The organism is Mucilaginibacter rubeus (genome assembly GCF_003286415.2).
In the GTDB taxonomy this organism is placed as follows: Bacteria; Bacteroidota; Bacteroidia; order Sphingobacteriales; family Sphingobacteriaceae; genus Mucilaginibacter; species Mucilaginibacter rubeus_A.
This window is the reverse complement of the sequence record NZ_CP043450.1, coordinates 749,730-865,072: the sequence shown is the minus strand read 5'-3', so window position 1 is coordinate 865,072 and position 115,343 is coordinate 749,730. Positions and strand designations below refer to the sequence as shown.

Sequence of the window (115,343 nt, the reverse complement as noted above, 5' to 3'; positions counted from 1 at the left end):
CATGCCTACGGAACGAAGAAGGGAAATGATCAGTTACCTGTTACGAGTTGTCGGTATCCTCTGCATATTCCACCAGGAAGGATTTGTGCACCGTGACGTAACACCCGCCAACTTTATTGTAACCGAAACAGGGCAGGTTTTCGCCATTGATGTTGAGTTATGTTACCATATGGGGACCGGAACTCCAAACCCGCCATTCAGCTTAGGAACGACCGGCTATATGTCACCGGCACAGGAAAGCTGCAAGACACCCTCCTTTCAGGATGACATTTACAGCTTAGGCTCGCTGCTGATATCGGTACTGACAGGCATTCTGCCGAACAAACTGAACCAAATGGACCCGGAGCTGCTTACCCGTAATCTTGCTTACTTCCTGGACTCCCCTAGCCTTATCAGCATAACCGTTGCCTGCTTAAATGCGGATGAAAGCCTCCGGCCTTCCTTGGCGGAAATTAAAAGCAAACTGGAACTTTATGATATGGTGCTGCTCACAACAGACGAAATATCTTATGTTGACATATCGCATTCCTGTGATCCAGCAACTATCATTAAAGACGGCATTCAAACCCTTGCCCATATCGCTTTAGCAAACCACGCCCACTTTGCCGCTGATTTGCCGTCAGTAAGCTACGGCCGGGAAATGGCATTTGTCTGTACTGATCCGAACCGCCTGCAGCCGAATGAGTTTGCCGAAATCAGTATCCTCGCCTTGTTTACCCGGTTCTGCCCTCCTGCCGAGCATTCAACTATTGTGTCAGCGATCAACACCCGGCTGGAAAAGTCTACAGTAATCCAACTTTCTAATCTGGAAGTACAAATCTTGATGGCTGAAATATCATTGGCGGAGTTAGACACTCGACTTCGCTCGACTTTCATGAATATAGCCGAACCGCTACCGGATGATATCAGCGATGATACCCCACCCCAAACATCCGCTGGCCTCGCCGGGTTGGGTTTGAAACTATTGAACCTTATCGATCAGCAATCCGATGAACCCGATCTGCGAAAACTGGTGGAAATCGTTAAATCAATAGCCAACCTGCAACAAAAAGACGGGTCCTGGATGGGAGGCCCCGCAGGATCCGGCAAAAAAAGATTTGCAATCACCGGGTTTTCGCACGGTGTCGCGGGCATCACCTATTTCCTGCTGTGCTATTTCGCCAAATATCCTACGGGTCATTTAAAAGCGCGGATCACTTCAGCCTTAAACTGGCTTTCCGGGCAGCGCAAACCTGACCGCGGAAATTTGACGTGGCCGGTAAGCACAGAAAATAATACCGTTGATCCCTGGCTCGAACATGGGTTTACAGGCATAGCACTGACCTTTATCAAAGCCTTTGAGGTACTGGGAGACCTTCAATACCAGCAAATAGCTGCTGAGGTACTAAGATACCACCCAATACAGATCACCAGTAATTACTGCGCATTTGGTAATGGACTCAGCGGCCTGGGTGAAGTTTACCTCGAGGCTTTCCGTGTCTTCGGCGACGAAGAATGGTACTCACGTGCTACCGCTGTCCGCGATGTCCTGCTCAATTCCTGTTACCGGGAGAAAGGCATATGCTTCTGGTTAGATGGTACCCAGTTAATGCCTTCACCTGATTTCCGGACAGGCAGCGGCGGGGTGCTCCACTTCCTGCTCCGGTTTGAACATCCCGGTGAAATCAACTTCCCTTCACACCTTATTCCATAAACCATGAAAAAAGAACTGCTATACGAATTGGTCACTGCATTGCTGATACTCCTGTTCCTGTATACCGGCTTGAGCAAATTGCTGGATTTTCAAAACTTCGAGGTTGCCATGCGGTTCCAGCATTTGCCGGGATGGATAACATTCCCCCTGACCTATACCCTTCCCCTGGCGGAAATTGTTGTTGCCGCCTTAATGATACCGGATCAAAGCCGCCTGACGGGTATTTATATTTTCCTCGGCATGATGACGGCCTTCAGCTTATACGCCGGTGCGGCATTGATACACCTTTTCCCGAGAGCGCCCTGCGCCTGCGGGGGTGCCCTCCGATCGCTGAACTGGGAACAGCATTTTGTGCTCAACCTCTTGTTTACCGTTCTTGCGGTCGCAGCAATCCGATACTACCGGGCTAAACAAATGAACACACAACAAAAGCCTTAGCAGGCATAAGATATTTCTCGCGCGCGAAATCAGGTTAATACGGGTCCTGCGGTAAAACCCGTAAACAAATTTTAAACATTAAAGACCATGAAAAAGATCAGAATGGGCCTTATGGCCATCGCAGCCCTTTCGGGCGCAGGCAGTGCATTTGCGTTCAGCCCTAAGCCACAGGCTACCACTTATTACGCCAGGCAAACTGCCGGGAACGGTTTCCACTGGACCAAAACCGTTCCCAACCCGAGCACTGCACAATGTTTAACGGTGACCAGCCGCGTCTGCCAGATCTCGACCAACACGGCACCGACTGATAATCAGATCCCTGCCGGACACACATCGACTGACCACGTGTTTGTTACGCTTTAACCCCAAAAACCAACTGCCCGAATTCCGGGCAGTTGGTTTTTTTAGTATCGGTTCGGCCCCGTTGCTCTCGAGCGTCTGTAATGCTCAATTATATACGCAGAAAGTTTTTTTTGCGACGATGGAAGCCGTAACATGGAAGATTTCGATCTGATCAGGTTAATCTGCTTCCCTATTTAACGTGAGAAACCGGGCAATTTGATGTAGCTGCCCCCACAAAGCCCCCCTCCCTGTTCGCGGATGTTTCGCGGAATTATCCACAAGTGTTATAAAATAGGCTTATTTACGACCTCTAATATTTATGTAAAAGTATTTATTGCGAACAATAAATAATTATGTTTGCCGCGCCTAAGCATTTATCATATGATACTTTTTCGCCTTCGAAAAATCTTCCAATCAAAGCCTTGCAAAGGCTTGCAACTCTATCTTATCGCTGAAAAGAATTCTTAGACAGTATCTTCTTGGTACAGCTATGCGATAAAATTATATCATAATCACCTTAAACCTTCATTTATTATGAAACTTGCCTACCCATTTCTTTCAGTACTCTTGTTATTAAACGTTCATAGTTACGCACAAAACACATTTCCCGCAACCGGGAATGTTGGCATCGGCACAGCCACACCTGCAAGTAATCTACAGGTTGTAGAACCAACAACAAGTAAACCGGGTGGCGTATTAGCTCCAACCAAACCAGTTTTTAAACTTTCCAGATTAGGTACTTCCGGTTACACTTACAACGAAAGTGCGGAATTCAGAATAGGACACGGAGGTCCCAATGTATGGGGTTCACAGTTAGATTTGTTTATCAACGGCGGCAGTAATCAAAATGATATCCCCGATCAGCACGCCATGACCTGGACCTACAACGGTAATGTGGGTATTGGTACGACGGCTCCAATTGCACGCTTACATTTAGTTGGCAGCGGTGTTTCCATAGACGGTAGTAACAGCGTCAGCATCAATAACAACGACCTGGCTATTCAGGCCAACACCGGCGGACGATCAACAACTTTAGGAGCTCAGTTGGAATTCGTCATTCCCGCTAATACAGATGGTACTAATGCTTGGGGGCAGGCAAGGATAATAACCGTGGCGGGAAATGCAGGCAATGGTAACGCTACCGGGAAAATGATCTTAGGCACCCGGCGGATGTTTGATAAGTTGGGGACAGGAGCACAATGGTATTATGGGAATGATCTTACTATTGACGGCACCGGGAATGTTGGCGTCGGAACGCTAACACCCGATCAGAAGCTGTCTGTCAATGGAACCGTTCATGCTAAGTCCGTAGTGATCGACCTGAATGGATGGTCCGACTATGTGTTCAAAAAGAATTACAGGTTACCGGCCCTGACCGCGGTTAAAACTTATATCAGGGAAAATAAGCATTTGCCGGGAATTCCGTCGGAGGCCGAGATGATCAAAACTGGTCTTGATGTCAGCGAGGCTAATAAGCTTTTGCTAAAAAAGATGGAAGAAATGACGCTATACATGATTGAGGCCAAAGAAGAGATAACGATCCTGAAAAGAGAGGTTAAACAACTAAAAAGTAAACAGAATAAATAATGAAAAGAACTTTACTAACGGCATTAACTATTTCGGCCGGGGTACATATGGCGCTTGCGCAAACGAAAACGGTGACTGTGGATGCGAATGACGCTTTGAACAACAACACCAAAATTGTTGCCCAGACTTCTGTCGGACAATCTTTTTTTACCGGTCATCAAATAGGCACAGGGTATTATTATGGCGCGGGTATTTTCCGTGCCATTACTGATAATAATAACAATGCAGCCAATTATTATTATGACGGTATAACCAATGGTACAACAAATTTTAGTGTAAGGGCCGATGGTCAGGGATATTTTGCAGCAACGATTGGCATAGGCGTAAGTGCGCCTGCTGCCAGACTGCATATTTTCAACCAGTACGATGCCAATCAGACGACCGCGTTGAAGATGTTTTATCAGGGTACATGGAACACGCCGGCATACGCCAGTAATTTTCGATTTATCGACCTGAGCAGTACAGAAAACGGAAAAGTGTTACAGGTTAACGGAACAGGAGTAGGTATCGGATATGACCCGCCGGCCTGGTCGTCATCAGATAAGCTCTACATCAGCGGGAACGTAGGTATCGGAACCAATACTCCAAAGGAGGCACTTTCTGTCAACGGAAATATCCGTGCCAAACAAATCAAAGTAGAGATCACCAACTGGCCTGACTATGTCTTTAAACCAACCTATCAGCTACCATCGTTAACCGAGGTTAAAACCTACATTGATCAAAACCAGCATTTGCCTGAAATACCCTCAGAACAGGAAATCGCTAAAGATGGGCAGAACATTGGTGAGATGAACAAGCTGCTGCTAAAAAAAGTGGAGGAGCTTACTTTATACTTAATAGAGCAAAATAAACGAATAGAAAAACTTGAATTACAGATTAATAAATCTCATGAATAAGATACACATTTTTAAAGTAGTAATATTTTTATTAGGATTAATAATGGTGCCCGGCTTAGTGCATGCGCAATACTCGTATGAGTATGTTGGAGGCACCGCCCGGGTATCTTTATTAGTTGGCAGCCTCCCGCCGGATAACGATTCTAATGCTGCCAAACTGCAGATAGATGTTTTTGGCGGCGGCTGGGGCTCAAATAACACGGGCGTAACCACCTACTACGTAGGTAACCGAGGGGGGCTAATTATTCACCAGGTAACAAATGGTAATGCCACAAGTTCTTTTACAATAAAAGCCTATTCTAATCCAAATGGTAACACAGATATATATATTATCAATACCCAGGATTGGCCAGCCTTCTCCGTTAAGTCTTGTAAATTAGGCAATGGTGGACAATCACAATTACAAACCATTACCTCCCAAACACCAACAGGCACGGATATTACGCCGGCTATATTGCCGGTATTAATTACTGACGCCAATGGGAATGTTGCCATAAATACAAATGATACCAAAGGCTACAAGTTTGCGGTAAACGGCAGTGCTGTTGCAACATCAGTAACAGTTAAGCTTAATAATGTATGGCCTGACTATGTCTTCAAACCAAGCTACCAGCTGCCCTCCTTATCAGAAGTTAAAACCTACATCGACCAAAACCAGCACTTGCCCGAAATACCTTCAGAACAGGAAATTGCCAAAGACGGGCAAAATCTTGGTGAGATGAATAAGCTGTTACTCAAAAAAGTAGAAGAATTGACCTTGTATTTGATAGAAAAGGATCGAAAAGAAAAAGAACTGGAAGGTCGGTTACAAACCTTGGAACAACAGTTGAAAAGTAACGGACGTTAACCTAAATATTTTACAAAAATGAGTTATTCTGATTTCCCGAAAAACAACATACTTTATACGTGTTTGATGACCTTTGTCTTCTTACTGAAAATTAATATCGGATATAGCCAACCCAATAATCCTACCTTTGACCAAAATCCTGTTCCGCCTTCGCCGGAAGCGCAGGCTTTTATGAAATATGGCATTTATCCGGTTGACTATAGTACCGGTGTTCCCAAGATAGAGATCCCAATATATCAAATAAAATCGGGTACACTATCCTTACCCGTTAGTTTATCTTACCATGCCAGCGGGATTAAAATTAATGAGCTCGCAGGGAGTAGTGGATTAGGTTGGTCATTGAATGCCGGCGGTGCGGTATCCCGTGTAATTAATGGCATTGAAGATGAAAATGGTTTTTTGCAATATGATCATTACTCGGCATCCTATATAGATAACTATACGCCACCTTCCGGAAGCGATTATATTGCTATGTATCAATATGTCCAGGCTATAGCATTTGGGAATAATACCGGTGACGGTAGATCTGATGATTATTTTTATAACGTAGGAAACGGATTATCTGGACAATTTGTATACGATATCAATAAAACCCTTCACCAGCGTTCCTTTAGCAATAATGTCATTAATTGGACGGGCGCGACTCAAAACACCTTTGAGATCATAGGGGAAGACGGAACGCATTACCTATTCAATGATAAAGAGCTCGTTCACACGGCAAGAAGCTCTTGTCCAAGTTCCTGGTATATAAGCAAGATAATCTCCAGCGATGGCAAGGATGAGATCGATTTTGAATATAATGTCTTTCCTGGCAATGCCTACTTTACCGAATCCCAAACATTTAACAACAATAATCCAATAGCGGGAGACCCCTCCACTCAGCTTAAGATGGAGTGGCATCGTAATATTGTCACTACAGACAACTCGGTATTGATTAAGCGGATCAAATTTAAGAATGGGTCGGTCACATTCACTTATGAAGGCGGACGCAAGGATTTCATAAATAACAGATTGAGCGCTATAACAATAAATACCATCAATACCGCCGGCGCGGAGGTGCCGTTAAATAGCTATCAATTAGTACACACCTATTTCGGGGATGTAAATGCAGCAAACCCCCAATTTGCTACAAGGCTACGTTTAGATGAAATCAAAAGACTAGATAAGAATGGCCAGTATATCAACAGTTATCATTTTCAATACAATCAAATGACATTGCCTCCGATGATCGATCCGAATCATCCCGCGGGGCCAACATCAAACAGTGGGGAATTTGCGCAGGATTACTGGGGGTATTATAATGGACATCTGGAAAACAATCATCTATTGCCCTTAATTCCGACCGGAGAAGGTAGCCCCGCTAATCGGACATCGAATGAAACTTATATGAAAGCAGAAAGCCTGGAAGAAATCGATTTCCCAACCGGCGGTAAAACAATTTTTCAATTTGAGGCCAATCGTTTCGATGATTTATCGTTAGTCGGTGGATTACGGGTTAAAACGATAACCTCAACGGCTAACAGTACGGCACCGGCAATAGTTAAACAATATCAATATGGTAACGCAATATCTATAACGCCAAACGGAGAACAATCATCCTACGTTTTTCTCCAAAAATATGATAACGGTGTAGCGGGAAATTATGGAGCCTTTGATTGTCCTACTAAAGCTGTTTATTTTTCCGACCCGATTGTTCCATCCGGTTCTCATCATGGAAGTCCCGTAATTTATGCATCCGTTGCAGAATTGATGGACGATGGCCAGGCTCAGAAACAAAAGACGCTATACACCTATGATGCGGAAGCCGACCAATCCTACCCTGTTCCTGAAACCGGTAAATATGGTAATGTGACATATTCGGATAAATCATGGGCCAGGGGAAATCTCCTCAGCACAACTTATTATAAATTTGTGAACAACAACTATGTCCCGGTCAAGAATATCACTAATCACTATGACCCAAAGCAGGTAAGCACGATCAATACCGGGTTGAATTGTTTTATACAAACCCTGCATAGCCAAAACAGCGAGGGCAGAAACAATCCCGGCGGGTATCCCCTTCCTTATGCTTACCCGGCATTCAGGCCTGCTCCGCATCCCAGATATTGGGATTTTAGCTATTTTGATGTGAACGAAGAAGCTGGAATAAAAAAAGTGACCAGTACTGAAGAAATCGATTATGATGATAACGGTACCCCAACCACAGATAAAGTGACCAACCTTACTTATAATAGCCCGGACCATCTGTTCCCTACACAAAAAGATGAAACTAACAGTGACGGAACTAAGTATATTACTCAATATAAATATCCGCTGGATTTTCGTGGAACACCTCCATATGATTTAATGATAACAAATAACATACTTTCGCCAACGATCCAGGTTTTTAATTATAAAAATACAGTAAGCAACCTGCTATCCTTTCAAAAAACGAATTATGCAGATTGGGGGAATAATGTTATTGAACCGGCGACTATTGACATACAAAAAGGGAACAATCCGGTACAAACAGTATTTAATTATCTGGGATATGATGAAGCGGGCAATATTACCAGCACGGGAAAAACCGCCGGGCCAATAACCAGCTATCAATGGGGGTATCAGCAGCAATATCCCATTGTTCAAATCAAAAACGCAGCCAATACTTTAAAAACGACAGTAACATCTGTCGGAAATAGTTTTTCTATACAATTCCCTGCTACCAGCAGGGACGTCAGTACCCGGCAGTTTACGGTTGGCGCTAATGGTACTGCCAGCTTATCAATCGATTTTGGTGGTGATGAAGGCAGCGGTACAATTCGTGCGGAAGTCACTATAGGTATTACGGGGCCAAATAATTACAATTCGGGCTCTTTTTCGCTTTGTTTGGCCACCGGTACAGCGACTTGCGGAACTTATTCGTCGAGCAGGGTCTTGACCGGTTTAGCTCCCGGAAACTATACGCTGGCAGCCAGTATCTATGATGCTCAAAACTTAAGCATTCCCATTAACTTATCTGTAACTTATTCAAGCCTGGTTTCTGTTGTTTCAGGCAATAAGGATTTTTACTTCGACGGATTTGAAGAGAGCGGGGGAAACAGTGCCGTTAATGATTGCAGGACAGGGCATCTGAGTCATACAGGGGCCTACAATGTGACTTTAAATAATTTATCATCACGAAGCTATGTTTTAAGTTACTGGTTAAAAACTGGCGGCAGTTGGATATTACAGACATCTTCACCTATAAATGTATCGGGAGGGACTTACACCATTGATATTCCCAATGGACAGATAGACGATGTACGTTTTTATCCGGTGGACGCGCAGATGATTACGTATACTTATGATCCATTAGTGGGTATGACCAGCATAACGGACCCCAAAAATGAGACGACTACCTACGAATATGATAGTCTTCAACGGCTGAAGAATGTAAAAGACAAAGATGGGAATATTGTTAAACAGACCACCTATCATTACCAGGGACAATAAAAGCGGATTCTATTAAACCTTACCAGCATGCAAATACGATCATATTCAAATCAAAGTATATCAGGCAAACTGTTTATGGCGATCCTGCTGATACTAATATCACAGGGCGTGAAAGCTCAGTATATACCCAGCCCCGCCCAGTTGGGTGTCCCGGCAACTACACCCGGTAATTACTATAATGAAACGAGTATTACTTTATCAACGGGTTTTTCGGCTACGGCAACAACTACCAACAGCTATAGTTATTTTATTCAGACCAGTTGCGTTCCCCTTGGCATTAGTTTAAGTCAAAACCAAAACTATATCCTGACATCAGTGCCCCGGGAGGCAGGTATAGATCCCGCGGGCAACAACACCAATTGTAAACTGATGCAAACGGTGCAGTATTTTGATGGTTTGGGCCGTTTATTACAAACCGTTCAGGTTAAGGGTTCACCCACCAGTAAAGATATCGTACAACCGGTGACTTATGACCAGTTTGGGCGTGAAGCGAAGAAATACCTCCCCTACGCTATTACCAACGGAACAAGCAATGGAAGTTACAAATCAGATGCGTTAACCCTAAATGCAGGCCAGGATCAGTTTTATAAAAGTCCACCTGCAGGGGTATCCGTCATTCCCTATCCGTCAGAAAGCACCGGTTATGAGGCCTCTCCTTTAAACCGCATTTCAGAGCAGGGTGCACCGGGGCAGCCCTGGCAGTTGTCAACCAGCGGCATAACGGGCAGCGGACATACTATTCAGATGACTTATGGTAGTAATGTGACGGCTGATAACGTGATCCAGTGGGTCGTCAATACATCAGGGACGGGAGCGTCCGGAACTTCTAATTACGGCGCGAATCAGCTGTACAAAACTGCTACAACGGACGAAAACGGAAACAGTACAATAGAATTTACCGATAAAAAAGGACATGTTGTATGTAAAAAGGCGCAATCAGGAGCTGCTTCTTACCTGGCTACTTATTACATCTATGATGATTATGACAAGCTTGCCTACGTAATACCGCCATTGCCGGCCGGTACAGCTTACCCCACAAGCTTTACAGAAGCGGATGCTATATTTAAAAACTATACATATGGTTATCATTATGACCTGCGGAACCGGCTGATAGAAAAAAAAATACCGGGTAAAGATTGGGAATATATGGTTTATAACAAACTGGACCAGGTGGTTGCAACCCAGGATGGTGTGCAACGTTCAAAAAGCACCCAGGAATGGAGTTTTACCAAGTATGATCAATTCGGGCGAGTAGCTTATTCCGGGATCTATCAATACCCGGGGAGTACAGCTGGTACCAGCTACCGGGCGGCCCTACAGAGTACTGTAGACGGACAGACCGCATTGTGGGAAACCCAGCAGACAACCGGCACCGGCTATCCTGGTACGGCCTGGCCGCAGGCGAATATCCTGCGCTATCTGGTATTGAATTACTATGATAATTATAATTTCCCCAATAAACCATATAGCCCTGTTGTAAGTAACACACTGACCAATCCAACAGGATTGCCAACCGCGACAAAAACAGCCACGCTGTTGCCTGACGGAACTTACGGGTCGATGTTATGGACGGTAAATTTTTACGACGACCGGGGCCGGTTGGTACAAACCGATAAACAGCATTACCTGGGGGGAGAAGCAAGTCTAAATACATCAAATTATGATGAAATAGATAATATTTACAATTTTAATGACCAAATAAAAACCACGATGCGCCATCATTATGTAGCAAACGCACAGGCCCTCCTGGTAACCACCAATTACCAGTATGATCATATGGGGCGTAAGGTACAAACCTCAGAGGCTATCAGCTCAGGGCTCAGTCAGGCGCCTTTACCGACAATCATTTCGCAATTGGACTATAATGAGATTGGTCAGTTGAACACGAAACACCTGCACAGCACCAATAACGCAAGCAGTTTCCTGCAGGATATCAGCTATATTTATAATGAGCGGGGTTGGCTGAGCCAGATAAATGACCCATTAGTCGCACCTACCACAAATAAGTTATTTAGTGAGAAACTGAATTACAATTTAGTTCAATTTGGCGCGCAGGCCCAGTTTAACGGTAACATTGCTGAGCAACAATACAATGCCGGTGTGAGCGGTAATCAACATGTCAGCTACAGCTATGATAACCTGAACCGGTTAAAAACAGGTATTTCTACTGCCGGTTTCAGCGAAACAATTAGTAATTATGACAATCTGGGTAACATTATAGGATTAACCCGTACAGCTCCCAACGCCGCGTCCCTAACTTATAACTACACTGGCAACCAGCTACAATTGGTAACCAATAATGGTGTCGCATTCCGCAGTTATCCGGCTTATGACCCTAATGGTAATGCTTCCAGTGATGGACAGGGAAATACGATCCTGTACAATATGCTCAATCTACCCAGAAGTATTGCTTCCAAAAACTTGAGTTATACCTATTCCGCGTCGGGAGAAAAATTACGGAAGAACAGTAACGGAGCGATAACAGAGTATATTAATGGGATACAATACAAGGCTGATGGAACAATAGATTTTGTGCAGACTGAAGAAGGCAGAGCGAACAGGAGCGGGACAAACTTTGTATACGAATATACCCTAACGGATCATTTGGGTAATAACCGGGTAACCTTCGATCAAAACAATGGCAAAGTAGGGGAAGATGACTATTATCCTTTTGGGCTGAACGTACACCGGCAGTTAAATGGTGGAAATAAGTATCTTTACAATAATAAAGAGTTGCAAGACGAGCTGAATCAGTATGATTACGGCGCAAGGTTCTATGATCCGGTGGTTGCAAGGTGGACGAGTGTTGACCCGTTGGCTGAGAAGTTTAGACGGTGGTCGACTTACAACTATGGTGATGACAATCCAATAAGAAATATTGACCCAGATGGGATGGGAACAACCTCCGTCCATGTTGATAAATATGGGACTGTGTTATCTAATCATCCTGAAGATGGCGATAATCACGTTTATGAGCACGATAAAGCGAAAACAAAGGCTGATGTGGAAAAGAATTATAGTGCAAAAAACACAGGTGCAGGCGGCAAAGATATAGGTGAATTAGGTGGTAAGATTAATGCAAGTAACATCATCAAGAACCTATTAGATAAAAATATCCCGATTGCAAAAGACATCATTAACCCATTTACATTTAAAACGTTGGTTCAAAAAGGGGGGGATTGGGATTTTAAAAACTCTAATAGCAATAGATCGACCATATTTGATGTGGCGGAAAGATTTAAGCAAAACGGAGGATCAGAAACTCAATTTCAATTTGGTAAGCTATCTATGAGTGCAGAAGATTTTGGAAACTTCCATTATGGTGCCGTTGGAACTCAACTTTATTTTGGTAGTGATTATAGACTTCTGCATGAGGCAGGCCTTGCACAGATTGCCGATGGAACATCAAGGATAGAATGGAGCGGTCACATGGGTACAAGGCCGCCATATGGAGATGATCCTAAAGATCAAGAATGGATAAAAATTGGCATTGCTTACGGAAAGGAGAATAATAAATGAGAATAATATATTTGTTTTTATTGATAATGCTTTGCTCAAGTTGTCGAATGTTTGACAAGAAAGCAGACGTAATTGTTACTTATAAACTTAATTCCGATAGCACAATTGAAATATCGAGTGTAGGTTACGGTACTACCACAAAAGACTTTACCGAGATAAGAATGGTTAATTTGGGTAAAAATGAATTGTTAAAGAAAATTGAAGGGTCATACTTTAACTACAAAACAGATATTGTTCGCATTAATGACACCTTATTTAAAGTCAGTTTTACCGATACTTCTGTCTTCAAAGGAATGAGTAGATCATTTCAGTTCAATCTAAATGAACGAGTAAAATAAGTATGCAAAGCCCCTTCACCGGGGCTTTGTTCATTTATTCAAGTAGGCTTTCTTGGCTTTGTAATCACGGATTATCAAATCCACATAATCAAATATCTTTCTACGTTCGTCATCGGGTAGGCTTTCTAAGTCGTCTAAGCGCCTCAATGTTTCCTTGCCGTAATTGGCATTTAAGCCCTCTCCAAGCAAATAATCAATAGATACATCAAACGCTTTAGGCCGCTTGACAATTACTTCTATTGAGGGAGAACTATCATCCCGTTCATATTTACCAATCATCACCCGAGAGGCATTGATTTCCCCCGCTGCCGCGAGGCTGTGCCTTGTGGCCCGCATGCAATGTGTTGAATAAGCAGATCCCGGATAAAATAACAATCCGGTTTTTTTTTAAACGGTCAGGATAATGTACGGGTGTGATAACCTGAACCGGCTTAGCTCGGCGGTATCAATCAGCAGTACGGCAAAAAGATAACCTGTACGGGGAAGATGTGACCTGTAACAATATGGGTAACATTACACCCATTGCCGTCGTAGGAATAACTACAACGCCACTTAAAACAAACTTATGATTACGGGTACGACAACCTGAACAGGCTTCTATCTGCCGTCCCGGCAAAGACACCAGTAATCCAAAAGGATAATTTATACGGAGAAAATTTAACCTATGACAGTATGGGCATCATCACCGGCTTGGGTAGGTATGATAATACCGGTACAACAGCAAGTCCGGTGCGGACGCGGATCGACAGCCTCACCTATACCTATACAGCCAATACCAATCAGGTAGACAAAATCGATGATTAAGCAACATGCTATACAGGAAACTCAGGCTTCAAAAATGCAATACAAATAGCCCATGAGTACACGTATGATGGTAATGGCAATGAGCTGAAAGACCAGAACAAGGGTATCAACGGCATTTCCTATAACCTGCTGAACTTGCCACAAATAAGAAACCGACTCACTTACTTACAAAGGGATAAAGGCTACAGCTAAACTTGCTGGGGCCAATGATCAAACAGCCAGTACAATTGCCACGTTTTCCGATATTGGATTAAGTTTTGTTGGCGGAGGAGCCGGTGCCTTTAAAGTTCTGAACAACGGCAGTAAAATTGCCGAGTTTACAGTTGCTGAGAGTAAGTTTGATTATTTCTTTGGCAAAGTTGTTGAAGGTGCATCACATAATGTTGAGCGGTCTGCGCAGAATTTGAAAGACTTAACAACACTTGGTATTAAAGACGAAAAGGCACTTGTTAAAGTATTTGGAAAAACATTAGTTAAAGGAACAGAAGTTTCCAGGAAAACTAACGACTTTGGTAGAACTATCAGTAAGGTCATTAATATTGGAAAGAAAGGCTCTATTACAACAAGCTTCTTTTACGAGGGCGGTGATTTGTCGAAAATTCTAAAAGTGACAACATTAATGCCTAAAATCTTTAAGCAATGATATAGGAAATTATTAATAAAGAAATATTTGACTCGCTTCCCTATACAATTGTCTTTGAAAACATTAAGGCAGACCGTTGTTACGCGCTTCTAAAAGATGGTCAGGCCAACTTTAAACTGTCTTGGGCAAGTGATCTACTTAAACCCAGTCTTGTTACCATTCAGCCTGGAGTGTACGCAGTAGGTATAGATGAACAGTTTGCAGTGGTTGACTTCAATTCTAAGCAAGTGGCTCTAAACATTGAACTGTCTTTTCCTTATCATGAAGCACGAGTTGTTTCTACCTCAATCGTTTTAGCCTGTGAGTTGGAAGTCTTAATAATTGATATACATAATTACCATGTAATAGATTGGCGATCATTACCCGATATTTATTATAGTATGGATTTGGAAGGCGATAAAGTAAATATCACTTTTATGGATGGAAATGTTGTATCAATACAAATAAAATAAGAACTACAACAATGGAAAACATTACCCAATTACGACTGCTTATCACGGCTTTTACAGCCCATGCCCAAACGGCGCAGCAGGACAGCGCCACGGTCTCTATCACCTGATGCGTAAAAAAGACTCTTAAACAATTTAGTCCTTATACCTTTGTGGACAGCACAAAAAAGGAAGAAACTGACGAAAAAGAAAAAAAGCATATCCATGCCGGTATAAGTTTCCTAATTCACACCCACCTACATTGTGATAACAAGACATTTAAAGCCCCACCTAAGGTGGGGGCTTTAAATGTGCTAGTAACTAAATAGTAGAAGCAAAGGTATTCACTCAAAACTATGCATAAGATTTCTGACGTAGCCTCCGCTACTGACATACACCACTGAAGGCGGAGGTTTAGTCATATAATTAATTCTGAGCTCAACCAAAACAGCTGGGCTTTTTCCAAGCTTCTCTTGCTCTATTTTATTAGCCTAAGCCGAGAATTAAGCAAACGATTTTCAGATAACTGAATATATTATTGCATCCAAAAATTTGAACAAACGAATATAAGTAAATGATTTATTGGTGCGCCTTTTAACATGAGAGGGTGGAAATCCTACCAAATCAAATCAACTCAGTAAAAAAAATTAGGCCGGCTTCCATTGACTGACAAAGTCATTTGCAAATTAAACAGCACTTTGCCCTTCAAATTTATTAAACAGATTGAGCATTTTGACTATACTACCTAAATCCATTTTTTATTTTTCTTAAATCTAACTGCCATAAGAGCCTTACAAAAACATTCAGGAACAGATTTACCTTTAAAAGTAGCCTCGGCATATCCTCAAGCAATTTAAAATCATAATTAAGTCAGCATAATTTTAAATTAGCCTATAGTAGCGAGATATTTAATATTTCAAAATTTTCACCTTAGAGATATCCTTCGATCACCCGGGATAACCCTTCATCATCCAATTCCGGCTTTGGCCCCAACCTTCCCTCCTTGTCCACTATAATGATAGTCGGGAACCCATGAACATCGTAATCCTTGATGACCTGGTGCTGATCGCCCCTACCCTCGGTATAAAGCTTTACCGCCAGCGGTGAGGTATACTGGTTCGTTTTTAAGGTACGCAGCCATTGTTCCCGGGATTTATCGATGGAAACAGACAAGAACACGACAGGACGGTTAGCATACTTCTTTTCGAGCGCGTCAAGCGCCGGCGCCAAAGCCTTGCAGGCCCCGCAACCTGTAAACCAGAAATCCAGGATGACTACCTTACCCCTGAAGTCGCTCAGTTTAACCAGCCTGTCATTTTCGTCTTTCAGCTCAAAGTCCGGCGCAACCGCTCCCGCCGTGCTTCGCGCCATGATCTTTTCCAATACCTGCCGGAACGCGGAATTGCTGACATAGCTTAAGGCATCCTCGATATCTGCTGCTGATATTTCCGGACTGTTCCTTTTGAGCATAAAAAGTTCCATTACCAGTTGCTCCCGCATAGCCCCCCTGAAATGCCGGGATTCATATAAATAACAATCATGCAGGCTGAATTTCCTGCGGGTCAGGATACAGGAATCGACCAGGTATTGTCGGTAAATCATTTCCACAGCGAACTTAGAAGACGGCCTGTCTAAGCTATCCGCGGCAAGAAATGAAGGATAGCTATTGAAAGGCCTGCCGTATTTCCGTAAGGCGGTAATGTATCGATCCTGTATTGCTCCGGGCTTATTCAGGCAAGTATAGGTCATATACCCCAGTTTGGAAGTAACGGCCTCCGCCATCGCCTCATTGCACAACCATTCCCAGGCGGACCGGCCAATCCCTGATTTACTTTTTTCCAGTAAGCGCTGGCAGACCTCAGTACAGGAATCTATCCGGGAGAAAGACGAAGCCAATCCCTCCGGTGCATAAACTGTTTTAAATTCCTGCTTACATCGGGCCGACAAGACTGCCAGTTGTTGCTGCACCTCAAACCGTTTTGCGGACGGGCCTTTAAACAGGGTTTCAGCTTTTCGAATGCCAAAGTCAAGGTCATCCCCCGGAAAAATGAGTAACGGACCTAACTCTGCCTTTCCGGGCTTATTGAACCGGACCAGTACGAACCGCGGTTGATCGTCATCCGGGATCTCCAGCGTAAAGCGGCTACCCTTTGCGGGAGCAGCAAAGGAAGATTTGAGCTCATTTAACCTACCTGCATAAGGAGAAACCGTAACAGCAATCGTATCCCCGTCCTTCAGGAAATCAGCTTGCCCGATGATCCTAACCCTGTCTTCAGTCGCGAAAAGCTGAACACAAGTAAAAAACCATATAAAAATCAGGAAGGTTATTTTTTTCATGATGCTGTTCTCCTCCTTATCTTGGATTTTGGGTCAGGCCGCCCAACTGGACCTCGATATCCGGAATGGGGAAAGCATACCTGGAATCGTTCGGCGGCAGCGTGTAGATAGCGCCGCTAAACGTCCGTTGCAGGGTAAGGGCAAAGCGGCTTTCCTGGTTGAGCCGGCGCAGGTCCGTCCAGCGCAGGCCCCGCAACAGCAATTCCTTCCGGCGCTCGCTCAATACCTGCAGCAATGCGTCATCTGCGTTTGATGCGCTATAGGGTATGAATGCCCCGGTCTTCCATCTTGTAACGAGCAAGGTATTTAACGACGCCATCGCACCGGCAGCATCCCCTCCCCTGGCCTGGCATTCGGCTTTGATCAGGTAAACTTCATCCGTGGCGAGACCATCATATTTCAACCCTTTGAAATCATAGGAGCCGACAAAGCGCGGGTACTGCGGCAGGCCATCGAGGATCGTAAAAAATTTGGTTTTGCGCAGGTCATTCAGGTCATAGCTGTTATACAGGCCGGGGCCGATATAACTGTCCCGCCGTACACTGTACACAACGTGCCCGACCATATTGGAATGGTAGATATCCTCTGATAGGAAAGCATTGTTAATCGCGGTCGTCGTCGGTTTGTTCAGCGTATTGTAATCCGTTAGCGTGGAAAACTGTGCAAGGCAAGCATTAGCGTAGGTCAGCGCCGCCGGATAATTCCGCATGGCCAGGCTGATCCGCGCCAGCAGGGCATTTACCGCGGGCTGTGACGGCGCAGTCTTGTATACCGGGGTAACAGGTAAAGCAGGAAGCGCCGATCTGAGGTCACTGATAACTTTGGCATAACATTCCGCAATGCTCGACCTGCCCGGGTGCGTATTGAGGTCGGAACTCAGTCGCAGGGGGATTCCCGGCTGATCCGCTGCCTTGCTTTGATCATAAGGCAGGGCGAATGTTTGCAACAGGCCGTAGAAAGCCCAGGCCCGGTAGAATAAAGCGCCGGCCTTTACCTGTTCATAAGAAGCTTTTTCGCCCGCCGATGGCGTAATAACCGGCAGCGCATCCAGCACCACGTTGGCGTAGTAAACCATCTGGTATGGCGAATTCCAGTCCGATGACTGCGTAGTAGAAGCGTCGAATACCTCCTCCGCCCAGGTATACGCATTACGGTCGGTTGACGACAATGTCGGGAACACGGCATCCTGGATCAGGAAATCGTCCGAAGCGATCTCGCCCAGTCCCGGGTCGGGCTGGTTGTTGAATACATTTTCGTTCTGTAACAGGCCTTTGAGGTCCGCCAGGGTGGTTGGCGTTTTCAGCGCCTGGTTAGGCTTGGTGTTTAAGAAATCGTCCTGTTTCTTGCAACCGTTTAATGTCAGGCCCATGATGCAGACGATGCACCCGAGCAAAGGGCCGGTGATGGTATTTTTCATGGTTAGAATCTGGAGTTAAAGCCAATGGAAAGGGTTCGCGGAAGGGGGTATGCGCCCGAATACAGGTCCGGGTCGAGATGGTCCTTGTTGGCACTCCAAAGGATGCCCACATTATTCAGGTAGGTAAAAACCTCCAGCCTCTTAAATATGGGATTGTCGCCATGGAACGGGCTGAAAGCATAGGACAGCCGGATGTCCTGCAACCGGACATGGTCACCTTTGTCAACAAGTGCCTGCGAATACTGGTAAAAAGTGTACCGGTCGGTGCTTGCTGGCGGCATCAGTATAGACGGAACGCTTGTATGCGCCTCGTCGCCCGGGCTTCGCCAGCGCCTGGCATAATCGCTGTTCACCAAACCATAGGCGATCTGGTCATAAGAAAGGCCTGTCGATGACTTGCGGAAATAGTAGTTAAGCTTGAAGATGATATTGGCGGACAGCGTCCAGTTGTTGTAGCTGAAAGTATTCCGGAAAGAGCCAAAAGTCGTCGGCCTGGAAGGGCCATTATAGTACAGATCAGTTATCCCGGTTTTGGAAATGATGTTTTTGTAATCCGTGCTCAGCTGCCCGTCAAGATATCCCTGCGGGTCGCCGGTATCATGGGTCAGCGGCCCCGATCTGAAACTGTAAATACCGTAGATCGGCTGGCCAACGAAGGGCGTGATCGTCCCGCCGTTCCCGCTGCCCGAAGACAAGTAGGTCAAGGTAGTTGCCGGATTGTCGTACACCCTCACTTTGTCGGTCACATAACTGATCAGGAGGTTACTCGTCCACTTAAAATCGCTTCGGTAGATATTGCGCGAGTTGAGCACGAAATCGAAGCCGTGGCCCGACGTATTCGCGGTATTCCCGAAAAATGTCGTAAAACCGGCCGAGGGCGGCAGTGGCGAACTGCCAAACAGGTCTATTCCGCGTTTGGTGTAATATTCTAAGCTACCTGACAGTAAATTGTTTTTCAAGCTGTAGTCTATACCAAAATTGGCAATACGAACTTTCTCCCAACGCAATTCCGGGTTACCTGGACTGTTGATCATATTATAGGGGACACCGGAATAGTAAGCGTTACCTTGCTGTTCCAGCGTCGTGATGGCAGACGCGCTTTTATTCACATTGGCGTTATAGCCGTAGGTAGCGCGCACTTTCAGGTAGGGCATCCAGGAAACATGATAGAACTGTTCCTTGCTGATGTCCCAGGCCAGGCCGGTCGAATATAACGGTACCGATTTGTGATTCGTCGCCACGCCGAAAAGGTTGGAGCGGTCGATCCTAGCGCTAACGGAAAAAGTATAACGGTCGAGGTAGGTATAGGCTGCATTTCCGAAATAGGAAATGTAATGATCTGTGAATTTCCCGAAACCGAGGTTCGTCGGAATTTGTAAAGCACCGCTTTCGGGGTTCAGGTTGAAGTAGGTAGCATAATCGATCTGCGCAGCGCTTGTCCCTGTTTCCTTGTCATATCCGTAAACTGTACCGTTACTGCTTTCCGTAATTGCTGAACTCACCTCGCTGCCAATAATCGCGTTTACCCGGTGACCGGCGGCTATTTCCCGGTCAAAGCTGATCTGCCCCCGCACCCGGTGGGATGTCAACATGCCATCCGATTGCTGTAAGATTCCTTCATTGGGGATCGGGTAGGTAAAAGTGCCGTCACCGTTGGGCTGTGCATACTGGTTGATGAGGTCGCGCGTATAAAAAGTCGCCAGGCTGTAATAATTATCCGCATTGCTGACCTGTTTTTCAAACTGGTATCTGAGGGAGATGTCCAGGCCCGGGATCAAACGGTATTGCGCCCCGACATTGATGCGGTTTTCTATGGATGAGCTGGTATTATCTGCATTCCGGAGTTCATCCAGCGGGCGGTAAAGCCAGTCAAGATAGCCTTGCTGCTGCGCACCTTTGGCAAACTCATAATTCAGGCCTTTGACAATTGGCAGAGGATTGCCGTTCCCGTCGGCGAACGATTCGTAGGGGAAGGTAAAATTGACATAACGTCCGCCAGCGGTAGTGTTTGCGGCGGTACTGTTAGCGGTTGCATTCGCATGGATATAATTAATTGCGGCTGAAAGCTGCAGGTTCTTTATCGGGTAGAAATTATAGTTCGCGTTCAGCGTAATGCGGTTATTGCTGTTACCGGTCAGCGTCGCGGTATTATGGTCCTCGCCTGCTGAAAAGTAATAATCGCTTTTATCGCTGCCCCCACGAAAGTTCAGGTTGTACTGTTGCATATAACCGCGCCTGTAAAAATATTTATCAAGCTGGCTGCGGGTATCTTGTTTCCTCAGGGCCTTGATCTGAGCATCAGCCTCTGAAGCGGATGAAGTGCCCTCCCTTTGAGAAGCCAGGATGTTGACTACCGGAGAAGTAACCTGGAGCGGGTCACCGATCTGCCCGTCATAAAAACCGGCTTTGAACAGGCGCTGCTCGATGTCGACATAATCGGATGAGTTGAGGTAGTCAGGGCTGTAAAACAGGTCAGGTTTAGCTGTAGCCGTAACATTGGCATTGAGCTCAACCGCCAGTTTTTCATTGCGTTTTCCTTTTTTTGTGTTCATTACGATCACGCCGTTGCCCGACTTTACGCCCCAGATGCTTGCCGCTGCCGCGTCTTTTAATATGGTGATGTTCTCGATATCGTTGGGATTGATATTGCTCATGTCACCATCAAAAGGAAAGCCGTCCAGTACGATCAACGGCTGGCTGTTGGAAAAAAGGGTATTCGTTCCCCTGAGGCTGATATCACTGATGCCCCTGGACGAAGCTGATGTGTTTCTGTTAAATAACAGGCCCGGCACAACACCTTCCAGCCTGCTGACAATATCGCTGCCGGTACGCCGGTTAAGCAACTCATTATTCAGCTGCGCGAACGATCCTGTCGCCCGTTCTTTCGGAATATTCTGGTAGCCGGTCGATACGACGCTGACCTCGGTGATCGCCGAGGTAGTTGGGTGAAGCGTAATTTTCTGGTATGGGATTCCGGGGGCAACGGTAAATGAATAAGGTTGGTACCCGATGAACGAGATGGTCACCTGGTCGCCGGGTTCCGCCGCAAACGCGAATTTACCGGCTTCATCTGTATAATAAAAAACGTTCCTGCCGGCGACCCGGATCGTCGCCGAATTGAGCGGTTTACCAGCGGTATCAGCAACTTCCCCTGTTACATTGACCGGAGCTTTAGGCACCGTGGCGGGCTTTACCGGCGGCGCAGGGTTCTTCCTGCTGATGACTACCATCTTTTCCTGCAATTCGTAGGCCAGCGGCTGCTCATCGAATATTTTTTTAAGCACCAGGTTCAGTTCTTCCTGCTGAACCGTGAGGGTAACAGGCCTTGCGTACTTGATAACGCCCTCCGGCAATATAAAGTCATAGCCGGTCTGGTTGCTGATCTTTTCCATGACGGAAAGCAGCGTGCTGTTCTTTTCTGTCAAAGTGACTTTCTGCAGGAGCGGCTTTGCACTGACCTGCATGTTCAGGATCACCATTAAAATGGCCGCAAGCCGGAAGGCTTTCAGGACCAAAGAGGTACGGCGGTTTGACCGTACCAGTTTTTCTTTATAAAAACTGTACATTCGTTGTTGGAGTTGGGAAGCGCTGCGGCCGTATATTGTCGTGATGATCCGGCTGCATCGCTGTTCGTTAATAGTTAAAACCTTTAAAGGAGACCAGCTTAAGCCAGGTAACCGGGTCGGACCGGTCTCCTGGCTTTTAATTAACTGATTCTTATCATTAAGATATTACTTCATTACCGTCACCCTCCTTCCTTCTACTTTGAAATGCACGGTTTTGCTAGCCTCGAGGGCGCTCAGCACTTTGCTGATGTTTTTGGAGCGGGAGATCCTGCCGCTGAGTTTTTCTGTGGGTAAGGGGCCATCAAAACGGACATCGATGTCATACCATCGGGCGATCTCCCGCATTACCTGTTCAATAGGGGTATTGTCGAACCTGAAATAGCCATTTTTCCAGGCTATTACCATTTCAGCATTGACCTGGGCCACGTCCAGATTATTTCCGGAGAAGCGGGCTTGTTGTCCGGGGAGCAGCAGCCGATGAAAGCGTTTGTCGATACTGCCTACATTAACCCTGCCTTCCAGCAGCGTTGTCCGGACCAGTTGATCTTCTTTAAACGACTTGATATTAAAATGCGTACCCAGCACTTTTACTTCCTGTCCGCTGCCGCTGACAACAAAAGGGTGCGCCTTATCTTTGGCGACTTCAAAATAAGCTTCCCCGGTCAGTGAGACCCTGCGCTGTATTTGGCCGCGGAAAGTGGTTGGATAGGTCAGCGATGACGAGTTATTGAGCAGACCCTGGTGCCGTCGGGCAGGCTCAGCTGCCACATGCCCCCTACCGGCGTCGTCATGGTATTTTCTCCCGCCGGACTGTTCCGACCGGCATCTCTTTTGTCCCGGTATACCACCTGACCAGCCGCGTTTTTCATGATATTGGTCCCCTGCTCAACTGCGAGCCTTCCGTTTGCGGCTTCCGCAAGATCGATCACCTGCCCATTCGAGAGGGTCAGCATCGCCTTGTTGCCACCCGGCGGTATGTCACGGGTTTCATTTCGAACAAGCAGGTCGCGTTTATGGAAAACAACTTCCAGGATCAGCGAAACCATGACCACAGCGATGGCGGCTGCCGCCAGTAAAATTCCTGTTCGAAACTTTCCTCCGCCATTTCCGGGCAGCTCCCGGCAGATGTCCTCCCCGATCTGACGGATCCTATCCTCCGGGATATCCGCCAGGTCTTCTCCCAGTTCCAGGTACCAGGCTTCCAGCATGGCTTTCTCTTTTTCGGTGGCATCCCCGTTCAGGTACTTTGCAGACCAGCTTTTGATTTCTTGTTTTTCCATCTTCTTGCCCGGCCTCACCCGGTTTTAAAGGCAAGACAGTTGAGAAGCGCCGGACAGGAAGAAAAATTTTTATTTTTTTTATGGCATGACCGGTCATTTCTTCGCTGGCAATGCATTTATTGGATTTTTGGATTGAAACAGAATTATATCACACCAATATCCTTATCAGCAAGGATGCTTTACCTATTTTTGGGGATATATAAGTACCTGCTTTTAGGCACATTCTTCTCTTTGCTTAAAAAAAAATAGTATCTAATTACAAAGTGATCAATTATTGTGTAATCAAACCTACTTCGGGCAGAATGCTGATGACAAGAAGCAAACAATTTATTAACCATATGACCACTCGACGCTGGTAAAGAACCGATATAACGAATCTACATGGATAATGCATTTTCCGTAGCATCCTCATCATTGCCGCTTGTGGGGCGTGGTTGTTCATCCAACACCTTATTCGCCTCGATCAGCAGCATCTCCGAACGGATCAGCTCATCGATCTCCGCCTTGACCCGGATATAATTCTCCAGCACATCCTCCTCGGTCACCTGCTGCACCCGCGGAATCGGCCTGTAACCCGCTTCCTCAGCCGCAATCGCCCCATGGTCATTCTGCACCTCCGCATGAAACATTTTCAGGCTGATGCGCTGCTCCGGGTTATCCGCCACCATACCCACGAACTCACCCGATGACAAAGCCGCGATCTTCGAAGCCGGGATCGCATAATCCAGCTGCGTGGCTTTGGAAATGGACGTATCGCTGCTGTTAATCGTCATACTATTTTTATCCTGCACGATCTTGCCAAAATTCTCCGACAGCTTTTTCGCCGTATCGCCAGTTACCTGACCCGAAATCACATTGCCCACAATACCCGTGATCACATCCGCCTGCTCCGCGCCATAGTCTTTCGTCAATTGACTGAAATCCTGCACCGCCAAAGTCGTCGCCACCTTATTGCTGCGCGCCGTCGCGATCAGGCCGTCCATATTATTGAAAAATATCGTCGGGAACTCATCAAAGATCAGGCTGCTTTTCAGCTGGTTCTTCCGGTTCACCAGTTTGATCATCCGGGAAATATACAGCGACAATACCGCTCCGTAGATCTGCAATTTCTGCGGGTTATTGCCCACGCAAACCACTTTGGGTTCCTTCGGATTATTGATGTCCAGCGTAAAATCATTGCCCGACAGCACGTAATACAACTGCGGCGAAGCCAGACGCGCCAGCCCGATCTTGGCGCTGGCCACCTGGCCCTCCAGCTGCGGCGCCGCGTTCCGGTTATAGGCCGAAATAAAAGGATTGATATAGGCCCTGATCTCGGGCTGGGTATTCAGGATCGGGAACAACTGGTCATAATCCGCCTGCATCAGTTCGATCACATGCGGCAAAGTGCAATAGCGCCCGTCCTCATATTTACGCAGGTACCAGATGATCGCCGTTAAAAAATTGATCGGGCTTTCCACGAAGAAATCACCTTGTTTTTTGATCCACTCGCGGTTCAGCCCGAGCATAATGGTCAGGCTGGCCTCGGTCGCATCCGTAATATCGTGCATGCTGCCGGGATCGAGCGGGTTGCAGCGGTGCGAATGGTTCAGGTCATCAAAATTAATGATATAGAATTGCGGTTTCACAGCATAGTTGGCCTGGTATTTTAACAGTTTATTGTAGGCGATCTTCGTCAGGTCATCAAACTTAAAATCATACAGGAACATCGAAAACCCTTTTTTCAGGTGCTGGTCGATGATGTGCCGGATCACAAAATAAGTTTTACCCGCGCCAGGGGTACCCACCACCAGCAGGCCGCGGAACATATTGATGAAGTTGATCCACATGCTGCGGATTTTTCCTTTCAGGCGGTATTTGCCCGGCAGGTTGACCGAATATTCATTTTCCAGCTTCCGTTCTTCCTGCGGGAAGGTTTCGTTATCCCGGTTAAAAATATCTTTATGCAGTTTGTCTTTCAGCAGCCGGGTTAACCAGGTGCCGCCCGTCAGGATGAGTAAATAACCGGCGGCAGTCAACGCCAGGTAGGTGATGGCAATGATGTTTTTGGCGATGGGCAGGTAAAAGCTAAGAATACTGATCCAGTAAATGAGCAGGCCGCTGAGCAGGTAAGCGATAATGCTTTTAAGCTGTATCTTTTCATCCTTCCGGCCCTTGAAGCCGGTTAATGATATGACTAAACACAGCAGGGCAGCCAGCTTAGGTTTCCACCAGTTGTTGAACAAGCCTGTTTTGGCGATGTTGCTAATGATGCGGTCGGTAATGCCCGCCGTCCAGTGCCAACCGGCAAAGGCCTGATAGCAGCTGATATAAAAATGGATGGCTAATATAAAAATACTGATCAGCCGGGTAAAGTCGACGATCTTGCGCAGTCCCTGGGTATCTTCTCCGGTTTGCATGTTTTTTTAATTTATAGGATTAAGTCATTATCTGTGTCCTGGCCCTTCTTCTTTCTTTTCTTGGGTTTGGTCACGCTGGGCGCGGCACCGGGCTGGTATTTAGCCAGGGATGGTACCATTTTGATGCTTGTTGCCTGCTGTCTGGGTTTTGCACCGGCTTTGGCAACGGCTTGGCGCAGTTTGATCCGTTCTTCCAGCGTGCCTTTCTTTTGCGCGTTGGCGTATTGAAAAGTTTCGGCCAGGCCGCGCTCGAAGGAAAACTGCTTGTCAAATAAAGTTTCCCCCATCTGCTTAAAAGCCGAGCGGTCGAACTGGCCTACTTTTCTGGAATGTTCGGTGTTCCGGCCGCGCGATTTATTCATCGGGCTGAGCTTGACCGTATTGGTAATATCTTTGCGGCTCACGATCACCTGGATATGCATTTGTTCGCCCAGTTTCCGATCGCCGCGTTTTTTCAGGCCGTTTTTGACTTCGGCATCTTTATGGCTGTAATAACGGTAATGCTCCAGTTTGCCGAACCATAAGAGGTCTTTGCTGCTTTCAATGCCGGGCCGTTTAAAATTCCGGGCGTATTCATCCATCACTTTGACAGCGTAGGATTTCAATTGCGCTTCAGCTTCATCGCCGTACTGCGTTTTTAACCACGTAATCTCCTTTTGACTGGGGCTGATATTCACCAGGAAAAATTTGGCATCGGTGTGCATGAGTTTGGCCACATTGTGGTCGAGCGCCAGCTGCGCTTCATGGGAGCGGATGGCCTGCTGACCGGTATTAAACCAGAGTTCCGGCGCTGGCTGCCCGAGCCGGTTTTCCTTATCGAGGTAATGGATGAGCACGTTGCTGCTGCCTTTATTATCGGCAGTTTCGCTGTCGGTGATATTGATGAACATGGTGTTAGAGTTTAGCGACCTGCTGGCGGGCGGCCTGGTTCAATTCTTCTTTTTCTTTGGCGGGTGTGGTGAAACTGAAGCTGTCCCGTACTTTGATGTATTGGTTCAGGATGTACAGGAATTTGGTTTTGAGGCTTTCGCGGTTGTCCATCCTTTCGGCGATCAGTTGCAGCACTTTATCGGTTTCGGCGAATTTGCCGGCCTGCAGTTGCTGGCTGTTTTGCAGGTCGGTATTGGCTTTCAGGATCTGGTTGTTGAAGCAGTCCAGGATTTTGATCTGCGACTGGATCATACGGTCGATATCGAGCTTAACGGGGATGAGTATTTTTTCTTCCTGAGCGCGGATGAATCGGATATAGGTATCGTGGTTTTTAACGAGCGTTGTTTTCAACAGGTCATCGCTGATATCGGCGGGGTCTTTCCTGGTTTTATGGAAATATTCGACCATGCGGATAAAGAACTCGCGCTTGGTGCAGCCGGCTTTATCGGCCAGTTTTTGCAGTTTGGCATCGGTGGCATCGTTGTATTTGATGGTTTTTCTGTTGGTGCTTTCTTCTCCCATAATTTTCTTGCTGGCATTCCGGCGGGAATGCTGAATGTTTACTTTGCAGACTTATCGCGTGGCACAGCATCCCCGGAGGATGCTGCCCCCCCGTTTGCAGTGCAAACGGCGAGCAAAGTAGGGCTCTGCCCAACTTCCGCTCGCTCACTTCGCTTTCGCGAAGCGACCACCGCTTTTCTTTCTGATTTGCGGAGCAAATCATTACCGGTGCAGCCAAAGACTGCACCGGATTTATATACTAAATAGCCGGATATCTGAATATGTCTATATCGGAATAACCAGATATTCCGATATGCGGTTATCCGTATAGCCCGGTATACAGCTATGCCGATATAAAATACCGGGCTACACTTTCCAACCGGCAGGCCAGTAAACCTGGCTGCCAAGTTTGGGATGGTAAGACGGTTGATAAATGATGTAACCATATTCATCGAGTTCCTTGATACACTTGTGATACGTTGCAATCGATGCTATCCGGCTAAAAGCCATCAGCGTTTTTCTGGTGACAGAAAACGGGCTTTTAAAACCAGCGCGTTGCCATTGCACGAATAATGCACTGAACAAGCTGATGTGTGTCATGTTCAGCCGCCCGTCAGTGCTCATGCGTTTGAGCAGTTTACTGTAACCAGCGAGTTCACTAACCGCAATTTTATGAGTACTCATTGCAGTCCTCCTTCCAGTAACTTGTTAATGTCTTCGAGTTTGTAATACATGATGCTGCCGATACGGGTAAAACTCAGCGTACCGTTGATGCGCAGGTTCTGTAAAGTGCCTGGTGATATTTTTAGCAGCTTTCGGACCTCGTTACTTTTGAGCCATTTTTTGGACTGGCCCTGGCCATCCAATTGAACCAGTCTTTTGATTTCTGTTAATAGTTCGCTTTTAAATTCATTCAGATCTCCTTTAGTGATCAGTTCACTTGCTTGCATAATCTCCTCCTTAGTTAAATCATTACTTAATACTTGTACCGCCAGTACCGGGTACGAAGCAAAGATGTAGGCAAAGGGATATTGTTCATTACCATAAACCAAGCTACGGTAATGGCAACCAAAGCATAGTGCTGAAAAAGAGCGCACTGAATAGTTTTGAGGAAATTGTTAACGTTTGCCTGCAAAAGAATAGTGAACGTATAATCCGTAATTAACTTGCCCTGCGTTTTGCAGAAACGATGTTAAAATGCTGGTTTTCGGAGGGAATAGCAGATGACCTGCCACTCGGGTTACCTGCATCTCGCGGGTAGTAGCGCCGTACACGGTCTAATTTGATCGGTTCACCGCCTTCCTGAAAGTACCGGCAGATCAGTTTGGCCCATGTGATGGGCATCTGCGAAAATACCAGTTCCTTATCGCCTATTTTTAGTGCTTCGATCTTTTTGAACAGGTCAACTACGGTGAGGAAATGACCGCTGGCAATATTGATCGGGTAGTCAGTATCCAACTTCTCAGCTTCTCTGCGCTCATCCATCAGGCGTTGCACTTGTTCTTTCAGTATTTTGATCTGGCCTTCCTTATCTGCAATGATCTCAGCCTGGGTACGGCCAAGGTTCCACTCATCGATACTTTGAAGATATTCTGCAAAACGGTTAAGGTGAAATTTATTCCGGAAGTTGAGGGCATGGCCGGACGTATATCTTTCTTTATGCCTTAATTGTGCAATGGCATCCTGTATGACTTCCCATACGTACCTAAAGAACTCCCGCTCGGTAGCATCATCATATTCAGATAAAAAGAATTGCAGATGGTAATTATATAAATCATCGAATTGCTGTTCACTCTTTCGGTAAAGCAGGTTAAGAAAGTGGTTGTCCTCAACTTTTTTATTCCAAAAGAATGGACGGCCTATATCAAGAGAATCGTTATTAAAATCGAACGGTTTCCTGTGTTTAAAATACTGTTCTCGCATAAGTTAAATTTAACCTAAAGTTAACAATTCAAGTAAAATTCGCATTTCGAAAGCGGAAGGATAACGAAGTATCTTAAATATGAAGTTTTGTTGGTCTCATCATATCAACAGGAATATTCTCGGCTACGTCAGAACGGAGCATTAGCTGCCGTGCCTATAATTTCAATTTGAACTCATCGGTGGCCTCGACCTCGGGTTTGCCTTTAAATTCGATGACTTTGCCTTTGACAGTGATCGTTTTGCCGTCCAATCCTTTGATATCTTTTGCACCTTCTTTAAGTACGATGGTAAGTAATTGATTGGGATAGGCTGCTCCTAAATTGACTAAAGTGATCTCGCCCATTGTTCTTGATGAATAGGCCTGTGCCGTAATGCTTACCCATTCGTTGTAATGCTGGGCTGCGTCTTTAATATCAATCACCTTTGCGACATTCGCTGACATGGGGGTGCCGATATGGGTAATGATCTTATTGGTGCCGGTAACCGGGACAGGGTGATTTTTAAAGAAATGACAGTTAAAACTGTCAGTGAAATGGTATTGCCCTTCTCGTAGACTTTTGAGAAATAAAACGAAAATAATGCTCTAAAATAAAAAAAATCACAAAAAGCTTTTCATAGGAGGGTATATAAACCTCGGCTGCGCCTCGCCCCTGACACCCGCGCGGCGTGCTGAGTAGCCCGAAAAACTAAATTTCAGGTTATGGAAAAGTTTGCATTAACTACCGACACACTTCCGGCGATCTGTTAAAAACAATGATCTGGAATGCTGCAACTGGTTAAGCCAGTTTGGCGACTGGTTGCATGTGATCGTACGAAATATTCATGCTTACGACAAGGGGTTAGAATTCGGCTTTACCGCTGTTGAGCTGGATCAGTATGGCTGGCTGAAAAGCCCGCAATTAGTGGATATGGAACGTATCGATCTGGGGGATACTTCGCATTTCAATCGTTACAGTATGGTAAAGCTCGGTCGCGGTCTGAATGGTGTTTGGAGAAATGCGGTGGGGTGCAATTACGGTATTGCGGGTTCATACTCGCCGTTATGCGTTTTCGGCAAGCAGTTCGGCAGCCGAGATGCGGCGCTTTCAGATGCATTGAATAGGCTTAAAGCGATGATGACCAAAAAGATCGGGCATTCGGATACCAGCAATTATCATCAGGATGTGATTCGTAAAGCATTAGAAGCTATTGCTAAATATGAGGTAGGGCAAGTACAGCTGACATTATTTTAAATAGCTTTTTATTCGTTGCGCTAGAAGCTCTTTTGGAGCTTTTTCTTCGATCTGTTTATGATAATAGATTATATTCGTCTCTTGACCTATCGCAACCGTAAATGAGAAATTTTAAGCTTCTGGCTATACGTCCTCTAGAAAATCCCAATAAAAGGTTCCATAAAGTTCTTAATCCAGCCCAATTTTATATTTTTTATCAAGGAGCATCTTTTGAAATCGGCAAAGTTGATCGTCCTGAAAATCTTCATATCACAGTCGATAAAGATTTAACAGATAATTTTTACGCAAATTATGATTCGGGGACATATCCTGGAATTAATATAAGCGCAGTTGTTGGGAAGAATGGATCAGGTAAGAGTTCTTTAATCGAAATGCTATTTGCAGCGATTTACAATTTCGCGCTCGAAAAGAAGATTATCAAACGGTATCAAAAATTAAAATACGCTGGTAATCTCCGGGTGGAAATATTCTACCAGGCTGACGATCATGTTTATTGTCTTCATACCATTTCCGAAAATGGCGACAAAGATGGCTTTACGGAGTTCTCTGCCTCTAAACTTTACCGCTTTATCAGGAGTGATAAAAACCGGTTTGTGTTTGACAGAGAGATCAAATTAAATTCAAAGATTATACACGATCATTTCTTTTATACCATCGCGGTAAATTATTCGATCTACGGATTAAATAGTGACGAGATGGGAGAATGGATTGATCCACTGTTTCATAAAAATGATGGATACCAAACACCAGTCGTGATCAATCCATTCAGGGATCGCGGTAACATCAATATAACAGTTGAAAAAGAGCTGGTAAAACAACGGCTTTTAACAAACATCCTTGAACCAATTAAAGAGCATACTAAGCCGGAAGATTCATTAAGGAGTTTGGCAAATGGCAAAACGGCTAAATGGCTCAAACTGAAAGTAAATGAGCCTAAACTGGAAAAATACTCTAAGCAGAACCGATATTCTGTAGATGTTGATGATGAAGTTTTAGGCAAATTGCTAAAGGAATATACTGGTTACGATCTTCGGAACGTAGAAACAGAGCCGGAGCTCCAGGCGACAAAGATTTATATTGGATATAAGCTTGTTCGCATGTGCCGAAATTATAGTCGCTACAGGAGGTTCTTAAAAGACCAAAAGCTACAAGACGTGGATGATTTTATTGCGAAGATCATCAAAGACCGGAGCCATGTTACTTTCAAAATAAAACAGGCCCTTAACTTCCTGCGGTATAAATTATATGTTAAAAATGGGACAAAAAACAAGGATAGATTACTGATAGACGAGTTCTCAAATTATATAAAGCAGATAGTCGATGAAGAACGGCCGGAAGGTAAACGCAATCTGCAGACTATCGAACTTATCCCGCCTTCTATCTTTGACATCGAGATCATGTTTGATGAAATCCACAGCTTTAACGATCTCAGCTCTGGGGAAAAGCAAAAGATCCATAGCATAAGCTCTGTTGTTTATCATTTGCTTAATTTAAACTCTGTCTTCAAAAGCGGCGCGGATAAGAATGAAAAAGATAGGCAGAACGTTTATGAGTCTGTTAATATCATTTTTGATGAGATAGAGCTTTATTTTCATCCCGACCTGCAACGCACATTCATAAAAGACCTTATTGAATATATCGGTAAGATTAACCCGGAGCACATCGATCAAATTAAAGGTATCAATATTTTATTTTCAACCCACTCGCCATTTATATTATCCGATATCCCTGGCAATAACGTGCTTTATCTCCGCTCACCCCAGGACGCTAACGGTAAAGCAAAAACCCATTCGCAAACATTTGGTGCCAACATTCACGACCTTCTGGCTCATGAATTTTATATGCAGCAAGGTTTTATGGGTGAGTGGGCAAAGGAAAAGATCCGTTCGGTAATTAATTTCCTTGAAAAATTCGCAAAGAATCAACTTTTAAAACAGACCTATAGTGATCCGTTTTGGAACAAGGATAATATTAAAGAATTTATAAACCTGATCGGCGAGCCGATCATCAGGAAGAGCATGTTGGATTTATATTTTGAAGCTTTCGGACTCGACGAGATTGATCGCGAGATTGAGAGGTTGACCCGACTAAAAAAGAAATAAGAATTATGATCACAATTTTCAGCGCGGAGTTAGAACAGCTTATTACCAAGAGTTTCAAAACTGAGATCGATACGCAGGAAGCGGATATGATTGGCCGCTTAAACACTCTTTTGAATGATAAAACGGTTGTAAAGTTAAAATGGCACGAAAAATATATTCAAGAGATTATTAAGCCAGCGAATAAAATAATCATCAATAAGTTTTCAGAACTGGAGAAATTAATGCCGGTCTTTGATAAAATTGTCTCTCCAATCATTATAAGCAGCAAGCGACATAAAAAATTCCGGGAGCGGCTTTTAAAAGAAATGGGTTATAGCGATAACAGGTCAAAGTTATACGCCAGGTTTTATAGAGCTTTAGGGTTAAAGGCTTGTGTATATTGTAACGCTCAATTGACCGTAGCAGTTGACGCAGAATCCTATGATAAAAGAAAAAAAACTGCCACAGCTGTTGTTTCAGCAAAATTCCAAGTTGATCATCACCTGGCTAAAAGCGAATATCCCTGCTTCAGTGTTTCCTATTATAATCTTTACCCTGTTTGCGCGACTTGTAATAACATTAAGAGGGCTAATCCGGTAAAATTTAAGTTATACAATGAAGGGACCACGCCCAATACTTCGGTCTATAGTTTTGCGTTAAAAGCAGGCAGCCAGGCCAAATATGAATTGAGTTTGGATATTAACGATATTGAGATCATTTTCACTGATCCTGATAAACCCAATGCTACGTATGTTCTCGGTTCTTTAACGGATACCTTTGACATTAAAGGCATTTATGATACACAAAAAGATGTGGTGGAAGAAGTTATTCTACGAAGCCGGATTTACAATGATTCTTACAAGCAGACATTATTAACGGAGTTTCCCAAATTATTCAACATGAGCAACCTCTCCGATCGGGTGCTGCTGGGGACTTATGCAGATTCGGAAGACATTCATAAAAGACCATTGACGAAATTTATACAGGACATAGCAAAAGGCTTAAATAAGGTATAAATAAATCCGAAGTCCTGTTATCAATATTAAACCAATCTATAGTTCAAGTACGATACGTTGGATGGTTTCTCTTTTTTTATCTTCAAGCAATCGTGTGTAACGTTGTGTTGTTTTCACGTGGCGGTGTCCTAGCATTTTGGAGACGGTGTAAATGTCGGTGCCGTTATTGAGTTAAAGGGTGGCATAGGTATGACGGAGACAGGTGAAGGTAAGGTGTTTGGCGATACCGGCATTGCTGGGCCATTCTATAAGGAAGTCTCGTCTCTGGCAGTAATATAATCCCTGAAATACGCGGGTACTGGGTGTGTTGTTTTCTCCCATGAGGTCAACCGCTTGATTGCTTATGGGCATGTGCTGGGTTTTGGCGGTTTTCTTTTGGGTGAACTGGAGATAGTAATGGTCTCTGGTGCTGTAAGCTAGCAGGGTTTCGCTTTGCTCGTTATGATAATTGAACAGTTGGGCCAGTGAAGGGCCGATAGTGTGATTTGTCTGAAATACTGGTATGTAATTGGGCCGGTATACCGTAAACCGGCGAAGAGCGGGGCGTTTGTGCGTAACGGTAAGACTGGTTTGTGCAGGCATAATAAGCCACGAACCTAGTCATCAAAACATTCGGTGATGGTAACATGGTGCAATAATCAGAATAGCAGGTTAGGCTGCGTCTTTTTTAAGGCAATAGCGGGTGCTTTCTTTTCGAGATATTTTTTTACCAAACCGGCATGGGACAATGGTTTTTTTAAATTCTCGATGTCGGTGTTTGTTTCATAATCGAGAAAAACCAAATCTCTTTCCAATGCCAGTTGCAGCAATTTCACCAGCAGGGACTGTAATTTATGATCTAATACCCAGGCATAGGTTTTCAGGTAGATTTTTTTTCTGGCGTCGTGGTAATTAAGCAGCTCTGATCCATAAACGCCCTTCCGGTGACCGCGCACCTGACCGTTTTTTCTGACTGAGCGTTTTATATTTTTCATGTCATCTATACCAAACTTTGCGATATCAATATCCTGATCTTCAAAAACCTTCAAACCCTGCCATACTCCTTCAACACTTTTTGCGAAAAAACCGTTAGTAAACGGAACAGGAATATCACCATGAGGATAAAAAGGGCTGAATTGCTTATACTCTTCTCCGCCTGAAGATGTAAAATCAAGAATAATTGCTTCCGGGTATTTCCGGATCAGGCCTTCAGACTTTTTACGTTTATTTTCGATAAAGATCATTTACAGATTTTTAATATAAGCAACCGGGATTTTTTCGAATACGAGTACTTCTGCCTGAAATGCGTCATAATGAGTGCGATTGCCAAATTGAGGTTTCCGTTGAGTTAGTGCGTAATTAATTCTTGCAAAATCTGCTATAGAATCACCTATGACTGCATCCTTTCGTGTGGCGTTCATGTTGCTGAATTTTGTACCGCTCCAATAAATTATTTCCGGATCAATTTCTAAAAAAACTGGTTCTTTTACGACCCCGTCTCCAATTACCCGGTTTAACATAGGATGTTTACTACAAAATGATGCTCTGACATAGTTTTCAAGTTTTTTTCGGCTATCAAGATCTCTGGATAGCAAATTACCGCCAGGTGCGGGAATCATGATTCCGTTGTCTTCACAATATTTCCAGGAGTAAAGATAGCCGTGCTTTATGATGGAATCGATATTGCTGCTGTCTGTAAAATGATATAATTTATAAATGCCGTTCTTCTTAATGATGACACTAAAAGCTTCTGCATCGGATTTATAAATGATCGTCTCTTTCGGCTGCGTTCGTAACAGTTCAATTTCAATGTCCTGTTGTTTCAGGAAATCAGTGAGATTGCGATCATTCTCCAGTACTTTTTCGACAAACGCTGCAATATCAGCTGCGATTTCATCGGTCAGAGTCTGGAACTGCGCCAGCTTGCTCTTGTTGCGCAATACAAAGACTGAATCTATCGTCGAAAATAGAAACCTGAAATATTGCAGCAGCTCTTCAATTCTGCCTGCGTAAAGTTCATTCAGCCATGAAAATTCCGGAGAAGCAATCTTTAGCGTGAGGTGATAATAGGCATTCTCATCATTTAATTCTGCCGGGATATAAGCGTAGGTCGACTTTGGGACGAACTTTATCTCATAATCGATATGCTGGCCAAGTGCCTGATCTCTGAATATATCGTCGTAAATGCCGATAAGTTCACTGACGTTAACATGCTTGTCCTTTTCTTCATAATTAAGCAGCAGCGATTTAATCTCTGCAACATTACCGAGAAGCCGCTCAAACGTTTTGATGTACTCTGCATGAGCATCAGAACTGATAGCGTTTTCAGACATAATAAATAATTTCCAACTGTCTGTTAGGCATCTTTAATATAAATCTTTCTATCTGATCGAACCGGTTAAGCGTGATCTGAAAAGCATAATCCGAATCTTCTCCGATGTACTCTAACTGATTGCCATTGCGGCGCGATAACCTGGCACCTTTCGCGGACAATGTTGGTTCGATACTAATCATCGCTCTTTTTTTTTCGTCGGTGAAATTGACGATTACCTTGCGGTCGGCTACAGAATTGTTGATCATTATATTATTCTCATACCTTTCATGTCTCACCGAGTCAAAAACACAGATATCAGATTCTACATCATCTATCGCCCGGCCATGTGTTTTGAAAAAATATTCTCTTAAAAAATCCCACATCCCGGCCCATGAGATGTTTTGAACGATCATGAATGCCGCTATTGTAACATGATTTTGCGTGTAGTCCTGCGGGAAGAGACGTGCCGCATAATTTGTGAACCACAGCGCACTGTCATAAAAGCGCATATTGGCATCTACGTAGTTTTGCAGTTGATTAATATTATGATGAGAGGATATTTGCTGCCTGTAATGTTCAAGCAGCAGCAAACATCCTACATTGATGGTTTCGGTTTCCACGTCCTGCAGAATCAGATTTCCTTTTTTTTGCTGCAGATCGGCCAAAGATTCATATAAGGCCCGCTCAGCTATTTGTTGTGTCAGCATTTGTAGATAATTAGGTGATAATATTAAATGATTTCTTTGAACTGCGGCTGTCCTTTGGCTGCATTCGGCAAATACTGCCAGTAACCAATTGGAATATTCAATATGCTTTTTATTCGTTGAATGTAAGCTGTTTCCCGTGCCGATAAAAGTGATGGCGCGACGATGATCATTTTTTTAATTTTAAGATTACTGAACCAGCAGCCATAGTCAACCAGTTGGCCGAGGGCCTCCCGGATATTCTTTCTGGCCAGTCCCGAAGTTTTTATTTCAAGAATAGTTATCTCTTTTGCCCGGTGCAGGAGTACTGCGTCAGCAATATTATCGCCAAAACGCGTTTTTTCAATAGAAACATTTTTATTGTCACGTGAAAACTCTGGTTTTAAATATTGCTCTAAGGCCAGTGAAATATCGCTGTGGATCCTTTTGATGACTTTGATAGAAGGACTGGTCACCCGCTCATATTGTTTGGAATTACGGGCCACACCGTGAATGAAGGTGAAGCCTTTTTCTGGTTGTATGCCATCGATGAGCACCTGTAGTTCATCATCTACGATGTAAGGTAAGAAACGGTTATACTGTTGTCCATCAAGTCCTGGAGCTGGCAGCATATCTTCAAAAAGCTCCTCCCCGGTTAAAAGGAATCTGACATTTGGTGTCAACCCATAAGCTAAGCCATTTTCATCTGCATCAACATCGCGTAGTTCCGAGGTTATGTCGTCCTGATAACGCTTGTAAAGTTTTTCAGCAATGCGCATAGTGCCGGCGTTAGTTTTGATGACTTCCAGGTTATTGATTTGCCCGACGATGAAGCGTTCCCTCGTGTCCTGATTGAAGGTGAATAGCCATACTTTAGGAATAATGGTTACTTCGGTTGCCAAATCGCTTGCTCCTCTGATGAATCCATACTGATAACCGTCCAACAGATAACGGGGGTTGAACAGCCATTCCTCGCCGCCGAAACCATACTGATTTTCAAAAGCAATGGAAGATTTTCCCTGATTGGACTTTCGCCATTTATGTTTAACAGGGAACTGCCAGCCAGTTGTATTCCAGGTTAAGCGAAACATGCGGTCTACATCATTAGGTTCAATCTTTAGAACAACACGTCCATCTTTTTTTTCAAAGAGATGATCGTAGTTACTCACCCGTGCACTGATTTGTCCTGGAGTGGGCAGTTGTCCATCCGACTCCCGGTGCCACAGGCGACGTTTGGCAATAATTGCTGCGATCTCGGTAGTAGTAAGCGGTTGTTCGCTTTCTTTCAGAATACTAGCGATTATTTCGTGAAGATGAGGCTGTGACATCATAAAGGTTAACGGTATGCTAATTAACCTTTTAATTTTAATAAAAGCAAAAGCGGCCTTATCGACGGGCCGCTTTGTCTAACTTGTTTTTCTGATAAGCTTTTCATTTTATCGCTCAGTTCTTTCAGCCCGGTTTTATTCAGGCAGTCTTCTCCGAAAGTTCTTAAAGTTTGCTGCTCATCAGCTGGCACCAGCTTCAATAGTTCGCTGGTGACGTTTCCATCTTTACTTAGCGCATTTTCGATAACGCTATTTAATAATAGAAATGTCTTGCGGCTGATCTTGCCATCGATCTTCACCGATTCATTCATTCCAGGGCTGCACAATAAGGTTTCATAAACGGTTCCCAACACACTTGTCGTTGCCATATTTCCTAACCTGACGACAGACATCATCCCGACGATTAGTACCGGGAGATCCAATTTGATCTCTACCTGTTTGGATATCCAGGATGCGAGCGAGCTTCATAAAGATTATGGTAGGGAGCAGGCAGATGTGATTATGAACATTGTGGGTAATATGGCGGTGGGTCAGGTGTCAGGCGATACTGCTAAGTTCGTATCGGAAAAGATCGATCGTATCATGCAGGATCGCGAGAGTCTTTCGATCAACCGTAGTGATACATCGATCAGCCATTCTAAACAGTTAGAGGCGGCGGTTCCGGCCTCACGCATATCGACGTTAAGTTCTGGAGAGTTTGTAGGTCTGGTGGCCGATAATCCCGATTGTAAGATCGAGCTGAAAGCATTTCATTGTGAGATCGTAAATGACCATGAATCGCTTAACAGGGAGATCGATGGCTATCGACCGCTGCCTGAAGTAAGGGCGATCAGTAACGGTATCGTGGAAAGGAACTATCTAAAGGTGAAGCAGGATGTTCGCGATATCGTGGATTCGAAGATAGAACGGTTATTGAGCGACCCTTCTTTAATACATTTGGTGATTCGAAAGAAATGACCTATTGAACCTTCATTTCTCACATCAATACCATTTATAATACTGATTTGATGTGATGATATCTTTCTTTCCTTTACTTAAGTTACAGCTTGAACATAATAATTGAATATTGGAAACATCGTTGATGCCACCTTGCGCTAAGGGAACCATATGATCATAGTGGGCAGTGACATCCGGCCTGAGTATCTTTGTAAGGTCATTTCCGCATAGACAACAGCGTCCTTTTTCTCGAAAGAAGACTGCATTCTTGCACCACATTGGGATGTCTACGCGGTGTAATATACCGTCCTTGCGTAAGTATACGGCAAGATCTTCCAAGTCTTCGTCTTCTTCCAGGACAGCAATAGTTATCTCTGAAACATGTTGAGCGACAATATGGTTGAACCGAACGAGCAGGTTCCGATTATTGAAGAGCAGGTAGAATACTTCATGTGCGATCCGTTCACAAATTTCTTCTAAATGCCCAGTCAGCACCAGATCACTATGATATTCCTCTATATCACTGTAGCTGATGATTTCATCTGATTCCGGTCGTTCGAACTCATAACCCAGATCGTATTCCTCTACTAATTGCTCTACATATAATTTAGGTAGTTTCCCACCCAGCTCATAGTCCCGAAATGCCTTTTGATCGTAGTTATCGATATCTTCTTGTAGGAAACGAAATATGTTATAACTGATGAACTGATGCAGCACGCTGAACTTTTCGAATGGTGTGATATAAGTATAGTTCTCATTGAAGAAATCGGAGATGAATCCAATTAGCTCTATATCACCCGTTAATATATTATCAATGATGTTACTATAATAGTATGTGTTCAGATAGGTATGCTCGAAAGGTTCTTCCATAGCGATATTAAATGTTTAAGGGTCTGCCAATATGTAGAACGGGGGCTACGACGATTTGCTCAACTTCTTTGTCAGACCAATCTTTTTGTCCCATAGTTATAAAGTTAGGTGGCCTATTTTCTTATGGCAGGTATAAATATAGTTTAGATATATGTGTTAAACAATACTGTTTAAGATCTTGCGTATGGTGAGAAATAATACATATATTAGGCGATTAGTACTGCCTGAACCAAGAACTATCATGACAAAAGAAGATCTTATCTTTATACCAAGGAGATTACTTAATAAGCCTGGACAACAGGCCGTCGTAGTGATTCTCAAACATGGTGGTCCAGCGGGGAGGGGCAAACAGCAAAATGGCATGATGAAACAGCGACGATCAACGAATCTCATGAATAAGGTGATGGCCTCGATAGAGGACAAACCTTATCTACGAGATGGTCGTGCCCCTCTTCCAACCAACGCATTTACATCGAAGGTCATGCGTGGCAACAAGGCTAAGGACACAATGCCAGAACTTCTATTGCGCCAAGCCCTTTACGCAGAGGGCTTACGTGGCTATCGATTAAACCTTAGATCTGTGCCAGGTAGGCCTGATATCGCTTTTAGAAAAAAGAAGATCGCCATCTTCGTACACGGGTGTTTTTGGCATCGTTGTCCGCTGTGTGGTCCCAAGCTTCCTAAGAGCAATGTTTCATTTTGGTCTCAGAAGTTCGAACGGAACCAACAAAGAGATCGAGAGAAGACAGAACAATTAGTGGAAATGGGTTGGCAAGTGCTCACGATCTGGGAATGCCAACTGAAGATTAATATGAAAGATGTGGTCCGTACGATCAAGGACCTTTTACTAAAATGACCCTAACCAATACACCTATTATTCAACCGCTTACTCTGATCGACCTCTTTTGTGGAGCAGGTGGCTTTTCAGAAGGCTTTGCTCAACAGGGGTTCAAAGTGCTACTTGGTATCGATAATTGGCGTCCAGCGATCGATTCCTTCAACCATAATCATGGTACTAATAGTAGGGTAATGGATGTCTTAGAGCTAAAGGATGATATAGCTAAGATAAACGCGCTTCCCGATAGTGATGTGATCTTAGGTAGCCCACCGTGCGTGAGCTTCTCCAGTTCGAATCGTTCTGGGAAAGCTGACAAATCATTGGGATTGACGCTCATCGAAACCTTCCTCCGCGTGGTGGCTGTGAAGAAGCATCAACCCAATTCTTGTTTGAAAGCATGGTTCATGGAGAACGTTTCCCGTTCCGCACACCACTTGCCTGAGTTCTATACCTTTGAAAAATTGGGGCTGTCAGATTGGGCATCAACCCATGACATAGACCCTGCGGCGATAGCTGTTCAAATCGCTGGTAATATGGTGATCATCAATTCTGCAGATATGGGTTCACCCCAATCTCGCAAAAGGGCAGTGTGCGGAGAGATCGTTCATATTGGACACTTCGTGGTACCTAACAAGACGCACCGAAGTATTAAAGAAGATGAGCTCCTTCCCTTACACAGAACATTGGATGACATCAGATCGGTCCTACCAAGGCCAGATATGGAACGTAGTGAAGTCGCTGTCCGAGATCCGAACTACTCCCATGTTCGAATACCCCAATCTCAACTGACGGATCATTTCTATGACACAGGCCTTTACCGTACCGAATGGTTGAACTCACGGCACCTGAAGGTCAATCATCCCTTTATGGGAACGATGTCCTTCCCAGAGGATGGCTCTAGACCGAGCCGTACGATCACGGCTACGAAGATCGGTACTTCACGCGAAGCACTTATCTATCGCTCTGAACGTGATCGCGTAGGAGATGGAGAATACCGAACGCCTACTGTAAGGGAAGCGGCTTCCATTATGGGATTCCCGATCAGCTATCAGTTCCTGGGCTCAGAAGGAGCTAAATGGCGACTGGTCGGTAATGCTGTTTGTCCTGCATTAGGAAGAGCGTTGGCAGCAACCTTACTAAACGGCCTGCAGCGTCCCATAAATGAACAACCTGAGATAAGACCACTAGGGATATTAACAGGGGTGCTCAATTTGAACACATACATTGAAAAGATCTTCGACGAGCAACCGACGCGCAATAAGGGATCGCGGTTTCGACGTCATCCCTTTAAGAATGGGAACCTTACGATCACTCTATCGAACTATGATATCACTACTTCAGGCGCCTCAAACGGACAATGGTTAAGCTCCGTGCAATATGGCAACGGAGACGGCTTTCCTTCTGTAGAATATCCAGATGGTTTCTTTGACAGTATGGAACCGATGATCAAAAAGTTACCTAATGGTGAAGAGTTCCTTCAGATCATTAATAACGGATTTTCGGAACGAATAGCTACGGCAAGTGCACTTCAAAGCATGTATGAGGCTCAGCGGTCGTTCGATGGTTATTTGGAGCCGACCGAACTTATCGAAGAGGTAGCTCGCCTTGCTGAGCGCTTCGACCCGGACCAAGAGTTAGTTGGCCAGGGCGATCAAGTGATATTTAGGAAACTGTTGATACCCAAGCGGCAGATACTGGCGCTATATGCGGTCAATAAGATCGCGTCCATCGCTAATAAAAGATGATATGGCCGTTAAGTTCTTCCCTGATAAGCCGCTTGCACTCCTTGAGAAGTACATCTGTCACTCAGACGGGCGTCCTTTGCAAGGGGAGATAGACGTTTACCGTCAGCTCAGCCGAGAACTATCGGCATCAGAAGACGAATGGTGGGTCTGGCATGACCTCAAACTGCCGGCCCATTCTGAGCTGGTGAACCCTTATCGGAAGATCAGCGCACAGGTGGACTTCCTGATCGTTTGCAAGTATGGGGTGCTCGTTCTGGAAGTAAAAGGTGGGCCGATCTGTTTGCAGGACAATACCTTTCATTATGGGCATCAGCCCAACGACCCTTTGCCGCAGGATCCGTTCCAGCAGGCGGAAGGTTATAAGTTCACCCTAAAGGACAAAGTGCTGAACAATGTGAGCAGATGTCTCTTCTGTTATGCGGTGGTCTTCCCGCACGAGGACAGCACGTTCGAGACCCGTATATATGACAACGCCCTATTATGGACCCGGGGACGGGCCAATTTGTTCCAGGGTTCATTGACCAAGTTCATCCTGCAAGTGTTTGAACATGATCGTATGTTGCACGCGCGTTTCAATCGTCATTATCCATTCTTGAACGAAAAGGAGCTCTTGGCCATCAGGCGCGTGCTCAGTCCATTGATCGCCGATCCCAACCGTTTCTACGATGCGACCACGCTGGAATGGCTCCAGGTGGAGAACCTGGAGGTGCTGGACGGTCTTCAGAAGAACCGACGCGTGATGATCGAGGGTCCACCAGGAAGTGGTAAGACCACGCTGGCCAAAGCGTTCATCGATCAGCATCATGCCGACCGGGGACTGTTCCTTTGCTGGAACAACCTGCTCATGCATCGAACGGCTCATCTGCTGAAGGATCGTAAAGGGGCCCAGGGGCCTCAGGTGAACACGCTGATTCGATTCTTAAGAGAGATCGCACCCGAGATGCCGTTGGACACTTGGCTGAACACGACCGCCGCGGACTTCTATACCCTGATGTCCCAGGCGCTAGCGTCAGCGGAAGCGCGCGGGGCCTTGCCGTCCTATGATTACATCGTGGTCGATGAAGGACAGGACATCTTCGATCGGGGTATCGATCTGCTGCTAAATAAGCTTTGCGGTTACGGGAACAATGGGCTGGAGAACGGTAATGTCCTCATCCTCTATGATATCGATCAGAGCTATGCGACCAAAGGGAAGGACCTATTAGAGATCGCAGACCTCTTATCCAATTATTTCGCGCATTTCAAGCTCCATCAGGTCAGGCGTAGCGCTCAGCGGCCTGACATCCAGCGATTAGCTTCGCGGGTATTGGACGAACCGGCCATCGTGCTTGATCGAACGTTCATGGCGGAGCTGTACGGTGTCAAGGTCCATTGCTTCGATCAGCTGGCTGCGGTACGTGACCATATCGTTCGACAAGTGCTGAACCCGATGCGCGACAATGCCTCATCATTGAACGGCCGCCAATGTGTCGTCCTGATGGAATCAACCTTATTGAACGAACAATATAAGGACGGACCGGGTATGCGCTTTTGGCTGACGATCAAGGACGTCGAAGAACTTACTGAACAGAACGTACAGGATAAGGGCAATCGTTTACGTTATACGTCCATCCTCAAATATAAGGGACTGGAGCAGCAGAACGTCATCCTGGTGATGACGCCACCGAGCTCTCGGAACCGTTATGAACTATATGTCGGCTTGACGCGGGCCATATTGAACGTTGAACTATTGATCGTTGGCTGACCATGAGGATAGACCAGCATATCCAAGATCGATTGTCGGCGTTCATTGCTGAGCCGGCTGATGGTTTCGAAACGCGCTTCGAGGCATTGCGCCATCCACTCAAACAGGAACAGCGGGCGCTGTTGATCTATATCGATCGGGTGTTAGAGCTCATGTGCGTTAGCATTGGCGACGCGGTCAACTTTGAACATCTACATTTGGAAGGAATGGACGATGCTTCCTTGCAGCTGATCGGGGAACTTTTGATCATCCGTTGTCATTTCAAGGGGTTAGCGGCAGATAAGGGCCAGGCGGTGACCGATGGCTTGGCCGCTCGTGTTATCGCCCTGCAGCAGTCCATCGGTAAGGAACTGCGTGCCAACAGCAGTCTGTCCGGGAAGAGCGCTCAATTCAGGAAGCTTAAAGCGGCCAGGTACCTCCTGAAACGTCGACAAAGCTTTCTGAAGCAAGTGATGCGGGACCTTCCAGAGGCAACGATGCAGCCCCGTAGCTTACTAAATGTACTGAAACGCGATCTGGACAAGTTCAAGGAACATCCTGGCGATCTGCCCTATGTGATGACCGTCGAACAGTTCAGTGCGAACGATACGTCCTATGTGCTTTTGAACAAAGGTAGTTTCGAAGGGCTTGCCGCCATAAAGCATCTTGGCGGATCTCCATTGAAGGCTATCACAGATGTCTATCTGTTCGATGCAGAGGGCCGGACCGAGTTCGGTAAGTTCAATACGACCTACTTTAAGTTTGTCAATAACAAGTCTGGTTGTCAGTTCCGGTCGCTGGTCGTACTGTCGGTCAATGAAGGATCGTTGTCATTTTCTCGATTGAAGGTCTTGCAGGAGCGGACCAGACAGCGATACCATGTTCCAGTTCCCTATCCGAAGTACGGCGCTTATACAGTGCTGGCGACCGAGATCGCTGCACTGATGGGTCGTAGGACCTCGGCAGCGGTGCCTATAGAGCTGATCGGACCGGATGAACTGGAGGTCTGGAACGATGTGATCGGGCTGATCGACCAGTTCGAAGGGGTGGAGGAATTGAAGAGTGCCAAGTTCCTGGACCTATATGCTCTGGTGATCGATGCAAAGCTCAAAGCGATCTTACTGAACGATATCTTCGGTGGGGCGCGTTCACAGTTCCTGAGCGAGGACGCCTACCTGACCATGACCACTTTATCGAAGGAACAGCGGGAGATCTTGTCTACCGCGCTAGGATTGTTCTTGGATTGGAGCATTGGTTCGATCTGGCCTGAGCAGCTTCGCCTTTATGCCGAAGACTGTGACCAGGTGGTGATCTCACCATTGGCGAATACCCATGTAGCGTTCAACCGCCAGCTACGAGATGCGCTCCGTTTGAGCGGGAGACAGAAGTTCTTGGACCGTTGGCAGTTCGATGGCATTATCGAGGGTAGATCGCTGCTCTTGGACTATTATGACCTGGGGCCCATCCCGGATACCTACGCTTATAATGTCCTGGAGCTGAAGGACGATGGAGATAGACAGTTCGTGGGGTTGTTCCTGAACGTACTTTTCGGGCGACGGCATCGGCAGGCCCGTTATGAACTTGACCGGCACCTGACCAACATCCTGGAGCATCCGATCCGGTCGGAACATTTCGATTGGGGGCTGCTCCATCAGCAGATCAGGGCTTCCCGGCCGGCGGAGGCTATCCGCTATTACGAGTTCGATGATTGGTATGAGCAACAGCCACAACAGAGCATCAGTATCAAGCTCGGTGATCGGACACGCACGTTCCCTTATTCGGAGCTGTTCGTGATCAAAGGTGCGGAGGATGACCGACACTGCGTAAAACGCATTGGTGATATCGATGCAACGGCCCTTGATCGAAACCCGATCCTGGCGCAGTGTCTGACAGACCTATATGTGGATTTCAACATCTACGGCCGGTTGGTCAATGCAGCCCAACAGGCGGAGGACCTTCGCGTCATTCTGCAGAAGTTCAATATGCCCGAGGATATGCCGGCCATGCGGCTTTGGAAGGAGCTATTGGCTGCCCGGGTCGGGGCCAATGGTTTGGGAGTGGTCTACCGGGAGTTGACGTCCTTATTGCAGGATGCTGGCAAACAGATCGTTGACAAGGGGCATTTCCTGAAGAACTGGGCGGCGCCAGAGAGTGCCAGCTCGCTTCCCCGTGGACGGGTGATCTTCCGTACCATTTGTGCATACTTGGAGCTTCCGGCCAGCTATCAGCGGATCGCGGTGAACCTCTATAACCAGGAGAAGCTGCGAAAGATCCGGACCAGCCGGCAGATGAACGTGTTGCTGCGTGATTTGATCAATGATGGGTGTTTCGATGATGGCGCGGACGTACAAGCGCTGCTCAACAAGGAGAAACAAAGATATCTGCGTTCCCATGATCTTGAATCGAACGGTATCGCAATTGACAAAGCTGTTGATGAACTAAGTACCTTAGTGGAGCTATTGCGGCCACAACTGGCGCTTAGTCCCGTTATAAAGATCAACCTGAACCAATGATGATCAAAGAAAAAAGAAAGGGTCTGGAGCGGTTCCTGACCGAACAGGCCTTAGGGCCAGGTGCCAGTGGGTACCGCTATCTATGTGTGGACGACGTGCCAGCTGATGCTAGCCCGTTGACCGCGCTCCAGGGGCTCGGCAATGAGCGCGAGCTACTGAACATCGTGCCCGGTGCGATATATAGCACTGGCATACTTTTCCCGATCGATGATTCCTCTGTGGTCCAACAAGCCCAGGCGCAATCGGACGATCAGGATGCCGAAGATGATGAGGATGTCGCGGGGCAGCCGGTCGATCCGCAAGATGACGATGATCGATCGAGGATCGATCAGATGTTCCCGAACATGATGGGAATGACCTGCTGTTTCGATGACAGGCTGTTAGGCAGCGATGACCTACGGATACGGGTGCAGGCGAGATATTACATCAAGGTCGATCCGAAAAAGGAGGAAGCCGGTCATTATGGTGTTCTTTGTGAACTGGACTCGGGGTTCTTGGGCCGCTTCTTGGAACAGTTAGGGCTCGCGCAACGTTTCCGGCTGGTCGTCAAGGGAGCTAATGTCATCATCACCTATCATCCGCTACGTGGTCTGCCGACCAAGGATATACGTCGTCAACTGCGTAACGCCGGTGACACTGAGGCGCAGCGGATCGCGGGCGAACTGCGTGCCGCCGGTCACAATCTGCCGCCGGGGCAAACCTTGAGCGCGATCAAACAAAGCTGTTATTATGCGCTAAAGTTCGAACTGACCGATCAGGACCAGATCGCGCGTATCTACACTGCCTCTCAACAGATCGAGCAGATCGAATGCGGTGTCAATCACCTCTATGACCTTATGGAACTGTTCGATGGCGGCTATGGCATCTGGCGTTCGCAAGTGGTCGATGTGCTGGTGCCTTTCCCTGTCACGGTGCCACAAGTGGTGGGACGTAAGATGATCTACACATGTAATGAACTTAGCCGGAACTACCAGTCCTCCCTTAAGGATATCTTCAGGAATGATATTTCCCCAGATGCACAGGCCTCCTTGTCGCTCAACCTACAGTTGAGCCAGGATTCGCGACGCGCGGATGATAAGGTGTTCCTCAAAGTGCAGCTCCTGAATACGAGCACACATTTCCAGCCGAACGGGGGGCGTTACTATTCCACGTTCAATGAAGTGGTCAACGAACGCACTTTCTTTGGTGTGAAGATCAGTATCACCGATGAACGGTTAGTACCCTACAATACCTTTGAGCTGAGCGAGGAGGCGAACCTCCATGATGAGGACAATATTACGCGCTCCATCTATCGGCAATATGAGGACTATGGTATAGGTCACGGCTGTTCGGTGCGCTGGGAGACCCGGAACGGTCGAAGCATTGAAACGGAGTATATCCCTTCATGTGATACGCCGGACATCGATACGGTCCCCAAAGACAAGGAGACCCCTGGTGATGGTGCTCCCGCGGATATCTTGACCGATACGACCGCGCTGCAGTTTAAGTGGTTGTCCCATCTTTCTGACACAACGGACGAAGAGGTGCTCTCTGGACTGAAGGAGTTCGTGGCCAGTTATGGTACCTGGATCATAAGGAAGAGGCAGCGTTATGCGGCGGTTGACGGCCCCGAGGGGCGGATAGCTGCGGTCCAACTGGACCGTTGTGAGGCCGATCAACAGCGGATGTTGGCCAATATCACGGGATTGCTAGAGGGCGCGGCCAATGCAGATAACCTGATGGACCTTCGTTTGATGAACAGTAGTATGTTCATGCAGCTCTGGCACAGTGTCAATGTAAAGGCCAAGCAGGTGCAGGATGTGTTTTCGGCGGACGATTTCGAAGGCTTCGATCGGTCGTTCTATGAAGCGGCCGATGTTTCGATCAACGGTCGGACCGCGGCTTGGCGTGCGTTCCAGCTGGCATTCATCTTGTTGAACCTGGATGGGGTCTTCGAACCTTCCGACGGGCAGCCCTGGACGATCAGGAACGAACAGGTGGACCTTGTGTGGTTCCCGACAGGTGGCGGTAAGACGGAAGCGTATCTGGGCATCATTTCATTGACAATCCTGTACCGGCGCCGCAAGTACGGTGCGAGTGGCGGCGGGACAGCGGCGATCATGCGTTACACCTTAAGGCTCCTGACATTGCAGCAGTTCCAACGGGCGACCTTGGTCATCATGGCCTTGGAATTGATGCGTCGTTGGGACCCTGTAAGGGTCGGCCAGGAACCGATCTATATCGGCCTTTGGGTGGGCGATGGTTCCTTGCCTAACAGCCTGCCAGACCTTCAGGAAGAGTTCAATAAATTGGCCGCTAAGAAAGCTTCGCGCGTGCCGTTCCAATCGTGTCCATGGTGCGGTTCCGATCTGACACCGTCCGCTCAAATAGAAGGCCCGGCTTCGGCACCTTACGATCATAATCGGATACATTTGTTCTGCGCAGCTGAACGCTGTTGCTTCTCTTTCCCCGATCCATTTGCGCAAACGGTCCAAGGCGGCCTTCCGGTAGCGCTTTGTGATGAGGTCATCTACCAGCATCCACCTGCGTTAGTGTTCGGAACGGTCGATAAGTTCGCACAGTTGGCCCATAAGGTGACCGATCTGACCACTGACCGGAATAAGGACTCTAGGCGGATCTTTGGGACCGGGGATTGGGAACGAGGCAAACCAGCGGACGGTTATCTACCGCCTGACCTGATCATACAGGATGAGCTCCATCTTTTGTTGGGGCCTTTAGGATCTGCGGTCGCACTGTTCGAATCTGCGGTAGACCAGCTCTGCACGCGAAGTGATGGTACGCGCCCCAAGGTGATTTCTTCGACCGCGACGACGCGCAATACCCCTTTGCAGATCATGGCCTTGTTCGATCGCAAGGTCTCTATATTCCCGCAACCGGGTCCTGAGTGCGATGATTCCTTCTTTGCGTTCTATAAGCGGGAGCACTACGGTGGTGGTGCTTCGGCCGATGAGTACCTTTCCAAACGCCGTTATCTGGGGATACTGCCAACTGGCCGAACCCAGATATGGATGCAGATGAGGATCGCGGCGATCTTTATGACCCATCGGGCGCTCTTTGAACTGGAACGCCTTGGAAATAACGGTCCATTGGACGCGTTCGCATATGAAACGGTAGCGCCGGCAATGGACTATTACCATACGATCATCTCCTATTTTAATAGCCTGAAAGAGGTCGGTAAGACCGAATCGCAGGTCCAGACCTATTTGATCAAAGAGGTGCGGCGTGTGTTCAATCGGGCCGTACGTCCGGGACGTTTGATGCACGGGCTGTACACCTATGCCATACGTAGTGCTGAGCTAACCGGCCGCTTGTCGGGTGAAGAGGTCGCTAATGAGTTGCGCAAGGTCGGGGAACGCTGGTCAGCTCCAACCCGGTTCGCACATATGGTCGTTCGTGAGGATGGGCCAAAGTTACAGGCTGGCTTTGCGCCGCCTGATCTCGTTGTGGCCACCAACATGATCTCGGTGGGTATAGACGTGTCCCGTTTCAATACGATGATCGTGAACTCGATGCCAAGGAACATCGCTGAGTACATACAGGCCAGTAGCCGTGTTGCCAGAGATGAGGCGGGTCTGGTGGTGACGATACACCATCCGTTCAGGGCGCGAGATGTCTCCCATTATGAGAAGTTCATCGAGTTCCATGAGAAGATGTACAGCTATGTGGAACCGATATCGATCACCCCGTTCACTAAAAAATCGGTCGAGCGTTATTTGAGCCTTTACCTGGCGACAATGATTAGACATAGGCAGGATGATTTTGCGCGCCGACGTTCGGCAGGGAACATCCTTAATTACACCACGGCTGAGCTTGCGCAACTAAAGGAGGACCTATATGATCATTTCTGTGATCGTGCGCAACGCTCGGCGCTGTTGGGCGACCCGCTATTGAGGAACATCATCACCGGGCAGAACGTCGAAGATATCCGCGGGTGGATCGATGCAGCGATCGCTGATTGGCAGACGGCTGCGCAAGAGGCGGCCGTGAGTAGCCATGATCTGGTGTTCAGCCGGCGCGTAGCGACCGCTAACCCGCCACAGGACCAGCTCTATGTGGACATCGATGAATACCAGGAGCACGTACACAGTAAGAAATGGCAGGTGCCGATGTCCTTAAGGGTCATTGAGCCTGCTGCGGCATTAAAGATCAAGCTTAAGTAAGGATGGACATCTATAGGAACTACCAATACAACCAAGGGATCGGTAAATATAAATTGTTGTCCTCGACAGCAGGTGTGGGATCAATCATCACTACGCGTATGGGCCTTTATATCCTGGTCTCGGACGTCAACAAATGGCGGTTCATGCAAAGAGCGCAGGCCGTAGTTGCCGAGATACATGCGGAAGAACCGGATGATCGGAAGCGTTACGAACGGTCCAGAAGGGCATTGGCCAGACGGGGTGTTCATTTCGTGGACGATGCGCGCTTCGTGGCGTTCCTGCGGGAGGAAAAAGGATTGAGCGAACTGATCTGCCTGATCGGTATCCCTGATATCTCGCTGGATGACCAGTTCAACTCGCCGAAATGGAGCCGTCATCCGGTTAACCAGCTCTTGCGGAACAACGGTGAAACTGCCGTTGCTGAGGATTTCATGGTCCTTGGTACGCATTTCCCGAAATGGTTCCGCAACAACAACGGTGACCTGAAGAACTATCAGCAATGGCGGGCCCTATGGGCCAGTAGGCGCCATCCGCTGGACCATTTCGTTCCGCCTCGGGATGCCGACCACGCGGTCAAGGTGAACGGGGTGGAACTGCGGAAGCGTTTCCTTAATGCAGATAAAGTTCCTTACGAGCAAACGATCTATGAACCGTTGACCCAGATCAACCTGGCCCTGATCTGTCCTAATGGCCACATCTCTGACATACCTTGGCAGAAGTTCCTGCGTTGGCGCACGGAGATATTAATACACCTTCGTAACCAGCAGACCGATAAGGGAGCTGACCTCTTCAATGACCAGTCCTGTGAGCCATGCTGTCCGAACCCGAAACTGCGCTGGACGGAAAGCAAGACACGCTCGGAGGGTTATGGCAGTATCTTCATAGAATGTTTGAACTGTCAAATGGGTAGCGGCGGAACAGGTCAACCTAAGGTTAACCTGGAAGGAATCAATAACTTAAAACCAATATGTCCGGGTCACAAGCCTTGGGAGATACAGATCGAGGGCGACTCGCATGCGATCCCTTTTGAAAGGTGTACAGTAGCTGGGGCTGGTCAACGTAGTGAAGAGATGCAGGTGGCCCTGGTAACAGGTAATAATATCTATTATGCGAATGGTTTTTCGAGTATCTATATTCCGGAACGGTTGATCGATCCCTCGTCGCCGGAGGAGCGTTTGGCGCTTCAAACCTTGGAACGAATGCATAGCTTGTTCCCATCGTTAGCTAAAGAGCAGTTCTGTAATCTTTATCTTAACGAAGGTTTCCTTGATGCGAATGCGATCGTAGTACCGGACCGTCAGGCATTGCTCGCGAAGGTTCGTGATGCTTTCTTAGGAGTTGACGCCGATAATGACGAGGGGCTAGACCTGCATGAACAATATCGCTGGCAGGAATATCAATGCTTTACCAAGAATGGACTCGAAGAGGTCGAACTGCAGGATCTAAAGTTCAAGGACATCGATCTACCGACTGAGCTTAGTGCATTCTTTAGCAAGGTACAGCAGATAGAAGAGCTTCGGGTTACCCAAGTACAATTGGACTTCACTCGGGTCAAGCCAAAAGAAAGGATACGGCGTAATAATGAGATCGTCGAATCGACCGATGGGCAGGATATTTATTCTGTTGAGGATAATGAGCTGCTGGTATTGCCGGCCAATGCTTCTTTGGGCGAGGGTCTATTCTTCCAGTTCAATGATGAGGCGATCAATGCATGGGCGGAAAGGTATCAGGAAACATTGATCGCACGCTTCCATCGCTTTGCGCAGGATGTAACGCCGGGCAGTCAGGGTACGACGTTCAAACAAAAGATCAGGGATAACGGCTGGAAACATTTCTTGGTACATAGTTTTTCCCATATGATGATGAGGGAACTGGAGTTCTCGTGCGGCTATCCGACGGCCAGTCTAAAAGAACGACTATACATTTCCGAACGACTAAATATGAATGGAGTGTTGATCTACACGGCTGACGGGTCAGAAGGCAGTATGGGGGGCTTGGTCTGGCAAGGGCAACCGATTAACCTAACAGCTTTGGTCAAGAAGGGGCTATCCAGATCGATCGATTGCTCTTCGGATCCTTTATGTTGGGAATCGGAGGGCCAGGGTCTGTTCGACCTAAACTTAGCGGCCTGCTTCTCTTGTGCTTTGGTCTCGGAAACAGCCTGCGAAGAAATGAACCTGGGCTTGGATAGAACGGTACTGGTCGATGAGGTTTTCGGTTTCTTCAAAGACCTAATACCATAAGGGATCGATGTGTATTCGTGGATACTTAATTTATAAACTTGAATATGGACCGTAAGCTCATAGGTAGACTTGAACAGCTCAATTTATCAGCGGGTCGTAAGGTCAGGATATGTTCAATTCCAGGGTGCAGAGAACGTACCGTAAAGAATCATTGTGTGTCACAGGCTCTTATCGGATCGTTTTCAGAAGATGGCCATTTAAGAACATTGATAGTGAACCTGTGGATAACCGGAGGTCTTATGTTCAGGCAGACAGGTGTAAGAGATGTTTCCACATTTCACGGACTTTGCAACGGACATGACCATACGATCTTCAGCCCCGTTGATAGCGCCACAATGGACACGAAGAACTATCATAATCAGTTGTTATTATCGTATCGTTCGTTGCTTAATGAAAAGCTAAAGAAAACGAATAAACGTGAGGCGTATTGTATGTTCTATCAGGAACATAAGGGTTCGACCAAGACTGGCGTACAGTTGGCTAAAAGACATAGCGCGCAGTTTGAATATAATTTGCTGAGCGTCGCATCGTACGAACAACAGTTACTCGATGAAATTGCCTATCCAAAGGGCTGTTTTATTTTTAACGTCCTTGAATTTCCTTATTTCGGAGTGGCTGGCAGCGAATTGTTCAGTTATGAACCAGACGAAATAACTCATCTGAAACGTGCAAATCATTTCCGGTTCAATGTTCTGGACCCATTTGCTGATATATTTGTCCATATCGTCCCATCAAAAGAGAAGAACAAGTTAGATGTGGTTGTTGGAGCACATGAAAAGGATGAACTTGCGCTCAAATATTTCTATGATCATCTCAAAAACACAGAGCCTCTTAAATCCTTGTCCGATCTCCTTTTTTTATTCGTGGGTGATTGGGTTTGTTCAGAGACATTTTTTAGAGATTATCTTCAAGGGTATGAGCACGAGCTTGTTAAGATTTTTAGTTATACTTCTACTGTTTCGGCTACTTCTATAGCCACTTTTTACAATCTATTTACAGCACACGAAAAATGATGAAATCAATCATAGTGTATAGAGATTTTTTTATAAACTTACTTATCGCTAACTGATATGATCGATCGATCTCCTGAACTGTGTTTAGTCGCTTTTTTTCTATCGAAATTCGGGCATAATACAAATGGCAAGACTAATCCACCTGAAGAACTCGAGGTGGCCAAATGGAATGAAGCATATAGATTGTTCTATGAAAACTTGAACGCTGGAAGGACAATTATGGAATTCCAGAATACTTTGAACAATGCGCGCGATGGTTTTGATAGTCATATTCAAGGTTCCGAGCGAGCTGGCTGGAAGGACAAGCAAGGAAGACCAAGTCCGCTAACGAAGGTTTCTCAAGCGATCATGGAAAAGTTCGGAAACCTTGAGCGAACACATGTGTGGGAGTATGTCAAGGTTTTCGTAGGTAAAAAAGTTGCTAACAAGGTTTTTATTGATCTTCAAGCTATACAAGAGTCGGAGAGGAATGATGAAGTATTTTCAAAGACCGAGGGTGGCCGTATTGTAGTAACATCATTTAGATACGAGCGCAAGCCATCTTTGAGAGAAGATGCATACAAAGCTCATGGTTGTAGCTGCAGCGTTTGTGGATTCAATTTTGAGAAGGCCTATGGAGAATGGGGAAGGGATTTCATTGAGGTACACCATATCGAACCACTGGCTTCAGGCGGAGGACGATCGAGAAAGATCGATCCCAAGGTCGACCTAATAGTTTTATGTTCTAATTGCCATCGTATGGTACATCGACGAAGAGGGCTTACATTGACAATTGAAGAGTTGCGGGCGAAGCTAACGCCGGAGTACACAAAAGCAATCTCGCTTTTGTTCAATTAGAGCCTATCAGTCGTTATTCTTTTACCTAAATATTAAAAACTAATATTGTATATCCATCATTAAATTTTCAATAAATTCACTTTCGTTTTTTTGCAAACAGAAGTTTTGTATATTTGAAGTATAACGATTAATGGCCAAATCCAGTTTTGTACAAATCGTTGAATGATCTTTTAAGAGTTTATAACACATTGCAATTTAAGGACTTACAAGTGAAGTTCGATTCCCGCTCTGAGTACTTGAAAATGAGGCGATTAGGTGAAAGACACTAATCGCTTTTTTGTTGCCTAATAAATAATATCCTAAATTAATTCATCAGATTTGTGCTAAACTTGTGTAAATCCTAAAAATTCTAATAGTTTCCGACAACTTCACATAATCGCTCAAATGCAATGCCATTGCAAAAAAATAAATCTATGTACATCAGTAGATTAATTCTTTACCTTTGCAGGGAATGAAGTATTTAGCAATCATTTTCAGTGTCTACATGACAATCCTTGCCATCCTGCCTTGTCAGGATAGAGAGGATATGATTGCCAGCGTAATGCATGTGACGGTTCAAAAAAGTCATTCTGCGAACGATGAAAGAGGTCAAGAAACCTGCCCGCCTTTTTGTACTTGCTCTTGTTGCTCTACAGCAAGAACATTAACAGCAAAAATCACTATCAAAGTTTTTACGAAGTCAATCACCAGAGAATATCCCAATTATAGTACACTTGCTATTCAAGACCAGCCAATCAATATCTGGCAGCCCCCCCAAATAGGTTAATACGAAGTTCTTAGCTGTTTTCGCCTGCAATCAACTTTTGCAAGGCTATCCCTTATTCGTATTAATTTTTACAATTTATGTTTGATAAAATTATCTCGTTCTCTATCAGGAACAAGGTAACTATCGGGATTATGACACTGGTTTTAATACTGGTGGGCGTTTACTCCGCAGTCAATCTTCCGGTTGACGCGCAACCCGATATTACCAATAACCAGGTACAGATCATTACACAAGCGCCAAGCCTCGGAGCGCAAGAAGTTGAGCAGTTTATTACTGCTCCCATAGAATTATCAATGGCCAATATCGCCGGGATCATTGAGAAACGCTCGATATCCCGTTCGGGCATATCCGTTATCACCATTGTATTTAAAGATAACGTGGACATTTATTGGGCACGACAGCAAGTTAACGCCCAATTAAAAGAAGCTGAAAGTAGCATCCCCAAAGGTTTTGGTGAGCCGGTTTTGGCACCCATCACCACTGGATTAGGAGAAATATACCAATATGTTATCCATCCCAAAAAAGGGTATGAAAATAAATATACCGCTACTGACCTGCGAACATTGCAGGATTGGCTGGTCCGTACACAACTGGCAGGAACAGTTGGCGTGGCCGAGGTAAGCGGTTGGGGGGGGTACGTCAAGCAATACGAAATTGCATTAGATAATGATAAACTCAATTCGTTAGGCTTAACCATTCCTGAAATATACCAGGCACTGGAGAAGAACAATGAAAACACCGGCGGCTCCTATATCGAACAGCAAAGCAACGCTTATTTTATTCGTGGCTTAGGCCAGGTTCAAAACCTCGACGATATCCGCAAGATCGTTGTAAAAAATAGCAAAGGTTCGCCAATATTGATTCGTGATATCGCTACAGTACAATTTGGCAGCGCTACCCGCTATGGCGCAGTAACCCGTAACGGCGAGGGCGAAGTAGTTGCCGGTGTTACCCTGATGCTGAAAGGCGAAAACTTTAGCCAGGTGATCGGCAATGTTAAGGCGCGCATGGTGCAGATACAAAAGTCTCTGCCTGAAGGTGTCGTGATCGAACCATTTATTGACCGTACGGAACTGGTAGGCCGGGCTATAGGCACCGTTGAACGCAATTTATTGGAAGGTGCCCTAATCGTAATATTTGTTTTGGTGTTGCTTTTAGGCAACCTTCGTGCAGGGTTAGTAGTAGCTTCCGTTATTCCTCTGGCGATGCTGTTTGCCTTTTCCATGATGCGTTTGTTTGGAGTTTCCGGCAACCTGATGAGCTTAGGTGCAATTGATTTTGGCCTTATAGTAGATGGCGCAGTAATCATTGTTGAAAGTGTTGTCCATCACATTACTACGGGCAGCTACAAACAAAAAGGTGTGGACAAACTGTCGACCGAACAAATGGATGGTGAGGTTCGGGACAGCGCCAGTAAGTTGATGAAATCAGCGGCATTTGGGCAGATCATTATCCTGATCGTTTACCTGCCATTATTATCCCTGGTAGGAATTGAGGGCAAGATGTTCAGACCAATGGCACAAACTGTCGCCTTTGCCATATTAGGGGCATTTATTCTCTCGCTTACCTATGTGCCAATGGCAAGCGCTCTGTTTTTAAGTAAGAAAACTTCGCACAAGCCCAATATTTCCGATCGTATCATTGGTTTTCTGCAAAGGATCTATCAAAGAGCATTAATCATAATCCTTAGAGCCAAAGTAATAACGGTAACTATCGTATTTATCCTGTTTGGCATAGCTATCTGGGCATTCAGCAGAATGGGTGGTGAATTTATTCCTACACTCGAAGAAGGTGACCTAACTGTTGAAATATCTATGATGCAAGGCACTTCCTTAACCGAAGTAGTTAAAACTTTTGGCAAAGCCGAAAAAATCCTCAAAGACCAATTTCCTGAAGTAAAGCAAGCAGTTACCCGTATCGGCAGTTCAGAAATACCGACTGACCCTATGCCGATGGAAAAGGGTGATATGATGTTAGCCATGAAGCCTAAAGCGGAATGGAAGACGGCAAAAACCTGCGAAGAAATGACAGAGAAAATGGAAGCGGCATTATCCGTTATTCCAGGCATTAACGTGGAGATTTCACAGCCCATGCAAATGCGTTTTAATGAGTTGATGACCGGTATCCGCCAGGATGTAGCCATAAAGATATATGGCGACGACCTCGACGTATTAGCGACCCAAGCCAATAATATAGCCAAATTGATCGACTATATTAAAGGCGTACGGGAACCTTATGTAGAAAAAGTAAGCGGTTTACCACAGATACAGGTCGCCTATAACCGTGATAAGATGGCGCAGTACGGTTTAAATATAAGTGATGTAAATATGATCCTCAAAACCGCTTTCGCAGGAAGCGTAGCAGGTGTGGTATTCGAGGGAGAAAAACGTTTCGACATGGTTGTTCGCTTAAACCGTGACCTACGAGAAAATATCTCCGGTGTAGAAAACCTGCTTATCCCTTTGCCATCCGGTAACAAAGTGCCTTTGAGCCAGGTCGCTGACATTTCTTTCAAAGATGCACCGGCACAGGTTTCGCGAGAAGATGGGAAGCGCCGTATCTATGTAGGCTTTAATGTAAAGGATCGTGATGTAGAATCAACTGTTAAGGAAATTCAGGTCAAGCTAAATAATAGTTTGAAACTACCATCCGGTTATTACTTAACCTATGGCGGTCAATTCCAGAATTTGCAGGCAGCTAAAGCAAGGTTATCTATAGCTGTTCCCGCAGCCTTGCTGTTTATATTGATCCTGCTTTATGTAACCTTTCGTTCAATAAAAGAAAGCTTGCTGATTTTTACGGCGGTGCCATTAGCTTCAATGGGTGGCGTGGCTGCTTTGCTGTTACGTGGTATGCCTTTTAGTATATCGGCCGGGGTTGGTTTTATTGCCTTGTTTGGCGTAGCGGTACTCAATGGTATTGTACTGATCGGCTATTTCAACCAGTTAAAAGAAGAAGGCTGGGATAATATCTATGATAGGGTCTTAGAGGGGACAAAAACACGGTTACGGCCTGTGTTGATGACTGCCTCGGTAGCTTCTTTGGGTTTTTTGCCGATGGCTTTATCATCCAGCGCCGGTGCGGAAGTTCAAAAGCCATTAGCTACCGTTGTGATCGGGGGATTAATTACTGCAACATTTTTAACGCTGTTCGTATTGCCTTGCCTTTATCTTTTATTCAACCGCAAGGAAACGATTCGCATTAAAGCGCCAAAAGTCTTAGTAGCACTGTTTATCATTGGTGGTGCGTTGCTTTTACAACCGAGTCGCTCACAAGCGCAAGGCAACCCACCTTTGACGTTGGATAGCGCCATTGCGAAAGCGCTGCGCAATAACTTGCAAATACGCTCTGCCAGACTTTCCGTAGAACAAAGCCGCGTCCTGCAAAAATCAGGTACTGATATTCCAAAAACCGACCTCACCATAACGCAAGACCCAACCAGCGGGGGCAATATAGATAATGCCATCGGTATCACCCAAAATATTGCCTGGCCGGGTTTATATAAAAACCAGCGAAAGTTATTAAATCAGCAAACGATACTTGCAGAGCGGACTGGTGATATTGCCCGCATGGAAGTCACCCGTAATGTCCGTAATGCTTACTATGCCTATCTCCTTAACCGGGAAATGCTGCGCATATTAAACTACCAGGACAGCATTTATAACGGTTTCGTGAAACGTGCCGTGGTCAGGTTAAAGACCGGTGAAACTTCTAACTTGGAATTGTTCAGCGCCAAAAATAAATACCAGGAGGTGCAGGCCTTGAAAATAGGCATACAAGCTGATCTGAAAAGCAATGAGTTGGCTTTAAAGCAACTGCTGAATACGAATGAACCTATTTTGATAGCAGAAAGTAAATTACCGCTGCTTTTAACCACACCCAACGACACCATCAATACCAGTGGTAATGCGCAGGTGAATGCGGAGCTACAAAACATTGAAGTGGCCAATGCCCGTATTGCGGTCGAAAAATCGAAAGGAATGCCTGACCTAAAGCTTGGCTACAATCAACAATTGCTGATCTCCGGATTTAACCCGGCTGGTATTGACCGTAGTTATTTCCCCGGTACCCGCATCGCCGGTATTCAGTTCGGAGTAGCGTTGCCAATTTTCAATGGGGCCAACCGTTCCCGCGTAAAGGCCGAGAAAATATCCGGCCAGATCGCCCAGGCAAATTATCAAAATGCGCAGAGCCAGGTGCGGCTACAATACGAGCAGGAAATACAGCAATACCAAAAATTCAGGCAGGCAGTCGATTATTACACCAGCGGAGGTCTAAAACAAGCCGATGAGCAACTACGCATTACGCAAGTTTCTTTTAACCTGGGTGAGATCGGTTATATCGAATATATTCAAAACATATCTGCCGCCGTGCAAACCAAATTAGCTTATGTCGAAGCGGTTAGCCGATTGAACCAGTCTGCTATTCAATTACAATATTTAAGAGGAGAATAACATGAATTATCAAGCATATAAAATATACGGAGCCATTCTGCTGATCGCAGGGGCGCTATTGACTTCCTGTTCGGGAGGTTCAGAAAACAAAGAGAAGGAAAGCCCTAAAGCAGAGACTAAGGATAAAGAAAACGGATTGGAACTATCTGATGCGCAGATGAAATCTGTAGGTATTACCATAGGCCCGATTGAGCAAAAGAACCTGGATGCCGTCGTCAAGGCTAATGGACAATTGGCCGTACCACCGCAAAACAAAGCCGATGTCAGTATCCTGTCGGGCGGAATCATTGGCAATATTAACGTACTGGAAGGTCAGCAAGTGCAAAAGGGTCAGGTATTGGCAACGATCAAAAACCAGGACTTAATCAAAATACAGCAGGATTATTTGGCAGCTAAGAACAACTTCACCTATGTACAGGCAGAATATGACCGCCAGAGTCAATTGAAAGCCGCAGGTGCAGGTACCGGTAAGTCCTTTCAATCTTCAGAAGCGACCTACAACGCGGAGCGTTCCCGGCTTACGGCCTACGAAAGCCAATTAAGGCAATTGGGGGTCTCCCCAGGCAGAATCACCAGCGGCAATATCGTTTCCCAATTCCCTGTTTTATCGCCTATTAGCGGTACAGTTGGTACGATTACTGCAAATACAGGCGCATTTGTTCAACCGGGTACCTCTATTATGGAAGTGGTAGACAATTCCAAGATTCATTGCGATCTGACCGTTTTTGAAAAAGACCTGATGGCGGTCAAAGTTGGTCAGAAAGTAAGCTTCCAATTGACAAACCAAAATAACCAGGTCATCAATGGCACCATCAATGGAATCAATAAATCATTTGAAAATGAAAGTAAAGGTGTAATTGTTCACGCGGTCATTAACAACAAAGCGCATCAGAACCTGATTCCCGGCATGTATGTTACCGCGCTTATCAGTACCGGCAGCAAGCTAACCGATGCGGTGCCTGTCGATGCGGTAGTTCGCTCGGAAGGAAAGCAATACATTTTTATTACCGCAACCCATGCCAAAGATGGCAAGACCATTTTTACAAAAACTGAAGTTACAACGGGTGTAGCCGAACTCGGCTATATCCAGATTACCCCTTTAAGTGCTTTACCTGCCGGAGTGCAGATCGCCACTAAAGGGGCATTTTATTTACAATCAAAAGCGGCAGGCAGCGGCGAAGAAGAATAAGCCATGAAGGAATTAGAAAAGCAATTACAGGAAAAACAGATCAAGCCAACCGCAATGCGGTTGGTTGTGCTGGACTATTTGCTGAAGCAAACCAGCGCAGTAAGCCTGACTGACATGGAGGTTAGCCTAAAAAAAACAGATCGGGTGACTTTATACCGAACCGTTAAAACTTTTGAAGAACACGGATTAGTGCACCGGGTCGAAGATGGCACAGGAGTCACCAAATTCGCCCTCTGCCAGCCGGATTGCACAGCCAATGGCCACCATGACCTGCACATACATTTTTATTGCATTAATTGTAAAGAAACACATTGCCTGCCAAGAACCCATATACCGGAAATTATGCTACCGGACGGCTATGACAGGCAGGAGATCAACCTTTTAGTAAAAGGGCTATGTGCAGCATGTAAGAAATAATGCACTACGATTGCAGGCGGTGCCCGCTTAATTTTGATAAAATAATAATGAATCAGAACCTATGAAAAAGGAACAGCATAAAGAAAAACCCATCGATGCAAAGCAACCGAGGATTGATATATCACCGGCAAAAGAAAAAGAAGAAAAGCACGATCATCAACACGACGAGAACGAAGCGGGGCACGAACATGGTGGCATCTTTGGCAAGAATACCGAATTAATATTTGCGATCCTTTCAGGTGTGTTCCTGGCTTTAGGATTCGGACTATCATATATCCATTCTTTACCACCGTTAACCAGTACGATCTTATATGCCATTGGATATTTCTTTGGCGGATTCTTTACCACCAAAGAAGCTTTCGAGGCTATCAGCAAAGGTCAGTTTGAAATAGACTTTTTAATGCTGATCGCTGCTGTTGGTGCAGCATTTCTGGGCCAATGGGCAGAGGGCGCATTGTTGTTATTCCTGTTTAGTTTCGGCCATTCGCTGGAACATTACGCAATGGGCAAAGCGACCAAATCAATCGCCGCATTAGCCGACCTCGCTCCAAAAACGGCTATTGTGCGCCGGGATGGCAAGGAATCCGAGGTTCCTATCGAAGAATTGGTTTTAGGCGATATTATCATCATTAAACCTAACAGTAAGATATCTGCTGATGGGGCGGTTATTAAAGGCGAAAGCAGTGTAAACCAAGCGCCGATTACGGGTGAAAGCGTACCGGTAGATAAATCCCCAGTTAGCGACCCTGAAAAAGATTATGATGATAAATCTCTGAAAGCTGAGAACAAGGTGTTTGCCGGAACAATTAACGGCAGCCAGGTACTCGAAGTTAAAGTAACAAGATTGGCAGCTGATTCCACGCTATCCAGGTTAGTTAAACTGGTGAATGATACGGAGGCGCAAAAATCACCTACCCAATTATTTACGGATAAACTTCAAAAGTATTATGTTCCGGCTGTACTTATCCTGGTCGTGATCCTGTTATTCGCCTATCTCGTTATTGATGAACCGTTCAGTAAAAGCTTTTATAGGGCGATGGCAGTATTAGTTGCTGCCAGTCCGTGTGCGTTAGCGATCTCTACGCCAAGTGCCGTGTTGAGCGCCATAGCCCGCGCAGCACGTAGTGGAGTACTCATCAAAGGTGGCGGCCCATTAGAGCAATTGGGGGGCTTAACAGCTATTGCTTTTGATAAAACAGGTACGCTTACAGAAGGTAAGCCACAATTAACAGGTGTAGTCGCTTTAGGGAAATTGTCGGAAGATGAAGTTTTAGAAATTGCCATTGCTGTCGAAAAGCTAAGCGATCACCCATTAGCTGCTGCCATCGTTAAAGGCGGTTTGGAACGTTTAAAGCAAAAAGATATTCCGTCTGCTAAAAACCTGCAAGCTGTTACCGGGCATGGCGTAAAAGCTACTGTAGGCAATAAAAAGATTGTCATCGGCAATCGCAGCCTTTTTAAAAAACTATCAGATGAAATAAACAAACAGGTTGAAAAGCTTGAGAATGAGGGAAACACAACCATGTTGATTGAACAGGACGGTGAAATTATCGGAATGATAGCCTTAATGGATGTGCCTCGTAAAGAAGCGAAAAAGACGTTAGCTGAATTAAAAGAATTGGGTATTAAGCGAATGATTATGCTAACTGGTGATAATCAGCAGGTAGCTGAAGCTGTTGCTAAGCGAATAGGAATCACTGATGCTATGGGCGGTTTGCTGCCTGAAGATAAAGTAAAAGCAATTGAAGATCTCATCAAAAGGGAAAAGCAGGTTGCCATGATCGGTGATGGTGTGAATGATGCTCCTGCGATGGCGAAAAGTACTGTTGGCATAGCAATGGGGGCGGCAGGTTCCGATGTGGCTTTAGAAACAGCAGATATTGCTTTGATGGCTGATCGACTGGATAACCTGCCGTTTGCTATTGGGCTAAGCCGCCAATCCCGCCGAGTGATTAAACAAAACCTTGTGATCAGTTTGGGTATGGTGGCTGTTTTAATACCATTAACTATTTTGGGCATATCGGGCATTGGGCCGGCGGTAATCGGGCACGAGGGTTCAACGCTGGTGGTTGTGTTTAATGGTTTACGATTATTGGTTTATCAAAATGGTCGTAAATAATTAGTAAATCAGAAACGAAATGATTCGATAAACTTCCCTTCGTCTATCTCATTTCATGCGTTTAAACGCCCTAAAAGCTCAATGTCTTCTAAAAAATGGCCCGAAATTTGTATCGTATGGTGTACAAAAGCCCTGATACATGCCTGTATCGGGGCTTTTTATTTTTAATACTTCTGCGATAATTGTGGAGTAAACTCCGTCACGATAATTAAGACGAACATTAAATTCACCCCTACGCCGACCGCGTAGCTTTCTCAATGTTATCCCACATTTCGTCCGGTATAGCTTCAAACCCGCTGAATTGACCGGCCCCTTGTAGCCACTCCCCGCCATCGATAGTAATTACTTCTCCGTTGATATATCCTGAAAAATCAGATATTAAAAAGGCGGCCAGGTTTGCCAACTCCTGGTGTTCCCCTACCCGTTTAAGCGGAACCCTGTTTTTAAAATCGAACTTCTGGGCCATATCTCCGGGCAACAGCCTTTCCCATGCCCCTTTGGTAGGAAACGGCCCCGGCGCAATGGCGTTGGCTCGGATACCATGCCTGCCCCATTCAACTGCTAAAGACCTTGTCATGGCCAGTACACCGCCCTTAGCACAGGCCGACGGCACAACATAAGCCGAACCTGTAAAGGCATAAGTGGTAATAATATTCAATATAGTACCGGGCATTTTCTCCCTGATCCAATATTTACCCAAGGCCAGCGAACAATTGGCCGAACCTTTTAAAACGATATCAATGATGGTTGAAAATGCATTTGCTGATAAACGCTCAGTAGGCGAAATGAAATTACCTGCTGCATTATTCAACAGTGCGTCAACTTGTCCAAACTCTTCAACGGCTTGTTGCAGCATCTTTTCAACTTCATCATATTTCCGCACATCGCAGGCTATTGGCAGTACCTTACCACCGGTTTCTGCCTTCATTTCAGAAGCTGTTTGCTGCAGTACTTCTAATTTACGGCTTGTGATTACCAGGTTAGCTCCTAAATGCAAAAAGTAAGTCCCCATTGCCTTGCCCAAACCTGTTCCTCCCCCGGTTACAATAATGGTTTTACCTTTCAGGGCGTCATCCCTTAACATTCCGCTTTTTGCAGGATTATGGTTTGCTGAATCATTTAAAGTTGTCGGATCGGTCATCGTCAATTATTTAACAGCTGTATTTTTTGATTTTAAATTCTGGATCATCATCTGCAGGCCTTGCCGGGTTTCAGGCGCCCACCATTGCTTCAGCATTTTATTCAATGTCTCGGTTTGGTCGGCCCTTAATTTACCTGTCAAGTCTTTTCGTAAATTCAATTTGCTTTCAGTCCAGGTAACGGGGTTCAGTTTCATATAAGCCGTTACCTTCTCTGTTGCCGCGTTCATTAGCTTGTCCGGTGAAACAACTGCGTCGATAAGCCCGGCTTCCAAAGCTTCATTTACCTGGAGCAGCTTACCCTCCATCAAATATTGATAAGCCTTACGCTGACCAAGCCAAAAGGCATATAAATTAAAAACACTATCAGGAACGATAATGCCAACCGGTACCTCATTTAACCCTATGATAAATGCACCCTCTGCCATTATCCGGTAATCGCAGCAAATAGCTAATACACAGCCCCCGGCAGGACTGTGCCCGCTTACGGCGGCCACTATTGGCTTCCTGAAAGCTGCCAACCTATTTTGTAGGGCTAAAAAGTCTATCCAGAATTGACGGCTTTGTTCTTCGTTGTAATCATAGGCCTCAATCAGATCAATCCCTGACGAAAAAAAGCCTTCCTTCCCGGTTAAAATAACACCGCCCACGTTATCATCACTCTCCAGTGTTTTTATACAGGCATCAAGCTCTTTAACCATTTCATGATTAATGGCATTTGACCGGCCCCGGTTTAGCGCAATTGTAACCAACCTGCCCTGTATTGTTGTTTGAAATGTATTCATCCGGTTAATCAGTTTACAAGAGTGGGATCCTCGCTCACTTCGCAGGGATACATTTTATCTATTTCGGCTTTGTATTTTTCGGTGATCACCTTCCGTTTCATTTTCCCGGTTGGTGTAAGTTCGCCGCTGTCTATCGACCATTCGTTGGGAAGCAAGGATATCTTCTTCACCTGTTCTACGTGGTTAAATTCGGGATTATAGTTATCGATAATTGATTGATACAGTTTGATCACCCTTGCATCTTTAACCAATTCATTTTTGGATGAAAAAGTGATGCCATTTTCCTTACACCAGGGGTTTAAGTGCGTATAAGATGGTACGATCAATGCTGCAACAAATTTCCTTTCTGATCCAACAACCATCATCTGCTCAATAAAATAATTCTCCTTCATTTTATTTTCGATGGGTAGCGGAGCTACGTATTTACCGCCCGAGGTTTTAAAGATCTCTTTTTTACGGTCAGTTATTTTCAGGAATGAATCTTTATCCAGCTCACCTATATCGCCGGTGTGGAACCATCCGCCTTCCAGTACATCTGCAGTAAGGTCAGGATTTTTATAATACCCGAGCATAACATTGGGGCCTTTACAAAGGATCTCGCCATCAGGCGCTATCTTCACCTGCACACCACTCAGCAAACGGCCTACGGTGCCAAATTTTCTGTCACTTTTCTGATAGCAGTTAACAGCAATTACCGGCGAGGTTTCGGTAAGCCCGTAACCTTCCATGATAACAATATTAGCTGCGGTGAAAATTTTCTCCAGCTTAATTGGGCAAGCCGAACTACCAACCACTATGGCGTTTATATTTCCGCCAATAGCATCGCGCCATTTACTGTAAACCAATTTATCGGCTATGGCCAGCTTGATCTTATACCACAGGCTGGAATTATTAATTTCATACGCTTCGGCCACTCTTACCGACCAGAAAAAGATCTTCCTTTTAATACCGGTCAGCTTCTGGCCCTGCACCATAATTTTCTCAAACACCTTTTCGAGCAAGCGGGGCACAGCGGTAAAAAGGGAAGGTTTTACCTCTTTCATATTTGCGCCTATGGTATCCATGCTTTCTGCATAGTAAATAGAAAAACCGTAGTAGAGATACACGTATGTACACATCTTTTCAAAAATGTGGTTTAGCGGTAAAAAGCTCAAAACACGTTTTTCATTCAGCGGGATTCGGGTAAGGATATCGCCGGATGCCATTGCATTGGTCATGATATTTTTATGCGTAAGCATTACCCCTTTAGGCCGGCCGGTAGTGCCCGACGTATAAATGATAGTTGCCACATCATCCTCAATGATGTGATCGGTTATTTGCTGTATTTTTTGCAGAGCGCCATCTTTTAAGGGCTTAAGCAATGTTACCCAATGATTACAACTCTCAATGCTATCGAAAGTAAAAATGGCTTTTAGTGAGGGGATATTTAAATGTACCTCTTTAACCTTATCGCATAAATCTTTACTGCTTACAAATACATATTTAACCTCAGCTTCGTTCAGGATCTGTTCAATTTCCTTAGTACCGGTATTAGGGTAAAGCGGCACTAATATGGCACCCGTTTGCTGCACTGCCAGGTCGGTTATTATCCATTCGGGCCGGCCGTTGCTTATCAGCCCTATTTTATCGCGACCTTCGGTTGTACCATCACCACCCGAAACTCCCAGATCCAGCAAAGCCGCGGATAGCTGGTTGATCATCGTATGCACTTCTTCGGTGCTGTAAGATCTCCACGAACCATTCTCTTTTGCATTCAAAAGATCCGCCTTAGGCTCTTTGGCCTGGGCAATCATGCAATCAAACAATCTTGTCGCCTTTTCCATGTTTGCAGCAATTATTTAGATAATGGTAATTTCCTATAACAGTTCAAATACACCTGCAGCGCCCTGCCCGGTGCCCACGCACATGGTAACCATACCATACTTTTTTTCCCGTCTTTTCAATTCGTTAAAAAGCTGAACAGAAAGTTTGGCCCCGGTGCAGCCAAGCGGGTGACCAAGTGATATCGCACCGCCGTTCACATTTACAATGTCAGGGTTAAGCCCCAATCCCTTTATTATTGCCAACGATTGTGAAGCAAAGGCTTCATTCAGTTCTATCAGCTCAATATCCTGCTGCTTCATTCCGGCCATTTTTAACACTTTGGGGATTGCCACCAGCGGACCAATCCCCATGATCCGGGGCGGCACACCCGCAACGGCATAATTAATTAGCCGGGCAATGGGTTTAAGGTTATTCTGTTTCAGAAAGCGTTCGCTAACCACCATCACAAAGGCAGCCCCATCGCTGGTTTGCGACGAGTTGCCTGCAGTAACCACACCTTTTGCATCAAACACGGGTTTAAGCTTAGCCAGTGCATCAATTGAGGTATCGCTGCGCGGACCTTCATCTGTATCTACCTTAAATTCTCGTTTCTTTTTTTTGCCGCTCTCATCTACATAGGTTTCCACAATGTTTACCGGTGCTATTTCATCTTTAAATTTGCCTTCCTTAATGGCACTGATAGCTTTTTGGTGAGAATTATACGCGAACTGGTCCTGCTCTTCGCGACTGATGTGATATTCCCTGGCAACGGCTTCGGCAGTAAGGCCCATACCCCAGTAATAATCAGGGTGGGCAAGGGCAATATCGGCGTTTGGAACAATGCGCCAGCCCCCCATCGGGATCAGGCTCATGCTTTCTACACCACCGGCAATAATACAATCGGCAATACCGCTGTGTATTTTTGCTGATGCGATGGCAATCGTTTCCAAACCTGACGAACAATAGCGGTTTACTGTCATGCCGGGTACTTTATCGGTATCAAGTGCCATTAATGAAATCAGGCGGGCAACATTCAATCCCTGTTCAGCTTCCGGTGTAGCATTGCCTACTATCACATCGTCTATCTGTTCTTTATCCACGTTAGGCACCGACGCCAGCAGATGCCTGATAACATCCGCTGCAAGCGTATCCGGACGGGTAAACCTGAACCCGCCCCGGGTAGCTTTTCCAACAGCACTGCGGCTGGCTGCCACTATATATGCGTTCATTTTATTGAGATTTTATACTTATTGAAATTTAGTTCCTTAATACTTTTCCGCCAGTTAAAATGGATTGGATCCGCTCGAGCGTTTTCTTTTCAGTGCAAAGCGAAAGAAATGCTTCACGCTCCAATCCGAGCAAATATTCTTCGCTCACCATTGAAGGTTGGGACAGATCGCCCCCTGAAAGTACATAGGCCAGTTTCTGCGAGATCTTCACATCATGCTCGCTGATGTAATTGCCGCTATACATAGAATTGGCACCCACGTAGCCCAGGCCCAGGGCCTGTTTGCCCAGTACCCTGATATCGCCACGCGGAATAGGCTGCACGTACCCTTCGTTAGCCATCTGCAGGCATTGTTGTTTGGCTTCGGCAAGTAACCTTTCTCGTGATACCACGACAACGTCCCTTCCCTTTTTGAGGTAGCCAAACTCAAAAGCCTCATAAGCCGAAGTAGATACTTTAGCCTGGCCGATGGTTAAAAAACGATCACGGAAATTATTGAGTTCTACATCGCCCTCCTGAAGTTCGTCTGACAGACGAAGGGCAAATTCCTTTGTCCCTCCGCCGCCCGGTATCAAGCCAACGCCAAACTCAACAAGGCCCATATACAGTTCGGCATGTGCTACCACCTTATCGGCATGCAGGCACATTTCGCAGCCACCACCCAGGGCCATTTGATGAGGGGCTATTACAACCGGTACAGATGAATAACGGATCCGCATCATCGTATTCTGAAAGGCTTTGATCACCATATTCAACTCGTCAAACTCCTGCTCAACAGCCATCATGAATATCATGCCTACGTTAGCCCCAGCGCTGAAATTTGCCCCCTCGTTTGATATAACCAATCCCCGGTAGCTTGCTTCGGCAAGGGTAATTGCTTTATTTATACCTTCAATCACCTCGCCGCCTATCGTATTCATTTTGGTATGAAATTCAAGGTTCAGGATGCCATCGCCGATATCGGTAATGGTAGTATCGCTGTTTTTCCAAACTGTATTGGTTTCGCGGATATTATTGAGTAAGATAAGACCCTCCGTACCCGGAATTATTTTGTAGCTTTTTGATGGGATATCATAGTACAGGCGTTTACCATCCTCCACCTTATAGAAGCTTTTTGCACCGGCCGTAAGCATATCATATACCCATTGAGCAGGTTTATGCCCTGCAGCTTCCATAGCTTTTACTGTATCCTCAAGGCCAAGCGCATCCCATTTTTCAAAAGGGCCCAGTTCCCAGCCAAAGCCTGCATTGGTAGCAGCATCTATTTTATAAAGTTCGTCGGCTATTTCGGGGATGCGGTTACTGGCATAAGCAAATAACTGGTAAAAGGTGGCCCGGTAAAAGTCGCCGGCTTTGTCTTTTGCTGAAACCAGGATTTTAAGTCTATCCCGGAGATTATCAACCGCTTTTGTAGTTTCAAGCGAGGCAAATTTTACTTTTTGGGAAGGTTTGTACTCAAGCGTTTTCAGATCAAGCGCGTAAAACTGGTTTCCTCCTTCACCTTTCTCCTTTTTGTAGAACCCCTGACCTGTTTTACTGCCCAGCCAGTTATTTTTCACCATTCCATCTACAAATTCCGGGACCTTGAATAATTCCCTGGCCTCATCGCCGGGCGCGTTTTTGTAAAGGCCATTGGCAACATGCACCATGGTATCCAAACCCACCACATCATTGGTACGGAACGTGGCCGATTTAGGGTGGCCTATTACCGGCCCTGTGAGCTTATCAACTTCTTCAACGGTCATACCGGTTTGCTCCACATAATGCAAAACACTCATGATGCTAAAAACCCCGATGCGGTTGCCGATAAATGCCGGCGTATCTTTGGCTAATACGGTGGTTTTTCCAAGGTATTTTGCGCCGTACTCCATCAAAAAGTCAACAACACTTGCCAGGGTATCTTTTGTAGGAATGATTTCCAGTAGTTTTAAATACCGCGGCGGGTTAAAAAAATGGCTGCCGCAAAAATGTTTTTTAAAATCATCGCTCCTGCCTTCAGCCATTAAATGTATCGGGATGCCTGATGTATTTGAAGTGATCAGCGTTCCGGGCTTGCGGTACTTTTCTACCGTTTCAAACACCTGCTGTTTTATATCCAACCGCTCAACCACTACTTCTATCACCCAATCGCAATCAGCAATTTTGGGCATATCATCTTCAAAATTTCCGGTTGTGATACGCTTTGCGAATGATTTAAGGTAGATGGGCGAAGGATTTGATTTTAAAGTAAAGTCAAGCGCATCGTTCACAATTTTATTCCGCACTTTCTTATCTGCCGGTGGGGCATCCTTAGGTACAATATCAAGCAACAGTACTTGTACGCCGACATTTGCAAAATGGCAGGCGATGCGACTGCCCATTACTCCCGACCCTAATACTGCAACCTTTTTTATAATTCGTTTAGCATCCATTAGTATCTGCTTGTTTTATTAATTGTTTAATTTATTCTGCCCGCGACCAGGTAGTTGTACGCCCGAAAAGTGAAATGCCGATGTATCCGCGGATATCAAGCGTTTCGCCTTTGCAGGTCATTTTGCAGGAATATGTTTTACCGTTATTGGGATCGTAGATTGTTCCGCCCGAATATTTGTTTTCACCATCTTTTACAAAATCGGCTAATACAGGCAAGCCCAACCTCGGTCTTGAGCGCAGCTTTTCATCGGTATTCATTTCATCAACCTTAGGCTTCCCGTTTTTTAAAGGCTCCTTAAGCCATACCACCTTGCCGTAAAACTTGCCGTTGTTTTCTTTAGTGATCTGGATTTTGGCACTTTTTACATCATTATACCATAAGCCTTCAATTTTATCGCTTTGCGCTTTTGCATTGATACTTACAGCTGCAATAGTTAGCAGGATTAATGCAAAACGGACGAAATGTTTTTTTGATGCTGACATTGCCTTAGGTGTTTTTTATAATTAAAACAGCTCTTTCACGGGTGTATAAATGCGTTTAAAGTTTTACAAGGAGTGATACCCGGCATCAATTAAAACCCATCTAAAAAAGAGACAGAATAGAATTATAAAATGGTTAAATAATTTTAGTCCCGGTAAATACCGGTTGGTTTATAATAACAAATATCTATTTCTGCGGCGCTTTATAAAGGTCTAAACGGCGGAAACATTTGTCAATATTTCGGATTAAAGCTAATTGGTTTTATTTGATAACTGCGCTACCAAATTGATATATTGCTCCATGGCATCATCTGCAGAAGTACCTTGCAATTTTAACCATGCATCATACTTTGCTTTAGCCACAAAATCAAACATAGCGGGAGGGTTTCCTGTATTTAGATCACCTTCGGTTGCTTGCTTATATAAACTATACAGGCGTAATAATGTTTCATTATCTGGCTTTGAGGGCAGTTCTTTACTCTCTTTAACAGCACTTTCAAAGGTGTCTTTCAGGTTGGTCATGGTTAAATTATTTAAAGGCTACAAGCGGAAGGCATAAAGCTTAAAGCTGCTGAGCTACTAATCGTTTCAATTGATTATTATAGGTAAATCTCATCAGGCAGAATTGCCCTCTTCAACATAATCGCTGCTGCGGGGTGCTTTCATAAACATCTCGCTTAACTCCGCAGGTAATATGGCGAGTTTACGCTTCTCCATATCTATCCATGAACCCTCGGCATTTACGATAGCAGCTTTAACACCATCGCTCCGGTATAGTTCATGCCTGATTGCCCAGCGCGAACCATCAGGCCGGGACCTGATGAGTTCGCAGGTTACCCTGATCTGCTCGTTGATCCCTATTTCTCGCAGGTAAATCATCTCTTCCCTGAATAATACCGGCCCTATTTTGTATTCATAAAGTGTGGGCAGTTTTAAACCCAGGCTTTCCAGCATAATTATACGGGCCTGAGCTGCAAAATCTGCATAAGCAGAATGCCGCATATGCTGGTTCGAGTCTATCTGTGACCATAGCACCTGTCCTTCATAAAAAAAATCCATAGCCGTGATTATTTTATTGATGATGTTCCTTAAACTTTTTAACAGCTGCTGTTAGTCGTGGCAAAATCTCCAATGCGTCACCAACTACACCATAATTGGCAGCTTTAAAAAATGGGGCCTCCGGATCTTTGTTGATCACAACAATAGTTTTTGAACCATTTACTCCTGCCAGATGCTGTATAGCTCCCGAGATCCCAACGGCGATATACAAATTAGGGCGAATGGTGCCGCCTGTTTGGCCCACATGTTCGTGATGCGGTCGCCAATGAGAATCGGCCACCGGGCGCGAACATGCTGTGGCAGCACCCAGTTCTTTTGCCAGGTCCTCCAGAATACCCCAGTTTTCGGGGCCTTTTAATCCACGACCACCCGAAACAACCAGTTCGGCATCAGCAAGCGGAACTTCGCCGGTTACTTTGTTTACCGATTTAACTTTTACGCCGAAATCTTTATCGCTAAAGCTTACATCCAGATGCTCAACAACCGCCTTCCCCTCCAGCTTTTCAACCGGGAAGGTATTAGGCATCAGCATAATTATCTTTACTTCACTTAAAATATTTACATACGCAAATGCTTTACCCGAAAACACTGCTTTTTTAATCACAAAGCCTTTTTCTGTATCAGGGTACGAGAGCGCGCCTGCCACAAGGCCCGCTTTTAGTTTTACAGCTACCCGAGGCGCTACTGCCCTACCCGTAATGTCATGAAGGGTCACAATCACTTTGCTATCCTCCTTTTTTGCAGCGGCTATCAATGCACCGGCATACGCACCGGAATGCAGCTCGTTCAAACGGCTATCGGCAACGTGCAGCACCTTTTGAGCGCCATACTGGCCAAGGCCTTCCATTTCTGTAGCGGCAACATTGCCTAAAGCAAGGGCAGTTGCTGTAGTACCTATTTTTCGGGCTATCTGCGCGGCATATTGCACTGCTTCAAAGCTTTGTTTTTTTATAATTCCGCCGGTATGTTCTACTAATACTATTACAGACATTTTTTATTTTTTTAGTTGAGATGCTCCGATGTAGTTCACTATGGGCGTTTGGAAGATTTTTTAATTCCTTCCCTCGGGAGGGTTGCGGCCGAAATGTGCGTCGGCAGGGAGGGGTTTGTTCGCTATTTCAGGCGAACAGATGTATTGATGAACCCCTCCCTACACCCTCCCAAGGGAGGGAATCGCACAATCCCCATGTTTTTTAAATCTTCCTGGCACCAGTGGCCGGAATAAATATGATCATTAAATAACTTTGGCCTCCGTATGTAACAGTTCTACCAATTCATCCAGATTGTCTGGGCTAACCAGTTTGATACCTGTCTTGGCCGGCGGCAATTCGTAGGACAATATTTCGGTTACTGCCGTTATTTTTGAAGGCGTGATAACTTTTAACGGACGGGTACGGGCAGCCATTATACCGCGCATATTGGGAATCCGGGCTTCGGCAACACCTTTTTGGCAGGAAATAACCAGGGGCAAATTACAGGAATCTGTTTCCTCGCCGCCCTCGATTTCACGCGTTACCACAGCAGTATCAGCCTCTATCTGGATACCGGTTGCAAAACCAATGTAATCAATGTCCAGCAATTCGGCCAGCATAGCGCCTGTAGTACCGTTATTATAATCGATAGACTCTTTGCCGCATAAGATAATGTCATAACCCGCTCCGGCAGCATATTCAGCTATATGATGCGCTATTTCGTAAGGGTCGTTACTATCTGCATCAATGCGAATGGCTTCATCACCACCGAGCGCCAATGCTTTCCTGATCACGGGCTCAACATCGGCTTTACCCACGGTTACGAGGTGAACATCGGCAGCTATGCCACTTTCTTTCAGTTCGATAGCTCTGATCAACGCGTACCATTCATCGTATGGATTAATCACCCAGGTAATACCATCACTATTAACCGAGGTATTATTATTTTTCAATACAATTTTGGTGCTCGTGTCGGGCACCTGACTTATGCACACTAATATTCTCATTATCAGCTTTTCGTTTTTTAGGTTGATATTATTTAAGGGAAATGAAAGTCCCATGCCCATTACCGTTAACATGAGGAGTAAAAGCGCGGGCTTGTGCGATTCCCCTCTTGAGAGGGGTGGAGGGGTGTGTTTCTGCTTTGATAAACTTGTTGGAGAAACACACCCCTGCTGCCGCTCGTTCCTTCGCCCCCCCTCTCAAGAGGGGATTTTAAAAAACTAAAAGCAATATTTATTTTCAGCAATCAGTTTTGCTGCAATATTTCTGCGTGCCTGGGTGGTATTAATATCCTCTGTTTTGGTGAAGCGCTTAAGGCCCATCAGCATCATCCTTCTTTCGTCGCCCTCGGCAAATGAGTTTAGCGCATCCCTGCCGAATTTTGCGATGTGTTCTGCGGCATCATTGATATATACGTGCATCATATCCAGTTGCTCTTTGCAGGCATCTTCGCCCCTTAAACCAACCAATTTCTCCACCCTCAATTGAAGCGATTCGCTTACATAAAGTTCTATCAGCATATCGGCCAGGTTCATCAATACTTCCTGCTCTTTACCCAATTGCGTCATCAATTTTTGAACAGCAGCTCCGGCAACCAGCAATATGGCATTTTTAAAATTGGCTATATATTTCTTTTCTTTAGTAAACAAGCCATCTTCTTCAGCAGCGCCAAAATCAGGAATGCTTACCAGTTCGCCGGCTACCTTCTGAGCCGGTCCCATAAGGTCAAGCTCACCTTTCATGGCACGTTTCAGCATCATATCAACGGTTAACAGCCGGTTGATTTCATTGGTGCCTTCAAAGATGCGGTTGATCCTTGAATCCCGGTATGACCTATCCATTGGAGCCTCTGCGCTGTAGCCCATCCCGCCGTAAATCTGCACACCTTCGTCAGTTACATAATCCAAAACCTCTGAAGCGTGCACTTTAAGTATTGCGGCTTCTATGGCAAATTGCTCAGTCCCCTTCAACTTTGCTTTGTTTTCATCAAGGCCCGAAGCGATTAACATTTCTGTAGCCTCTTCCATATTCTGGCTGGCCCTGTACACCGCCGATTCAGCAGCGTAAGTACGGATGGCCTGTTCGGCCAGTTTATATTTTATAGCCCCATATTTGGAAATAGCCCGCCCAAACTGTTCCCGTTCGTTGGCATAGCGTACAGATGACGTGATCACATCCTTACTTGCGCCAACGGTTCCGCCACCTAATTTGATACGACCGAGGTTTAGGATATTAACGGCAATCTTAAATCCGTTCTGGCGTTCGGAAAGGAGGTTTTCGACCGGCACCTTGCAATCGTTAAAAAATACCTGTCGGGTTGAGCTTCCCTTAATACCCATTTTATGTTCTTCCGTATTTAACGAAAGTCCCTCGAAATCTTTTTCGACAATAAACGCGCTCAGGTTTTCATCATCATCAATTTTGGCAAAAACGGTAAACACATCAGCAAAACCCGCATTGGTGATCCACATTTTTTGACCGGTAATAAGATAATGTTTACCATCGGCAGAAAGCTTTGCCCTGGTTTTACCCGAATTGGCATCCGAGCCGGCGGCTGGTTCTGTAAGGCAATACGCCCCCTTCCACTCGCCACTTGCCAGTTTTGGGATATATTTTTGTTTTTGAGCATCGTTGCCATAGTATAATATTGGCATAGTGCCTATACCTGTATGCGCCGAAAAAGCAACGGAAAACGAATGCCCCGCGCCCAGCTTTTCGGTAACCAGCATGGCAGTTTTAAAATCTTTACCGAAACCACCATATTCTTCAGGTACGGATATGCCTAACAATCCCAATGCGCCGGCCTCATCCATTAAATGACGCATTAATCCCTCCTCCTGCTCATCAATTCGCTGCAAATTTGGTGTTACCTGCTGTGCAAGAAAATTGGTACATGTTTCGGCGATCATCAACTGTTCTTCATTCCATTCTTCAGGAATAAAAATGCTGTCCGCGGAAGTTTCCCTGATCAAAAACTCGCCTCCTTTTATGGCTTTCATCGGTTCTGTGGCATTCATAAAGTTTTATTGGTTTATAATCAGGAGTAAAATTAGAGGCATTATTAAACCAAAGAAAGGGCAGCAATGCGGAGATATTAGTCAAAAAGTCGGAAATGATTGAGGGGAAGGAAGGGGTGTGGGGATATTAGTAGAAGTACTCAGGATGCAACAACAATGTCATTGTGAGGAGGAACGACGAAGCAATCGCATGCTATACAGGGAAGCTTTGCTTCCGTGCGATTGCCGCGCTATCGCTCGCAATGACATTTTTTTCAATCAATGCGCAGATATTGCCCTGTAATCGGATGGCGACATGCCGGTATGCTTCTTGAAATATTTGCCAAATGAAGATTGATCGGGGAAATGGATACTCTCGGCAGCCCGGGCGATGCTTATTTCATGATTTCTTAGTAATACCTTGGCTTCCAGAATCACGGCATCATCTATCCATTCGCCGGCAGTTCTTCCGGTTACGTCCTTAATGGTCTCTGTTAAATGCTTTGAGGAAACGTAAAGTGCATCGGCATAATACTGCACGTTGCGGTGTTCTTTATAATGATGAAAAACCAGGGCCTGGAAAAGTACATTCAGTTCCTGTTTCCTGGTTTGCTTACCTTTTATGATGGTATGCTGCTTTTCGTAAATAGCCTGGATCTCATAAAGCAGCGTCATTAAAATACTTCTGGATATTTCAACATGGTATGGATGTCCTTCACGTGTCAGTTTTTGCCGGATTAGTAAATAGATCTCGAGTATCATTTTGGCATCGGCATTATCCGGATAGATCACCGGAATAGATGCACTGTTAAAATAACTGAACGATTCAAGAAAATGACTATTAACACTGTTTTCGATCAAAAATGCTTTACTGAATACAACAAACCGGCATAAAAAATCGGGGCTGCTATTGTATATTCTTAAAACATGAAAAGGGGTTGCCAGCAGCATGGCATCCGGGTGAGCATCGTAAATTTGCAGGTTTACTTCAACCTTGGCAGTCCCCCGTGTACAGATGCCGATGATATAGCCATCCGAACGATAGGGATATTCGCTCAGGCTTAATAATTGCTTTTCATCAACAACAAAAAAATCGGCACCGGCCAGCTTATCTGCATATAGATCTGCAAATTTCGACAGGCTTAACTGTCCAACCTTATTATTCATATAGTGTAGATATTATAATTCAGTTACTGCATTTATTAAAAAAGACGGTTATAAGGCTATTTTTCTTATCTGATATTAAAAATAAGTTTTATCCGACTTTTTGACTAATATCTCCGCATTATAGCCCTTTTTTTCTTTTCAATCCAAACTAATTTTATCCCTGATAGTTTCAAATTGTAACCTAAAGGCAATTTCCTGTCGCGAACCAATTATAATCTTATGAGAAAAATTCTACTCCTGGTGCTTACCATAGCACCGCTATTAGCTTATTCCCAAGGTTTCCAGGTTAATTTGGAAGGGCAAAAGCAAATAGGTATGGGCCATACCGGTACGGGCATTGTACAGGATGGCGCTTCCGTATTTTTTAACCCGGGTGCGGTGGCCATGCTCTCCGAAAATTACATACAGGGAGGAATAAGCCCTCTATTGTTCAAATCTGTTTTCAACCCGGCCGGAACATCAATCCAAAATCACACTTCAAATAAAGTGGCAACCCCATTCCAGGCTTATGCAGTATGGGGGCCAAAATCTTCATTCTGGAAACTGGGTATTGGTGTTTATACTCCCTTTGGCGGTTTAACCGACTGGGGAAACACCTGGCAGGGTAAATACGTGCTGGAAAGCCTTAATCTGAAAGCCATTTATATTCAGCCTACACTAAGTGTAAAACTGGCCGATTGGATGAGTATTGGCGGAGGATTTGTTTATAACCACGGCAGTGTTGACCTGACACGGGCCATCCCGCTGGCAAATAGCAATGGCGATGTTGGCCAGGCCCGGTTAAAGGGTAGCGGCAAAGGTTACGGTTGGAATGCCGGCGTTTACTTTAAAACGGAAGCGGGTATCACCATTGGAATCACGCACCGCTCGCAGGTAAATACTACGATTCCGGCCGGCGATGCCATTTTTACTGTACCTGCATCATTACAAAGCAGTTTTCCGCAGCCCAATACTTTTAGATCAACCATACCATTGCCTGCTACTAATTCTATCGGCTTCGGATTTTATCCGGGCAGTAAATGGATTTTGGCGCTGGATGTTAACCTCGTAAACTGGGATAGCTATAAAACATTATCATTTGATTATAAAACCAACACAGCAGTATTACAGGATACCCACTCTGCCCGAAATTACCAGCAGGCGTATAGTTTGCGCGGAGGCGCCCAGTACAAGGCAAATGATAAACTTGCCCTGCGTTTTGGCGGCGGCTATGCCAGCACCGCCGTTTTGGATGGCTATGTAACTCCCGAAGCTCCCGATGCCAACCGGGTTTACGGTACACTTGGTTTAGGTTATACCGTTGCTAAACACCTTGATATAGATATTTCCTTTGAGTATGAGCACCTGATGCAGCGTACCCAAACCAATTTCGAATCGCAGTTATCCGGAACATTTAAAACCGATGTATATATACCAGGTATCTCATTGGCTTATCATTGGTAATCTTTTAAAGAAATCAATTCATGAAAACGTTGAAACTACATATTTATATTATTGCAGGTTTATTTTTATTAGGTGCCTGCAAACCCGAGATACATACCCCAAAACCATCTGCAGGTTCTGTGGATTTTTCAAGATACATCGCGTTGGGCAATTCACTCACAGCCGGGTATGCCGACGGGGGCTTATATCTTGCAGGCCAGCAGGTATCTTATCCCAGCATTATAGGTAAACAAATGCAGTCGGTGGGTGGCGGTACATTTTCGCAGCCATTATTCAATACCGCCCAGGCAAACGGATCGGGTTATTTATCGCTCACCGGGTTTAATGCCGACGGTACTCCTATTACAACTCCGGTAACTACCAACCTGGCAATACGCGGGGTATTGCCTGTCCCCGGCTTTGGAAACGTTACTTTATATACCAAATACACCGGCGATATCAACAATTATGGCGTGCCAGGTATTAAACTGATGCATATTACTTACGCGCCATACGGTAACCTTAACGGCTATTTTGAACGCCTGTTACCCGGTAACGCGCCAACAAACTCTACTACCTATCTTGATTTTGTTATGTCTAAACCATTCACTTTCTTTTCTAACTGGTTAGGGAATAACGATGCTTTGGGATATGCCACATCGGGCGGTGCAGGCGACGTACTAACCGATAAAAGTACTTTTGCCGCTTTATACAATGTATTGATAAACACCCTTACCGCCAAAGGGCAAAAAGGCGTGGTTGCAACCGTACCTGATGTAACTTCGATACCTTACTTTAATACTATTACCGTTGCTGCTATACTCGCCGGCGTACAGAAAGCGAATCCGGGTGTAAAGGCTTTATATATTAATGCGCTGGTTTCGGGTAGTACTTATGCGCCACGTGCGGCAACAACCAATGATCTTGTCATACTTACCTTTCCTACAAGCAAAATCGGGCAACCGGTTGCAACGCCTGTTGGCAACCTTCCTTATGGTTTAACACCATATACACCTATCGACAACCAGTATGTACTTGACGAAAAAGAGGTTGCCCTTACCGAGGATTATGTTACTTCTTATAATACCACCATAAAATCGGTAGCAGCATCAAAAGGGCTGGCGGTATTTGATGCCTATACTTTTTTACAAAATATAAAACAGAACGGCCTTGTGGTAAACGGAGTAAGCGTTAATTCTAACTACATCAGCGGCGGCCTGTTTTCATTGGATGGCGTACACCTAACACCGCGTGGATATGCTATTGTGGCCAACGAATTTATCAAGGCTATTAATGACAAATACAACTCATCAATACCACAGGTAAATATATCAGATTATAATGGGGTTAAGTTTCCCTGATAGTCTTTAATGAAAAGTTGAAAGTCTTAAGTTCTAAGTCAGAACAAGGTTTTATTATACCTTATTAACTTAGAACTTAAGACTTTCGACTTATGACTAAAATTACCCAAGCTACACATTTGTATTGTCTGCGGATAGGCCTTTACCCTTTTGACCCTGGATAACCTCTCTTAACTTTTCGTTACTGTTGATAGTTTTCAAACCCTCTTCATAACCTATCATATAAATTTCTTCAGCGGCATCTACATCAAAAATACCATAGCCGCCTAAACCATGCGGTTCAATAACTATATCGCATAACATTTTATGCGCATTAAGACTCGAATTAATTGTTATCATGGCAGCCCTGTCAACCAGGTGTCCAAAGGATTTAATTGTTGAAACAACAGGCAAATGATTACAGCATGAACCTATGATCAGATCGCAATTGCCTACCAATGGTTCAACAGGGAAATTATTGAGTATACCCCCATCAACAAACATATGATCGTTAATGTTAATGGGCCTGAAAATACCGGGCAAACAGCAGGAGGCCAAAATGGCTATATCCAGCTCACCCTCGGTAAAGTAAACCAGTTTTGCTTCTCCAATGTCAACCGCCGGAATGGTAACACGTGTTTTGAGGTTTTGAAAGGAGTTATGCGAAATGTATTTATTGATCAATACCCTGGTATGTAATATAGAGATCAATCCGTTGCTGCCAAATGCCGGGCGTAACAACTTAAGCAGGCTGTTTTCCTTAATGATCCTTAAAATTTCTTTTGGTGCATACCCCTCTGCAAAAAAAGCCGCGGCTATTGCACCAGCGCTCGTACCCGATATATGCGAGAATTTGATACCATAATCGGTAAGGGCCTGCATAACCCCCAGGTGCGATACGCCTCTGACTCCACCTCCAGACAACACTAATCCTATCTTTTTAGAGCCATTTTGATCGATGTTTGTATTCATTGTGTATAGGTTATCATTAGCCGCCAACTATGACAAGTTACCGGAGCGCTGAGGTCAATATATGACTTTATTCAAATAAGATAAATTTTTCCGTCAAATCATATTTCTGTGCTAAACAATGCCCCTCCGTCTTCAAAACAATATAGTCACAGCACTGCCACAGGGCACTTTTAGTCAATACGTCCCCATCTTCTTACAGGCTCTCTAAAATCGAAAATTTCTTTACAGCAGAGGAGGTTTCGACCATAATACATTCTATTTACTATTTATTTACAAAGTTTACATTTTAATTTACAATCCTGATTACTTAAGCCCCAAAACACCAAAGTAGATTTGTTTCATCAAATTAACAGGTTATGAAAAATCAAAAAGTGAAAAAATTATTTGTGTTTGTTCCGGCTATCCTCCTGGTATTATTTCTACTAAATTCTTTTGTACTAAAAGAAAAGGAAGCTGGGAAAAAAAAGACAGAAGGGACAAAATCAGGGCTTTTGAACATCGTTTTCAGATCTACTGATGGCGGAGAAACATGGCAGAACATTAGCGAAGGACTGCCCGAAAATTTACAGAGAGAAGGCGTGTGGAGTCATGGTTTATTTGCAAATGACCATGGGCTCTATTTACGTACCGGCAATGGGGTTTATCACAGTGCCCCAAACTCCACAACTTCTTTTTGGACAAAAGAGATTTTCCCCGGTAAACAACGCGAGATTGCCCCTGGCAAGAATGGGATATTTGCATATACTTTCAGGGGACAATTTTTACAAAAAATAAACGGGACGAGTGATTGGAAGCCCATGTACACGAATTTTCAGGAGCAAGCTGTACGCATAGACAAAACGATAGATTGGATGTACAATAATTATAAAGAGCGGGAAGTACGCAGCGTTTTTGAAACCGCCGGGGGCACAGTTTTCATTAGCTCCAACAACATGCTTTTCAGGTCAACTAACAGTGGAAAAACCTGGGAACAAGTGCATGTTGGAGACGGTTCAATGAAATTGGCCGAGTCAAACGGTGTAATCCTGGCCACCAACAAGGATGGAATACTAAGATCGACAGATAATGGTCAAAACTGGGATCAGGTGCTTAGTGAAGGGGGCGCTGGTATGACTGTAGAACGTATTGATGGAGGATTTGCTGCTATAGTAAACAACGCCATAACCCATACAAACAGTATGCACATTTCACTGGATAGCGGAAAAACCTGGAATGCTATAGGCGAAGAACTTCAGCCTTCCTGGAATAGTTTATTAATGAAAAAAATAGGCTTAATTCAATCTTCATCGAATATTTTGTCTATTAAACAAATGGGTAAATATTTAATATGCGGTCGTTCGGATGGTATATTCCGGTCATCAGACATGGGCAAAACATGGAAACAGCTGGTACTTCCTTCGGTAGAAAACAAGGGCTTCAATTTATCTGTTTCAGGCAATGTAATTTATATCATGCCCAATAAAGGATGTTAAAAAATTCCAAAACCCTATAATACTACTCACGAAAAAGGGCCGTCAGCAGTATCAGTTTGTATTCAATAAACGTTTTGATTTTCTTCCCGCCGCCTTATTAAAAATTATCGTTTTAAATAATTAAATGCATTTAAACTTCTAAATCTTTAATAACGTGTTTGGAAAACCTGTATCGTCCTGGACACTTGAAAATGAAGCGATTAGTGAAAGACACTAATCGCTTTTTTGTTGTCGAAATTTTCTGGTAAAACTGTTTAAATCCAATGTTGTAAAATTGATGCATTAGATGGCATTGCATTCAACTTCCTGATCTACAAATACAACAAGCAAGCCATTCCTGAGGGCGGGATTTTCAACTTCCGAATACCTGTACCGGCTTCCAACCTGCTAACGCGTATCTTTTTTCCCTCGCAATCAAATATCTCAGCTTTATAACTCTTAACTGCCATTAACTTTACCAATACCCCTTCTGTGGTTTCCCCATTAATAACTTCTACATGAGGTTTATTTAAAAGCAGGGGCTTGCTTTGATCGCTATAAATGGCCGCAATTAGCTTATTCCCTTTTTCACTACTGAGCCCGGGGTAGTTCATCTCTTGGCTGTACGCCCTTAATTTATTATTCACCAAAACATCTTTGTTTTTTAGCCAGTACCGGGTATAAAACCGATTCCTTTGTACCCTATCCCTTGTTATTGATGCCTGTGTAAAACAGCCGACTTAACTACATTTTCATGCCAGCCATCGCTTGTCCATTTTTGAAAATAGCCTCGCTATCAAGCAGGTAAGTTCCGTTGGTTACTACAACTTCGCCGGGCGTTAATCCCGATTTGATTTTTATAAACCGCTGATTTCCGTCTGCCAATTCAACCATTCTTGAAGAAAAGGTGTTATCCTTATTTTTCACCCAAACATGACTTCCCTTACCGTCAGTTAAAACCGCAGATGCAGGAACTGCCAAATTGTACGTTCCATCGCCAGTCATAATATAGGCCTGCATACCGGGCCTGACTTGGCCATTGGGATTATCTAAACTAATACGAACAAGATCTACTTTACTTTGATCCGAAAGTTCAGGATTCATGAAAGTTACCTTGCCCTTAAGCGTCAGTCCAGCCTCAGGGAACGAGACTGACACCTGCTGATCTTGTTTCAAAATGCCGGTTTCTCCCGAATATAATTGAGCTTCTACCCATAAACTGTTCAAACTTTGCGTTTTCAAAACCGTCATCCCTTCCGATAAATAATCCCCTTCATGTATGTTTAGTTCAGTAACAGTACCGCTTATTGTACTCAGGATGGTTGTTGTAGCAGAAACTTTTTGGGTATGCGCCAGGTTACGAATCTGGGAAGCATTTAGCCCCCATAGTTTTAATTTGTTTTCGGCCGCACTGATAAGTGCCTGATAATCCATATCCGGATTATTCAATTTTTGTTGTTGTTCTCTTGCTAAAAGGTATTCTTTTTCCGCCTCTTGTAACTCTTCGCTATAAATGCTGTAAACCGGCTGGCCAACGTTCAGATTTTCGCCAATGGTACGGATAAACAACTGCTGAATCCGTCCCGGCAGGCGCGCTCCTAATGCCGCGGAAGCATTCTCATCTGAGTTTACTATTCCCGTAATATTTTTCGAGCTGCCTGTATTTTCTTGTTTAACTGTATCTGTGCGAATACCGGCCAACTCCAATTGAGTAGCTGTAAGCGTAATACGGTTGTCAGTTGTGGCTCCGGCGGTTTCAACTTTAATAAGTTTCATTCCACAGATCGGGCAGTCACCAGGATGATCCTCATGTATCTGCGGGTGCATGGAACAGGTGTAATAAGCGCTTTTTTTAGCTGCCTGTATAATCACCGGCTTATCTTTTTCCTTTTGCTTGCATCCGGATAACAATATTATTGCCGCAACACATACTAAAGTGCTTATGCTGAATATTTTAATCATGATCGTTAATTTTTATAAAGCTATCGCTATCAATAAGATATTGTGCGTTAGCAGCTACCTTGTCCTGCTTGTCGAGTCCGCTGATAATCTGTACAAGTCCATTTTCATAAACACCGGTTTTTACCTTTCGCACCTTAAGGACTACTCCATCTTTAATCCAAACAACACGCGTTAAGCCAAGCGCTGTAACAGCTGTTTGCGCAATCCACAAACCTTTTTTTTCGGCCGCCATGATAGAGGCCCTTACCAAACTTCCAACCTTCATACCATGCTGGTGATTATCCAGGTATACACGAACACTGGTGCTACGATCGCCAGGCTGTAATACCGGCTCAATGAAACCAACCTTTTGTGCCATAACCATGTTCAAATCCGGAATGCTAAGGTTTACGGGTTGCCCTATCCTCACACGACCGGCATCGGCAGGCTTAATTTTCAGTATGGCCCAAAGCCGGTGCGGATCAACCACATTAAACAGAGTTTGCCCCGTTGTTACATACATTCCCTCTTTAACAGCCAGTGGGGCATTCTGCGCAAAATCGGGGTTCTGATCGTTTTCGCCCGGCATCTGACTATGCGCTACATCATGCACATGCCCTTCATAAGGACTATAAACAGGTAAGGCGTAGTAAGCTTTCCCTGTTTTGATCACATTATCTATCTGCGATCGTGTCATGCCCAACAAAAGCAATTTTTGTTTAGCCGAATTGATCATGCTTTCTTCGCTGGAGGAATGTTTAATTAAAAACAGTAAATCCTGCTGGGCCGTTACCATTTCAGGGCTGTAGATATCCATAATACGCTGCCCCCGTTGTATCTTCTGGAAAGCAAATTTCACATACAGTTTTTCGATGCGGCCTGAAAATCTTGCGGCAATATTGTTAAATGTGCGGGTATCAAAATTGATATAACCATCAGCGTTAATGGTGTCTGCAATTGATCTTTCTACCGGCGATATAAGCTGAACATCTGTTATCACTGAGCTATTTACAGGTTGCAGCACCATAGGCAGGCTAACACTTGCTTTTTTTTCCGACTGCCCTGTTTTTTTAACCAGCTCCATGCCGCAAATCGGGCAATTACCAGGATGATTTTCATGTATTTGCGGATGCATGGAGCATGTATAATCTTCCTGTTGCTGTTCCTGCTGAACTGCAACGGGTTTTGGACTTTGCGAACAAGCGGCAAGCAGCAGCAAAAGCAGTAGCAACGTATTAATACTTTTCCAATTCCTTTTCATAAGCTACCTGTAGGGTTAATAAATCCTGTAAACGTTCTAATAAAGCCATACGTGCTGCCTGCAAGTCATTGATACTGGTCAGCACTGTCGTTAAGTCGCCTGTATTTTGATCGTAGGCAAGTAAGGCTGTCCTGTAACTATTTTGAAATGCAGGGATAATATTCCTGTTGTAGTTTTCAACCTGCTTTTGCCGACTGCCGATTTGAACTTTTAATGAGGCAAGTTGGCCTGTTGCCTGGTTAAGCACATCCTGCCGCTTTTGCTGAAGGGCTTCTGTTTCAAAACGGATTCCCTTTAAGTTGGCCTTATACTCTTTTGATGCCCAGGGCACAATTGGTATGGTAACGGATGCCATCAGGATGTACTGATTAGCATATCCACCATAACTAAGCATATGGCCGGCCTGCAAACCAAAATCGGGCTTACGTTTACTGGCTTCCATCCGGGCATTTAATTGCTGTAACTGGATGCTTTGGTCGATGCCTCGGATATCACTACGCGCCTTAGCCAATTCCGCAGTATCGCTTGCAGCATCCGCATAATTTTTGATTACAATATTAGTATCTACAGAAAAAACAACCAGTTTATCACGGTTCATCAAAGTATTTAATAGGATGTTTCGCTGGTCTACCCCATTTTCCAATTCTTCGCGGGTATTATCCAATTCATACAACTGCGCCTTTATTTTATAGATGTTGCTTAGCTTCTCCTTCCCGTAAGTAAGCTTGATATTGGCATCTTTCAGCGCATACTCAAGCAGTTTACGGGTATTTTGCAAGAGGGCTAACTTCCTTTCCAGTACCACCCTTTCATAATATGCCTGGCGCGCCTGTGCCCAAAGTTGGTTTTTAAGATAATTTTTATCTTCCACCGTTACATTTGACAATGCCTGTTCATAATTTTCCTTAGCACGAAGCTTGGCCGGGTTAGTAAAAGTCTGTTCGGCCTGTATCATAAATGAACCCGCGTCAGGATGAAGTGAATAAGGGGTTTGGTATTGCCCGGCACTGATTTTTGGTGCATCCAGGTTTTTCGCCCCGGCAGCATAAGCTTGCTGGGCACTGGCTTTGGCATCATAAGCCAGCAACGCTGGATTCCGGCCAATTTTAGACAGAACGCTATCTAAAGGCATTACCTGTGCCTTAACGATACCGGTGGATGACAGCAAAATATATAGGATTAATAGTTTCGTTTTCATTTTATTGTTCTTTTGCTTCCAGTATATCCAGCTTACCGTGTTTCTTTAGTTCATATTCTTTCACCATTAAAAAAATAAGCGGGGTTACCAACAAGATGTGCGTTGAAGATGTAAGCACACCGCCAATCATTGGCAGTACAATGGGGCGCATAACATCGCTGCCTGTACCTGTTGCCCAGAGCACGGGCACCAGGCCGAACAAAGCAACACAAACGGTCATTAGCTTAGGCCGCAGACGTTTGACAGCGCCGTTCATTACATAATCATGCAAATCCTCTCTGGTGATGGTTTCTTTAGAATTACCTTTTAAGGCCACTAACTGCTGCATAGCGTCGTTGAGGTAAATCACCATTACTATACCGGTTTCCACGGCGATGCCGAATAATGCAATAAAACCCACCGCCACCGCTACCGATAAATGCACGCCAAAGAAATAAACCATATAGGCTCCGCCGATGAGGGCAAAAGGTATAGAAATGAGGCTAAAGAAAGCTTCACGAACGGAATGAAACGCAAAATACAGACAAGCGAAGATGATAATAAGTACAACCGGCAAAATCAGTTTTAAGGTACCTTCGGCGCGGATCAGGTTTTCATATTGTCCGCTCCACTCTATGTAATAACCTTTGGGCAGCGTTTTAACCAGGGCGTTTAACTTGTTTTGTGCTTCCTTTACGGTGCTGCCCAGGTCACGTCCGCGCACATTGAATAAAACCGTTCCCCGTAGCAATGCATTTTCTGACTGGATCATGGCCGGGCCGTCGGCAAACCTGATATCAGCCACCGATGATAAGGGTACCGGGCCAAACGAAGCCGTTTGCAAGGGGGTACGCTTGATCTCATCCAGGCTGCTGCGATAATCCTGTGCCAACCGTGCATTAATGCTGAAACGCTGCCTACCTTCAACCGTAGTGGTCAGGTTCATGCCACCCAATGCGCTTTCAACCACTTCATTCACATCATCAACACTTAAACCATAACGCCCTATGGCTGCTTTGTTTACCTGTATATCAAGATACTTACCGCCGGTGATGGGATCTACATATAAATCTTTTACCCCGTCAATATCCTGCAGGGCTTGTTTCATGCGGTTAGCCAGGGTGTTAATGGTATCAAGGTTCTGGCCGTAAATTTTCAGACCTACATCCGTGCGAATACCTGTTGACAGCATATTGATCCGGTTAATGATAGGTTGCGTCCAGCCATTTACCACACCCGGTATTTGCAATTTGGAATTCAGTTCGTTTATGATATCAGCTTTTGTAACGCCTTTTCTCCATTGATTTTTTGGTTTGAGCAGGACAATAGTTTCAGTCATGCTAATGGGCGAGTTGTCGGTTGCTGTACTTGCCCTGCCTGCTTTACCCAATACATCGGCCACCTCCGGAACACTTTTTATGATCTTATCCTGTACCTGCAATAACTGTTTTGCCTGCGCATTTGATACATCGGGTTGCGTAACTGGCATAAACAGAATGGTACCTTCATCCAACGGCGGCATAAACTCGCTTCCTAAACTGATGAGTAGCGGGATACTGACAATCAGCGCCAGAATGTTGACAGCCAGCGTTGTCTTTCGCCAGCGCATACACCAGTTAAGCACAGGGCGGTAAAGATTTTCTAATCCCCGGTTCAATGGATTATGCTCGTCGCTCCGCAGCTTCCCTTTCAGAAAAAAAGAAATGAGCACCGGGGCCAGTGTAACAGCCAGTATAGCATCAATAGCAAGAATAAATGTTTTTGTCCAGGCCAGGGGGCCAAATAACTTGCCTTCCTGCCCGTGCAACAGAAATACCGGTAAAAAAGAAGCAACAATGATCAGCGTTGAAAAAAAGACACCACGCCCCACCTGTTTACAAGACCGCTCAATGATACTAATGCGGTCGGTATGCTCAAGCGTCCCGGCCAAAGACAGGTTGCGGTGCGCATTTTCTACCATCACAATACCGTTGTCGACAATTACGCCAATGGCAAGCGCTATCCCAGTTAATGACATGATGTTGGAACTGATGCCGAATGCGTTCAGCAATATAAAGCTGGCTGCTACCGTAATAGGTATCTGGATAATGATGCTTAGCGCGCTGCGCCAGCTAAACAAAAACAGGATCACGATAAGCGACACGGTGATCATCTCCTCGATGAGGGTGTGCTTCACCGAACCTACAGCATTTTTGATCAGTTCGCTGCGATCATATGCGATATGAAATTTTATATCCGCAGGCAGGCCAGTTTGCAGATCGGCCATCTTAGCCTTCACCTTGCTGATCACTTCATCTGCATTCTCGCCATAACGCATTACCACAATCCCCCCTACCGCCTCGCCATCGCCATTTCTATCAAAGATACCGAGGCGTTCATCGCCCCCCATTTGTACTGTGGCAATATCTTTAAGGGTAACCGCAACGGTATTGTTGGTACCTACAGCAATGTTTTCTACGTCCTGAAGATTTTTGATATAGCCCAGTCCACGAACAATATAGCCGGTGCCGTTCATTTCAAATTTCCGGCCACCTACATCATTGTTATTACTTTTGATGGATTTGAGTACCTGTGATAAAGATATCCGATAATAAGTAAGTTTGTGCGGATCGATATTAACCTGGTACTGTTTTTCGAAACCACCGAAGGAGGCCACCTCACTAACTCCCGGAACGGTTTGCAGGCCAAGCTTAATGTACCAATCCTGAAGCGCACGCTGCTCGCCAAGGTTCATGTTTTTGCTATCCAGGGTATACCAGAGTACATGGCCTACACCTGTTCCGTCGGGGCCTAATGTTGGGGTAACGCTCTGCGGCATCAGGCGCTGTGCATAGTTAAGGCGTTCCAGCACACGGCTGCGGGCCCAGTATACGTCAGCTTTATCCTCAAAAACAATATACACGAAACTCATGCCGAACATAGAGGTACCGCGAATGGCCTTTACTTTAGGAATCCCCTGCAGGTTGCTCACCAAAGGATAGGTTACCTGATCCTCTATAAGTTGAGGGCTACGGCCCGGCCATTCAGTAAATACAATTACCTGGTTGTCTGACAAGTCAGGGATTGCGTCAATAGGATTTTGAGTAACTGACCAGGCTCCCCAGGCAAAGAGGCCAACAGCAAGCAGCAGTACGATATACCTGTTTTTTAAAGACAGGGAAATAAGTTGATTAATCATCGCAATAGTTTTTAATCCCGGAGCAATTGCTCCGGGATTAGCTTATTTACATTTTCATTTTCATAGAATCCGCTTTCTTTTTTGCAGGTTCTTTTTTAACCAGGGTCATACCGCATTTGGGGCATTTGCCGGGTTTATCAGATAACACCTCAGGGTGCATGGTACAGGTGTACTGCACTTTTACCGGCTTAGCCTTTTGGTTTTTGGTTGTGTCGGGTAACATTTTGCCGTTATGGGCTGCAAATACACCGGTGGCAGAAAACAGGATGGCGACAGCCATTAACATTGCTTTTTTCATGAGTTTGATTTGTTATATATTGATTGGATGATTAATTGCAGGTTTTAAAGTTGAGCAGCATCGGCTTTTGACAAGTAGTAATTGACACTGTATTGCCGGTGTATCCGGTCATAAGTTAGTAAATCGCTATCTGTTCTGAAACGGGTATCCAGTGTTTCAAAATGCGGTCCGCTGTTATAGATCTTTTTTAAATTCTCCAGGGTAAGCAGGTAAACTTTATCTGTTCCTTTTACACTAAAATAATGCGTAATAATGGGTTTAAAAAGGTTGAGTTTATCACCCGGACGGCTGCGTTCATAAATAATAACCGGGCCGTTTTCGAGTACTTTATAATCGGATACGCGAGGATTGTGGATAGCTATAAGTGAATCCTTAGTACTGCTTTTTGTAATAAAACTCTTTGCCTGAACTTGTGAAGCAAAAAAGAACAGGATGGCCAAAACGGCCGAAAATTTGATCGTTTTCATTTTTGAATATATTGGTAGCTCATAGCCAACTACAGATTGACAATAAACTGTTAAAAAAATAGATTAATAAGAGAAATGCCTGACAGATGATTGGCAAGAGCCGATCAGGCTAAACGGAGAGAAATACCGGAAGAGATCAAATTCTATAAGTGGCGTAAAGGATATAAAGCGGTGGCTGCCCAAGTGGCGGTGCCTGACTATTATAAGTACACTGGCTAAGTTTTGTTACGCTTTGATGTGAAACCGGAAGAAAAAATACCGGCGCGATGATAGCCAAAGTGTTTTTGAAGGAGAGAGCCGTACGGCTTGAAACATGGTTATCCTTTACCTTGAGGGTTGTTTTAATATTTTTACAGCAGGATAAATCGCCGTCTTTGTGCGCCATTTTGCACTCGGCAGAAGCGGACAGTGATATATTTGCCAGCTTACCGCAGCAATAGAACCTGTTTATGGTGAGTCCAAAAACAGAAACTGAATAAACCAGGATAAGCAATATGACCGCTATTCGTTTCACAATACTAAAGTAGAAAAGTTATAATTGCTATTCTTATATAATTCCGTTTTTAATTTATATCCTATTGTCATTTGCTTTGTTAGGTTTAAAAAAAATCAGATCTTATCTATCGGCTTTCTGCCGTCAGTATCTGAAACTTTAAAACGACTTGGTGACATCCCCGTAATACTTTTGAACTGTGCAGACAAATGAGCGCTGCTGCTGTATCCCATCCTAAAAGCAATTTCGTTCAGGTTTAATTCACCATACTCAAGCAATTCTTTGATCTTCTCTACCTTTTGCTGGATAATAAACTTCTCTATAGTTATACCTTGTAAGTTAGAGAACAAGCGGCTTAACTGGTTATAGTCTTTTTCAAGCCTTGCAGTGAGTAATTCAGGGAAAGAAACTTTTCGGTCAGAAAGATCAGTATGGTGCACTAATTCAATCACCACATTCCTTACCGCCTCCACGGTTTTATCGGCTTCTTTATCAAGTAAGTCAAACCCCAGCGCTTTCAAAGCGCCGGCTATTTTTAGTAATTGCTCTGTATCGGGATCAGGCGCAATTTCTGCCTGGCCTAAAACGATTCGTTTTACCTTATATCCTAAGTTTTCCAGTTGCGGGCGGATGGTCATAATACACCGCTCACAAACCATGTTTTTAATATGGAGTACCATTTTATTGATTATCCTGTAAAATTACATTACACCTCGTTATCGGCTATATTACGAAAAGCGTTTTTACAGAAAAATGTCCTAATATCTTTTCTATAGTTAACTTTTTAACGCCGGGCTTTAAAATGCCTTGTTGTACTTACGTCAGAGTTGCCACAAACTGTAGACACTTACCTTCAGAACTGATTGAAACGGGTATTTTTTCGAAAATCCTGAAGGATAGCTAAAGTACAAGTAATAAATTAGCAGTTATAAAAAAGCAAAAGATTTGAAAACATACATCCAGCTATTGGCTTCGATGTAATAAAATATTTCAATCACAAAAAATCTGTTAAGGATATTTATTTGTTTTTTTATTTTGCTGCATAACGATAAGCTGCTCAGCAATTTTTTTGATAGTGTTGCTAAAGTATTCGTCGCTTATTGGGTAAACCCTATTTGATTTCAGGTTACTTAATACTGTTCCCAACTGTCTCTGAACATTTAACAGTTCCAGCCTACTGGTATCCCATAACTGCGAATTCATTCCTTTTTTGTGGCTCTCTGCTATCTTAGCCTCTATTTCATGTATTTTTTTCGTTATCTCCTCGTATGTATCGTCATGAAATTGATTATCTGTAAAGAATGTGTTTCTGCACACAGGTATAAAATGTTTATTGAGCAGCATTTCGGCATAATCCATCATCGACGCTTCGAAATTAACCCAATATGATTTAACGCTATGTTCGGATACCAGCCACATTACCGCGGTATTTTCCTTTGTCTGGTTTATGATAAAATCTTTGATCGACTGGCCAATGGTAACAATATTAACATCTATCCTGGTGCCTACTTTGTATTTGCCAAGTTCCTCCTGGATACGAAAAGCAAGGCGTTGGTCGGCATGATTATATGACAAAAATACTGATGCTTTTTCATCCCCATCGTCAGGAGACAATATCGGTTCGTTAATTAATGACGTTATTTTTTGGCTAATCCTTTCTTTATATTGATCAAATGTCAATTGTGAAATGAGGCCTTGTTCAAGCAGGCGTTTCTCATTCTGATAATCAAACCACACCAGCCTGGCGCTGTTTTTATGTTGCGCCAGGTCATGCAGGGTTTGTTCCAGCTTGGTTAAAGGGGTAATATTTGTTTCCATGGCTTTTTATAACTGCTCTGCTTTATATTTTTTCAACATCTTCTGTTTCGTCTGTTGGTGCTGTATCTGTTGCTGATATTTGGCTTGAAATATTATTGCTTTTATTGTCAAGCATCTTGTCAAATTTTTCTCCGCCAGAGTTATTTGAAAGCATAAAGGCCGATAAATTTTCGTCTTTTAGTAATTTGGTTAGCTGCTCTTTCTTTTTCTCGAGTAGTTTTACCTCATATGAATTTTCATCATCATCTGAAATTATCGCCTCGATAATTTTTCTGTCAGTCCGCCTTATCGCCTCTTGTAACTGCTCAATCTTTTCGATAATATGGCTTAAAGTTGTTCTGCTAAAAGTTTCCCCCACCTTATTGCTCAACTGTTCAACATCTATGATATCAATGATGAGCCCCAATTTGTCTCTTACGGTTTGGTCTGTATCAGCAGCAAACCTGCTAACAAGCTCATACATGCGTGCATCTGACAAAAGCGCTACATCTTTCACGTGTAACCGTATCAGGTTTTCTGTATGGATCCGTATCCTTTCGCCTACAGCGGCTTTTACCTGCTCGGCATCCGAGTAATTCCTGTTTGCAAACAACGACCACTTCAAAGGATCGACAGCTGTGACACTAAAAGTTACCTTATAATTAGCAGCGCCATTAAAACAATCGACAGGAACTTCTTGCAGGCCTGTTTGCAGCTGGTTTATCAGGTCAATAATATCTGACTCTTCCATCTGCGGCAGGATATCAACTTCGGGGTCGACGTTAAATTCAGAAACCAGTTTTGCGCGAATCCTGGCTTCAAGCGCAGGACCAACCTTATCGGTAAACCGGGTATAAAAATCGTCGGCCTGCGTATTCAACAATTCCTTCCTTACTTCCGGAATCAATACCTTTTTCATTTCTTTAGCAAAATCGGTATCAGGTGTTAGCGTGCTTTTCCAGGTAGGATGGTTCAGGCTGCTTATCTTTCCGCTAATGAGAACATTGAGCCTTACATTTTCATTCAAACTTGTTTGATAAGCCTGTTCATTTTTATCAAACTGAAAATTAAAATTCAATCGGGCATGATCTACCAGTTCGGCCGTAAGTAAGTACTCCACCTTATAGCCTATTTCACGGGCAACCGCATTTAAATCACTTTTAATACTATCGCCATAAACATTGATATTGGAAACCAGCTCCGCATACGAAACATGCGAAAGCATATTTTGAGCTATCTGCTGCAATTTTTCACGGATCCATCTTTCCAGATCAGTGATACGCCGGTTTTTAAACTTCTCGGCATTTTCCAGGTTAAGGATAACGGTATTACGCAACGGCACTCGTACGTTACGCAAGTCAACCTCAATCTCCATCTTTTCAAACTTAAACTCGGCGGGCAAAACCTCCAGGCTTTTAAGCACCAGTTCAACTGCGGTCCAACCAAGATTTTGCTTACTGAATTGTTCATTCCAGTAAGCCATCAGTGAGTTTCTAAACCTTGAATGCAGGTTGGCATTAAGGTCATTATAACTATAACTTTCACGAACAAAAGCCTGCAGCCACTGCTTTAGTAAACTGTTAAACGTATCTTTCTTTTTGTAACCCAGTTTCACCAATGTGGCCGGCGCCGCAGGATCAGGGGCCATGGTGACATTTATTTGCAGTTTCATAAGGTCATTATAATCCTTTGGCTGCACAGGTACATCTAACCAATCGGTAGAAAAGCTTCCGGGCAGAGGCTGATCCTCTTCGGCACCACTTACTTTCAGGTCGAATTTCAGGCCTATGGCACTACCCTGCTGAATAAGCGTACTTTTAAGGGTTGCTGCAAAGCTGTCAAAACGCTGAAATACATTTGTTACCTGGCTGGCTATTAACCCCTCTATCCAAACAGACAGCTTTTCCTGCAATATGGTTGTAGGGGTTTTACGCCGCGCAAGCGTTTCTACAAGTTTGGTTTCGGCATTCGGAATTGCGCTGATAGTAAAAGCAATATTAAATACCAATAAGCCATATTCAGGTGTGCTAACCTCATACTGCAATTTAAAACTCACCTTCGCGTCTGTGTCGATAAGATAATAGTCTGCGTTGCTGTTTGATTTAAACAGACCAAAAAGATTGCTCCATGAGGGGCGTTTTTCCTGCAGCGTTTCTGCTTTGCCCAATTTCGAATCATACTTAACAATTACCTGGTCAATAATGTCTGGTCGTTTTTCACCGGCCAATGCATTTTGTTTGCTGATAATATTGTCAAGATCTTTTATCTCATTTTTGCTTTTAATTTCCATGTTGTTTATTGATTTAAGGTTTTGAAATCAGTTGGGGGTAATTGAAATACAGGGTCACTTTGCAAATGCCGTAACAGCATGCGCAAACTTGTACGCCGCTTTTTGAGCGACTGCAGATAAGCCGATAATTTATTATCCTTCTTAGTAATCCGGCTGCTTATATCCTGGATCACCAGTGTATAATAACCGGTTTTTATCTGCCAAAAGCTTCTAATTTTTCGTAGTGTTTTTAGTTGGGATGATTGGGTCAGAAGCCTTACATAGGCTGTCCAAACAGGCATGAATGGCATTTCCGGCTGAATATCTGCCCCGGTATTTTTTGTAAGTAAATAGAACCAGGTTTCGAGGGCATCTGCCAATAATGATATAGCCGTATTATTAGGTTCATAAAAACGCGCCGAAACTACTAAGATCTCGTCTGTCTCCAATCCTTCCAGCAATAATACGCGGTTTTCAAACTGCTCTCTGTTGTACTGGTTTTCCATGATAAGACCCAGGTTTTTCAAAGAGTTTTCGCTGAGTAGCTGTGCTACCAATGCCACAAAGGTTTGTGGAAACTCATCTCCGTCCATTTTGTCCCACAGCTCATAGGTACCTGTACCTTTATGCATCCCAAAATATCGCTGAAAGCTGATTGCTGGCGCATAGCCTCGGCCTCCATACAATCACGAAGAGCATCATATGCAAAAAAGCGGTCGTCCCATGAATTATTACCTTCCAGTGTCTTCCTGAAATAATCCATCAGGTCCTCAGTAGAAAAGGTATCTGTCCCCTTAAATTTCTTATACAGATCGGAGGCTATAATTATTGCTATCCTGCGCGCATGGGGTTCATTTAACAATAACCGGAAAAACTCTTTGATAATTTCACGGTAGTCCGCATCATTCTCCGTAAGCAGTCCGTTAATAATGAGCGGTACCCGCTTAAGTAACATTTCTCCGAAAAATTTCTTATCATATAAATAGCTAAACAGGTCTTCATAGCTATCTATCTGCTCGGGCATTTCTTTTGAATATTCCTCCCACAAAGTGCACACTTCATTTTTCAGCCATTCGGCGCTATAGTTTTGTGTGTCCATACGGGCGGCCTTGGCAAATAAATTGATCAGCGACTTTTCCAGATCCTTACTCAGGTTAAGATTTGTAATTAACTTGGCATTTTCGAAGTTGCGGTAAACCCGGTAAAAAAAGGGATACCGTTCGTTTGTGATATAGGCTGACATGATATCTGCCAATCCCCGAAAAGCAAATTCTACCTGGTGGTTGCCATCCTTCCACACCGTTTTTATTGAACAGGCTGGAAGGTATTGGTCGGCATTTTTTTCCCACAACTGGCCTAAGGTTAATTTAGGTTCGGCAGTAACAGCCTGGTCTGTAGCTATATATTGCTGATTGACTTGTTCATATTTTAACAACTGGGTAACCAGTTCAGTAAAATCCCTGTAATGCAAACCGCTAAAAAACGAAGCGCAAAAAACAAGAAGTTTAGGGGTAAAGTCTGTTCCGTCAAGTATATTTATCAGGGCTTCTTTCCTTTGCCGTATTTCCTGCGCCGACTCCTCTATATGTTTATCAAGCTGCTCTTTTACATCTTCAGGATTTGCGTATGAACGTTTTACCAGCTCCCACCCAACAGCGTGTTCGCCGTATTTTTCTATTTTATCCTGTATTTGTTCAAAAGTTGCCTGCCCCCGTACACCAAACTTGCTGGTTAGCTCAAGTTTTACCACCGGTATATCCCAAAAAGCATAGGTTTGTTTCATCCAATGATCGCCGCCCGGAAATCTTTCAGACACGGTCGTTGTGGTTTGGATCTGGCATACAATATGCAGGTTTAGCCGCCTCAATTCGGGTAATTGAGTATTCATTACATACTGCGCGTTTTGCGTAAACTTTTGAAAAAAATCATACCGGTGAACAGGCATAATAATAACCACAGGATATGGCAATGGCCGTTCATTGATCCAAAAACCAAAGTCAAGGTCTTCGCCGGTATTGATGCGGATGATGAGGTTACCTCCCTCGTTTTCGGCATGCATCACCGTAGCCAGGCGTTGTAAGGCCCTAAACGACCAGTTTTCGGTGAAGGACCGAATAAACAGGATCCGTTTTTCCTTTAACTGCCTGATGATATTATTGGTATGGGTCCTTTCTTCCGGCCAATAATAATTGCTGTGCTCATCAACTTCGATATCATGACATGCAGAGTTAAGTTTCTCCCAAAGAGGAACAGCATTTGACCGCAACTTCCTGCTTTCAGAATTACTCGAAGTTTCTTTACTAACAATTTCCCCATTGCTTGCAGTTACTTTACCAGCCGGGCTCTCTTTACTTACTTCCTTGCTTTTATCATCGGTATTTCCTGTTGCGCTTGCTACTTCATTGGTGTTTATTGGCGCATTGCTAACCGGTGTCTCAGAATTTGACTGTAAACCTGCTACCTTTTGTGCAGATGCCGGCGTTTCCTCTTTTTCTAACGTTTTTTCGGTCACGGGTGTTTTTTCTTGATCCTGTTCCATTGTGATATTCAATTATCTGCAGTGGTTATTTTATGTTCCAGATAGCCGGATGGGTTTCTTTTCAATGCCTCCTCTTCCTGTTGCTGCCAGGCTACTACTATCTTTTTCGCAAGCGCCGCCTGTGCGGTAAGTATTTCACCCTTCACCTGTTCTTTTAGCTCCGAATCCAGTTCTGCTGCTTTGCCGGTATTCCGTACCGCCGCATTTGCCCTCACAATTTTTCCCTGCCTCGATTCTTCTATCGCGGCTTCTTCCTCATCAAGCGCCTGCTGTTCAAGTATGCTGAGCAGTGTATCATATTTACCCCGGTGCGAGCCCATCTTAACCAATACAGGGGCCAGTTCAAGCAGGAAAAAGAGGGTAGTAATTAGCAGATTGGCCGCAGCCATACCCGGATTATGTTCTTTAAGGTCGTCAAGAACGCTAAGCTGCCCGAGGATATCTTTACTCGCTATATCAACTTTTTGGGCCAATATGTTTTTCTTATGATTTAAGCTATCTTCCTGACTTTGTGCCGTGCCAAGTAATCTTATATTATTTTCCTGTAGCCGGTTAACAATAATTGATTGTTTCTTATCGTACTCCGCACCCCTGTCATCCCTTTGCTGTTTAAGCGACCGGCTGTTGTTATTCTGATTTTCAAGCGTCCTTCTAACACGACCAATTGCCGCTTCCAGCCCCGGCCTGCCGGGGGCTTCCTCGGGCGTGATACTCAACCGGCTCTGTAACCTGATCTTCTGTTGACGAAGTCCTTCGGCTTGGGCTAAACTTTCTTTATATGATTTATCCAAATCGGTATACACAGGATCAAGGTATCGGTTTCTGCTTTCCCTGATCGCGTTTTCCAGAGCCGTATTTGAATCTTTTGCTTCTCCTTTTACTTTGTCCACCAGTTGGCTTCTGTCAATTAAAGCTTTGTTCTGCAGTATTTCATTGTGGGCTGTAGTTGCCGCCTCTATCTGGTTCAGGAAGATCCTTACCTCAAGTGGTTTGCTGATAAGCACTGCAATAAAAAGGGCAAGTACGATACGTGGCGAAACCACCCAAATGTTCTGCAGCCAGTTATTTTCGCGGGTTTTACGCATGCTTACTACCATAAACCGGTCAAGGTTAAGGATAATGAGCCCCCAGAAAAGTGCCAGCGGCAGTGCGGTTGTCCATGTGCCAAATAAAGAATGAATGGCGTAATACGATGAAATGCATGCGGCTATAGAGGTACATAATATGGCTACACCTATACCGGCCTGCTTATCCTGCTCGGGTATCGGACAATGCAACAGCAATCCTTCGTCGGCTGCGGCAATAAACCACAAAAACGGAAAATACTTCTTTCGGAAATGAATAAACCTATTCTTCGGGGGTGTTTGATCTGGGTGGGGCATAGTTTATATTTTTTAAGATTTTGGTAAAAACATGAAACGGCCAGTTCATGATTGGCCTGAATGCGGCAGACATAGAAGCCACCGGAAATATTACCCAACGCCATGCTCCGTTATACTGAGCAGGTAAGCTGTGGTTGCTGCGTAATGATCTGATAAGCCCGGCAAGTTGCGAACCGGGGATAGCCGGCGATTCAACCCAGCGTATCCCCAACTGCACATCGATAGATGAAAGCGTGAGTGTTTTTATTTCAGGCCCAATAAAACGGGGCACAGGAACGGTTAAGGACATTACATTGTTATCCCCCCAACCGGTTAGTGTAACATAATCACAATCCTTAGTCACTGCAAAATGATGCTCAGTGATCACCGGCGAAATATCTACAGGGAGTAGCTGATCGGAGAAGGTAAGTTGCAGGCGCCTTGCAGCATTTGCTTTCCACCTCAGTTTGGCGGTTGTACCTATCATAGCCTTTCCGGTATCAAGCTCAAAGCTTTCAATATGGCAGCTTTTTATGGTCAGGCTTGAAGTAATTTCATCTTTTTCGGCAGTAAGGCCTACTAACGTATATATGCCGGTATCTGAAATGGCAGGCATACGGTATTTTTCAACCAAATGATCAACCGGATTATTTTGGGGCAGTAACCGTAACTGCTTTAAGCGGGAAGTATCCCAATTCAGAAAAAACTCCGGGTTTTCGCCGTCATTATTATCAGAAACATAGAACTTGTTAATATTAGCTATCATAATAGTCCTGGTGTCACTGGCATGACCGCCAAAATCGCCCTTGCCTATCAATTCAAGATGAAGGTCGTGATCACCGCTAACTACCAGGTTATAAGAGTTGCACCCCTTAAGGTCGATGTTGCCCGGGTTTAACCATAACCCGGTAGCATTTTCAGTTCTCCAGGTTAGGTTAATTGAAGATCCTGGTACCGCAGTTATTTTATTTGAATCAAGCGCTACTTTCACCGGCGGTGTACCCAACATGATCCTATCTGACGATATTTCTGCACCATTTCTTACCTGTAGCCGCAGATTGCAAATATCCTTCAGCGTTAGCTCAATAGTTTGGTCGGTCCAGCCATATCCGTCCTGCACAGCACCCTTAGCTACTTCTTCCTGCTGGCCGAGTAACAGACCGGTATATTCTGCCATAAGTTTCCACGATAAGCCATATTTGAACCGAAAAACAATACTAACAGGCTCCCCCTCTCTGATTTGTGTAGGCTTACAATCAAACAACAGTATCTGTGGTATATATAATCTAACTTGTTTTGATGCCTGAGCTTTCCTGAAAATACCGGATGCTACGAGGTTAAAAGTGCGTGTGTTTGTTAATGTGGTTGTGTATAAATTCCCATCCTGTGTTATGTCATCCAATTTTACCTCGCGGGCGTTTTCTGTATCCCAACTTAGCGTAACAAGCTCATTGGCCATTACCTCTTCCTTATCCGAAGTGAAAGCATGAATCACCGGGGTATCCATATTGGGCAAAAAACCCATCAATTTCTTTGGCTCGTTCATTGACTATAACTTGTCTTCTTTTATCAATTTCCAGTAGTGTTTTCCAAGGGTTGTGAGCCGGCAGCTTTTATTGCGCTGTGCCGCCCAATAAAGGTGCTCTTCTCCAACAGGTTCTACCAGATCCACGCTTCGCATTTGCTGTAAGTGTCCCAATATCTCCACATGAGCGGGAACGGCCACTTTTCTGTTTGTGAATTCGTAAGTTTTATCCAACTGAAATAAAGCGTCGGGCAGATCGAAGTAATCGGTAATATTTTTCAATACCTGTATCTCTACGCGCGGTACTACATTGCGCAGCGATTGAAAACGGCTGATATTAGTTTTGAAATGAGGCCGTTGTTCAAGAAAACCAAGAGAACGGTCAATGTAAGCATAGATACTGCCCGCTGTAATATTACCCGCAATATCGGCGGCAGCCCCCTCAAGCGCTGATAATAATAAAGATGTAAACAGGCCATGCCCGTTGCGTTCCATGGCGCTTTGCGTTTTACCTGCAGCCGCAAATATGGTAACGCCATCGGCAAGCAGGGCGTGTCCGTTTCCTGCTACATTGGGAATACCTAAAGCTCCGGCATGACAACAGTCAAGGATAATGATCTTTTGCTTTATTTTTGACCTGTTGGCAGCATCAAGCAATTCATCCATGCCAATTCCTTCATCCATCGGCCTGAAATCGGGGGTGATGATCATTCCGCCCCGCTCGGTTAGCGCGCCATGACCCGAAAAATAAAATAGTGCAGTATCAAGATCCGATTCAAAAAGCTTTTTTATCAATACACGAAGTTCAGTTCGGCTTGCGACATTCTTTTTTATATCACAATGAAAATTACGCGAACCATTGCCGTTGCTGCTTAGCATTTTACTAAGCGCAACCGCGTCATTAACGCAGCCGTGTAGAGCTAAATTTCCGGGGTATTCATTAATACCAACTAACAATGCTCCTTTCATATCATATTTATTAAATTAGGTCAGGTCCCTTTAGGCAAATCAAAAATACCTTGTCACTTGCTAAACAGAGGGAGGGGATTTTTCCTGTAAATCAGTCAGATACTTTTTTAGGCGCGAGCAAGCTTTTAGCTTAGCATCATTAAACCAAAAGCAACTTTCAAATCATGGAAAATCAAAAAACCCTAATCCCTCTTCCTCCTTTTTTTGTAGACAATGATGTTACAACCGGGCGGATAAATGAATTTGCATCAAAGAAAAACCTAATGCTAAGCCAGGCTATAGGTAAGCCAGATACAAAAAGCATCTGGTATTCGAAGGCCCACATAACCCAGCTGCTGGATGAAATAGAACGGGCCAATGGCGATGGGTTGCGCATGTACTTCGGCACCTACGAGTCAGGACACCGTTTTGAGGGCCAAACCTGTTTATTAATGTACGCTACCCGGGCAGTGCGGCAAGGTAGCCACACCATCCATAGTGATGTAATTCCGGAACACGAACACGATTTTGCCGACCGTAGTTCAATTGCGCGTGATTTTTCAGAGCAGGTTGACTCTGATCCCGAAAAAGAAAGAGGTTTTAATTTTGGATCGCCATGTCCTCCGCTTTGCGATTGAGGGTCAAGGTTTTGCCGGATTATACTTATATTGGCTTATGCACAAATTACTAAGTATTAACTACCTATACCTTGTCCCAATTTTGTTGAGTACCGTTGCCGGCATGAGATCTTTTATGCTGGCACGGTTAAAGCCCTACCGATTATTTGCAATATACCTTTTGATAACGATGGTTGTGGAGACGATGGCAATTCTTTGGAAATGGTACCTTTACCAAACCCCCTGGTGGAATCTTCCAAGGTCTAACATTTTTATCTATTGTGGATTTTTGCCTGTGAGGCTCGCTTTTTTGGTCCTGGTTTATAATTTATTCTTAAAAGATGTTAGGGTAAAAGCAATCATCAGATACCTGGGTATACTGTTTATCATATTCGGGATTCTTAACTATTTCTTTATTCAGGGACCTGACAATGTCAATACTTATACCCTTATATTAACTCACTTTACTGCTATAGCGCTTGCGCTGCTTTATTTTAACCAGGTTTTGCACGAGCCGAAAATCATGATACTAAGCCGCACGCCTATGGTGTGGATCTCCTTTGGTACACTGATTTATTATGCAGGTACACTGCCGTTTTTCCTCTTTCTTGATTACCTCAGCGGGAAACTGCCTGGGCTTGCCGTATCATTTTTGTATATTAATCATGGGCTGAACATAATTATGTATTCATTTTATTTAACTGCTTTTTTATGCAAACCACAATCTCAGCCGTAAGCACGCAAACTATTATCATATCTACAATATTGCTTTTGTTGTTTACAGCATCAATCATCTACTTTTTGTTTGTTTATCAGCAAAAGCGTTTTTTGCACAACAAGGAATTAGCCGAAATAAGGGAAGCCTTTAACCAGACATTACTTCAATCTAAATTAGAAATACAGGAACAAACCTTAGATCATATAGCCAAAGAGTTGCACGCTAATTTCAGTCATTTGGTTTCTCTCATAAATATCAACTTAGCCGAAATACTAACTTTTGTACCTGCCGAAGCGCGCGAAAATGTATCTGAAACAAAATCATTAGCAAAACAGCTTATGGCCGAGTTAAAGGCTCTTAGTGCAAGCCTTAACACGGATCATATTATGAAAATCGGGTTTATTGGCGCTTTGGAAAACGAACTGAAACGAATTAATAAAACGCAAAAATATCATCTGGTTTTTAGCAAATCCGGTAACGAGTACAGGTTGCGCCCTGAACATGAAATAATTCTTTACAGATTATGCCAGGAGGTGCTTAACAATATTGTTAAATATGCAAATGCTTCCTCCCTAATTGTGCTGCTTGATTACACTCCCGAATTATTTACGCTAAGCATATCAGATAATGGTACCGGCTTCGATGTAGCATCTGTTGAAGCAGGCATACCCGGAAAAGAAAGTACAGGCCTATTGAATATACGAAAACGGGCTAAACTCATTGATGCCGGTATAAAAGTAGAAAGCGAACCAGGAAAGGGAACCAAAATTATTATCCAAATAGCTCAGACAAAATGATTTCAGCACAAAAACCAATCATTAAACTTGCTATCGTGGATGATCATAATCTGTTCAGAAAAGGATTGATCAAACTTGTCCATCTTGGTGATACCGATGATCGGTATACGATACTTTTTGAAGCTGAAAACGGTATAGGCCTAAGGCAAAAATTGCGCAGAAAGGAGCTCCCGGACATTATACTTATGGATATTGCTATGCCCGGCATGGATGGCTATGAAACAGTAGACTGGCTGCAGAAATACTATTCTCAAATTAAAGTGTTGTTTATTTCGATGCTTGAAACCGAGGAGGCAGTATTACGAATGTTGCACCTGAAAGTCAAAGGCTTTTTATCAAAAGACATTGAAGTTGAAGATATGCACCTGGCGTTGGAAGCTATTGCCAATAATGGTTGCTATTATTCTAACTATTTTTCGGGGGTGGCGGCCGAACTGGCAAGTAAAACACCATTCAACCCGCATGACGGACGGAATTCTAAATATAATTCACTTAATATCTCTGAAAGGGAAAGAGAGTTTCTTAAGCACGCCTGTACAGACTTAACCTATCAGCAAATAGCAGACAAAATGAGCGTAAGCCACAAAACCGTTGATGGGTACAGGGAAGCATTATTTCAGAAATTCAACGTAAAAAACCGGGTTACCCTTGCATTATTTGCTGTGAAAAATGGTTATGCAGAATTTTGATATTCCAGAATTTCCCAATAACTAATTGCAGGTTTTGTCAGAATTCACGCTCAAAGCGTAAAATTTTTTCTGCATGCAAATCCTGACGACTATGAACGAACAATTAAGCCTAACTGAGATTAGCATAAACCTTTGCTAACTCATTAACGGATTGTTCTAAATGCCAGTTGTTCAAAGAATGAAAGCAAATCACAATTAAAAGAAAAAATGTAATCGCTCGCTATATTTTGCTCTTTTTTGCCATAATCAATTGACAATATTTGCAGCTGCCACAGATCGCCTTCCTAATCAATTTATTAACAAAATGTTGTTTCAGGCGTAATTTCATAGCAGGTACATTGGTTTTCAAAAATGTCCCCGCTATGAAATTTAAACTACTCGCTTATCTGTTGCTTTTTACAGCATACTTCGCAAACGCACAACAAAAGGTTATTCAGCTCTATAAAGGCAATGCACCCGGATCCGAAAACTGGACATGGCAGGAAGCGGTAAGTGAACATAATGCTGCTAATACCCGTAAGGTATATAATGTGGTACATCCATCACTTGGCATTTTCTTACCTGACCCGGCGATAGCTACCGGCACGGCGGTTGTTATCTGTCCCGGGGGAAGCTTTCAGACGCTATCCATCGATAATGAGGGAAACGAAGAAGCTAAATGGCTAAATGAACATGGCGTAGCTGCTTTTGTGCTTAAATATCGCGTAATCCATAGTCTTACTAACGATCCAGTAAGTGAGGTAACCGCCAACTATAAAACCCAAAGTTACCACGACAATGTAGTACAACTGTTTCCCCTGGCGCTTGCCGATGCCCGGTTGGCCATAAGTTATGTGCGTGAGCATGCTGCTGAATATAATTTGTCACCTTCAAAAATAGGTATTATGGGCTTTTCGGCAGGCGGTACGCTTGCGGCCGCGTCTGCTTATAAATACACCCCGGCAAACAAACCCGACTTTGTAGCGCTTCTGTACCCCTTCTTCCCTGCAGAACTACAATCGGAAATATTACCCGATGCTCCACCAATGTTTGTAACCGCCGCCGCCGATGACGAACTGGGCCTTGCACCGCACAGCGTTGATATCTATCAAAAATGGGTAGCCTCAAAACACATTGCCGAACTGCATATGTACACCAAAGGAGGCCATGGTTTTGGTATGCGTAAACAAAATTTACCTACTGATAAATGGATTGAACGCTTTGGCGAATGGATGGGCCTTGAAGGTTTCTTAAAACCTAACCCAATTGCTGTCAGGTAGAACACAGACGGCTGCCCAATTATAAGGTAAAAAGACAATTTCCGTTTAAAACAAAACAACCGCTGCAAATTATTGATCAGCAGCGGTTGTTTTGTATATTTTACTTTCTTTTAAAATTTCAATGTAGATGGCAAATACTTAGCCACAAGATCCTCATAATACGGCCTCAATTCTTTCCAGTTTGGAGGTACCGGGCTTTTTGAATAAAGATCATAAGGGTTAAACTGATTAACCGCCTTAAACAGCTGATGATCATGTGGGGTCATCAGATGGCTATAAGCGTTTTCGCGGTGTTGCGGATAAAAAGAATGGTAACGCAGCATGTATAAAGCCGGCTCAGGCAAGTATGGCTTCAGCATGTGATAAACATATTCATCGTGGCCCCAGGTCATGTGTACGTTATCTAAACCGCAATTGGGCTCATAAATACCGTATTTGGTATTATAACGCGGATCATGATGATCTTTGTTAAGATCAAAGTATTCGGAGAAAATGATCTTATCTGAGAACGCGCAGCCTACCGGATAGCTATCACCTACCACAGCCCATTGTGGTTCGCCGAAAAGGCATAATACTTTGCCCATATCGTGAAACAAACCGGTTAACACCATCCAATCCGGGCGACCGTCGGCACGAATAGCTTCAGAGGTTTGCAACAGGTGTTGAAGCTGGTCAAGATCGGTATCCGGATCTGAGTCATCAACCAGTTGGTTCAGGAAATCAAACGCATCCCAAACAGACATTTCTTTTTTATCAAACTTCAGATATTCCTCTTTTTTTTGCAGAACAAAATCATAAGTTTGGTTAATATGCTGTAAGCGGTAAAACTCCCTTACGCTGTCTTTTAAATTATTTTCATAATCGCGGTAAGCTTCGGTATCCCTGCCTGCGGCAATGGTATCGGCATCAGGATAACGGACTAACAGATCGTCTTCCCATTCATCTATTGAATTTAACGGACCTTGGTTTTGTGTGTTGCTAATCTGGCTCATAATTTGGTTGGTTTAAAGCAGCATTGTTGGACAATTCTGCTTATGTCTTCTATCAAATTTCCTGATTCCAAACATCAGTTTTACCAAATTTGGGATATTTATTTGCTTAATCGTTTAAGTCTCTGCGTGTTAAAACAAGACCTAAAATAATAGCTCAAGGCCTTTTTTCGTTATATTGCCGGGCTCAATTTAAATATCTCTTTACAATGACCTCCGGTAACAAAAGCGACAAGGTGAATATGAAAACACTGGCGGCAGAGCTTAAGCTCTCCACAGCTACTATTTCAAAAGCCCTGCGCGATAGTTATGACATTGGCCAGGAAACCAAACAAAGAGTTATGGAAGCGGCGCGGCGCTTAAATTATGTACCTAATGTTTACGCGAGCAGTCTCCGCCGGCAGAGCAGTAACACTATAGCTATCATCATTCCCGAAATTGCCGATAGTTTTTTTAGCCAGGCTATTAATGGTATTGAAAGTATCATTGCTCCCGAAAAATATCATTCCCTGATCTACCTTACACACGACGATTACCAACGCGAAGCATCTATGCTTAGTGACCTGGCCAGCGGTCGTGTAGATGGCGTGATCATGTCTGTTGCCAGTAACACGGAAGATACCTCTCACATAAAAACCTTACAGGAAACGGGGATCCCAATCGTTTTTTTCGACAGGGTATGTGAGGATGTAAACGCGGATAAAATTATAACTGACGATTTTAATAGCGCCTATATAGCTACCAGCCACTTATTGCAGTCAGGATGTAAAAACATCTCATTAATCACCATCAGCGGCTTTCCGAGCATTTTATCAGCCCGTGAGCAGGGTTACCGGAAAGCCTTGGCCGATAACGGAATCACGATTGAAGAAACAGGGATTGTAACCTGCTCAAATAAATATAATACTGAAAATGTTGGGATTATTAAAGAACATCTGAGCACCGCAATGCCCGATGGTATAGTAGCAACGGTTGAGCATTTAGCCACCTCAACCTACCTGGCCTGCGACGAGCTCAAGCTGAAGATCCCGGATGATGTTAAAGTGATCTGTTTCACCAACCAGATTACAGCAGCTATACTTAATCCGCCGCTAACCACCATTTTGCAACCGGCCTATGATATGGGAAAACAAGCGGCCGAAATACTTTTCGGCCGCTTGTCGGGAAGGATTATTACGACAGAACAAGAGCTGGTGATGCCTTCACAACTGATTGCAAGGGCATCTACATCGTCCAATTAATCTTTTTGAGGGATATTGGTCATGGTGAACGCTAAAGTACCTCCATGGCTGATCTGCTCATGTGATATGGTATGGTCTTTTATAGCTACTCCGTTAAAAGTAACTGACTTTACATATTTGTTTTGGGCTGACAGACCAGTAGCTTTAATCACCAGCTTATTTCCGTTTTGCAGGTTCATAGCTATGTACGGAAACTGAGGGGCGCCAATACTGTACAAGCCTGAAGCCGGCGTTACCGGGTAGAAACCCATGGTACTGAAAATATACCAGGCAGATGTTTGCCCGCAATCATCGTTACCGTTTATACCGATAGGCGCATTTCTGAAATTTTGCCACGAAGTATGTTGCCTTACCAGTTCCTGCGCTTTCCATGGCATGCCACAATAGTTAAACAGGTAAATGTAATGATGGCCCGGCTCGTTATCAGCCCTGTAATGTCCGTCATTAAAGTTGTGAGTTAGCTTGTCGGCAAAAGCTTTTTCGCCACCCATGAGAGCGATCATTCCCGGTACATCCTGCATAGCTCCAAAAGTATATGTCCATTTTGTACCTTCGGTAAAGCCACTATCAGATTGGGCCGACCAGCTTCCATCGGCATTTCGTGGAGCCATAAACCCGGTTGAGCTGTTGTAAACATTCTTATAGTTTTTGCTCCAGCCCATTAACTGGTTATAATCGCTTGTTTTACCTAAGGCTTTTGCAAGCTGGGCAACGCAGTAATCATCAATGCCATACTCAATGGTACGGGACACCGACTCTTTAGTTTTATCTACAGGGATGTAGCCTAATTTATGATAATTAGTCAGTCCTCCCCTTGCTTCAAAGCTTGTCCACAAGTCACGGTCGCCCCATTTTTTCTGAACATCACCATCAGGTGCCGCAAACGCGTCTTTGTGTAACGCTTCGTAAGCTAAAGCGATATTATAACCTCTAAAACCTTTAACATAAGCATCAGCAATTACAGCATCGGCATGAGTGCCTATCATGATATTGGTATAGGTTGGATTTGGCCACATTGGCATCCATCCGCCCTCCTGGTACATTTGCAGCAGTGATTTCACCATATCATTTACACGCTCGGGCTGAGTGAGGGTCAATAGCGGATGCAAGGCCCTGAAAGTATCCCACAGTGAATAATCATTGTAAGAAACGCCGTTGTGGATTTTATCATCAAAAGCGCTGTAATACCTGCCGTACTCTGAAAACTCCCTTGGGAAAAGCAGCGTGTGGAATAAAGCCGTATAAAAAATTGTTTTCTGCCCGTCGGTAATATCAGCTACTTGTACTTTCTTTAGCTGCTGCTGCCAGTTATCGCGGGTACTTTTAACCACTTTCTCAAAATCCCAATCAGGGATTTCCCGCTTAAGGTTGTGACGTGCCTGATCGATACTGATAAAAGATGTAGCTACAGTAACTTTTACTACAGTATTACCCGTTGTTTTAAATGACACATAAGCGCCCATGCGGGTACCAAACTGTTCTTTGCTTCTCTTTTTAATGGTTTGGTTATCCCAGGTGCCGTAGCTGCGAATAGGCTTATCAAACTTGATAATAAAATAACCTTTAAAGTTTTTCAATGGCGGGCCAAGCTGTGCCGATTGCCTGTCGGGATTATAACCGGTGATCTCGTTATTTACAGTATCAACGTGTACATATCCGCGCAGCTCCTTCATCCTCACCTTAAAGTCATTGGCCCAATCGGTAAGTGTAGGATTTAGGTTAATACCCTGAATGATCAAATGCGCCTGATCTGCCTTTGGGAAGGTAAAGCGGAACATACCGCAGGTATTGGACCCGGCTATTTCAGCCTTGATATTTGTGTTGGCAGCCGCTTTTAGCTTTACAGAATAATAATAAGGTTTTGCCACTTCATCCTTATGGTCAAACATGAGCTTGCGTTCTTCGGGTAGTACACGCAGGTTGCCAATTTGGGGCATTACAGATACATAGCCATAATCGCCCATCCAAACGGTTGGCTGGTGCGAAGCCATCAGGCCAATTACCGAGTTATCCTCGTAAGTATAACTCATTTTGCTCATCTTATTCTCACCGGTTTGAGCAACAAAATTGGTCATAGCAAACGGCACGTTAACGCAGGGCATGGTACCACCGCCGTCAAGTCCTTTAGCAAAACCGGTAGCGGCCGTGCCGATGAGCGGGTTAACATAGTCAACCTCGTCCTTTTTTACTTTAGTAGTTTTTTGCTGGGCGTTTGCTGCAACAGTCACTAACGAAAGCAGCATCAAGGGGTATACCTTCCGTTTTAATTTCGGACAAATGTTTAAGATCATTTCAGATAGATTTTTAGGCTTGTTTAAACAGGCTTGGCAAATCTCTAATTTTTCAGATCATATTTGTGATATGCCCGATATTTTTTTCAGCAATATTCCGCTATTGCCTAATCGATGCATTTTCTGAAGATACAATGCCTTTTATATCATCTGCCGACAAAGCCTCCCTGAAAACCATCACCTTGTTGATATAACCATGAAACACCCGCTCTGACGGAAATTCCTCATTTCGGCTCAGGGTCCACTTGTTATTTACCGACAGATCTGCGGTTACATCTAATTCAGAAGTGCCGGCTAAAACACCATCAATATAAACATACAGCATTTTGCCCGTACATACACCGGCTATATGATGCCAGTGCTGCTGCCAGTCGGCAGGCAGGTTTACCGTGCAATCGCCCCTGCCCCATCCTCCTGCAAAAAAGGTGAGCGTTTTACTATCGGTCATCTGCAAAACATGATTATCGCCCTTGGTGATGATATCTGTTAAGCCTTTCTCTTTTTCCATTGGGTATACCCAGCCCATCATACTAATAGTTTCGCCCATCCTATCTAAAACCGGGGCATTAGGTACCTCTACATAAGTATTATCGCCAAACAGAAGTTTATCCTTACTATCGGGCGTAGCTGAAATAATGTGCCCATCATTATGAAAACCTGAGCTATCGGCTACCATTTTCCCGGAGGATATTGATGCAAAATCCAGCAGTAGGGATTCCATGGCGTTTTCATAAACCTTATACCTAACCCGCGGATGATCATAAACTACCAGGCGATTAAAGCCTTTTGTCAATGCCTTGATATTATGAGCGATAGTTTTGACTTCGCCTGCTTTAAGTTTAATGCTATCGGTAAAAACGATAAGGTCATTCAATTTGACCGGGATGTTAAAACCGTGCTCAAGCCCACCGATATTTTTTATGGTATATTTTACTTCCTGAATGTCATTTAGTTTAATCATCGGCTTTACGTCCAGTGCGAGTACTTTGCACAAAGCTTCCTGTGGCTTCACAGGCAGCTTTACATTAACCGTAAATGGAGCCATGTTATCCAGTTTCAATGTTGTTTTTCCAGCCGGATAAAGCCTGAAATTGATAGAATCCTGAACAGTTTGCCCAGTTTCAACCAGGCAATTTTTGTAAGCGTAAGGCGCTCCGTTAACCAATAACTTTACCGTCTTAATTCCCCTGCTGCCTGTATTCTTGAGCTTAAAACTTACAACAAGTGGCTCATCAGGAGTTACAGTCTTTTTATTCACCGAATAACCAACGATGCTGAAAGCCGTGTTTTTTTGCGTGGCTGATAGTTCAATAGGATCTTTATCTGCCGGCCAGTTCGCGGGCTCCTTACCCATATCAAAGTTCATTGATCCCCCACTTGCCAGTACCGAATGTGGCAGAATTAATTGCTGCGATGTTTTACCATTCACCTGCAACGATTGCACGTAGTTGTTTTTTGCAGATGAATTACTACTGCCGATGACAAATTGTTTACCGTTTGGTAAATGAAGCGTTACAGACTTGAACAATGGAGCGCCGATGGCATAAAGTGGTCTTCCCGGACACGCCGGATAAATACCCATCGCACTGAAAACATACCAGCTGGATGTTGAACCAAGGTCATCATTGCCAGGTAAACCGCCGGGTGTAGCGCTGAACCTGTTGAGCATAATATCCCTTAGCCATTTTTGTGTTAGCTGTGGCTTACCGGCCTGGTTAAACAGATAAGGCAGATGAAACACCGTTTCGTTATCAAACAGGATAACGTTATTGCTCAGAGCAGAATCAAGCCGCGCAGCAAACTGTACATTACCGCCCATCATATTGATGAGGTCTTTTCCGTTTTGCGGAACAAAGTATGAATACACCCATTTATCGCCCTCTTTATACCCCGATGTACCCGGCTGGAGTTTAAACTCGCCGCCATTGCGCGGAAGCATAAACAATTCATCTTTATTTAAAAGGGCGCGATAATTAAAACCCCGGTTTGATGATAATTGAAATGTATGTTTATCCCCAATCACTTTGTCCGCAAATTGCGACAAGGCCCAATCATCATAAGCATACTCAACCGTACGGGTAACCGATTCCGGCTTGGTAAAGGGTACATAACCCTTTTCGTGATATACTTCCATATCCGATTGAACGAATGGCCCATCCACCAGGTCTTTTTTCATCGCCTGATAAGCAAGTGCCTTATCAAAACCGGTGATACCTTTCAAATAGGAATCAACAATAATTGGGGTGGCGTGATTGCCCGTCATACTTTCGGTTGGCAGGTGGCCGCTTTGTTTATAAACATCCAGCATGGACAGGATCACATCCTGTTGTTTTTGAGGATAAAGCAAGGTAAGCAAAGGATGCAGCGATCGGAATGTATCCCAGGGAGAAAAGCCGCCATACTGGTTTTGTCCGCTCTTTTGATGGATCAGGCCATCGTTGCCACGATAGTTACCATCAACATCATCAATTACCCAGGGCAATAACAGCGAATGATACAACGCTGTATAAAACACCGTTTTATGCGGTTCACTATCGTCAGTTATATGAACAACAGATAATAGTTTAGCCCATTCCTTAGCAGTTTTCGCCCGCAGCTCCTCAAAACTAAGGTTTCCGATTTCCTGATCGATATTGCGTTGTGCGCCGGAATAACCAACCGATGATTTACTCAACTGTAAAGTAATCACTGCTGCGCGCCCCTGGGCATTAGAAAAGCCAAATAACCAGCCGCCTTTAACTTCCTTTTTGTAGATGTATGCTTCGCTAAAGTTTATAACAACATTAGCCCCCGAAATATGGAGTACTTTATTTGATACAGCCTGAATTTCGCCTGCGTTCCCGATAAAAACTTGCGGGCTATCATTACCTTTAAAAGTAAAACGAAACATCCCTGTTCTTACAGTAGCCGTTGCTTCTGCGGTGATTGGCTGACCATCAAAACTTACCTTATAATAACCCGGCCCGGCAGCTTCATTTTTATGAGAAAAGCGGATGCTTGATTTACCGGCCTCGAAAGTTGTTGCGCTATTCCATGGCATGATAAAAAGGTGACCAGATGATCCCTCGGGAAAACCGCTCATATGCCCAAGGCAACTGAAATAATAAATTGAACTATCAATGTAATTATAACCTCTCGCTCCTGCAACCCTCGTTTCCGGGCTTAGTTGTACGCTACCTGACGGCGCAACCGCACCGGGATAACAGCCGCCATTGTTACCCCATTTAGTGAGCACATTGCTTACCGTTGTACCAACAAAGGGATCAACATAACGCAGATGGTTTGTTTGTTGGGCATGGAGGTTGGAACCCAATAGTATAGAGACTAAGACGAAAACGATACGGAATGATCTATTCAATTTAATTATGATTTTTGTAGAGACGCATCACATGCGTCTTCTGCATCCGATAATATGACGTTGACTTGGTTGGTTGGAGACGCATGTGATGCGTCTCTACGAGCATAACTATATTTTTATATAAATCTTCTTTTTATCAAGCACCCAGGCCACCAGCCAACAAAGCATCATATAACAAAGTGCAAATACCAGTGTGCCAAAAGCACCGGGGAATATCTTTTGATAAAATACCTGGTTTATCCAATCGTAAAAGCTTAGCTGTGGCTTTACCCAGATGGTTTGAAAAACGGTAAGCAGCAACTCTGATAACAGGTATATGGCTAATGAATTTCGTCCAAAAACCAGGAAGAAGTTAGTACCGCTTTTTATCTTTTTTATTTCGATGGCAAATACCATGAAACCTAACAATAAAAGGTCGATACCGATGGTCAGTAGCGTGAACGAGCTTGTCCATAGTTTTTTGGCTACGGGGAAAAACTGCGCCCAGAATAAGGAAACAGCAATAAGCAAAACGCCGCACATGAATAACCGCGCAACCGATTCGTAATTTTTCCCTTTACGCTGAATGAACGCTCCGGCCAGGAAGCCGCCTATTACGTTCACAATGGCTGTCATAGTGCTGAGTAAGCCTTCAGGGTCAAAAGCTATCGGGCCGCCCTTATCGTGATACAAATGGTCGTTACCTAAAATCGATATATCCAGGCGTGTGCCGGCGTTGCCCAGCATGGTATACTCTTTGCCCGGTTCGCCGCAAAATATCAGGAAAGCCCAATAACCCAATAAAAGCGCAATGGATATAATAATAGCAGTTCGTTGTGAACAATAATGCACTATCAAAGCACCAAAAAAGTAACACAACGCTATACGTTGTAACACCCCCATGATACGGGTATGGTTTAGCGGGTTAAACACCCAACTACCCGCCTCACGATGGAAAAACGGGAACCAATACATCAGGTAGCCCAGCAGGAAAATAATAACCGTGCGTTTAAATATCTTGCCTATAAAAGCGGCATCGGTTTCAAACTTCTTTTTAGAAAAACTAAGCGCGTTACCTACAGCGAACAGGAACGACGGAAAAACCAGA

89 protein-coding genes (2 of these 89 cut by a window edge) are annotated in these 115,343 nt (G+C 44.6%); 36 read left to right on the top strand and 53 right to left on the bottom strand.

Features of this window, described 5'->3' with window-relative positions; genetic code table 11:
* From DEO27_RS03470 to DEO27_RS03435, 8 genes are all read left to right on the top strand, one after another.
* Positions 1-1,693, top strand: partial view of a lanthionine synthetase LanC family protein gene (locus DEO27_RS03470; RefSeq protein ID WP_112569768.1) — the 3' portion only. 968 nt of this gene lie to the left of the window's left edge; only the last 1,693 of its 2,661 coding nucleotides appear in the window; the start codon falls outside the window, past its left edge; the stop codon is at positions 1,691-1,693.
* A 3-nt stretch (positions 1,694-1,696) separates the two neighbouring features.
* Positions 1,697-2,131 carry a MauE/DoxX family redox-associated membrane protein gene (locus tag DEO27_RS03465; protein ID WP_112569766.1) on the top strand — a complete coding sequence of 145 codons (435 nt, stop codon included), beginning with the start codon at positions 1,697-1,699 and terminating at the stop codon, positions 2,129-2,131.
* Between the two features lie 87 nt (positions 2,132-2,218).
* Entirely contained in the window at positions 2,219-2,494 is a 276-nt protein-coding gene (locus DEO27_RS03460) for a hypothetical protein (RefSeq protein WP_112569764.1), read from the top strand.
* Positions 2,495-3,007: 513 nt separating this feature from the next.
* On the top strand, positions 3,008-4,060 hold the full coding sequence (locus DEO27_RS03455; RefSeq protein ID WP_112569762.1) for a hypothetical protein: 1,053 nt from the start codon (positions 3,008-3,010) through the stop codon (positions 4,058-4,060).
* The gene (locus tag DEO27_RS03450; RefSeq protein WP_112569760.1) at positions 4,060-4,956 is read left to right on the top strand and encodes a hypothetical protein; all 897 of its coding nucleotides are present in this window, start codon (positions 4,060-4,062) and stop codon (positions 4,954-4,956) included. The genes DEO27_RS03455 and DEO27_RS03450 overlap by 1 nt, the downstream gene beginning before the upstream one ends.
* A complete protein-coding gene (locus tag DEO27_RS03445; RefSeq protein ID WP_112569757.1) occupies positions 4,949-5,803 on the top strand; it encodes a hypothetical protein in 855 nt (284 codons plus the stop codon). Before DEO27_RS03450 ends, DEO27_RS03445 begins: the two co-directional genes overlap by 8 nt.
* Positions 5,804-5,821: 18 nt before the next feature.
* Entirely contained in the window at positions 5,822-9,274 is a 3,453-nt protein-coding gene (locus tag DEO27_RS03440; RefSeq protein WP_112569755.1) for an RHS repeat domain-containing protein, read from the top strand.
* 27 nt (positions 9,275-9,301) lie between these two features.
* Positions 9,302-12,793, top strand: coding sequence for a DUF6443 domain-containing protein (locus tag DEO27_RS03435; RefSeq protein ID WP_112569753.1), 3,492 nt, complete (start codon positions 9,302-9,304; stop codon positions 12,791-12,793).
* A 368-nt stretch (positions 12,794-13,161) separates the two neighbouring features.
* Here the strand turns inward: DEO27_RS03435 and DEO27_RS03430 are convergent, their stop codons facing one another.
* Positions 13,162-13,467, bottom strand: coding sequence for a helix-turn-helix domain-containing protein (locus DEO27_RS03430; protein WP_112569749.1), 306 nt, complete (start codon positions 13,465-13,467; stop codon positions 13,162-13,164).
* 336 nt (positions 13,468-13,803) lie between these two features.
* On the opposite strand from DEO27_RS03430, the gene DEO27_RS31825 reads away from it, so the two are divergent.
* From DEO27_RS31825 to DEO27_RS03420, 3 genes are all read left to right on the top strand, one after another.
* Positions 13,804-13,935 (top strand): hypothetical protein, encoded by a 132-nt coding sequence (locus DEO27_RS31825; protein WP_262714155.1) that lies wholly within the window; start codon positions 13,804-13,806, stop codon positions 13,933-13,935.
* A gap of 403 nt (positions 13,936-14,338) precedes the next feature.
* Positions 14,339-14,578, top strand: coding sequence for a hypothetical protein (locus tag DEO27_RS03425; protein WP_112569747.1), 240 nt, complete (start codon positions 14,339-14,341; stop codon positions 14,576-14,578).
* Positions 14,579-14,748: 170 nt separating this feature from the next.
* Positions 14,749-15,030 carry a hypothetical protein gene (locus DEO27_RS03420; protein ID WP_112569745.1) on the top strand — a complete coding sequence of 94 codons (282 nt, stop codon included), beginning with the start codon at positions 14,749-14,751 and terminating at the stop codon, positions 15,028-15,030.
* Positions 15,031-15,936: 906 nt separating this feature from the next.
* Here DEO27_RS03420 and DEO27_RS03415 read toward each other — a convergent pair.
* The 12 genes from DEO27_RS03415 to DEO27_RS03360 form a co-directional block, all read right to left on the bottom strand.
* A complete protein-coding gene (locus tag DEO27_RS03415; protein WP_112569743.1) occupies positions 15,937-17,343 on the bottom strand; it encodes a TlpA family protein disulfide reductase in 1,407 nt (468 codons plus the stop codon).
* 16 nt (positions 17,344-17,359) lie between these two features.
* The gene (locus DEO27_RS03410) at positions 17,360-18,760 is read right to left on the bottom strand and encodes a RagB/SusD family nutrient uptake outer membrane protein (protein WP_112569741.1); all 1,401 of its coding nucleotides are present in this window, start codon (positions 18,758-18,760) and stop codon (positions 17,360-17,362) included.
* A 2-nt stretch (positions 18,761-18,762) separates the two neighbouring features.
* Positions 18,763-22,326, bottom strand: coding sequence for a SusC/RagA family TonB-linked outer membrane protein (locus DEO27_RS03405; protein WP_112569739.1), 3,564 nt, complete (start codon positions 22,324-22,326; stop codon positions 18,763-18,765).
* Between the two features lie 165 nt (positions 22,327-22,491).
* A complete protein-coding gene (locus DEO27_RS03400; protein WP_112569737.1) occupies positions 22,492-23,094 on the bottom strand; it encodes a FecR family protein in 603 nt (200 codons plus the stop codon).
* Positions 23,037-23,606, bottom strand: coding sequence for a hypothetical protein (locus DEO27_RS03395; protein WP_112569735.1), 570 nt, complete (start codon positions 23,604-23,606; stop codon positions 23,037-23,039). The genes DEO27_RS03400 and DEO27_RS03395 overlap by 58 nt, the downstream gene beginning before the upstream one ends.
* A gap of 377 nt (positions 23,607-23,983) precedes the next feature.
* On the bottom strand, positions 23,984-26,005 hold the full coding sequence (gene mobC, locus DEO27_RS03390) for a conjugal transfer protein MobC (protein WP_112569733.1): 2,022 nt from the start codon (positions 26,003-26,005) through the stop codon (positions 23,984-23,986).
* Positions 26,006-26,016: 11 nt separating this feature from the next.
* A complete protein-coding gene (locus DEO27_RS03385; protein ID WP_112569731.1) occupies positions 26,017-26,895 on the bottom strand; it encodes a DUF5712 family protein in 879 nt (292 codons plus the stop codon).
* 4 nt (positions 26,896-26,899) lie between these two features.
* Positions 26,900-27,457 carry a BfmA/BtgA family mobilization protein gene (locus tag DEO27_RS03380; protein ID WP_112569729.1) on the bottom strand — a complete coding sequence of 186 codons (558 nt, stop codon included), beginning with the start codon at positions 27,455-27,457 and terminating at the stop codon, positions 26,900-26,902.
* A gap of 345 nt (positions 27,458-27,802) precedes the next feature.
* The gene (locus DEO27_RS03375) at positions 27,803-28,120 is read right to left on the bottom strand and encodes a hypothetical protein (protein WP_112569727.1); all 318 of its coding nucleotides are present in this window, start codon (positions 28,118-28,120) and stop codon (positions 27,803-27,805) included.
* Complete coding sequence (locus tag DEO27_RS03370) at positions 28,117-28,386, bottom strand: helix-turn-helix domain-containing protein (protein ID WP_112570052.1); 270 nt, start codon at positions 28,384-28,386, stop codon at positions 28,117-28,119. Before DEO27_RS03370 ends, DEO27_RS03375 begins: the two co-directional genes overlap by 4 nt.
* A gap of 211 nt (positions 28,387-28,597) precedes the next feature.
* Positions 28,598-29,359: a hypothetical protein gene (locus DEO27_RS03365; RefSeq protein WP_112569725.1), complete on the bottom strand. Its 762-nt coding sequence runs from the start codon at positions 29,357-29,359 to the stop codon at positions 28,598-28,600.
* A 154-nt stretch (positions 29,360-29,513) separates the two neighbouring features.
* The gene (locus tag DEO27_RS03360) at positions 29,514-29,801 is read right to left on the bottom strand and encodes a hypothetical protein (protein WP_112569723.1); all 288 of its coding nucleotides are present in this window, start codon (positions 29,799-29,801) and stop codon (positions 29,514-29,516) included.
* 361 nt (positions 29,802-30,162) lie between these two features.
* Between DEO27_RS03360 and DEO27_RS03355 the strand changes: the two genes are divergently transcribed.
* The 3 genes from DEO27_RS03355 (at position 30,163) to DEO27_RS03345 (ending at position 33,688) form a co-directional block, all read left to right on the top strand.
* Positions 30,163-30,591: a hypothetical protein gene (locus DEO27_RS03355; RefSeq protein ID WP_112569721.1), complete on the top strand. Its 429-nt coding sequence runs from the start codon at positions 30,163-30,165 to the stop codon at positions 30,589-30,591.
* A gap of 371 nt (positions 30,592-30,962) precedes the next feature.
* Positions 30,963-32,693, top strand: a complete 1,731-nt coding sequence (locus tag DEO27_RS03350; RefSeq protein WP_223818154.1) for an AAA family ATPase — start codon at positions 30,963-30,965, stop codon at positions 32,691-32,693.
* Between the two features lie 5 nt (positions 32,694-32,698).
* Positions 32,699-33,688 carry a hypothetical protein gene (locus DEO27_RS03345; protein ID WP_112569717.1) on the top strand — a complete coding sequence of 330 codons (990 nt, stop codon included), beginning with the start codon at positions 32,699-32,701 and terminating at the stop codon, positions 33,686-33,688.
* Between the two features lie 171 nt (positions 33,689-33,859).
* On the opposite strand, the gene DEO27_RS03335 is transcribed toward DEO27_RS03345, so the two are convergent.
* Genes DEO27_RS03335 through DEO27_RS03310 form a run of 6 tightly spaced genes read right to left on the bottom strand, consistent with a single transcriptional unit; the run spans position 33,860 to position 38,414 of the window.
* Entirely contained in the window at positions 33,860-34,270 is a 411-nt protein-coding gene (locus tag DEO27_RS03335) for a hypothetical protein (protein ID WP_112569713.1), read from the bottom strand.
* A 56-nt stretch (positions 34,271-34,326) separates the two neighbouring features.
* Complete coding sequence (locus tag DEO27_RS03330) at positions 34,327-34,911, bottom strand: DUF6939 family protein (protein ID WP_112569711.1); 585 nt, start codon at positions 34,909-34,911, stop codon at positions 34,327-34,329.
* Positions 34,912-36,000 carry a DarT ssDNA thymidine ADP-ribosyltransferase family protein gene (locus DEO27_RS03325; RefSeq protein WP_112569709.1) on the bottom strand — a complete coding sequence of 363 codons (1,089 nt, stop codon included), beginning with the start codon at positions 35,998-36,000 and terminating at the stop codon, positions 34,912-34,914.
* Positions 35,993-36,688, bottom strand: coding sequence for a hypothetical protein (locus tag DEO27_RS03320; protein ID WP_112569707.1), 696 nt, complete (start codon positions 36,686-36,688; stop codon positions 35,993-35,995). The genes DEO27_RS03325 and DEO27_RS03320 overlap by 8 nt, the downstream gene beginning before the upstream one ends.
* Before the next feature lie 23 nt (positions 36,689-36,711).
* Positions 36,712-37,995, bottom strand: a complete 1,284-nt coding sequence (locus DEO27_RS03315) for a hypothetical protein (RefSeq protein ID WP_146750004.1) — start codon at positions 37,993-37,995, stop codon at positions 36,712-36,714.
* A 20-nt stretch (positions 37,996-38,015) separates the two neighbouring features.
* The gene (locus tag DEO27_RS03310) at positions 38,016-38,414 is read right to left on the bottom strand and encodes a hypothetical protein (RefSeq protein ID WP_190295307.1); all 399 of its coding nucleotides are present in this window, start codon (positions 38,412-38,414) and stop codon (positions 38,016-38,018) included.
* 16 nt (positions 38,415-38,430) lie between these two features.
* On the opposite strand from DEO27_RS03310, the gene DEO27_RS03305 reads away from it, so the two are divergent.
* Positions 38,431-38,949: a hypothetical protein gene (locus DEO27_RS03305; protein ID WP_410505360.1), complete on the top strand. Its 519-nt coding sequence runs from the start codon at positions 38,431-38,433 to the stop codon at positions 38,947-38,949.
* A gap of 24 nt (positions 38,950-38,973) precedes the next feature.
* Here the strand turns inward: DEO27_RS03305 and DEO27_RS03300 are convergent, their stop codons facing one another.
* Positions 38,974-39,798, bottom strand: coding sequence for an HNH endonuclease (locus tag DEO27_RS03300; RefSeq protein ID WP_112569701.1), 825 nt, complete (start codon positions 39,796-39,798; stop codon positions 38,974-38,976).
* A 241-nt stretch (positions 39,799-40,039) separates the two neighbouring features.
* Between DEO27_RS03300 and DEO27_RS03295 the strand changes: the two genes are divergently transcribed.
* The 13 genes from DEO27_RS03295 to DEO27_RS03235 all read left to right on the top strand — a co-directional run bounded on the left by DEO27_RS03295 (position 40,040) and on the right by DEO27_RS03235 (position 63,815).
* Positions 40,040-40,654, top strand: coding sequence for a very short patch repair endonuclease (locus tag DEO27_RS03295; protein ID WP_223818153.1), 615 nt, complete (start codon positions 40,040-40,042; stop codon positions 40,652-40,654).
* Complete coding sequence (locus DEO27_RS03290; protein ID WP_223818152.1) at positions 40,651-42,381, top strand: DNA cytosine methyltransferase; 1,731 nt, start codon at positions 40,651-40,653, stop codon at positions 42,379-42,381. The genes DEO27_RS03295 and DEO27_RS03290 overlap by 4 nt, the downstream gene beginning before the upstream one ends.
* 1 nt (position 42,382) lies before the next feature.
* On the top strand, positions 42,383-44,125 hold the full coding sequence (locus DEO27_RS03285; protein WP_190295306.1) for a nuclease-related domain-containing DEAD/DEAH box helicase: 1,743 nt from the start codon (positions 42,383-42,385) through the stop codon (positions 44,123-44,125).
* Between the two features lie 2 nt (positions 44,126-44,127).
* A complete protein-coding gene (locus DEO27_RS03280; protein WP_112569695.1) occupies positions 44,128-46,617 on the top strand; it encodes a hypothetical protein in 2,490 nt (829 codons plus the stop codon).
* Positions 46,614-50,777 carry a helicase-related protein gene (locus DEO27_RS03275; RefSeq protein WP_112569693.1) on the top strand — a complete coding sequence of 1,388 codons (4,164 nt, stop codon included), beginning with the start codon at positions 46,614-46,616 and terminating at the stop codon, positions 50,775-50,777. Before DEO27_RS03280 ends, DEO27_RS03275 begins: the two co-directional genes overlap by 4 nt.
* Positions 50,778-50,779: 2 nt before the next feature.
* A complete protein-coding gene (drmB, locus tag DEO27_RS03270) occupies positions 50,780-53,020 on the top strand; it encodes a DUF1998 domain-containing protein (RefSeq protein ID WP_112569691.1) in 2,241 nt (746 codons plus the stop codon).
* Positions 53,021-53,064: 44 nt separating this feature from the next.
* Positions 53,065-54,033, top strand: coding sequence for a hypothetical protein (locus DEO27_RS03265; RefSeq protein ID WP_112569689.1), 969 nt, complete (start codon positions 53,065-53,067; stop codon positions 54,031-54,033).
* A gap of 57 nt (positions 54,034-54,090) precedes the next feature.
* Entirely contained in the window at positions 54,091-54,870 is a 780-nt protein-coding gene (locus DEO27_RS03260; protein WP_112569687.1) for an HNH endonuclease, read from the top strand.
* 451 nt (positions 54,871-55,321) lie between these two features.
* The gene (locus DEO27_RS03255) at positions 55,322-55,636 is read left to right on the top strand and encodes a DUF6660 family protein (RefSeq protein WP_112569685.1); all 315 of its coding nucleotides are present in this window, start codon (positions 55,322-55,324) and stop codon (positions 55,634-55,636) included.
* A 77-nt stretch (positions 55,637-55,713) separates the two neighbouring features.
* Positions 55,714-60,090 carry a CusA/CzcA family heavy metal efflux RND transporter gene (locus tag DEO27_RS03250; RefSeq protein WP_112569683.1) on the top strand — a complete coding sequence of 1,459 codons (4,377 nt, stop codon included), beginning with the start codon at positions 55,714-55,716 and terminating at the stop codon, positions 60,088-60,090.
* Position 60,091: 1 nt separating this feature from the next.
* Complete coding sequence (locus DEO27_RS03245) at positions 60,092-61,279, top strand: efflux RND transporter periplasmic adaptor subunit (protein ID WP_112569681.1); 1,188 nt, start codon at positions 60,092-60,094, stop codon at positions 61,277-61,279.
* 3 nt (positions 61,280-61,282) lie between these two features.
* The gene (locus tag DEO27_RS03240; RefSeq protein WP_112569679.1) at positions 61,283-61,696 is read left to right on the top strand and encodes a Fur family transcriptional regulator; all 414 of its coding nucleotides are present in this window, start codon (positions 61,283-61,285) and stop codon (positions 61,694-61,696) included.
* Positions 61,697-61,757: 61 nt separating this feature from the next.
* On the top strand, positions 61,758-63,815 hold the full coding sequence (locus tag DEO27_RS03235; protein WP_112569677.1) for a heavy metal translocating P-type ATPase: 2,058 nt from the start codon (positions 61,758-61,760) through the stop codon (positions 63,813-63,815).
* Between the two features lie 232 nt (positions 63,816-64,047).
* Here the strand turns inward: DEO27_RS03235 and DEO27_RS03230 are convergent, their stop codons facing one another.
* The 12 genes from DEO27_RS03230 to DEO27_RS03175 form a co-directional block, all read right to left on the bottom strand.
* A complete protein-coding gene (locus DEO27_RS03230; protein ID WP_223818151.1) occupies positions 64,048-64,956 on the bottom strand; it encodes an SDR family oxidoreductase in 909 nt (302 codons plus the stop codon).
* A gap of 6 nt (positions 64,957-64,962) precedes the next feature.
* Positions 64,963-65,739, bottom strand: coding sequence for an enoyl-CoA hydratase/isomerase family protein (locus DEO27_RS03225; protein ID WP_112569675.1), 777 nt, complete (start codon positions 65,737-65,739; stop codon positions 64,963-64,965).
* An 8-nt stretch (positions 65,740-65,747) separates the two neighbouring features.
* A complete protein-coding gene (locus DEO27_RS03220; RefSeq protein ID WP_112569673.1) occupies positions 65,748-67,562 on the bottom strand; it encodes an AMP-dependent synthetase/ligase in 1,815 nt (604 codons plus the stop codon).
* A gap of 33 nt (positions 67,563-67,595) precedes the next feature.
* Positions 67,596-68,771 (bottom strand): acetyl-CoA C-acyltransferase, encoded by a 1,176-nt coding sequence (locus DEO27_RS03215; protein WP_112569671.1) that lies wholly within the window; start codon positions 68,769-68,771, stop codon positions 67,596-67,598.
* A 28-nt stretch (positions 68,772-68,799) separates the two neighbouring features.
* Positions 68,800-71,181 carry a 3-hydroxyacyl-CoA dehydrogenase/enoyl-CoA hydratase family protein gene (locus DEO27_RS03210; protein WP_112569669.1) on the bottom strand — a complete coding sequence of 794 codons (2,382 nt, stop codon included), beginning with the start codon at positions 71,179-71,181 and terminating at the stop codon, positions 68,800-68,802.
* 31 nt (positions 71,182-71,212) lie between these two features.
* Positions 71,213-71,665 carry a DUF2147 domain-containing protein gene (locus DEO27_RS03205; protein WP_112569667.1) on the bottom strand — a complete coding sequence of 151 codons (453 nt, stop codon included), beginning with the start codon at positions 71,663-71,665 and terminating at the stop codon, positions 71,213-71,215.
* A 249-nt stretch (positions 71,666-71,914) separates the two neighbouring features.
* A complete protein-coding gene (locus DEO27_RS03200) occupies positions 71,915-72,184 on the bottom strand; it encodes an acyl-CoA-binding protein (protein ID WP_112569665.1) in 270 nt (89 codons plus the stop codon).
* Between the two features lie 93 nt (positions 72,185-72,277).
* Positions 72,278-72,721: an acyl-CoA thioesterase gene (locus DEO27_RS03195; RefSeq protein ID WP_112569663.1), complete on the bottom strand. Its 444-nt coding sequence runs from the start codon at positions 72,719-72,721 to the stop codon at positions 72,278-72,280.
* Between the two features lie 13 nt (positions 72,722-72,734).
* Complete coding sequence (locus tag DEO27_RS03190) at positions 72,735-73,712, bottom strand: electron transfer flavoprotein subunit alpha/FixB family protein (RefSeq protein ID WP_112569661.1); 978 nt, start codon at positions 73,710-73,712, stop codon at positions 72,735-72,737.
* Between the two features lie 243 nt (positions 73,713-73,955).
* Positions 73,956-74,699, bottom strand: a complete 744-nt coding sequence (locus tag DEO27_RS03185; RefSeq protein WP_112570046.1) for an electron transfer flavoprotein subunit beta/FixA family protein — start codon at positions 74,697-74,699, stop codon at positions 73,956-73,958.
* A gap of 216 nt (positions 74,700-74,915) precedes the next feature.
* Positions 74,916-76,712, bottom strand: a complete 1,797-nt coding sequence (locus DEO27_RS03180) for an acyl-CoA dehydrogenase family protein (protein ID WP_112569659.1) — start codon at positions 76,710-76,712, stop codon at positions 74,916-74,918.
* A gap of 258 nt (positions 76,713-76,970) precedes the next feature.
* Positions 76,971-77,858 carry a helix-turn-helix domain-containing protein gene (locus tag DEO27_RS03175; protein ID WP_112569657.1) on the bottom strand — a complete coding sequence of 296 codons (888 nt, stop codon included), beginning with the start codon at positions 77,856-77,858 and terminating at the stop codon, positions 76,971-76,973.
* A 219-nt stretch (positions 77,859-78,077) separates the two neighbouring features.
* On the opposite strand from DEO27_RS03175, the gene DEO27_RS03170 reads away from it, so the two are divergent.
* Together DEO27_RS03170 and DEO27_RS03165 are read left to right on the top strand one after the other, a co-directional pair.
* The gene (locus tag DEO27_RS03170) at positions 78,078-79,301 is read left to right on the top strand and encodes an OmpP1/FadL family transporter (RefSeq protein ID WP_112569656.1); all 1,224 of its coding nucleotides are present in this window, start codon (positions 78,078-78,080) and stop codon (positions 79,299-79,301) included.
* A gap of 20 nt (positions 79,302-79,321) precedes the next feature.
* Positions 79,322-80,641, top strand: coding sequence for an SGNH/GDSL hydrolase family protein (locus DEO27_RS03165; RefSeq protein WP_112569654.1), 1,320 nt, complete (start codon positions 79,322-79,324; stop codon positions 80,639-80,641).
* A 111-nt stretch (positions 80,642-80,752) separates the two neighbouring features.
* Here the strand turns inward: DEO27_RS03165 and DEO27_RS03160 are convergent, their stop codons facing one another.
* A complete protein-coding gene (locus DEO27_RS03160) occupies positions 80,753-81,592 on the bottom strand; it encodes a patatin-like phospholipase family protein (RefSeq protein ID WP_112569652.1) in 840 nt (279 codons plus the stop codon).
* Positions 81,593-81,948: 356 nt separating this feature from the next.
* Between DEO27_RS03160 and DEO27_RS03155 the strand changes: the two genes are divergently transcribed.
* Positions 81,949-83,064 carry a WD40/YVTN/BNR-like repeat-containing protein gene (locus tag DEO27_RS03155; protein WP_112569650.1) on the top strand — a complete coding sequence of 372 codons (1,116 nt, stop codon included), beginning with the start codon at positions 81,949-81,951 and terminating at the stop codon, positions 83,062-83,064.
* Positions 83,065-83,375: 311 nt separating this feature from the next.
* Here the strand turns inward: DEO27_RS03155 and DEO27_RS03150 are convergent, their stop codons facing one another.
* The 16 genes from DEO27_RS03150 to DEO27_RS03075 all read right to left on the bottom strand — a co-directional run bounded on the left by DEO27_RS03150 (position 83,376) and on the right by DEO27_RS03075 (position 102,318).
* Positions 83,376-83,693, bottom strand: coding sequence for a hypothetical protein (locus DEO27_RS03150; RefSeq protein ID WP_146750003.1), 318 nt, complete (start codon positions 83,691-83,693; stop codon positions 83,376-83,378).
* Between the two features lie 94 nt (positions 83,694-83,787).
* Positions 83,788-85,005, bottom strand: a complete 1,218-nt coding sequence (locus DEO27_RS03145) for an efflux RND transporter periplasmic adaptor subunit (RefSeq protein WP_112569646.1) — start codon at positions 85,003-85,005, stop codon at positions 83,788-83,790.
* Positions 84,998-86,245, bottom strand: a complete 1,248-nt coding sequence (locus DEO27_RS03140; RefSeq protein ID WP_112569644.1) for an efflux RND transporter periplasmic adaptor subunit — start codon at positions 86,243-86,245, stop codon at positions 84,998-85,000. The genes DEO27_RS03145 and DEO27_RS03140 overlap by 8 nt, the downstream gene beginning before the upstream one ends.
* Positions 86,220-87,443 (bottom strand): TolC family protein, encoded by a 1,224-nt coding sequence (locus DEO27_RS03135; protein ID WP_112569642.1) that lies wholly within the window; start codon positions 87,441-87,443, stop codon positions 86,220-86,222. The genes DEO27_RS03140 and DEO27_RS03135 overlap by 26 nt, the downstream gene beginning before the upstream one ends.
* A 1-nt stretch (position 87,444) precedes the next feature.
* Complete coding sequence (locus DEO27_RS03130; protein ID WP_112569640.1) at positions 87,445-90,600, bottom strand: efflux RND transporter permease subunit; 3,156 nt, start codon at positions 90,598-90,600, stop codon at positions 87,445-87,447.
* Between the two features lie 46 nt (positions 90,601-90,646).
* The gene (locus tag DEO27_RS03125) at positions 90,647-90,898 is read right to left on the bottom strand and encodes a heavy metal-binding domain-containing protein (protein ID WP_112569638.1); all 252 of its coding nucleotides are present in this window, start codon (positions 90,896-90,898) and stop codon (positions 90,647-90,649) included.
* A 44-nt stretch (positions 90,899-90,942) separates the two neighbouring features.
* A complete protein-coding gene (locus DEO27_RS03120; protein ID WP_112569636.1) occupies positions 90,943-91,365 on the bottom strand; it encodes a hypothetical protein in 423 nt (140 codons plus the stop codon).
* 136 nt (positions 91,366-91,501) lie between these two features.
* Positions 91,502-91,879, bottom strand: coding sequence for an HYC_CC_PP family protein (locus DEO27_RS03115; RefSeq protein WP_146750002.1), 378 nt, complete (start codon positions 91,877-91,879; stop codon positions 91,502-91,504).
* 95 nt (positions 91,880-91,974) lie between these two features.
* A complete protein-coding gene (locus DEO27_RS03110; protein WP_112569631.1) occupies positions 91,975-92,538 on the bottom strand; it encodes a helix-turn-helix domain-containing protein in 564 nt (187 codons plus the stop codon).
* Positions 92,539-92,866: 328 nt separating this feature from the next.
* Positions 92,867-93,676: a toll/interleukin-1 receptor domain-containing protein gene (locus tag DEO27_RS03105; protein ID WP_112569629.1), complete on the bottom strand. Its 810-nt coding sequence runs from the start codon at positions 93,674-93,676 to the stop codon at positions 92,867-92,869.
* Between the two features lie 22 nt (positions 93,677-93,698).
* Complete coding sequence (locus DEO27_RS03100) at positions 93,699-95,945, bottom strand: hypothetical protein (protein WP_112569628.1); 2,247 nt, start codon at positions 95,943-95,945, stop codon at positions 93,699-93,701.
* 5 nt (positions 95,946-95,950) lie between these two features.
* Positions 95,951-96,556 carry a hypothetical protein gene (locus DEO27_RS03095; protein ID WP_149301862.1) on the bottom strand — a complete coding sequence of 202 codons (606 nt, stop codon included), beginning with the start codon at positions 96,554-96,556 and terminating at the stop codon, positions 95,951-95,953.
* Entirely contained in the window at positions 96,475-98,463 is a 1,989-nt protein-coding gene (locus DEO27_RS03090) for a hypothetical protein (protein ID WP_112569624.1), read from the bottom strand. The genes DEO27_RS03095 and DEO27_RS03090 overlap by 82 nt, the downstream gene beginning before the upstream one ends.
* An 8-nt stretch (positions 98,464-98,471) precedes the next feature.
* The gene (locus DEO27_RS03085) at positions 98,472-99,845 is read right to left on the bottom strand and encodes a DUF4407 domain-containing protein (protein WP_112569622.1); all 1,374 of its coding nucleotides are present in this window, start codon (positions 99,843-99,845) and stop codon (positions 98,472-98,474) included.
* Entirely contained in the window at positions 99,811-101,370 is a 1,560-nt protein-coding gene (locus tag DEO27_RS03080; protein ID WP_112569620.1) for a hypothetical protein, read from the bottom strand. The genes DEO27_RS03085 and DEO27_RS03080 overlap by 35 nt, the downstream gene beginning before the upstream one ends.
* Positions 101,371-101,373: 3 nt before the next feature.
* A complete protein-coding gene (locus tag DEO27_RS03075) occupies positions 101,374-102,318 on the bottom strand; it encodes a caspase domain-containing protein (RefSeq protein WP_112569618.1) in 945 nt (314 codons plus the stop codon).
* A gap of 164 nt (positions 102,319-102,482) precedes the next feature.
* Between DEO27_RS03075 and DEO27_RS03070 the strand changes: the two genes are divergently transcribed.
* From DEO27_RS03070 to DEO27_RS03055, 4 genes are all read left to right on the top strand, one after another.
* Positions 102,483-102,935 (top strand): hypothetical protein, encoded by a 453-nt coding sequence (locus DEO27_RS03070; protein ID WP_112569616.1) that lies wholly within the window; start codon positions 102,483-102,485, stop codon positions 102,933-102,935.
* 690 nt (positions 102,936-103,625) lie between these two features.
* Positions 103,626-104,429, top strand: a complete 804-nt coding sequence (locus DEO27_RS03065; RefSeq protein WP_112569612.1) for a sensor histidine kinase — start codon at positions 103,626-103,628, stop codon at positions 104,427-104,429.
* Positions 104,426-105,118, top strand: a complete 693-nt coding sequence (locus tag DEO27_RS03060; RefSeq protein WP_112569610.1) for a response regulator transcription factor — start codon at positions 104,426-104,428, stop codon at positions 105,116-105,118. Before DEO27_RS03065 ends, DEO27_RS03060 begins: the two co-directional genes overlap by 4 nt.
* A 362-nt stretch (positions 105,119-105,480) precedes the next feature.
* The gene (locus DEO27_RS03055; RefSeq protein ID WP_112570044.1) at positions 105,481-106,377 is read left to right on the top strand and encodes an alpha/beta hydrolase; all 897 of its coding nucleotides are present in this window, start codon (positions 105,481-105,483) and stop codon (positions 106,375-106,377) included.
* Positions 106,378-106,487: 110 nt separating this feature from the next.
* On the opposite strand, the gene DEO27_RS03050 is transcribed toward DEO27_RS03055, so the two are convergent.
* Positions 106,488-107,369: an inositol oxygenase family protein gene (locus tag DEO27_RS03050; RefSeq protein WP_112569608.1), complete on the bottom strand. Its 882-nt coding sequence runs from the start codon at positions 107,367-107,369 to the stop codon at positions 106,488-106,490.
* Between the two features lie 206 nt (positions 107,370-107,575).
* Here DEO27_RS03050 and DEO27_RS03045 point away from each other — a divergent pair, with 206 nt between their 5' ends.
* Positions 107,576-108,607, top strand: a complete 1,032-nt coding sequence (locus DEO27_RS03045) for a LacI family DNA-binding transcriptional regulator (protein WP_112569606.1) — start codon at positions 107,576-107,578, stop codon at positions 108,605-108,607.
* Here DEO27_RS03045 and DEO27_RS03040 read toward each other — a convergent pair.
* The 3 genes from DEO27_RS03040 to DEO27_RS03030 all read right to left on the bottom strand — a co-directional run.
* Positions 108,604-110,898, bottom strand: coding sequence for a GH92 family glycosyl hydrolase (locus DEO27_RS03040; protein ID WP_223818150.1), 2,295 nt, complete (start codon positions 110,896-110,898; stop codon positions 108,604-108,606). The genes DEO27_RS03045 and DEO27_RS03040 overlap by 4 nt on opposite strands.
* 100 nt (positions 110,899-110,998) lie before the next feature.
* Positions 110,999-114,256: a GH92 family glycosyl hydrolase gene (locus DEO27_RS03035; protein ID WP_146750000.1), complete on the bottom strand. Its 3,258-nt coding sequence runs from the start codon at positions 114,254-114,256 to the stop codon at positions 110,999-111,001.
* Positions 114,257-114,364: 108 nt separating this feature from the next.
* Positions 114,365-115,343, bottom strand: the 3' portion of a protein-coding gene (locus tag DEO27_RS03030; protein ID WP_112569600.1) for an acyltransferase family protein. The gene runs 149 nt beyond the window's last position; the window shows 979 of its 1,128 coding nt (coding positions 150-1,128); its start codon lies off the right edge, out of view; its stop codon occupies positions 114,365-114,367.

Excerpts from the sequence above, each read along its gene's own strand:
- DEO27_RS03330 (WP_112569711.1), bottom strand. The coding sequence starts at position 34,911 with ATGATCTTTATCGAAAATAAACGTAAAAAGTCTGAAGGCCTGATCCGG.
- DEO27_RS03205 (WP_112569667.1), bottom strand. The coding sequence starts at position 71,665 with ATGTCAGCATCAAAAAAACATTTCGTCCGTTTTGCATTAATCCTGCTA.
- DEO27_RS03405 (WP_112569739.1), bottom strand. The coding sequence starts at position 22,326 with ATGTACAGTTTTTATAAAGAAAAACTGGTACGGTCAAACCGCCGTACC.
- DEO27_RS03105 (WP_112569629.1), bottom strand. The coding sequence starts at position 93,676 with ATGGAAACAAATATTACCCCTTTAACCAAGCTGGAACAAACCCTGCAT.
- drmB (WP_112569691.1), top strand. The coding sequence starts at position 50,780 with ATGGACATCTATAGGAACTACCAATACAACCAAGGGATCGGTAAATAT.
- DEO27_RS03195 (WP_112569663.1), bottom strand. The coding sequence starts at position 72,721 with ATGGATTTTTTTTATGAAGGACAGGTGCTATGGTCACAGATAGACTCG.
- DEO27_RS03095 (WP_149301862.1), bottom strand. The coding sequence starts at position 96,556 with ATGCATAAAGGTACAGGTACCTATGAGCTGTGGGACAAAATGGACGGA.
- DEO27_RS03370 (WP_112570052.1), bottom strand. The coding sequence starts at position 28,386 with ATGCAAGCAAGTGAACTGATCACTAAAGGAGATCTGAATGAATTTAAA.
- DEO27_RS03180 (WP_112569659.1), bottom strand. The coding sequence starts at position 76,712 with ATGAATGCCACAGAACCGATGAAAGCCATAAAAGGAGGCGAGTTTTTG.
- DEO27_RS03135 (WP_112569642.1), bottom strand. The coding sequence starts at position 87,443 with ATGAAAACGAAACTATTAATCCTATATATTTTGCTGTCATCCACCGGT.
- DEO27_RS03295 (WP_223818153.1), top strand. The coding sequence starts at position 40,040 with ATGACAAAAGAAGATCTTATCTTTATACCAAGGAGATTACTTAATAAG.
- DEO27_RS03315 (WP_146750004.1), bottom strand. The coding sequence starts at position 37,995 with ATGATGTCACAGCCTCATCTTCACGAAATAATCGCTAGTATTCTGAAA.
- DEO27_RS03345 (WP_112569717.1), top strand. The coding sequence starts at position 32,699 with ATGATCACAATTTTCAGCGCGGAGTTAGAACAGCTTATTACCAAGAGT.
- DEO27_RS03250 (WP_112569683.1), top strand. The coding sequence starts at position 55,714 with ATGTTTGATAAAATTATCTCGTTCTCTATCAGGAACAAGGTAACTATC.
- DEO27_RS03170 (WP_112569656.1), top strand. The coding sequence starts at position 78,078 with ATGAGAAAAATTCTACTCCTGGTGCTTACCATAGCACCGCTATTAGCT.
- DEO27_RS03090 (WP_112569624.1), bottom strand. The coding sequence starts at position 98,463 with ATGGAACAGGATCAAGAAAAAACACCCGTGACCGAAAAAACGTTAGAA.
- DEO27_RS03255 (WP_112569685.1), top strand. The coding sequence starts at position 55,322 with ATGAAGTATTTAGCAATCATTTTCAGTGTCTACATGACAATCCTTGCC.
- DEO27_RS03125 (WP_112569638.1), bottom strand. The coding sequence starts at position 90,898 with ATGAAAAAAGCAATGTTAATGGCTGTCGCCATCCTGTTTTCTGCCACC.
- DEO27_RS03080 (WP_112569620.1), bottom strand. The coding sequence starts at position 101,370 with ATGAACGAGCCAAAGAAATTGATGGGTTTTTTGCCCAATATGGATACC.
- DEO27_RS03240 (WP_112569679.1), top strand. The coding sequence starts at position 61,283 with ATGAAGGAATTAGAAAAGCAATTACAGGAAAAACAGATCAAGCCAACC.
- DEO27_RS03325 (WP_112569709.1), bottom strand. The coding sequence starts at position 36,000 with ATGTCTGAAAACGCTATCAGTTCTGATGCTCATGCAGAGTACATCAAA.
- DEO27_RS03075 (WP_112569618.1), bottom strand. The coding sequence starts at position 102,318 with ATGAAAGGAGCATTGTTAGTTGGTATTAATGAATACCCCGGAAATTTA.
- DEO27_RS03435 (WP_112569753.1), top strand. The coding sequence starts at position 9,302 with ATGCAAATACGATCATATTCAAATCAAAGTATATCAGGCAAACTGTTT.
- DEO27_RS03290 (WP_223818152.1), top strand. The coding sequence starts at position 40,651 with ATGACCCTAACCAATACACCTATTATTCAACCGCTTACTCTGATCGAC.
- DEO27_RS03100 (WP_112569628.1), bottom strand. The coding sequence starts at position 95,945 with ATGGAAATTAAAAGCAAAAATGAGATAAAAGATCTTGACAATATTATC.
- DEO27_RS03285 (WP_190295306.1), top strand. The coding sequence starts at position 42,383 with ATGGCCGTTAAGTTCTTCCCTGATAAGCCGCTTGCACTCCTTGAGAAG.
- DEO27_RS03130 (WP_112569640.1), bottom strand. The coding sequence starts at position 90,600 with ATGATTAATCAACTTATTTCCCTGTCTTTAAAAAACAGGTATATCGTA.
- DEO27_RS03140 (WP_112569644.1), bottom strand. The coding sequence starts at position 86,245 with ATGAAAAGGAATTGGAAAAGTATTAATACGTTGCTACTGCTTTTGCTG.
- DEO27_RS03440 (WP_112569755.1), top strand. The coding sequence starts at position 5,822 with ATGAGTTATTCTGATTTCCCGAAAAACAACATACTTTATACGTGTTTG.
- DEO27_RS03415 (WP_112569743.1), bottom strand. The coding sequence starts at position 17,343 with ATGAAAAAAATAACCTTCCTGATTTTTATATGGTTTTTTACTTGTGTT.
- DEO27_RS03230 (WP_223818151.1), bottom strand. The coding sequence starts at position 64,956 with ATGACCGATCCGACAACTTTAAATGATTCAGCAAACCATAATCCTGCA.
- DEO27_RS03300 (WP_112569701.1), bottom strand. The coding sequence starts at position 39,798 with ATGGAAGAACCTTTCGAGCATACCTATCTGAACACATACTATTATAGT.
- DEO27_RS03445 (WP_112569757.1), top strand. The coding sequence starts at position 4,949 with ATGAATAAGATACACATTTTTAAAGTAGTAATATTTTTATTAGGATTA.
- DEO27_RS03160 (WP_112569652.1), bottom strand. The coding sequence starts at position 81,592 with ATGAATACAAACATCGATCAAAATGGCTCTAAAAAGATAGGATTAGTG.
- DEO27_RS03265 (WP_112569689.1), top strand. The coding sequence starts at position 53,065 with ATGGACCGTAAGCTCATAGGTAGACTTGAACAGCTCAATTTATCAGCG.
- DEO27_RS03120 (WP_112569636.1), bottom strand. The coding sequence starts at position 91,365 with ATGAAAACGATCAAATTTTCGGCCGTTTTGGCCATCCTGTTCTTTTTT.
- DEO27_RS03055 (WP_112570044.1), top strand. The coding sequence starts at position 105,481 with ATGAAATTTAAACTACTCGCTTATCTGTTGCTTTTTACAGCATACTTC.
- DEO27_RS03365 (WP_112569725.1), bottom strand. The coding sequence starts at position 29,359 with ATGCGAGAACAGTATTTTAAACACAGGAAACCGTTCGATTTTAATAAC.
- DEO27_RS03185 (WP_112570046.1), bottom strand. The coding sequence starts at position 74,699 with ATGAGAATATTAGTGTGCATAAGTCAGGTGCCCGACACGAGCACCAAA.
- DEO27_RS03040 (WP_223818150.1), bottom strand. The coding sequence starts at position 110,898 with ATGATCTTAAACATTTGTCCGAAATTAAAACGGAAGGTATACCCCTTG.
- DEO27_RS03350 (WP_223818154.1), top strand. The coding sequence starts at position 30,963 with ATGCTATTTGCAGCGATTTACAATTTCGCGCTCGAAAAGAAGATTATC.
- DEO27_RS03465 (WP_112569766.1), top strand. The coding sequence starts at position 1,697 with ATGAAAAAAGAACTGCTATACGAATTGGTCACTGCATTGCTGATACTC.
- DEO27_RS03225 (WP_112569675.1), bottom strand. The coding sequence starts at position 65,739 with ATGAATACATTTCAAACAACAATACAGGGCAGGTTGGTTACAATTGCG.
- DEO27_RS03395 (WP_112569735.1), bottom strand. The coding sequence starts at position 23,606 with ATGGAAAAACAAGAAATCAAAAGCTGGTCTGCAAAGTACCTGAACGGG.
- DEO27_RS03455 (WP_112569762.1), top strand. The coding sequence starts at position 3,008 with ATGAAACTTGCCTACCCATTTCTTTCAGTACTCTTGTTATTAAACGTT.
- DEO27_RS03220 (WP_112569673.1), bottom strand. The coding sequence starts at position 67,562 with ATGGAAAAGGCGACAAGATTGTTTGATTGCATGATTGCCCAGGCCAAA.
- DEO27_RS03060 (WP_112569610.1), top strand. The coding sequence starts at position 104,426 with ATGATTTCAGCACAAAAACCAATCATTAAACTTGCTATCGTGGATGAT.
- DEO27_RS03450 (WP_112569760.1), top strand. The coding sequence starts at position 4,060 with ATGAAAAGAACTTTACTAACGGCATTAACTATTTCGGCCGGGGTACAT.
- mobC (WP_112569733.1), bottom strand. The coding sequence starts at position 26,005 with ATGCAAACCGGAGAAGATACCCAGGGACTGCGCAAGATCGTCGACTTT.
- DEO27_RS03145 (WP_112569646.1), bottom strand. The coding sequence starts at position 85,005 with ATGATTAAAATATTCAGCATAAGCACTTTAGTATGTGTTGCGGCAATA.
- DEO27_RS03190 (WP_112569661.1), bottom strand. The coding sequence starts at position 73,712 with ATGTCTGTAATAGTATTAGTAGAACATACCGGCGGAATTATAAAAAAA.
- DEO27_RS03460 (WP_112569764.1), top strand. The coding sequence starts at position 2,219 with ATGAAAAAGATCAGAATGGGCCTTATGGCCATCGCAGCCCTTTCGGGC.
- DEO27_RS03165 (WP_112569654.1), top strand. The coding sequence starts at position 79,322 with ATGAAAACGTTGAAACTACATATTTATATTATTGCAGGTTTATTTTTA.
- DEO27_RS03050 (WP_112569608.1), bottom strand. The coding sequence starts at position 107,369 with ATGAGCCAGATTAGCAACACACAAAACCAAGGTCCGTTAAATTCAATA.
- DEO27_RS03065 (WP_112569612.1), top strand. The coding sequence starts at position 103,626 with ATGCAAACCACAATCTCAGCCGTAAGCACGCAAACTATTATCATATCT.
- DEO27_RS03380 (WP_112569729.1), bottom strand. The coding sequence starts at position 27,457 with ATGGGAGAAGAAAGCACCAACAGAAAAACCATCAAATACAACGATGCC.
- DEO27_RS03320 (WP_112569707.1), bottom strand. The coding sequence starts at position 36,688 with ATGCTGACACAACAAATAGCTGAGCGGGCCTTATATGAATCTTTGGCC.
- DEO27_RS03210 (WP_112569669.1), bottom strand. The coding sequence starts at position 71,181 with ATGGATGCTAAACGAATTATAAAAAAGGTTGCAGTATTAGGGTCGGGA.
- DEO27_RS03085 (WP_112569622.1), bottom strand. The coding sequence starts at position 99,845 with ATGCCCCACCCAGATCAAACACCCCCGAAGAATAGGTTTATTCATTTC.
- DEO27_RS03260 (WP_112569687.1), top strand. The coding sequence starts at position 54,091 with ATGATCGATCGATCTCCTGAACTGTGTTTAGTCGCTTTTTTTCTATCG.
- DEO27_RS03430 (WP_112569749.1), bottom strand. The coding sequence starts at position 13,467 with ATGCGGGCCACAAGGCACAGCCTCGCGGCAGCGGGGGAAATCAATGCC.
- DEO27_RS03375 (WP_112569727.1), bottom strand. The coding sequence starts at position 28,120 with ATGAGTACTCATAAAATTGCGGTTAGTGAACTCGCTGGTTACAGTAAA.
- DEO27_RS03070 (WP_112569616.1), top strand. The coding sequence starts at position 102,483 with ATGGAAAATCAAAAAACCCTAATCCCTCTTCCTCCTTTTTTTGTAGAC.
- DEO27_RS03200 (WP_112569665.1), bottom strand. The coding sequence starts at position 72,184 with ATGACCAACCTGAAAGACACCTTTGAAAGTGCTGTTAAAGAGAGTAAA.
- DEO27_RS03410 (WP_112569741.1), bottom strand. The coding sequence starts at position 18,760 with ATGAAAAATACCATCACCGGCCCTTTGCTCGGGTGCATCGTCTGCATC.
- DEO27_RS03280 (WP_112569695.1), top strand. The coding sequence starts at position 44,128 with ATGAGGATAGACCAGCATATCCAAGATCGATTGTCGGCGTTCATTGCT.
- DEO27_RS03155 (WP_112569650.1), top strand. The coding sequence starts at position 81,949 with ATGAAAAATCAAAAAGTGAAAAAATTATTTGTGTTTGTTCCGGCTATC.
- DEO27_RS31825 (WP_262714155.1), top strand. The coding sequence starts at position 13,804 with ATGGGCATCATCACCGGCTTGGGTAGGTATGATAATACCGGTACAACA.
- DEO27_RS03235 (WP_112569677.1), top strand. The coding sequence starts at position 61,758 with ATGAAAAAGGAACAGCATAAAGAAAAACCCATCGATGCAAAGCAACCG.
- DEO27_RS03335 (WP_112569713.1), bottom strand. The coding sequence starts at position 34,270 with ATGCCTGCACAAACCAGTCTTACCGTTACGCACAAACGCCCCGCTCTT.
- DEO27_RS03045 (WP_112569606.1), top strand. The coding sequence starts at position 107,576 with ATGACCTCCGGTAACAAAAGCGACAAGGTGAATATGAAAACACTGGCG.
- DEO27_RS03275 (WP_112569693.1), top strand. The coding sequence starts at position 46,614 with ATGATGATCAAAGAAAAAAGAAAGGGTCTGGAGCGGTTCCTGACCGAA.
- DEO27_RS03215 (WP_112569671.1), bottom strand. The coding sequence starts at position 68,771 with ATGAACGCATATATAGTGGCAGCCAGCCGCAGTGCTGTTGGAAAAGCT.
- DEO27_RS03360 (WP_112569723.1), bottom strand. The coding sequence starts at position 29,801 with ATGTCAGCGAATGTCGCAAAGGTGATTGATATTAAAGACGCAGCCCAG.
- DEO27_RS03110 (WP_112569631.1), bottom strand. The coding sequence starts at position 92,538 with ATGGTACTCCATATTAAAAACATGGTTTGTGAGCGGTGTATTATGACC.
- DEO27_RS03245 (WP_112569681.1), top strand. The coding sequence starts at position 60,092 with ATGAATTATCAAGCATATAAAATATACGGAGCCATTCTGCTGATCGCA.
- DEO27_RS03175 (WP_112569657.1), bottom strand. The coding sequence starts at position 77,858 with ATGAATAATAAGGTTGGACAGTTAAGCCTGTCGAAATTTGCAGATCTA.
- DEO27_RS03385 (WP_112569731.1), bottom strand. The coding sequence starts at position 26,895 with ATGTTCATCAATATCACCGACAGCGAAACTGCCGATAATAAAGGCAGC.